This is a genomic window from Cohnella mopanensis (assembly GCF_022352055.1).
In the GTDB taxonomy this organism is placed as follows: domain Bacteria; phylum Bacillota; class Bacilli; order Paenibacillales; family Paenibacillaceae; genus Cohnella; species Cohnella mopanensis.
Genome location: NZ_JAKRWM010000001.1, coordinates 746,793 through 862,135 on the forward strand (window position 1 = coordinate 746,793; position 115,343 = coordinate 862,135).

Annotated in this window: 109 protein-coding genes and 5 pseudogenes (2 of these 114 cut by a window edge); 35 read left to right on the top strand and 79 right to left on the bottom strand. The window is 46.6% G+C overall.

The window, feature by feature from the left end:
- The 12 genes from L3D05_RS03435 to L3D05_RS03490 all read left to right on the top strand — a co-directional run.
- Positions 1 to 555: the 3' portion of a phosphotransferase gene (locus tag L3D05_RS03435; RefSeq protein ID WP_239614577.1), read on the top strand. 453 nt of this gene lie to the left of the window's left edge; 555 of the gene's 1,008 nt are visible here — the last part of the coding sequence; its start codon lies off the left edge, out of view; it ends in the stop codon at positions 553 to 555.
- A gap of 1,120 nt (positions 556 to 1,675) precedes the next feature.
- Complete coding sequence (locus tag L3D05_RS03440) at positions 1,676 to 2,032, top strand: hypothetical protein (protein WP_239614578.1); 357 nt, start codon at positions 1,676 to 1,678, stop codon at positions 2,030 to 2,032.
- A 127-nt stretch (positions 2,033 to 2,159) separates the two neighbouring features.
- The gene (locus L3D05_RS03445; RefSeq protein WP_239614580.1) at positions 2,160 to 2,606 is read left to right on the top strand and encodes an aminoacyl-tRNA deacylase; all 447 of its coding nucleotides are present in this window, start codon (positions 2,160 to 2,162) and stop codon (positions 2,604 to 2,606) included.
- Between the two features lie 36 nt (positions 2,607 to 2,642).
- A complete protein-coding gene (locus L3D05_RS03450) occupies positions 2,643 to 3,467 on the top strand; it encodes a VOC family protein (protein WP_239614583.1) in 825 nt (274 codons plus the stop codon).
- Between the two features lie 17 nt (positions 3,468 to 3,484).
- Positions 3,485 to 4,549: an alpha/beta hydrolase gene (locus tag L3D05_RS03455; RefSeq protein WP_239614584.1), complete on the top strand. Its 1,065-nt coding sequence runs from the start codon at positions 3,485 to 3,487 to the stop codon at positions 4,547 to 4,549.
- Positions 4,550 to 4,560: 11 nt separating this feature from the next.
- Positions 4,561 to 5,427 (top strand): DMT family transporter, encoded by an 867-nt coding sequence (locus L3D05_RS03460; RefSeq protein ID WP_239614587.1) that lies wholly within the window; start codon positions 4,561 to 4,563, stop codon positions 5,425 to 5,427.
- A 41-nt stretch (positions 5,428 to 5,468) separates the two neighbouring features.
- On the top strand, positions 5,469 to 5,780 hold the full coding sequence (locus L3D05_RS03465; RefSeq protein ID WP_239614588.1) for an ArsR/SmtB family transcription factor: 312 nt from the start codon (positions 5,469 to 5,471) through the stop codon (positions 5,778 to 5,780).
- A 98-nt stretch (positions 5,781 to 5,878) separates the two neighbouring features.
- Positions 5,879 to 7,012: an NADH:flavin oxidoreductase gene (locus L3D05_RS03470; RefSeq protein ID WP_239614589.1), complete on the top strand. Its 1,134-nt coding sequence runs from the start codon at positions 5,879 to 5,881 to the stop codon at positions 7,010 to 7,012.
- A 178-nt stretch (positions 7,013 to 7,190) separates the two neighbouring features.
- Complete coding sequence (locus L3D05_RS26645) at positions 7,191 to 8,465, top strand: GNAT family N-acetyltransferase (RefSeq protein ID WP_369417932.1); 1,275 nt, start codon at positions 7,191 to 7,193, stop codon at positions 8,463 to 8,465.
- 96 nt (positions 8,466 to 8,561) lie between these two features.
- Positions 8,562 to 9,497, top strand: a complete 936-nt coding sequence (cysK, locus tag L3D05_RS03480) for a cysteine synthase A (RefSeq protein WP_239614590.1) — start codon at positions 8,562 to 8,564, stop codon at positions 9,495 to 9,497.
- 88 nt (positions 9,498 to 9,585) lie between these two features.
- Positions 9,586 to 10,377 (top strand): PhzF family phenazine biosynthesis protein, encoded by a 792-nt coding sequence (locus L3D05_RS03485; protein ID WP_239614591.1) that lies wholly within the window; start codon positions 9,586 to 9,588, stop codon positions 10,375 to 10,377.
- A gap of 2 nt (positions 10,378 to 10,379) precedes the next feature.
- Positions 10,380 to 10,568, top strand: coding sequence for a hypothetical protein (locus L3D05_RS03490; RefSeq protein WP_239614592.1), 189 nt, complete (start codon positions 10,380 to 10,382; stop codon positions 10,566 to 10,568).
- A gap of 71 nt (positions 10,569 to 10,639) precedes the next feature.
- Here the strand turns inward: L3D05_RS03490 and L3D05_RS03495 are convergent, their stop codons facing one another.
- Positions 10,640 to 10,984: a winged helix-turn-helix transcriptional regulator gene (locus L3D05_RS03495; protein WP_239614593.1), complete on the bottom strand. Its 345-nt coding sequence runs from the start codon at positions 10,982 to 10,984 to the stop codon at positions 10,640 to 10,642.
- Between the two features lie 164 nt (positions 10,985 to 11,148).
- Between L3D05_RS03495 and L3D05_RS03500 the strand changes: the two genes are divergently transcribed.
- Positions 11,149 to 12,306: an MFS transporter gene (locus L3D05_RS03500; RefSeq protein ID WP_239614594.1), complete on the top strand. Its 1,158-nt coding sequence runs from the start codon at positions 11,149 to 11,151 to the stop codon at positions 12,304 to 12,306.
- Between the two features lie 26 nt (positions 12,307 to 12,332).
- Here L3D05_RS03500 and L3D05_RS03505 read toward each other — a convergent pair whose 3' ends face one another.
- On the bottom strand, positions 12,333 to 13,712 hold the full coding sequence (locus L3D05_RS03505) for an MFS transporter (RefSeq protein WP_239614595.1): 1,380 nt from the start codon (positions 13,710 to 13,712) through the stop codon (positions 12,333 to 12,335).
- 108 nt (positions 13,713 to 13,820) lie between these two features.
- On the opposite strand from L3D05_RS03505, the gene L3D05_RS03510 reads away from it, so the two are divergent.
- The 3 genes from L3D05_RS03510 (at position 13,821) to L3D05_RS03520 (ending at position 15,508) form a co-directional block, all read left to right on the top strand.
- Entirely contained in the window at positions 13,821 to 14,159 is a 339-nt protein-coding gene (locus L3D05_RS03510; RefSeq protein ID WP_239614596.1) for an ArsR/SmtB family transcription factor, read from the top strand.
- A gap of 150 nt (positions 14,160 to 14,309) precedes the next feature.
- The gene (locus L3D05_RS03515; RefSeq protein ID WP_239614597.1) at positions 14,310 to 14,801 is read left to right on the top strand and encodes a GNAT family N-acetyltransferase; all 492 of its coding nucleotides are present in this window, start codon (positions 14,310 to 14,312) and stop codon (positions 14,799 to 14,801) included.
- Positions 14,798 to 15,508, top strand: a complete 711-nt coding sequence (locus tag L3D05_RS03520) for a metallophosphoesterase family protein (protein WP_239614598.1) — start codon at positions 14,798 to 14,800, stop codon at positions 15,506 to 15,508. Before L3D05_RS03515 ends, L3D05_RS03520 begins: the two co-directional genes overlap by 4 nt.
- Before the next feature lie 256 nt (positions 15,509 to 15,764).
- Here L3D05_RS03520 and fumC read toward each other — a convergent pair whose 3' ends face one another.
- Positions 15,765 to 17,153, bottom strand: a complete 1,389-nt coding sequence (fumC, locus tag L3D05_RS03525) for a class II fumarate hydratase (RefSeq protein ID WP_239614599.1) — start codon at positions 17,151 to 17,153, stop codon at positions 15,765 to 15,767.
- A gap of 90 nt (positions 17,154 to 17,243) precedes the next feature.
- Between fumC and L3D05_RS03530 the strand changes: the two genes are divergently transcribed.
- Positions 17,244 to 17,939, top strand: a complete 696-nt coding sequence (locus L3D05_RS03530) for a DUF3990 domain-containing protein (protein WP_239614600.1) — start codon at positions 17,244 to 17,246, stop codon at positions 17,937 to 17,939.
- Positions 17,908 to 18,165 carry a hypothetical protein gene (locus L3D05_RS03535; protein WP_239614601.1) on the top strand — a complete coding sequence of 86 codons (258 nt, stop codon included), beginning with the start codon at positions 17,908 to 17,910 and terminating at the stop codon, positions 18,163 to 18,165. Before L3D05_RS03530 ends, L3D05_RS03535 begins: the two co-directional genes overlap by 32 nt.
- A gap of 57 nt (positions 18,166 to 18,222) precedes the next feature.
- Here the strand turns inward: L3D05_RS03535 and xerS are convergent, their stop codons facing one another.
- Positions 18,223 to 19,308: a tyrosine recombinase XerS gene (gene xerS, locus L3D05_RS03540; protein ID WP_239614602.1), complete on the bottom strand. Its 1,086-nt coding sequence runs from the start codon at positions 19,306 to 19,308 to the stop codon at positions 18,223 to 18,225.
- A gap of 235 nt (positions 19,309 to 19,543) precedes the next feature.
- On the opposite strand from xerS, the gene L3D05_RS03545 reads away from it, so the two are divergent.
- The 8 genes from L3D05_RS03545 (at position 19,544) to L3D05_RS03580 (ending at position 28,044) form a co-directional block, all read left to right on the top strand.
- Complete coding sequence (locus tag L3D05_RS03545) at positions 19,544 to 20,647, top strand: nitric oxide synthase oxygenase (RefSeq protein ID WP_239614603.1); 1,104 nt, start codon at positions 19,544 to 19,546, stop codon at positions 20,645 to 20,647.
- Between the two features lie 23 nt (positions 20,648 to 20,670).
- Positions 20,671 to 20,973, top strand: a complete 303-nt coding sequence (locus L3D05_RS03550; protein ID WP_239614604.1) for an MTH1187 family thiamine-binding protein — start codon at positions 20,671 to 20,673, stop codon at positions 20,971 to 20,973.
- A gap of 17 nt (positions 20,974 to 20,990) precedes the next feature.
- Positions 20,991 to 21,692: a response regulator transcription factor gene (locus L3D05_RS03555; protein ID WP_239614605.1), complete on the top strand. Its 702-nt coding sequence runs from the start codon at positions 20,991 to 20,993 to the stop codon at positions 21,690 to 21,692.
- A 3-nt stretch (positions 21,693 to 21,695) separates the two neighbouring features.
- Positions 21,696 to 22,688: a sensor histidine kinase gene (locus tag L3D05_RS03560; protein WP_239614606.1), complete on the top strand. Its 993-nt coding sequence runs from the start codon at positions 21,696 to 21,698 to the stop codon at positions 22,686 to 22,688.
- 99 nt (positions 22,689 to 22,787) lie between these two features.
- Positions 22,788 to 23,558: an ABC transporter ATP-binding protein gene (locus tag L3D05_RS03565; RefSeq protein ID WP_239614607.1), complete on the top strand. Its 771-nt coding sequence runs from the start codon at positions 22,788 to 22,790 to the stop codon at positions 23,556 to 23,558.
- Positions 23,533 to 25,413, top strand: a complete 1,881-nt coding sequence (locus L3D05_RS03570; protein WP_239614608.1) for an ABC transporter permease — start codon at positions 23,533 to 23,535, stop codon at positions 25,411 to 25,413. The genes L3D05_RS03565 and L3D05_RS03570 overlap by 26 nt, the downstream gene beginning before the upstream one ends.
- Positions 25,414 to 25,595: 182 nt before the next feature.
- Positions 25,596 to 26,879 (top strand): zinc ribbon domain-containing protein, encoded by a 1,284-nt coding sequence (locus L3D05_RS03575; protein ID WP_239614609.1) that lies wholly within the window; start codon positions 25,596 to 25,598, stop codon positions 26,877 to 26,879.
- Between the two features lie 22 nt (positions 26,880 to 26,901).
- A complete protein-coding gene (locus L3D05_RS03580; RefSeq protein WP_239614610.1) occupies positions 26,902 to 28,044 on the top strand; it encodes a S1C family serine protease in 1,143 nt (380 codons plus the stop codon).
- Positions 28,045 to 29,247: 1,203 nt separating this feature from the next.
- On the opposite strand, the gene L3D05_RS03585 is transcribed toward L3D05_RS03580, so the two are convergent.
- Positions 29,248 to 30,153, bottom strand: a complete 906-nt coding sequence (locus L3D05_RS03585) for a ketopantoate reductase family protein (RefSeq protein WP_239614611.1) — start codon at positions 30,151 to 30,153, stop codon at positions 29,248 to 29,250.
- A 148-nt stretch (positions 30,154 to 30,301) separates the two neighbouring features.
- Here L3D05_RS03585 and L3D05_RS03590 point away from each other — a divergent pair, with 148 nt between their 5' ends.
- Entirely contained in the window at positions 30,302 to 30,853 is a 552-nt protein-coding gene (locus L3D05_RS03590; protein WP_239614612.1) for a TetR/AcrR family transcriptional regulator, read from the top strand.
- Here L3D05_RS03590 and L3D05_RS03595 read toward each other — a convergent pair.
- The 21 genes and pseudogenes from L3D05_RS03595 to L3D05_RS03695 form a co-directional block, all read right to left on the bottom strand.
- Positions 30,843 to 31,019 carry an MBL fold metallo-hydrolase gene (locus L3D05_RS03595; protein ID WP_439647925.1) on the bottom strand — a complete coding sequence of 59 codons (177 nt, stop codon included), beginning with the start codon at positions 31,017 to 31,019 and terminating at the stop codon, positions 30,843 to 30,845. The genes L3D05_RS03590 and L3D05_RS03595 overlap by 11 nt on opposite strands.
- Positions 31,020 to 31,530: 511 nt before the next feature.
- Positions 31,531 to 32,034, bottom strand: coding sequence for a DinB family protein (locus L3D05_RS03600; RefSeq protein WP_239614750.1), 504 nt, complete (start codon positions 32,032 to 32,034; stop codon positions 31,531 to 31,533).
- Positions 32,035 to 32,194: 160 nt separating this feature from the next.
- On the bottom strand, positions 32,195 to 33,388 hold the full coding sequence (locus L3D05_RS03605) for a winged helix-turn-helix domain-containing protein (protein ID WP_239614614.1): 1,194 nt from the start codon (positions 33,386 to 33,388) through the stop codon (positions 32,195 to 32,197).
- Positions 33,385 to 33,582: a hypothetical protein gene (locus L3D05_RS03610; protein WP_239614615.1), complete on the bottom strand. Its 198-nt coding sequence runs from the start codon at positions 33,580 to 33,582 to the stop codon at positions 33,385 to 33,387. The genes L3D05_RS03605 and L3D05_RS03610 overlap by 4 nt, the downstream gene beginning before the upstream one ends.
- 1,024 nt (positions 33,583 to 34,606) lie before the next feature.
- Positions 34,607 to 34,873 carry a DUF4190 domain-containing protein gene (locus tag L3D05_RS03615; RefSeq protein WP_239614616.1) on the bottom strand — a complete coding sequence of 89 codons (267 nt, stop codon included), beginning with the start codon at positions 34,871 to 34,873 and terminating at the stop codon, positions 34,607 to 34,609.
- 218 nt (positions 34,874 to 35,091) lie between these two features.
- Positions 35,092 to 35,535 carry a GNAT family N-acetyltransferase gene (locus L3D05_RS03620; protein WP_239614617.1) on the bottom strand — a complete coding sequence of 148 codons (444 nt, stop codon included), beginning with the start codon at positions 35,533 to 35,535 and terminating at the stop codon, positions 35,092 to 35,094.
- Between the two features lie 144 nt (positions 35,536 to 35,679).
- Entirely contained in the window at positions 35,680 to 37,119 is a 1,440-nt protein-coding gene (locus tag L3D05_RS03625) for a flotillin family protein (protein WP_239614618.1), read from the bottom strand.
- 34 nt (positions 37,120 to 37,153) lie between these two features.
- On the bottom strand, positions 37,154 to 37,654 hold the full coding sequence (locus tag L3D05_RS03630) for an NfeD family membrane protein (protein WP_239614619.1): 501 nt from the start codon (positions 37,652 to 37,654) through the stop codon (positions 37,154 to 37,156).
- Positions 37,655 to 37,893: 239 nt separating this feature from the next.
- Complete coding sequence (locus L3D05_RS03635) at positions 37,894 to 39,504, bottom strand: xylulokinase (RefSeq protein WP_239614620.1); 1,611 nt, start codon at positions 39,502 to 39,504, stop codon at positions 37,894 to 37,896.
- 325 nt (positions 39,505 to 39,829) lie between these two features.
- Entirely contained in the window at positions 39,830 to 40,399 is a 570-nt protein-coding gene (locus L3D05_RS03640) for a dihydrofolate reductase family protein (RefSeq protein WP_239614621.1), read from the bottom strand.
- 202 nt (positions 40,400 to 40,601) lie between these two features.
- Complete coding sequence (locus L3D05_RS03645) at positions 40,602 to 41,273, bottom strand: hypothetical protein (RefSeq protein ID WP_239614622.1); 672 nt, start codon at positions 41,271 to 41,273, stop codon at positions 40,602 to 40,604.
- 62 nt (positions 41,274 to 41,335) lie between these two features.
- Entirely contained in the window at positions 41,336 to 42,679 is a 1,344-nt protein-coding gene (locus L3D05_RS03650) for a PQQ-binding-like beta-propeller repeat protein (protein ID WP_239614623.1), read from the bottom strand.
- Between the two features lie 371 nt (positions 42,680 to 43,050).
- Complete coding sequence (locus tag L3D05_RS03655) at positions 43,051 to 45,798, bottom strand: S-layer homology domain-containing protein (protein ID WP_239614624.1); 2,748 nt, start codon at positions 45,796 to 45,798, stop codon at positions 43,051 to 43,053.
- A 25-nt stretch (positions 45,799 to 45,823) separates the two neighbouring features.
- Positions 45,824 to 47,407 (bottom strand): leucine-rich repeat domain-containing protein, encoded by a 1,584-nt coding sequence (locus L3D05_RS03660; RefSeq protein WP_239614625.1) that lies wholly within the window; start codon positions 47,405 to 47,407, stop codon positions 45,824 to 45,826.
- Positions 47,408 to 48,401: 994 nt separating this feature from the next.
- Positions 48,402 to 48,830, bottom strand: coding sequence for an SRPBCC family protein (locus tag L3D05_RS03665; RefSeq protein WP_239614626.1), 429 nt, complete (start codon positions 48,828 to 48,830; stop codon positions 48,402 to 48,404).
- 119 nt (positions 48,831 to 48,949) lie between these two features.
- Positions 48,950 to 51,073, bottom strand: a complete 2,124-nt coding sequence (locus L3D05_RS03670; protein ID WP_239614627.1) for a heavy metal translocating P-type ATPase — start codon at positions 51,071 to 51,073, stop codon at positions 48,950 to 48,952.
- Positions 51,060 to 51,212: pseudogene (locus L3D05_RS03675) on the bottom strand (transcriptional regulator); the annotation flags it as partial. The gene L3D05_RS03670 and the pseudogene L3D05_RS03675, both read right to left, overlap by 14 nt.
- Before the next feature lie 108 nt (positions 51,213 to 51,320).
- Positions 51,321 to 51,785, bottom strand: a complete 465-nt coding sequence (locus L3D05_RS03680; RefSeq protein WP_239614628.1) for a DinB family protein — start codon at positions 51,783 to 51,785, stop codon at positions 51,321 to 51,323.
- 56 nt (positions 51,786 to 51,841) lie between these two features.
- Complete coding sequence (locus L3D05_RS03685; RefSeq protein ID WP_239614629.1) at positions 51,842 to 53,125, bottom strand: DUF1963 domain-containing protein; 1,284 nt, start codon at positions 53,123 to 53,125, stop codon at positions 51,842 to 51,844.
- Positions 53,126 to 53,263: 138 nt separating this feature from the next.
- Complete coding sequence (locus L3D05_RS03690; protein WP_239614630.1) at positions 53,264 to 54,187, bottom strand: hypothetical protein; 924 nt, start codon at positions 54,185 to 54,187, stop codon at positions 53,264 to 53,266.
- A gap of 130 nt (positions 54,188 to 54,317) precedes the next feature.
- Positions 54,318 to 55,052 carry a stalk domain-containing protein gene (locus L3D05_RS03695; protein ID WP_239614631.1) on the bottom strand — a complete coding sequence of 245 codons (735 nt, stop codon included), beginning with the start codon at positions 55,050 to 55,052 and terminating at the stop codon, positions 54,318 to 54,320.
- A gap of 54 nt (positions 55,053 to 55,106) precedes the next feature.
- Between L3D05_RS03695 and L3D05_RS03700 the strand changes: the two genes are divergently transcribed.
- Together L3D05_RS03700 and map are read left to right on the top strand one after the other, a co-directional pair.
- Complete coding sequence (locus tag L3D05_RS03700; protein WP_239614632.1) at positions 55,107 to 55,691, top strand: TetR/AcrR family transcriptional regulator; 585 nt, start codon at positions 55,107 to 55,109, stop codon at positions 55,689 to 55,691.
- Between the two features lie 7 nt (positions 55,692 to 55,698).
- Complete coding sequence (map, locus tag L3D05_RS03705; protein WP_239614633.1) at positions 55,699 to 56,445, top strand: type I methionyl aminopeptidase; 747 nt, start codon at positions 55,699 to 55,701, stop codon at positions 56,443 to 56,445.
- Positions 56,446 to 56,477: 32 nt separating this feature from the next.
- Here the strand turns inward: map and L3D05_RS03710 are convergent.
- The 10 genes and pseudogenes from L3D05_RS03710 to L3D05_RS03755 form a co-directional block, all read right to left on the bottom strand.
- A pseudogene (locus L3D05_RS03710) lies at positions 56,478 to 56,668 on the bottom strand (IS5/IS1182 family transposase); the annotation flags it as partial.
- A 67-nt stretch (positions 56,669 to 56,735) separates the two neighbouring features.
- Entirely contained in the window at positions 56,736 to 57,203 is a 468-nt protein-coding gene (locus L3D05_RS03715) for a hypothetical protein (protein WP_239614634.1), read from the bottom strand.
- A 12-nt stretch (positions 57,204 to 57,215) separates the two neighbouring features.
- Positions 57,216 to 57,719 carry a YfbM family protein gene (locus L3D05_RS03720; protein ID WP_239614635.1) on the bottom strand — a complete coding sequence of 168 codons (504 nt, stop codon included), beginning with the start codon at positions 57,717 to 57,719 and terminating at the stop codon, positions 57,216 to 57,218.
- Positions 57,720 to 57,741: 22 nt separating this feature from the next.
- Entirely contained in the window at positions 57,742 to 58,191 is a 450-nt protein-coding gene (locus L3D05_RS03725; protein WP_239614636.1) for an SMI1/KNR4 family protein, read from the bottom strand.
- 18 nt (positions 58,192 to 58,209) lie between these two features.
- A complete protein-coding gene (locus tag L3D05_RS03730; protein WP_239614637.1) occupies positions 58,210 to 59,199 on the bottom strand; it encodes a hypothetical protein in 990 nt (329 codons plus the stop codon).
- Positions 59,200 to 59,632: 433 nt separating this feature from the next.
- The gene (locus L3D05_RS03735; protein WP_239614638.1) at positions 59,633 to 60,121 is read right to left on the bottom strand and encodes an imm68 putative immunity domain-containing protein; all 489 of its coding nucleotides are present in this window, start codon (positions 60,119 to 60,121) and stop codon (positions 59,633 to 59,635) included.
- Between the two features lie 236 nt (positions 60,122 to 60,357).
- Positions 60,358 to 60,744, bottom strand: a complete 387-nt coding sequence (locus L3D05_RS03740; RefSeq protein WP_439647926.1) for a DUF5713 family protein — start codon at positions 60,742 to 60,744, stop codon at positions 60,358 to 60,360.
- Positions 60,745 to 60,913: 169 nt separating this feature from the next.
- Positions 60,914 to 61,669 carry an Imm51 family immunity protein gene (locus L3D05_RS03745; protein WP_239614639.1) on the bottom strand — a complete coding sequence of 252 codons (756 nt, stop codon included), beginning with the start codon at positions 61,667 to 61,669 and terminating at the stop codon, positions 60,914 to 60,916.
- Between the two features lie 132 nt (positions 61,670 to 61,801).
- Entirely contained in the window at positions 61,802 to 62,632 is an 831-nt protein-coding gene (locus tag L3D05_RS03750) for an alpha/beta fold hydrolase (protein WP_239614640.1), read from the bottom strand.
- Between the two features lie 590 nt (positions 62,633 to 63,222).
- Positions 63,223 to 65,088, bottom strand: a complete 1,866-nt coding sequence (locus L3D05_RS03755; RefSeq protein WP_239614641.1) for a terpene cyclase/mutase family protein — start codon at positions 65,086 to 65,088, stop codon at positions 63,223 to 63,225.
- Between the two features lie 246 nt (positions 65,089 to 65,334).
- On the opposite strand from L3D05_RS03755, the gene L3D05_RS03760 reads away from it, so the two are divergent.
- The 4 genes from L3D05_RS03760 to L3D05_RS03775 all read left to right on the top strand — a co-directional run bounded on the left by L3D05_RS03760 (position 65,335) and on the right by L3D05_RS03775 (position 66,880).
- Positions 65,335 to 65,469, top strand: coding sequence for a sporulation protein YjcZ (locus L3D05_RS03760; RefSeq protein ID WP_239614642.1), 135 nt, complete (start codon positions 65,335 to 65,337; stop codon positions 65,467 to 65,469).
- Between the two features lie 270 nt (positions 65,470 to 65,739).
- On the top strand, positions 65,740 to 65,970 hold the full coding sequence (locus L3D05_RS03765) for a hypothetical protein (RefSeq protein WP_239614643.1): 231 nt from the start codon (positions 65,740 to 65,742) through the stop codon (positions 65,968 to 65,970).
- 236 nt (positions 65,971 to 66,206) lie between these two features.
- Positions 66,207 to 66,341: a sporulation protein YjcZ gene (locus L3D05_RS03770; RefSeq protein WP_239614644.1), complete on the top strand. Its 135-nt coding sequence runs from the start codon at positions 66,207 to 66,209 to the stop codon at positions 66,339 to 66,341.
- 245 nt (positions 66,342 to 66,586) lie between these two features.
- Positions 66,587 to 66,880 carry a hypothetical protein gene (locus L3D05_RS03775; protein WP_239614645.1) on the top strand — a complete coding sequence of 98 codons (294 nt, stop codon included), beginning with the start codon at positions 66,587 to 66,589 and terminating at the stop codon, positions 66,878 to 66,880.
- A gap of 49 nt (positions 66,881 to 66,929) precedes the next feature.
- On the opposite strand, the pseudogene L3D05_RS03780 reads toward L3D05_RS03775, so the two are convergent.
- The 23 genes and pseudogenes from L3D05_RS03780 to L3D05_RS03890 all read right to left on the bottom strand — a co-directional run.
- A pseudogene (locus L3D05_RS03780) lies at positions 66,930 to 67,142 on the bottom strand (cupin domain-containing protein); the annotation flags it as partial.
- Between the two features lie 6 nt (positions 67,143 to 67,148).
- Positions 67,149 to 68,552, bottom strand: coding sequence for a WG repeat-containing protein (locus L3D05_RS03785; protein ID WP_239614646.1), 1,404 nt, complete (start codon positions 68,550 to 68,552; stop codon positions 67,149 to 67,151).
- A 309-nt stretch (positions 68,553 to 68,861) separates the two neighbouring features.
- Positions 68,862 to 73,073 carry a galactose-binding domain-containing protein gene (locus tag L3D05_RS03790; RefSeq protein ID WP_369417933.1) on the bottom strand — a complete coding sequence of 1,404 codons (4,212 nt, stop codon included), beginning with the start codon at positions 73,071 to 73,073 and terminating at the stop codon, positions 68,862 to 68,864.
- Between the two features lie 126 nt (positions 73,074 to 73,199).
- The gene (locus L3D05_RS03800) at positions 73,200 to 74,936 is read right to left on the bottom strand and encodes a family 16 glycosylhydrolase (RefSeq protein ID WP_369417942.1); all 1,737 of its coding nucleotides are present in this window, start codon (positions 74,934 to 74,936) and stop codon (positions 73,200 to 73,202) included.
- Positions 74,923 to 75,054 carry a hypothetical protein gene (locus L3D05_RS26650; protein WP_369417944.1) on the bottom strand — a complete coding sequence of 44 codons (132 nt, stop codon included), beginning with the start codon at positions 75,052 to 75,054 and terminating at the stop codon, positions 74,923 to 74,925. The genes L3D05_RS03800 and L3D05_RS26650 overlap by 14 nt, the downstream gene beginning before the upstream one ends.
- 32 nt (positions 75,055 to 75,086) lie before the next feature.
- Positions 75,087 to 75,476: pseudogene (locus L3D05_RS26655) on the bottom strand (carbohydrate-binding protein); the annotation flags it as partial.
- 111 nt (positions 75,477 to 75,587) lie between these two features.
- A complete protein-coding gene (locus tag L3D05_RS26660) occupies positions 75,588 to 77,897 on the bottom strand; it encodes a carbohydrate-binding protein (protein ID WP_369417934.1) in 2,310 nt (769 codons plus the stop codon).
- Between the two features lie 37 nt (positions 77,898 to 77,934).
- A complete protein-coding gene (locus L3D05_RS26375; RefSeq protein WP_255807237.1) occupies positions 77,935 to 78,063 on the bottom strand; it encodes a hypothetical protein in 129 nt (42 codons plus the stop codon).
- 251 nt (positions 78,064 to 78,314) lie between these two features.
- Positions 78,315 to 79,427 carry an efflux RND transporter periplasmic adaptor subunit gene (locus tag L3D05_RS03820; RefSeq protein ID WP_239614755.1) on the bottom strand — a complete coding sequence of 371 codons (1,113 nt, stop codon included), beginning with the start codon at positions 79,425 to 79,427 and terminating at the stop codon, positions 78,315 to 78,317.
- 27 nt (positions 79,428 to 79,454) lie between these two features.
- A complete protein-coding gene (locus tag L3D05_RS03825) occupies positions 79,455 to 80,324 on the bottom strand; it encodes a carbohydrate ABC transporter permease (RefSeq protein WP_239614647.1) in 870 nt (289 codons plus the stop codon).
- Positions 80,325 to 80,342: 18 nt separating this feature from the next.
- Positions 80,343 to 81,218 (bottom strand): carbohydrate ABC transporter permease, encoded by an 876-nt coding sequence (locus tag L3D05_RS03830; protein ID WP_239614648.1) that lies wholly within the window; start codon positions 81,216 to 81,218, stop codon positions 80,343 to 80,345.
- The gene (locus tag L3D05_RS03835; RefSeq protein ID WP_239614649.1) at positions 81,211 to 82,641 is read right to left on the bottom strand and encodes an ABC transporter substrate-binding protein; all 1,431 of its coding nucleotides are present in this window, start codon (positions 82,639 to 82,641) and stop codon (positions 81,211 to 81,213) included. Before L3D05_RS03835 ends, L3D05_RS03830 begins: the two co-directional genes overlap by 8 nt.
- Positions 82,642 to 82,854: 213 nt before the next feature.
- Entirely contained in the window at positions 82,855 to 83,601 is a 747-nt protein-coding gene (locus L3D05_RS03840; RefSeq protein ID WP_239614650.1) for a hypothetical protein, read from the bottom strand.
- Positions 83,598 to 85,040, bottom strand: a complete 1,443-nt coding sequence (locus L3D05_RS03845) for a sensor histidine kinase (protein WP_239614651.1) — start codon at positions 85,038 to 85,040, stop codon at positions 83,598 to 83,600. Before L3D05_RS03845 ends, L3D05_RS03840 begins: the two co-directional genes overlap by 4 nt.
- A gap of 3 nt (positions 85,041 to 85,043) precedes the next feature.
- Positions 85,044 to 85,700, bottom strand: a complete 657-nt coding sequence (locus L3D05_RS03850) for a response regulator transcription factor (protein ID WP_239614652.1) — start codon at positions 85,698 to 85,700, stop codon at positions 85,044 to 85,046.
- A 328-nt stretch (positions 85,701 to 86,028) separates the two neighbouring features.
- Positions 86,029 to 86,499, bottom strand: coding sequence for a DMT family transporter (locus tag L3D05_RS03855; protein ID WP_239614756.1), 471 nt, complete (start codon positions 86,497 to 86,499; stop codon positions 86,029 to 86,031).
- Positions 86,500 to 86,526: 27 nt separating this feature from the next.
- A pseudogene (locus L3D05_RS03860) lies at positions 86,527 to 87,222 on the bottom strand (Crp/Fnr family transcriptional regulator); the annotation flags it as partial.
- 20 nt (positions 87,223 to 87,242) lie between these two features.
- On the bottom strand, positions 87,243 to 87,668 hold the full coding sequence (locus L3D05_RS03865; protein WP_239614653.1) for a DMT family transporter: 426 nt from the start codon (positions 87,666 to 87,668) through the stop codon (positions 87,243 to 87,245).
- 250 nt (positions 87,669 to 87,918) lie between these two features.
- The gene (locus L3D05_RS03870) at positions 87,919 to 88,380 is read right to left on the bottom strand and encodes a putative iron-sulfur cluster-binding metallochaperone (RefSeq protein WP_239614654.1); all 462 of its coding nucleotides are present in this window, start codon (positions 88,378 to 88,380) and stop codon (positions 87,919 to 87,921) included.
- Between the two features lie 332 nt (positions 88,381 to 88,712).
- On the bottom strand, positions 88,713 to 89,156 hold the full coding sequence (locus L3D05_RS03875) for a hypothetical protein (RefSeq protein WP_239614655.1): 444 nt from the start codon (positions 89,154 to 89,156) through the stop codon (positions 88,713 to 88,715).
- A 63-nt stretch (positions 89,157 to 89,219) separates the two neighbouring features.
- Positions 89,220 to 90,020: a DUF7683 domain-containing protein gene (locus tag L3D05_RS03880; protein ID WP_239614656.1), complete on the bottom strand. Its 801-nt coding sequence runs from the start codon at positions 90,018 to 90,020 to the stop codon at positions 89,220 to 89,222.
- 179 nt (positions 90,021 to 90,199) lie between these two features.
- Complete coding sequence (locus tag L3D05_RS03885) at positions 90,200 to 90,643, bottom strand: cell wall hydrolase (RefSeq protein ID WP_239614657.1); 444 nt, start codon at positions 90,641 to 90,643, stop codon at positions 90,200 to 90,202.
- Between the two features lie 125 nt (positions 90,644 to 90,768).
- Positions 90,769 to 91,857, bottom strand: coding sequence for an NAD(P)H-dependent flavin oxidoreductase (locus L3D05_RS03890; protein WP_239614658.1), 1,089 nt, complete (start codon positions 91,855 to 91,857; stop codon positions 90,769 to 90,771).
- A 106-nt stretch (positions 91,858 to 91,963) separates the two neighbouring features.
- Between L3D05_RS03890 and L3D05_RS03895 the strand changes: the two genes are divergently transcribed.
- Positions 91,964 to 92,860: a LysR substrate-binding domain-containing protein gene (locus tag L3D05_RS03895; RefSeq protein WP_369417943.1), complete on the top strand. Its 897-nt coding sequence runs from the start codon at positions 91,964 to 91,966 to the stop codon at positions 92,858 to 92,860.
- 45 nt (positions 92,861 to 92,905) lie between these two features.
- Here the strand turns inward: L3D05_RS03895 and L3D05_RS03900 are convergent, their stop codons facing one another.
- A complete protein-coding gene (locus tag L3D05_RS03900; RefSeq protein ID WP_239614660.1) occupies positions 92,906 to 93,634 on the bottom strand; it encodes a vWA domain-containing protein in 729 nt (242 codons plus the stop codon).
- A 57-nt stretch (positions 93,635 to 93,691) separates the two neighbouring features.
- Here L3D05_RS03900 and L3D05_RS03905 point away from each other — a divergent pair, with 57 nt between their 5' ends.
- On the top strand, positions 93,692 to 93,973 hold the full coding sequence (locus tag L3D05_RS03905; RefSeq protein ID WP_239614661.1) for a hypothetical protein: 282 nt from the start codon (positions 93,692 to 93,694) through the stop codon (positions 93,971 to 93,973).
- A 5-nt stretch (positions 93,974 to 93,978) separates the two neighbouring features.
- Here L3D05_RS03905 and L3D05_RS03910 read toward each other — a convergent pair whose 3' ends face one another.
- From L3D05_RS03910 to L3D05_RS04000, 19 genes are all read right to left on the bottom strand, one after another.
- Positions 93,979 to 95,115 (bottom strand): AAA family ATPase, encoded by a 1,137-nt coding sequence (locus L3D05_RS03910; RefSeq protein WP_239614662.1) that lies wholly within the window; start codon positions 95,113 to 95,115, stop codon positions 93,979 to 93,981.
- A 36-nt stretch (positions 95,116 to 95,151) separates the two neighbouring features.
- Positions 95,152 to 95,631 (bottom strand): DUF6530 family protein, encoded by a 480-nt coding sequence (locus L3D05_RS03915; RefSeq protein WP_239614663.1) that lies wholly within the window; start codon positions 95,629 to 95,631, stop codon positions 95,152 to 95,154.
- Between the two features lie 196 nt (positions 95,632 to 95,827).
- On the bottom strand, positions 95,828 to 96,175 hold the full coding sequence (locus L3D05_RS03920) for a VOC family protein (RefSeq protein ID WP_239614664.1): 348 nt from the start codon (positions 96,173 to 96,175) through the stop codon (positions 95,828 to 95,830).
- Positions 96,176 to 96,217: 42 nt separating this feature from the next.
- Positions 96,218 to 96,679, bottom strand: a complete 462-nt coding sequence (locus tag L3D05_RS03925) for a hypothetical protein (protein WP_239614665.1) — start codon at positions 96,677 to 96,679, stop codon at positions 96,218 to 96,220.
- A gap of 85 nt (positions 96,680 to 96,764) precedes the next feature.
- Positions 96,765 to 97,136 carry a MerR family transcriptional regulator gene (locus L3D05_RS03930; protein ID WP_239614666.1) on the bottom strand — a complete coding sequence of 124 codons (372 nt, stop codon included), beginning with the start codon at positions 97,134 to 97,136 and terminating at the stop codon, positions 96,765 to 96,767.
- Positions 97,137 to 97,240: 104 nt separating this feature from the next.
- Positions 97,241 to 100,270, bottom strand: coding sequence for an efflux RND transporter permease subunit (locus tag L3D05_RS03935; RefSeq protein WP_239614667.1), 3,030 nt, complete (start codon positions 100,268 to 100,270; stop codon positions 97,241 to 97,243).
- 80 nt (positions 100,271 to 100,350) lie between these two features.
- Positions 100,351 to 101,706, bottom strand: coding sequence for a HAMP domain-containing sensor histidine kinase (locus L3D05_RS03940; RefSeq protein ID WP_239614668.1), 1,356 nt, complete (start codon positions 101,704 to 101,706; stop codon positions 100,351 to 100,353).
- Positions 101,703 to 102,383, bottom strand: coding sequence for a response regulator transcription factor (locus tag L3D05_RS03945; RefSeq protein ID WP_239614670.1), 681 nt, complete (start codon positions 102,381 to 102,383; stop codon positions 101,703 to 101,705). Before L3D05_RS03945 ends, L3D05_RS03940 begins: the two co-directional genes overlap by 4 nt.
- A gap of 136 nt (positions 102,384 to 102,519) precedes the next feature.
- Entirely contained in the window at positions 102,520 to 103,293 is a 774-nt protein-coding gene (locus L3D05_RS03950; RefSeq protein ID WP_239614672.1) for an AraC family transcriptional regulator, read from the bottom strand.
- A 25-nt stretch (positions 103,294 to 103,318) separates the two neighbouring features.
- The gene (locus L3D05_RS03955; protein ID WP_239614674.1) at positions 103,319 to 103,894 is read right to left on the bottom strand and encodes a LysE family translocator; all 576 of its coding nucleotides are present in this window, start codon (positions 103,892 to 103,894) and stop codon (positions 103,319 to 103,321) included.
- A 62-nt stretch (positions 103,895 to 103,956) separates the two neighbouring features.
- On the bottom strand, positions 103,957 to 105,105 hold the full coding sequence (locus L3D05_RS03960; protein WP_239614675.1) for a glycerate kinase family protein: 1,149 nt from the start codon (positions 105,103 to 105,105) through the stop codon (positions 103,957 to 103,959).
- 125 nt (positions 105,106 to 105,230) lie between these two features.
- Complete coding sequence (locus tag L3D05_RS03965; RefSeq protein ID WP_239614676.1) at positions 105,231 to 106,328, bottom strand: CdaR family transcriptional regulator; 1,098 nt, start codon at positions 106,326 to 106,328, stop codon at positions 105,231 to 105,233.
- A gap of 99 nt (positions 106,329 to 106,427) precedes the next feature.
- Positions 106,428 to 107,285, bottom strand: coding sequence for an AEC family transporter (locus tag L3D05_RS03970; RefSeq protein ID WP_239614678.1), 858 nt, complete (start codon positions 107,283 to 107,285; stop codon positions 106,428 to 106,430).
- A 59-nt stretch (positions 107,286 to 107,344) separates the two neighbouring features.
- A complete protein-coding gene (locus L3D05_RS03975) occupies positions 107,345 to 109,033 on the bottom strand; it encodes a glycoside hydrolase family 13 protein (RefSeq protein ID WP_239614757.1) in 1,689 nt (562 codons plus the stop codon).
- Between the two features lie 49 nt (positions 109,034 to 109,082).
- Positions 109,083 to 109,913: a carbohydrate ABC transporter permease gene (locus tag L3D05_RS03980; protein WP_239614679.1), complete on the bottom strand. Its 831-nt coding sequence runs from the start codon at positions 109,911 to 109,913 to the stop codon at positions 109,083 to 109,085.
- The gene (locus L3D05_RS03985) at positions 109,913 to 110,791 is read right to left on the bottom strand and encodes a carbohydrate ABC transporter permease (RefSeq protein WP_239614680.1); all 879 of its coding nucleotides are present in this window, start codon (positions 110,789 to 110,791) and stop codon (positions 109,913 to 109,915) included. The genes L3D05_RS03980 and L3D05_RS03985 overlap by 1 nt, the downstream gene beginning before the upstream one ends.
- Before the next feature lie 122 nt (positions 110,792 to 110,913).
- Positions 110,914 to 112,197, bottom strand: coding sequence for an ABC transporter substrate-binding protein (locus tag L3D05_RS03990; protein WP_239614681.1), 1,284 nt, complete (start codon positions 112,195 to 112,197; stop codon positions 110,914 to 110,916).
- An 86-nt stretch (positions 112,198 to 112,283) separates the two neighbouring features.
- Complete coding sequence (locus tag L3D05_RS03995; RefSeq protein ID WP_239614682.1) at positions 112,284 to 113,861, bottom strand: response regulator; 1,578 nt, start codon at positions 113,859 to 113,861, stop codon at positions 112,284 to 112,286.
- Positions 113,839 to 115,343, bottom strand: the 3' portion of a protein-coding gene (locus tag L3D05_RS04000) for a sensor histidine kinase (protein WP_239614683.1). Its footprint extends 292 nt past the window's final position; the window shows 1,505 of its 1,797 coding nt (coding positions 293-1,797); its start codon lies beyond the right edge, outside the window — the gene reads right to left on this strand; it ends in the stop codon at positions 113,839 to 113,841. The genes L3D05_RS03995 and L3D05_RS04000 overlap by 23 nt, the downstream gene beginning before the upstream one ends.

Below are 115,343 nucleotides of genomic sequence, written 5' to 3' on the forward strand. Positions count from 1 at the left end.
TGTACATCCGAACGAGTTACTGCTTTCTGTTCTGCGCCGCCTGTCGAATTCATCGAAGTAGCCGAAGATTTGCAAGCTATCAGTTCAGCGATACTGAGTTTCCGAGCACTCTTGCCCCAATTCCGAACGTTGCCGCATCAACTCATTCATGGCGATATTAACCACTCGAATTCACTTGTCGCTAGCGCAGACAGCAACCGACTTGCTGCCATTCTAGATTTTGAGTTCTGTACACGGGATTTGCGGGTAATGGAGATAGCCGTTATGATATCGGGCTTTCTTAATAGCAATGATGTCATGGCGAAGATAGAACGATATCTACAAGGCGTAGGGGAACAATTGCGATTAGATCGCTCCGAGATCGAAGCGATTCCTTCACTCGTAAGACTGAGAAACTTAGACGTATTCCTGCATTTCCTTGGCCGTTATTGGGATGGAGTGGACGATCAGAAGGTTCTTCTTGAGCAAAGTCGATCCGTACACGATGGATTGTCTGAGCTAGAGCGGATCGAGAGTGAGTTGTCTCAGCTTTGTTCTCGTTATTTAACGACGTAAAATATCGGAAGATAAGGAAAGACGTATTCGACTCGATTTGAGCGAATGCGTCTTTTCTTTATTTGAACTTTAGATATCCATAAAAGGAAATGTTGGGTAATTTCTCGAAGGTTAGTGGGAGAAATATTGAAGATCGCGAGTATATTGATACGTGAAATCAGCCGATACCAAAGTATTCAGGGGGATGTTCATCATGGAAGTATTACTAAAAATCCTACTTAGCACATCTATTATTTATGCAATATCCTTTGTATTCAAAACCTTCACGACGAACAAGTTTGATAGAGTATTTATGCCGAAACATCAAAAGTCTTTGCAGAATACTTTTTTAATTGTTTTTCTTATATTTGTTTTCATTTTATATGGAATTTACTTCGCTGCATTATATCAGAAAATTATTGAATTAAGGTGGTTGAAGCATACATCTGATGCTATAGAGACAATATATTTTATATATTTTATCGGGATTTTGTATATAGTAATTCTTTGCTTGATGAAATTCATTAACAGAAAGAATAAAGAATGGAATTTTAAGATTTCAGAAAAGACGTTAAATAAAGTGTTCTTTACAGTTTTTCTTTTGAATATATTTGTTTATTCTATAATGCTTCATGATGTGTACTTCTCAGTTGATACAAACAGAGATAAAAATATATGGATCAGCAATATGATAAGTTGCATCTTTGTTTTCTTAATATTCTCTTACTTACTCATGAAGTCAAATAGCTATTTATTGGGGATAAGCAAAAGGCATTGGAAGTATGTATTATCTCCCACACCGGCTGATATTAAAGAGAGGCATTTGTATGTCCTCTATTCTTTAACTCCAACTACTTTAGTATTATCTGATAATCCAGAAAGTGAATCTTATCCCACTAGTGTGTATTTATATGACCTAAATAAAAATACATACGTATATTTTAATAGAGTTGTGAATTTACAGTGATTAGAACTAATCTAATCAGCATTTTGATTGTTTTTCGGTGAAGCGACTGGATTCATATAACACATTATTCGTGTTACTTGCCGTTGGTCCTTGGACCGAACAGAGTATAGAAGTTAGAATTCGATTAATAACTGCAATTACATTATGGAATTATTAAAGAAAAGAAGTGATGGTGTGAAACCATTTCCAGAAGAGTGTGAATTTATTGATTTGTTTGAAACAGAACCCCATTTATTAGATCCGGACTCTCCGTTTTTTTATAACCACCTAACTTACATGTTAGAAAGAGCGAATGGTATTATCTATTTTGAATTAGAGCCAGGATGCCATTCTGCCACATTTATTTGGAAGGACAAAAACGACAAAACTATAGTCGATTTGGATCTCCGAAACATTAAGGGATTAGAGATTGAGAAGAGAAACGGACTTGAATTTCTCCGTTTTTTATTCCATGAAGATCAGGAATTGAAGGACTTGATCATTAAAACAAAACCGGAAATATCGGTTTTATGGGGAACAGAAGGATTTTAGGATTTTAATACGTGACTACAAGAAAGTAATGCGAAATCTTGAAAGAGAGGAGCAAAGTCATGAATATTATTACACCCTCTAAAGAAAGGCATGTAGAAGTTAGAAAAATCATATTAGGGAGAAGTCTATGAAAAATCTCATCTCTTTTCTGAACGAACATAAAGTCGACCACGAGATCATCCAGCACGAAGTTTCCATTCAATCCGCACAGGATGGAGCAGATTATTTCGGAATTGAAATCGGTCAAACGGCCCCAACGTTAATTCTCAAATCGGAAGACAGCTACTATGCGATCATTATCTCGGGGGACTATGGACGGATAGACTTCGAGAACCTGATGATGATATTGAACTGCAATGAACTCAAATTAGCCAAACCCAAGGAAGTAGAACAAATAACGGGTTGCACAATAGGGAACGTCCCTTTAATCGGGCACAATCTACCGACAATCATAGACCGACAACTGCATAGATACGCCTATATTTATGGTGGAACGGGAATACACAACTCAACGCTGAAGATCAGCCCTGTTGAAGTAGAGAAATTAAATCAGGTTGTCGCTTTTGTTCGTTAGCCAAATATACAAATTAATCGCGAGGAGTTAACACGCATGACGAAAAATCCCTCCGTTCCAACACTATATTTCGACGGTTCATTTATTGATGTGTTATGGGATAATCACGACGCGGCGGTTAGTTGGTTTCAGAAGCACTTAGGCTGGGATGTTCAACGACAGGAGTTATGGAAACCAGACCCCAGATGCACGCACGGCAAAATGACTCAAATGAACTGGGGAACATGGCTGGTTTCAAGCCTTTCGAATGAACGGTTGCCTCATCACTATACGGAACGCGGAACGATCGATCCGAATGTTCGCTTGTGCTGGAGAGTTCGAAACCTTAAAGAGCTGCATCGCAATTATCAGAATAGCGGTATTCGCGTAACAGACATACATAGCGGACCCGGACTTACGCATTATTTTGATTTCTGGGCTACCAACGAAGGCATTCGACTAACCGCACAGGAAGACAGCAGCGTCGATTCAGACGGATTCTTCCCATCCTGGAACCGGATTGGAGTTCGGGATCTAGATAAATCGGTAGAATGGTACAACCATCATCTGGGGATGGAAGTAGACGCGGATTATCGTGAGCACGGTTATGTCATCATGAAATTAAAGTTAAATCATCAACCGGAAGGACATTCTCTGTGGGTGCTTGAGCAGCTTTCCGAAGAAGCCGCTTCAGGCAAGGTGGACGGTCCCGTTCGTCTTAGTTGCTGGGTCAAGGAGCGGGAGGATTTTTTTAACTATCATCGCTATTTGATCAACAGCCGCATCGATACTTCGGAGATTGGCGGTTTTCTTACGCGAGGGATGGTTAGTTTTCATTTCTATGATCTAGATGGCAATCGTTTGAACATAAGCAGTATGTGATAGGAGTAAAAGCGAACATGATTATGCACAATCTCCCCTTGGAAAATAAACCGATAACGAGCAAGAGAGCAGGAGGGTGGCCAACCGTAGCTTCCGTTCTTTTCGGTGTCGTTGGGGTTATTTTTGCCCTATTATGGCCAACCGTCAGGAATCTTCAGCATTCGACAGGATTTCCAATCCAATGGCCATTTGTTTCATTCATCCTACTGCTGCTCGGATCTGCCACATGGTTATTGGTGAAAGCACGTAAGAGACATTCAAGAAGAAGCTTAGTCATGACAATAGGAGTAACCCTAGTTGTCGGACTATTATTATTCGAAAGTACAATCTACCTTGCGCATGAGCGGGTTATTTTCATGCAGCCCAAATTAAGCGAGAACGGAAGAGAATACGTAAAGAACGTATTCCAGAATGTCGAGGAGATATCGATCGAAACGAACGACCAGATCGCATTAAAAGGCTGGATCATCCGAAACGCCATAGAGGATAAAGCACCGTTAATGATCTACTTCGCAGGTAATAACGATAATGTGCCTCCTATTTTTTTAACACAATTAACGGGATTAAATATTGCGTTCGTCAACTATAGGGGATATGGCCTTAGCGAAGGAACTCCAAGTGAATTCAAGATTAAAGAGGATAGTTTAACGTTCTATGATACTCTCGTGCAGAACGAACACGTAGACAACGGGCAAATCATTATCGCAGGAAGAAGTTTAGGCTCGGGTGTTGCCACTTATTTGGCCAGCAATCGGGCAGCGAAAGCCGTTATTCTCATCTCGCCTTACGATAGCATGAGCCGTGTCGTTCATGACATGCTTCCGATGTACCCTCAGGTACTTTCGAATACGCATTTTGATTCCTATCGATTAGCGCCTGCCATCTCCGCGCCTGTTCTGAGCTTTATTGCAGAGCAAGACACAACGGTGATTCCCGAGCGATCCGAATCATTGCTAAAGCAGTGGGCTGGAGATAAACATACCGTATACGTACCAGGGGCTAACCATAATAGCATTATGAGTTACCCGATTATTGTAGAAGAGACAATCAAATTCCTTGATGGTGTTCTCGCAAGGAACTAATCGTTCTCCGAATGGGCAGAAAGGTGATCCAACTGGACTATTTAGCAATCATTCTCGTTATTCTATCCGGGTTATTCCATTCCCTCTGGAACCTGTTCACGAAGAAAAGCGTCAATAAAAACGTGTTTCTCTGGTTCTGCCAATGGGCGGCTATTCTCATTTTTCTCCCCGTTGTTATCTTCGAAATCCCTACGATAGAACAAGTGCCAACATCTGGCTACTTCCTTATCCTAGCTAGTATACTTCTTCATGGCGCATACGTGCTCTTGCTTGCCAAGTCCTATACAATAGGGGACATGTCGCAGGTGTATCCGATCATGAGAGGAACAACTCCTTTGCTTGTGCCTATCTTCGGCGTACTTCTGCTTAACGAAACCGTTCATTGGCTAGGATGGATTGGCATATTGTTCATCGTCAGTGGAATCGTGATTGTCGGAGACCGCAAAAATAAGGGTTTTCGTAAAATTGTCGACAAGTCTATCTTATTAGCCGTATTAGTGGGGATTATGATTACTTCCTATACCATAGTGGACAAAGTCACCTTGCAATACATCCCGGCGTTTACGCTTAATGAGGCGACTAACATTGGCAACATGCTGGCATTGACTTATGTAACGATGAAGTCGCAAGCCATTCGCCAGGAATGGAAAGTGAATTGGAAGACCATCCTACTTGGGGGATTGATTGCTCCCGGAGGATATATTCTGTTCTTGAAGGCTCTGGAATTCATGCCTGTCTCGCAGCTAGCTCCGATGCGGGAGATTGGAACCGTGTTCGGCACGTTGATGGGAATCTTTATTCTTCATGAACGACAGGGAGGAAGCCGCATCGTCGCCTCGGTGTTGATAACGGGCGGTATTATTTTACTGGCGCAATAATAGGGTATTTACATTTCTATAAAAGTAGATATACTCTAACCATGGATACTTTATCGATTATTAAAGCACTGTCCAATGAGACGAGATTCAAAATCTTGGAATGGCTGAAGGATCCGGAAACGCATTTCGGACCTCAGAGCCATATGCCGAGCGATTGCGACTTTCACGGCGGCATCTGCGTCGGAGCCATCGCCGATAAAGCCGGTCTAGCCCAGTCGGTCATCTCCGGTTACTTGGTCAAAATGCAGAAGTCAGGCCTGCTTGAGTCCAGGCGCCATTGCCAATGGACTTATTATCGTCGCCACGAAACCGGCATTCAGCAATTTAAGCAGCGACTCCTCGAGGAGATATAGCTTGATATACTTTCAAGCTAATTTCTTGCAATATGTATATCTAAATATATATATAACTAGATATACAATAGAGACATGAACCCATTGGAGGGAATAAAGTGGACAAAACAAACACAACTCAACAATCGAAATTACATTCGGTGGATTCTCTTTTTAAGCCATTCACATTAGGAAAGCTGGAGCTGTCTAATCGCATCGTAATGGCCCCGATGACCCGAAGCTTCTCGCCGGACGGTGTTCCCGGACCGGATGTAGCCGCCTATTATAGACGTCGGGCGGAGAATGGGGTCGGCTTGATCGTGACGGAAGGAACATTAATCGATCATCCTGCGGCAACGGGAGATCCTAACGTTCCTAACTTCCATGGCGAGAAAGCTCTTGAAGGATGGGCTAATGTCGTAGCAGCCGTTCATGAAGCGGGAGGTCGAATCGTTCCGCAGCTGTGGCATGTCGGTATGACGCGCCGCAACGGCTCGTTGCCGCATCCGGAAGCTCCATCCATTGGACCGTCCGGCCGTACGCTTAAAGGCGATCAATTAAACGAGCCGATGACGAAAGAGGATATAGACCAGGTTATTCGGGCTTTCGCTCAAGCGGCGGCAGATGCCAAAAGAATTGGATTTGACGGAATCGAGATCCATGGGGCGCACGGATACTTGATAGATCAGTTTTTCTGGGAAAGAACCAATCAACGCACAGATGAATATGGAGGCAGCATGATTGCGCGTACGCGCTTTGCCGCGGAAATCGTTAAAGCGTGCCGCCTTGCGGTAGGACCGGACTTTCCGATTATTCTGCGGATGTCGCAATGGAAAACGGCTCAATATGAAGCAAAGCTTGCTTCAACGCCTGAAGAGTTGAAACAATTTTTGGAGCCGCTTGTTGAAGCTGGCGTCGATATTTTCCATTGCTCGACTCGTCGCTTCTGGGAGCCTGAATTCGAGGGTTCGAAGTTGAACTATGCCGGATGGGTGAAGAAGCTGTCAGGCAAGCCTACGATTACGGTTGGTTCGGTCGGACTCGATGAGGAATTCCTTGGAGCGTTTCAGGGCAAAGGTGCAGGTTTAGCAGATCTTAACGAATTGCTGGAACGGCTGGATGATGAGGAATTCGATCTCGTCGCCGTCGGACGCGCTTTATTAGTGGATCCTGCCTGGGCCAGTAAAGTGCGTGAAGGCCAGTTCGATAAGCTTGTCCCGTACGATGGGGAAGCGTTAAAAACATTATATTAAGAAAGAAAAGGAGCCCTTCATCTGGCTCCTTTTTTCATGCTAAGCTAAGGCAACAAGTTTTGATTTCTGCAATTTAAGGGATAGTTATTGAAGGAAACGAAAGGTAATTTGTCGAAAATATATCGATGGAATTAATTAGAAAAATTCGGTAAATGAGGAATGTGGAGGATGGTATGCGATGACCCGTCTGCGTAAAATTACCTTTGTATTTCCGAACACGAACGAGAAGGAATACGAATGGAACAGCTTCTTCAATCGATTGATTTCAGATGTGCCTACGGCTCAATCTAACGTGATTGTTCCTTCATTTTCAGACACTGCGATGCCTAGTACTGGGTTTCTAGTGGGATTAAGTCCATCTCCTACCATTCTTCTGGAGACCGAAGTGAGCATTCAATTAAAGCTAGGGAACATCGAGATCACGAATGATGCTTCAGCCAACAACGATCAATCCTTGTTGAACGCCGAGAGCAGTACAACAATCAAGATGAATTCTACTGCTAGAGCAAATACGATCTCTTATCTCTACGAACAGCTGAAAGGCAGAATTATCGGAATCGACCATACAGGCGTAAACGTCCCTGCAGCAACGACAGAGCAATCCGTTTGGGACGAATTTATGTCTCGGCTTTCAGGCATATGCAACCTCTATCGGTACCCTGGGCAACAATGGCCTTTTATTATTCCGGCGGACGACAAGGAGTATGACACTGAGATTTCCAATTTTAATGTAAAAAGAACACCAAAGTTCGAGATCGTCTACGATACGTATACGGATAAGCCTATTTTCCAATTTGCTCTCGAAACCAATATAACCAAGGAAGAGTTAGAAAGTATTTTCCCAGAGCCTATCGGATTTGCCATTCCAGGATTGTCGGACATATTCCGATCCGTTGTAGTTCAGTCTCCATGGGAGGATGAGGTTGTTTTTCGTTTTGATTTATATTACAAGCCTACTTCAAAGGAGCTTACGGATTGGGAAACTGGTGAATGGCTAGTGCGGGAAGGCGGACGGGTGAAGAGTGAAGTTCAGGACAAGGATTATGTCATCTCGAACGATAAAAGCAAGATCGACAAACAAGTCGTTCTCGATTATTTAGCCAGGAGTTATTGGGCGAACAAGAGGGAACCCGAACGCACTCTGAGAGCGATCGAAGCCTCGGATTGTTACGGCATTTACCATCATGAGAAGCAGGTTGGTTTCGCGCGAATTGTTACGGACGGAGCTACGATGTTTTACTTATGCGATGTGTTCGTTCTAGAGGAGTATCAGGGACAAAGCCTCGGGAAGAAACTGATCGAAACGATTGTTAATGACGTGAAATATGAGTCGTTAATGGGAATGTTGGGGACTTTGGATGCTCACGGATTGTATGAACAGTACGGTTTTATTAAAGATTCAGACCGTTTCATGAAGCGACCTCCCACGTGGGCAAACGTGCCGAATGGGTAGTGAGATCGCACGTTTGTTGAATTCCTTCGCCATGAATGATAAAGTGATACCATACCCGACTTACTAAGTTGGAATTACTGGAGGCGGAGTGTTCACATGTCTAAAATCGCGAAGAATCTGACGGATCTCATCGGAAATACGCCATTGCTACAACTAACGAACTTCATGAGTCTACACGAAGCCGAAGCCAACATCATAGCTAAGCTGGAATACTTTAACCCGGCTGGCAGCGTCAAAGACAGAATAGGTTTTGCGATGATTAAAGATGCCGAAGACAAAGGCATAATCAATAAGGAAACAGTCATTGTAGAACCGACGAGCGGCAATACGGGAGTTGGACTTGCGTTCGCCGCCGCAGCGCTAGGTTACAAATTAATCATAACGTTACCGGAGAGCTTCAGCCTGGAGCGTCGGAAGCTACTGCTCGCGCTTGGCGCTCAATTGGTTCTGACCCCTGCGAACGAAGGGATGGCAGGAGCGATTCAGAAAGCGGACGAGATAGCGGAATCGTTACCCAACGCATACGTGCCGCAGCAGTTCAAGAATCCCGCAAACCCGGCCATTCACAGAACGACGACGGCTGAAGAAATCTGGAGAGATACGGACGGTGAAGTAGACATCTTCGTAAGCGGAGTCGGATCGGGTGGAACGATCTCCGGCGTAGGACAAGCTTTGAAAGCGAAAAATAGCGCAGTGAAAATCATCGCCGTCGAGCCAAGCGATTCCCCCGTACTCTCGGGAGGGAACAAAGGGGTCCATAAGATTCAAGGGATCGGAGCCGGATTTGTCCCTGATAACTACGATGCATCGGTTGTCGACGAGATCTATCCAGTCAAGAACGAGGAAGCGTTCGAGACCGCTAGGAAATTAGCCGGTACGGAAGGATTGCTCGTCGGGATTTCATCCGGGGCAGCAGCTTACGCAGCATTACAAATCGCCAAGAGACCTGAGAACAAAGGCAAGAATATCGTAGTCATCTTACCGGATACAGGCGAACGTTACCTATCGACTCCTCTGTTCCCGGAAGCATAATCAACAACAATGCCCAGCTCCCTAATAACGGCGCTGGGCACTTTTATTTCGCCGGAAAACTTACCTTACAAACGGGAGTTGAGCAGGAATGAACTTATTCATCGTTGATGCTTTTACAGATGAGCCATTCAGAGGAAATCCAGCCGCAGTCTGTTTGCTTGATTCCGCGAAGTCGGATGTTTGGATGCAGAACGTCGCAGCCGAAATGAACTTGTCCGAAACCGCATTCCTGATTAGAAGGGATAATGACTACTCGCTGAGATGGTTTACGCCTAGCGCTGAAGTGGACTTATGCGGACACGCGACTCTTGCAAGCGCCCATGTGTTATGGGAGGAAGGGCTTAGCTTGGACAGCGAGCTTTCTTTTATGACTAAGAGTGGATTGTTGACGGCAACCAAAGGCGAAGATGGAATCAACTTGCTGTTCCCGCTGGAAATCGAACAGGAATGCGAAGTGCCGGAGAAATTGGTCGAAGCGTTGGGTATTCCTTGTACATACGTCGGCAGAAACCGTTTCGATTACCTTGTAGAAGTAGATAATGAGGAGCTCGTTAGACGGTTGAAGCCGAATTATCACCTTCTGCAATCTATCGAGACTAGGGGGATTCTCGTAACAAGTAAATCGGACAGGCCGGGGATCGATTTCGTATCCCGGTGTTTCTTCCCGGCAATCGGCGTCAATGAAGATCCGGTTACGGGCTCTGCTCACTGCTGTCTCGGTCCCTATTGGCAAGCCAAGCTGAATAAATCCGAGATGGTCGCTCAACAGTTATCAACCCGACAAGGCACGTTAAAGCTGAAGATCGTTGAAGACAGGATTATCATGACGGGACAAGCCGTTACTACGCTTAAAGGACGGCTTATAGGGGAGCGTGGCTAACCATGGAGATTATATTGGTTTTATTTGGGTTAATCGTAGTTATGGTGGCTTATTATATTTTAATTCTCGTAATCAAGAACGCTATCGATACTTCCAATACCTCCAAGAAATTGGATGTCTTAATCGACGAGATGAGATTGTTGAGAAAAGAGATTCGAGAGAACAAGCATATTATCGATAAGAAGGTTTAATGTCCATAGTAAAAAGAACCGCCATTCGCAGCTAATAAGGAGCGCGAATGACGGTTCTTTTTCAATGAGCTTTATTCCTGATTCCCCGAAGGTTTTCCCCACTTGATCGCCCATATATCCATTGCCTTTAGTACCTCTCGAAACTCGATACCGCTTTGCGTTAATGAATATTCAACCTTCACGGGAACGGTAGGGAATACTTCACGTCTAACGACTCCCGTCTCCTCCAACAACCGAAGGGTGTCCGTGAGAGACTGCGTTTTGATAATTTGAATGTTTCTTTGAAGCTGCATAAATCTTGTTGTCCCTTTGGAAAGCTCGGCGATTACAAGAAACGCCCACTTCGCGCCAAGAATGGTTAAGGCATTACAAATGTGAGGGAATGATTTGTCTTCTTGTTCCAACTGAATAGTCATCTCATTTACACCCACTTACTAAAGTATAGTTAATCCTGATTACTGGATAATGTCAAAATGTTTTGCCTTCTTACATTATGTGAGTGAGCTAAATATAATGTCAATCAAGAGCTGCATCTTTTATGTTAATCCAAACGTTCGCAGTGGAGAGAGGGCTGGTATTTATGAAAAAACGAAGCGTGTTCCTTCTTGCATTAGGAGCATTCGTGGTGGGGACTTCCGAATTGATCGTCGGCGGGATACTAAAGCCGATCGCGGACGATTTGCAAATCTCCATAGCTCTTGCCGGACAATTAGTGACCGTGTTTTCTTTAGCGTTCGCCATCGGTGCGCCTGTTGTCGTGGCAATTACAGCTCGCATGGAGCGCAAGAAGCTTCTAATTGGATCACTCGCCTTATTTATCGTCGGTTGTCTGGCGTCCTACGGAAGCTCGGAATACTCCCAGTTAATGCTTTCCAGAGTTATTGTTGGCGTGAGTGCAGGTGTGTTCACGATAATCGCTTTCAGCTCAGTCGCCAAACTTGTTCCTCCGGATCAAATCGGGAGAGCGGTGGGCACGGTAGTCCTTGGGGTCAGTTGCTCAATGGTATTAGGCGTACCGTTGGGAATTGCCGTAACGAAATGGATGAATTGGCAGGTCGTCTTTGCTGCGCTTGCGATTGCCGCTCTTATCGTAATGTTGTTAATGCTACGTTTCTTATCTGAGATCGAAGGCGATGTGCAGATTCCATTCAAACAACAGTTCACCGTACTTCGTAATCCTGTCATTGTCACGGGGCTATTGTTTTCCTTTTTCTTCAGCACGAGCAGTTCGGCCATGAATAGTTATGTTACGCCATTTATGGAGTCGATACTTCATCTCAATGTAACGGAAATCGGCTATATGATGCTTGTGATAGGAATCTTTAGCGTCATTGGCTCGCGAATGGGAGGTATATGGGCGGATAAATGGGGGACCGTTCGCATGATGAGTGGCGGAATGGCCATACTGGCTATTTCCCTCGCCTTGCTTCCCCTATTCGTGGCTTACGTTGCCGTGGGGTTAAGCTTGATCGTCGTCTGGATCTTCGCCATGTCCATGACCATTCCGGCTATTCAGACGTATTTCATCCAACAAGCACCACAATCTTCTAACCTTGTACTTGGATTAAATACTTCGGTACTTCATCTTGGAGTTGCTGCGGGAGCGGGAATAGGAGGATTGGCCGTGGATGCGACTTCGACGGTCTTGAATAACCCTTGGGTAGCAAGCGGTGCCGCTGCGATCAGCTTGGTTATGGCAATCGTATCCGCATCGCGCCGAAGAGAAACCGCCATCTGATCGATGGCGGCTTTTAGTCAAACGGTCTATATGGACTGCGTAGCTCGGGAAGGGGAGCGAAGATACGAATAAGCACAGGCGATCGAGGCGAGGACGATAAACGCCAACCCCCAATAAATATTGCCGTAAGCGTGCGCTAGAGAATAATGCTTTTGCCACCCGAGAGCGCTAGCCGTCATGGCAACCCCGAACGCTCCGCTGAAAAATTGAAGCAATTGGAACAATCCGAGTCCAGATCCGATCTGCGACGGTAGCAGAATCCGCGACATCTCATTGGAAATGCTGCTTGTTAGAATAGTAAATCCAACGCTTAACAGCATATAGATGAAGATAATCGCAATATAAGTCGTACTCGCAAATAAGGCGAATAATATGACGGAAGCAAGCACAAGTAGAGGGATGTAACGAATGAACGAACGGTTTCCCTGCAAGTCGATGATCCGGCCGACTCGACGAGAGATGAGCATCGCTAACAATGCCCCTGGGAAAATAACGAATCCGGCTTCAATTGCGTTAAGCCCGAATTGATTCACTAAAATTTGAGGCATAAGAAATAACGTCGCGAAGCTGCATATATACCCGGCTATTCCTACTGCGGATAAAGACAAGTATTGACGGTTACGGAATAAGGCGGGCTGAACGAACGGTTGAGCAGCCGTTCGGATTCTAATGATGAATAAGAGGACAGCAACGACACCCGATGCGAGCGCAATCCAAGTTTGATTCGTAAGAAATAAGAGCAAGCTTGTCGTTCCAACGCCAGCTAACAGAGCACCCAATGAGTCGAAAGAACCTTTGGTCGGCTTTTCCTTCGGAATGAGTTTCGCGTAGAGAGGGATCAGAAATAGCGTGATTGCCGTAACGACGAACAAATAATGCCAGCCCCAATATTCGATAATCGCTCCGCCAACGACGGGTCCGAGTCCGAAACCTAGGGATGCTGCCGACATGACCGTTGCCATTGCCTTACCGCGCCTTTCCAGAGGCACGTAACGGGAGATCAAGATTAAGGATAATGCGGGAATGGATCCCGCGCCGGAAGCTTGAACGATCCGAACGACGAGCAGCCATAGAAAGCTATCGCTGAAATAACCTGCCACGGCCGCAAGGCTGATTGACAGAATGCCGATAATGAATAACCTGCGTATAGGAACAAAATCGGATAGTCGGCTATACGTAATGGATGAAATCGCGAATACGATGGAATATCCCGTGACGATCCAAGAGGTCGAAGTTGCGGACAAGCTGAAAGCGCGAGAGACGTCGGGCAGCGCTAAGTTGAACATCATCGTATTCATAATAACCAGCACGACGGATATCCCCAATAAATAAGTCAAGGCATTTTCACGTATGGCGGGCTGATGATCTGCCGTAAGCGGAACGCTCTTAGGCAAAGTGACTGACATATCGTTCCCTCATTTCCATGTTTCATTATTCGATTGTTATCGAACAATAGAAATATAGCATGAGATATGGTAATATGCAATCAATACCTTTCAAAAGGAGGCCGCAAGTTGAAAAATTTATTTCACCCGGACAAAGACGACATCCATTTGTCCTCCGTTCTATATGCTTTAAGCGATCCTGTTCGGCTGTTCATCGTATCGGAAATCCGCAGATTAGGTGAGCGCTCCTGCGGCGATATCGACGTTCCCGTCGTGAAATCCACGATGTCCCATCATGCCCGAACGCTTCGCGAAGCAGGCGTTCTGAATGTTCGAATACAAGGCACCCAGAGAATGTTAACCTTGCGCGAGGATGATCTGGAATCCAGATTTCCGGGATTGTTGTTATCCATCCTAGATGCATATGATCGCAACGGAGAGCCTATCTCATCCCATACATCCGAATAATTCACATACCAAGAAGATCGCGGTTGCTTCCGCGATCTTCTTCCGTGTTTTGTTCCGACAAAAAGTGATAGGAAGGAAGAGGGAAATTCAAATCGGCATTGAATATTATTAAAGGGTTGTTAATAACGTTAATAGAGAGGAGGGGCAGCCATGTTTCATTACCGTGATGCAACTTTCGCGGATTTCAAACAGATCGCCTCTTTTCCGCAAAGCAAGGAAGAGCAATTTTACATGTATCCGAAAGGGATTTATCCTCTCACCGCAGAGCAACTAGCTGAAGCGGCGACAGGGAGAACCTCCTTGACGGTCATTACGGATTCGGAGGAAGTCGTAGGCTATAGCAATCTCTACGATGTGATCTCCGGTGAGCAATGTTGGATCGGCAACGTGATCGTTCGACCTGCGAGCAGAGGAACAGGGTTAGCCGGCTTCTTGATTCAAACGATGATTCACAGAGCGGCGGAAGAGCTTCAAGTCAAATCCGTACATCTCGTGTGTCATAACACGAACTCCCGCGCGCTATTGTTTTATCATAAGTTAGGGTTTGTTCCCTACGATATTCGACAAATTGACGATACTCCTCACGGCACGATCGCCGGAATCAAAATGAGGATCGAGGTTGAAGGACAGGTGATTCTATGACTAGGACTTTAATGATTAGCGACATACATGGCTGCATCGAGCCTTTGAACCGAATGTTAGAGGAAGTTGGTTTCAATCGTTCAACCGACCGGCTTGTCTTGCTGGGGGATTACGTAGACAGAGGACCTAAGAGCAAAGACGTCGTTGCCCGAGTCATGGATTTAGTGAATAACGACGGGGCAATTGCCTTGCGCGGAAACCACGATCAAAGATTGGTAGATCTGATCCGCACCAACGATTCTCTCATCCAATCCAAGTTCATGGAGCATGGTGGCATCCAGACCTTACATAGCTACTGCGATTTCATTGGCAAAGACATCGATAAGGATAAGCTGCAACATGCGAGAGACCACATATCGTCTAACTATGAACACCATATCGCTTTTCTGAACGAGCTGCCTTATTATTACGAGGACGACAACCATATTTGCGTCCATGCCGGGTTGAACCCGCATTACGCGAATTGGAAAAACCAGCCTGCATACGACTTCATGTACATTAAGAACGATTTTATTAAAGCTAAGACGAGGGTTGCCAAGAAAGTCATCTTCGGACATACAAGAGCCATGGAAATCCACGATTCCTCGGACGTTTGGTTTGACGAAGACAAGATCGGCATTGACGGCGGCTGCGCGTACGGACTGCAGTTAAATTGCTTGATCTATGAAGAAGGCGAGTATTCTACGAAGACGATAAAAAATAGTTAGACTATGGGGCTATTGCAAAGATCACCTTCTTGATAATCGTGATAAACGAGGTATGGAGAGGAAGGTAAAGCTTATGGAAACGTTCGGTAGGGGATGCTTGTACTTGATTGTCGGTTTCATAGTCATTATGATTCTTGCTTTTATAACCCAAAGTACGATTCAAATCCCATGGTTCTTACTCATTCCAATAATCGTGTTCGTATTCTGGTTGGCCAGCAAAAAAAACAAAAAGTGAGGGATTACCCTCACTTTTGTGCTATTCATGGGGATGGATCATCTGCTCCGGGCGAACGATCGAATCGAATTGTTCTTCGGTAAGCAATCCGCTTCGCAACGCCGCTTCTTTTAACGTAAGACCTTCCTTGTGGGCGGTCTTGGCAATCGTCGCGGCGTTCTCGTATCCAATGTGCGGATTAAGCGCGGTTACGAGCATCAAGGAACGTTGCAGATGGCTTCGAATAACGTCAAGATTCGCTTCGATACCGACGGCGCAATTATCGTTCCAAGATTGGATAGCATCCGCAAGAAGCCTCGTCGATTGCAGGAAGTTGAAGATGATGACCGGCTTGAACACGTTCAGCTCGAAATTGCCCTGGCTAGCGGCGAAACCGATCGTTACGTCATTGCCCATCACTTGCGCGACGACCATCGTCATCGCTTCAGATTGGGTAGGGTTAACTTTGCCTGGCATGATCGAGCTTCCGGGTTCGTTAGCTGGAATCGTTATCTCGCCGATTCCGCTCCTTGGTCCGCTTGCCAGCCATCTAACGTCGTTGGCGATTTTCATTAAATCCGCAGCCAGCGCTTTCAATGCGCCATGGACATGTACGAGCTCATCGTGGCTCGTAAGCGCATGAAACTTGTTGCTTGCGGTTAAGAACGTCTTCCCGCTTAGTTCGCTAAGCTTCTCCGCAACCTTCGAACCGAAGGAGGGATGGGCATTAATCCCCGTTCCTACTGCCGTGCCCCCGATCGCAAGCTCTCGTAAGTATTCCGCGCTATCCCGAATCATTCGATGCGACTTGTCGAGCATCCTTACCCAGCCGCTCATCTCTTGGCCAAGCGTTAACGGCGTTGCATCTTGAAGGTGTGTTCGGCCGATCTTGATTACGTCCGAGAACTGCTCGCTTTTGGCATCCAACGTGCTCTTCAACTTGTCGATCGCGGGGAGTACTTGGTCTTCGATCGCGATCAGCGCGGCGATATGCATAGCCGTCGGAAAAGTATCGTTAGAGCTTTGGGACTTATTCACGTCGTCGTTCGGATGAACTCGTTCTTCGCTGCCTTGTTCGGTCAATAACTGGTTAGCCCGATAGGAGATGACCTCATTAACGTTCATGTTCGACTGCGTTCCGCTACCCGTTTGCCAGACGGCAAGAGGGAAGTGGGCGTCCCATAAGCCACGGATCACTTCATCAGCGGCGATGACGATCGCTTCTGCTTTGGCCGCGGACAATTTACCAAGCTCCCGATTAACGATTGCCGCGCTTTTCTTGAGCAGGGCGAATACATGAATGAGCTCTAGCGGTATTTTCTCCGTGCCGATCCGGAAATTTTCCAAGCTCCGCTCTGTTTGAGCGCCCCAAAGCTTATCCTCGGGCACTAGAATTTCTCCTATAGAGTCTCTTTCGATCCGATATCCCATTCTGTACACCTCGAATTCGCATGATAATTAACTTTAACCAATAGTTGTAGCATCTAACATAACCGATGAAAATAAACGTGATCATAAGATTTGAATTCCCAATCCAAGAATATGAACGGTATAATAGATTCATGTTCTCGAAACACTTGTCCGCCGGAGGTGCTTTTCCTGAGTATTGATGTCGTATTTCCATCAAGCGTCTATCATGGCACCTTAGACATTTACTTAGATTCCTTTAAGGAACGGTTATTAAACAAGAACTATTGGAAGACGGGCCGGGATTTCGGTCAAGGCCTATATACGACGATCTCCATAGATCAAGCGAAAGCTTGGGCCAGATCCATGCAAGACAAGTGGAATGAAGGTCAGCCTTGCGTTCTGGAGATCGCCGTCCAAGCCGAACGATTGACTTTTCAGCCTCACTTTCGTATTTTCACGGGTATATCCTCGGAATGGGCCAAATATATTTATCAGCATCGCAAGGTTATCCCCGGTGAAGGCGATCCGTGCTCGTCGCACGCGCATATTGCGATCGGCCCGATGGCGGATGCCAATACTGGTAATATCGTGCAGGATGCAGTAAGATTAAATAAAGACAGTCAATGGTTTCTGGACAAGATCACGCGAAATCATTCGAATCGTCGTCTGGATAGCCTGCAACTGGGCAATCAAATCGTATTCTGCGATGAAGCGCTCACCCCGATGCTGAACTTGACCGGTGCTTATCTTTATCAAGGAAGAAGGTGGCGATACAATGGCAACGAGGAAACGGCTCAACAGCTATGAGAAAGCTATCGTCGAACAATTGCAGCAGTTATTTGGATACACTTCAGTTGAAGCCAAGGACATTCTCGAAGAATATCGCGCGGTTTTGGGCTTGATCGGCGGTTATCCGATGGCTGCGGACTATGCGGAATACTTCCACAAAGCAAAGCTAGAGGGACGTACAGGCAAAGAGTGGATAAGCGCCATATTGAAACGAAGAGAAGAGGCTGCGGCCGTAGCCCAATAAATAAACCACTCCTGAAGCTGAGGAGTGGTTTTCTTTAGCTTGCAAAGCTTGACGTACTCATTCTTCCGCTTTGCGGCGGTCAATGGCTTCGGCCATCGTCTTGTCGGTGAGATGGGCATAGATCTGTGTCGTTTCCGGAGAAGCATGACCAAGCTGTTCCTGAGTTTTATACAGATCGTTGCTTAGGTAGTAGTCGGTCGCGAAAGAGTGTCGAAGCTTATGTACGGACAAATACGGCTTGCCGAAGCGCTTGGCGTATTTCATGACCATCTCTTGAATGGCGCGTTTGGTCATGCGCGAGCCTTCTTTTTTTCCGTTCGCGATAGCAAGGAATAACGCCTTTTCCTTCTTCGGCGCTTTGTATCGGGATTCCCGTTGGCTAAGATACTGCTCCAGATCATCGACAGCGTCTTGGCGGAAGTAGACGGGGGTTTTGAACGTATCGTCGTTTTTCCCTTTACGGTACACGTAGACAAGCCGTTTCTTGAAATCGACGTCGTCCAAGTTCAAGTTAACGAGCTCGGATACCCGAAGGCCGGAATTCAGGATAAGGCTTACGATACAGCAATCGCGAATCCGGTTGAGCTCGTGGGCATATATCGCCTGTTTATTCGTCGCGACATCGTGTGCGTAATCTTGTTTAATGTAGTTAATGAATTCGATAATTTCTTGCTCTTGCAACAGCTTTCCTTCTAGTTTGGCTGCCGTATCCTTAGGTTTCTGCGTTCTCTTAACCGACACTTTGGCCATCACGTTACGCTTAAGAAGCGGATAGAACTCCTCGTCCTCGGCGATTTGGCTTAAATAATGAAACAAGGAACGAAGGGATGACAGCTTGCGGGAGATCGTCGTCTTCGTATTGGCGTTTTCCCTTTTCGTCGCGAGGAACATGCGAAAGTTATCGACGCTGTCCATGTGCAAGCGTTCCAGATCGATGAGCGGGATTTCCGTCATTTTACCTGCGGAAGTTAAGCCTTCAGCCATAAGCCACGATAAGAAAACCTCGTAATCCCGTATGTACTCCAATAGGGAGGAAGGCGAGAGATCAGGCAACTTATAATTCATGAATTTCTCGACGTACCAAGGCATCCTCGGAATTCGTTGGTCGAGCTCTTCGCGGTCTTTGCGCTTCTGGAGATTCATTGGATCACCTCGTTCGGTATACTGTTACTGTAATAGCTGACATTGAATTATACAAGCCCAGCCGCGGAAAAATAAGGATCGAGACGAGCAGAAGAAGCGAAAAGGTCGCCGATTTGATACAATGAGAGAGTGAGCATATGTTCTTAATGGACATGCATCGAAATTGCTCCATGATTAACATATTTCATGCAAGTAATCATAACAATAATTATGTAAACCAACTGGAGATTGCCAAATGATTAATGTCATTAATAATGGAACTGTCATCGAACAAGAAGCCATTTCATTTATTCAGCTTTATTATGAAGAAACCGGACGCTCTCAGGAAGAAATGGATCATCGAATCGCAGAAATCCTGGCTTCCGTTAGAGAAACGGGTACTTACAGCCATACGATTGAGGAGCTAGCTTTCGGCGCAAGAGTCGCTTGGCGTAATAATAGCCGATGTATCGGGAGATTATTCTGGGAATCGCTAGAAGTCATCGACGAGAGAGCGGCAAGTACGGAAGAAGCGATAGCCGACGCTTTGTTAAGGCATATTGCATACGCCACCAACGAGGGGCGAATACGTCCGACTTTAACCGTATTCGCGCCAGAGACGGCGGCGGGCCAGCGCATTCGAATTTGGAACCATCAACTCATACGTTATGCCGGTTACAGAACTAGCGAAGGCATTATCGGCGACCCGGCTTCCGTTGCATTCACCGAAGCGATAATGCGACTCGGGTGGAGCGGACAAGGTACGAAATACGATATTTTACCTTTAGTCATTCAAATAAACGACGATGAACCGAGGCTGTTTCCTGTTCCCGATAGTTACATTAAGGAAGTTGAACTCGTACATCCGGACATCGGAAACTTCGCCGATTTGAATTTACGTTGGTACGCGGTGCCGATCTTATCCGACATGCAACTTGAAATCGGTGGAATTCGTTATACGGCTGCTCCGTTCAACGGTTGGTACATGGGAACGGAAATCGGTGCGCGGAATTTAGCGGACGTCGAACGTTATAATGAGCTTCCTGCGATCGCGGATAAGCTAGGATTGGATCGCTCCTCGAATACGAACCTATGGAAGGACCGGGCATTGTTGGAGTTGAACGCGGCCGTCATTCATTCCTTCAAATCGAACGGGGTAAGCATTGTCGATCACCATACGGCTGCAGAGCAGTTTATGACATTCATGAAACGTGAAGAGGCGCAAGACCGCGCCGTGAACGCGCGATGGTCCTGGCTAATCCCGCCTATGTCTCCCGCCGCTACTCCAATATGGAACCAAAGCCAATTGGTTGAGCAAGAGATCAGGCCCGATTATAAGCCGCAACAAGTCCCTTATTAAAAGAACAAAAGGAGAACCGTTCAATGGCGATCATTCAGGTTACTATCGTACCATTAGGTACTGGAACGACCAGCGTAGGAGAGTACGTTGCCGCAGTCTATCAAGTGCTGGAGCAAGCCGGCGAGAAAATCAAATATCAACTTACTCCGATGAGTACAATCATTGAAGGCGAGCTGGAAGATTTGCTTGCGGTCGTGAGAAGAATGCATGAGGTTCCGTTCGAGAACGGCGCGATGCGAGTATCAACATCGATTACGATCGATGACCGCAGAGACAAGATTGGTACGATGGAACAGAAGCTAAGATCGGTTGAACAAAAATTGTAAGCGAAGGGATGATCGCTTTGCATCGCATCATGATTTGCGAGGACGATCCGAAGTTAGCTGCTCTGTTAAAGGCGAACATCGAGAAATACGGATATGATACGGGAGTCGTCGAACAGTTCGATCAAGTGCTGCATTACTTCCAAACGTATGATCCGCATTTGGTTTTGATGGACGTCAATTTGCCTAAGTACGACGGATTCTATTGGTGCAGGCAGATTCGCTCGATTTCCAAATGCCAAATTCTATTCATCTCCGCGAGAGCGGGCGAGATGGATCAAGTTATGGCTTTGGAATACGGTGCGGATGATTACATAACGAAACCCTTTCACATGGAAGTGGTGATGGCGAAAATTCGCAGCCAATTAAGGCGAGCCGTCGGAGAGTACGCCCCTCAATTCGAGGAAAGAATCGTGAAATTGGCGGGTATGAATGTGTATCCGGAGAGATTAGAGATGGAATTAAACGGCGTACGAAGCCCGTTAACGAAAAAAGAGGCCGATCTGTTGGAAGTTCTGATGCAACAATCCCCTCGGGTCGTAAGCCGGGAAGCGCTGTTGGACAAATTGTGGGATGATCAGGCCTTCGTGGACGAGAACACGTTGAACGTCAATATGACCCGCTTGCGCAAGAAGCTGCAGGAAGTCGGCGCGGACATTGGACTCGAAACGGTGCGCGGAGCCGGTTATAGACTGCTTGCCACCTGGGATGGCGGGGAATAATCGATGAAACTATTTTTGCGCGAACATCTACCTCTCGTCGTTCTTCATATTGTCCAATTGTGCTTAGTGTTGCTCATTTACTGGCTAGACGGTTACCGTAATTTCCTGACGGGTTTATATGCGATTTTCATCGGAACCGTGGTCCTTATCGGATACTTGCTATACCGCTATTTCTCTCATCACTCCCTATACAAAAGACTCACCGACCCTCTGGAAACGCTAGACGATTCCATTCATGGGGTCGGTTATACGCCGTTGTCGGAAGCGTTCGAGCAAATGATCCAAACCCAATACGGGCATTATCAGCAACAGTTAAAGATGGCGGAGAAGGCGCGTAAAGATCATCTTCATTTTATGAATCAATGGGTACACCAAATGAAGACGCCGCTCTCCGTTATTCGATTGATGATGGAGGAAAGCAGCGACAGTCGATCCGCCAGCATACTTGAAGAAGCAGACCGTATGGAGAAGGGGCTAGAAACCGTCTTATACGCAACTCGACTTGAAACCTTCGAACGCGATTTCCAAGTTTCGCCGGTCTCGCTGAGATCGATTGCCGAGAGTGTCATTCACGAAAACAAACGTATGTTTATCGCGAATAAGGTGTATCCTGAACTCAACATCGACGCTGGATTAACCGTCGAGAGCGATGCAAAGTGGCTAGCGTTCCTGATCGATCAATTGGTCACGAATGCGATCAAATACTCCGTTGATACGCATCAGAAAATCACCTTATCTGCTCATATAACGCCATCCGAAGCGATATTGGAAATTCGCGACCGCGGCATCGGAATTCCGTTACCCGATAGAAAACGCGTATTTCAGCCGTTCTATACCGGTGACAATGGTCGCAAGTACCGCGAATCGACGGGAATGGGCCTTTATTTCGTGCAAGAAATCGCTACGCGGCTTGGCCATCGAATTGAACTGGACTCCGAAGTAGGAGAAGGAACATGCGTACGGGTGAGCTTCGTTTCCTACCTTACAAAAATGTAAGGAAGATGAAAGGCAAATCGATGGGGCTACGACTTCTCTTCCGTTACACTCAGGATAGTAGCAGACATTGGACTGCAAGATGCGGAGGAGAGTCGGAAAATGGACATTTTAAGCGTTAATCAGTTGAATAAAATCTACGGGGGCAAGGTTCCTTCCCACGCTTTAACGGATATTAACTTATCGATAGAACAAGGGGAATTCGTAGGCATCATGGGACCATCCGGCAGCGGTAAAACGACGTTGCTCAATCTCGTAGCGGCGATAGACACGCCTACGACAGGGGAAGTGCTCATCAACGGCAAAAATCCTCACAAGCTTAAGAAGGGGGAACTCGCTCGTTTTCGCCGTAAGGAGTTAGGCTTCGTATTCCAAGATTTCAACCTTCTAAACACGTTAACAGTTGAAGAGAACATCGTGCTTCCGCTGACGCTTGAGGGCGAACGGGTAAAGGTAATGGAGGAGAAAGTAGCGGCAATAGCCAAGAAGCTGGGTATCGAGGCGATTCTGAAGAAACGTACGTATGAGATATCCGGAGGCCAGGCGCAACGAACCGCAATTGCCAGAGCCATGATCCATTCTCCGAAGTTTCTGTTCGCTGATGAGCCTACAGGTAATCTCGATTCCAAGGCAGCCAGAGACGTGATGGAGACGTTAAGCGCGATCAACCGCGCGGATGGGACGGCGATGATGCTCGTCACGCATGATGCGATAGCAGCCAGCTATTGCCATCGCGTCATTTTCATCAAAGATGGACAGTTATTTAATGAGATTAATTGTGGTGACAACCGCCAAGCGTTTTTCCAGAAAATCATCGACGTCCTGTCGTTGCTGGGAGGGAATGCACATGACCTTTCGACAATTCGCGTTTAATAACGTGCTGCGCAATAAGCGCACGTATGCCGCGTATTTTCTAAGCAGCGCATTCTCCGTTATGGTGTTTTTCGTCTATGCCGTATTCGCTTTTCATCCCGACCTTGTGAGTGGGAAAGTTCATAAGAATATTGCCTCGGGCATGCATTTTGCGGAAGTGCTCATCTACGTGTTTTCTTTCTTCTTCGTGCTGTATTCCATGAGCGCGTTCTTGAAGACGAGGAAAAAAGAATTCGGATTAATGGTTATGCTCGGGATGACCAATACACAGCTTAGGACGATGGTCTTCCTCGAAAACATCTTAATCGGATTGTTCTCGACGGTGTCCGGTATCGTCATGGGACTGGTTATGGCCAAGATCATGCTGCTTACGGCCGAGAACTTCCTGCAATTAGACCAAGCTTTACCGTTTTACTTGCCTACAGAGGCGCTAATCTTGACATTCGTCGCTTTCATAGCGTTGTTCGTCTTGATCTCCTTGTTCACAGTTGTAATCCTGAGGACCAACAAACTCATTGACCTGATCAAAGGCAACGCAGTACCTAAAAGTGATCCCAAATCTTCAGCGGTATTAGCGTGGATAGCGATCTTGCTCTTAGGAATCGGGTACGCGATTGCGTTGCTCGTAAAGGGAATATTCGTATTTTATGCCATGGTTCCAGTCACTCTGATGGTTACCGTGGGCACGTATTTCTTGTTTACTCAATCTAGCGTGTATCTCATCCATAAGAGCAGGAATAACCGGTCTTTTTTCTGGCGGGGGACGAATATGTTGTTTCTGTCGGACTTGGCATACCGGATGAAAGACAATGCCCGTACGTTCTTCATGGTCGCGATCTTATCTACGGTAGCCTTCTCGGCAATCGGTTCATTGGTCGGGTTCAAGACGATGTCGAAGGAGCTATTGTTGGAAGAAAATCCGTTCGCCTTCGAGTACACGGCTTATGAGAGCGATAGCGAGAAGGTCCGACATGACGTGAATTCGATCGAGAGCGCTTTGAAAGAGGGAAACATCCTGTATGACCGGCTGCATGCAACGATGGCGGAACAGCAGGTGAAAGGTTCACGCGAGGGAGTATTTGTCGTTAAAGCATCGGAGTTTAATGCGATAGCGGAAGCGGCCGGTGAACAAACCGTTGATCTGAGCGACAATCAATCGATGATGATCTATTACACGAATTCGATCGCTAGCGCCAAGACCGCTGAAGCGGTAAAGACTCAACTTGCGAATAATGATATTGAGCTCAATCCAATCGGCAGTCTTCCTTCCGTAACTTTACCTAATTACGGTCATTACTATGTCGTCACCGATGACTTGTATAACAAGCTTGACCATGGGAAATTGCGCGAGTTTTATGCCTTCGACGTCGCTAAGACGAAAGGAACGAAAGAGATAGGAGAGAAGCTAACGAAACAATTTTCGAAGGAAAACAACCGCTTCTTTTCTCTTGCTTACGAATTGTATCTGATGAATCAGCAGTACGGCGTTGTGTTGTTTATCGGATTATTCATCGGAGCAGTATTCTTCGTCGCTTCGGGAAGCTTCCTATACTTCAGGCTTTATGCGGATTTGCCCGATGACAAACGTAAATTTGCCGCTATTACGAAACTCGGGTTAACCGGCAAGGAATTGTCCGTTATTTTGACCAAGCAGCTCATTATTTTATTCTTCGTGCCGATTGCCGTTGCGACGGTGCACGGGGCGGTTGCACTGACATCTTTGCAACATATGTTCGGCTATTCGCTGATGAAACAATCCTTTATGGTGCTAGGAACGTTCGTACTCGTGCAGTTCATTTATTTCATATTCATTCGAGCACGGTATGTTAAACAGGTTGGAGCAAGAACGATATAAAATGGAGATATAAACATAAACAATATTATGTAAACTTATTAACCACCAATTCGTTTGGTGGTTTTTTCGCTTAACTCCGTTCGTAATTCTCAAATGGAAAAAAGCAGGAGAAAACCGCGGGGTTGTCGAATAATACTGATTCGTGTCGCCCATAACAACGAACAGTAGAAGGAGTAGCCATCATGTTTTGCAGTAATTGTGGAAATCAAATCAGTGAACATAGCAAGTTCTGCAACCATTGCGGAGTGGCTGTACCCGATGCTTCAACGCAAGGGAACGAGCCAGCTATCGTAGAATCAGCCGCTGCGGCCGAAGTGCTTCAGCAACCGCAATCCGACGGATTGCAACCGATCGTCATGAGGAACAAGTCGCCAGCTCAGCCTGACGAAGAGATCATCACGCCTATGGCCAAGACAAATAAGCTTCGTCCGATTCATTGGATTATGCCTTTAGCTTGCTTAGTCGTCTCGGTAGCTTTGATAACCGGGTTGTACTTCTACCATAAGAACATTAATCGAAACGTAGAAAACCTGCTGCAGGAAGGCGAAAAAATGGCTTTGGAAGGCAAATGGAGCGAAGGCCTGGAGTCGATCGAAACCGCACTAAAGAAAAGACCGGACCATCCTGTTCTTTTGAAGGATCAGGCTGTGCTCACCGAGGCGATTTCCTTTGAAAAGCAGCTGATCGAATCCGAGCAGCAGTCGAAACAGATGAAATATGATCAGGCCACTAAGACGATTCATACGCTTAAAGAACAATTGAATTCGCGAACGGGTCCCTTAATCGATCAGCTTAATGAACGAGCAGGCAAGCAGGAAGAACTTATCGTTGTCTCGCAGATTAATCAAAAACTATCTGCTACCGATAAACTTGATGAATTATTCCCTTTATTTAATGCCATTAAGGAGTACCGAAGCGACGAAGCAACGAAGACGAACAAGGCTATTAAAGCCAAAATCTTCGAACGAGTACATGAGAAGGCCATGTCCGAATTAAAAGCGAACAACTTCAATCTCGCCTTGACCACGGTTGAAGAAGGTTTGAAGCTAGATGATAGTAATAAGAAAATGGTAGAGCTCAAACAAACGATAGAAACCAAGAAGAAAAAATTCGAGCAAGACGAAGCGGAGCGCATTCAGAAAGCTCGAGAAGCCGCGTCGCTCGAAGATCAGAAGAACAAAACGGATGCCGTAGATCTTATTTTTGCCAGCGGATATTATGAAGAGGAAACTGGCAATTACAACGTGGAAATCAACGTTAAGAATGTCGCGACACGCCCGATAAGCAGCGTACTTATCTATTATGATCTATTGGACGAATACGGCGATGTCGTGGATAGCAGCTCAGCTTATGTTCTACCTGATAATCTGGATGTCGGGAAATCGGGTACCGCATACAATTATCACTATTCTGACGGAAGCATCTCCTCCGTCCAAGTCACTTATTTCGAGTGGTACATTAATTAAGGATGAAGGGCTGAATCATCGGATGAAAACTATAATCGCGGGTGTCGTTTCCCTATGTCTACTCGCAGGCGGAGCATTTACCGCCTATCAATTAAACGATCGCTGGAATGATCCGGTCGTATTGGCGGAATCCAAGCTCAGCGTACCAGGAGACGCCTCCATTAAAGCGAACGAAACGAAAGATTTGAAGGAAACGATCAGAGAAAGCCAGAAAAGAGTCGTTTCTATTCAAGTAACGTATCCTGAGGGAACGGCAATAGGCTCCGGATTCCTCTATAATGACCTAGGCGATGTCGTTACGAACGCACACGTCGTAAATGGCGGGGTCAATATTAAAGTAAAGAGCAGCGACACGAGCATTCATCCTGGCAAAGTGATCGGCATGAACGAGGAGAAAGACGTCGCCGTCGTGCGCGTCGAGGCATTAGCCGGGAAAGAGCCGTTAGCGTACGACAAAGATACGAAAGCCGAAGTAGGCGACGAGGTGATGGCTTTCGGAAGTCCGTTGGGCTTAGAAAATACCGTCACAACCGGTATCATCAGCGGCGTGGATCGAGACTTCGATCTTGAAGAGACCAAATACCGCGGCGTTTATCAGATCTCGGCACCGATCACTCATGGCAACAGCGGCGGTCCGCTCATCATGAAAAGCACGGGAAAAGTCATCGGGATCAATTCGGCAGGCGAAGAGATCGGTACGATCGGATATGCCATTCCATACCACCAAGTAGCCGACATGATAGAAAACTGGAGCGCGCATCCGGACAAGAAACTTGCCGATTCTTCTTCGAGCGATGAAGCCGGTTCTGCTGAAGGCTATACGAAAGAATTGATGGAAGATAATGCTAAATATTTGATCACTTACTTCTATGAAAGTTTAAACGGACTGGACTACGTAACAGCTTACAGCTTACTTGGAAGCGATTGGCAGTCTAAAACGACTTATGATAAATTCCGTGAAGGATACCTAAATACAATTAGCGTAGCAGTTACAAGCGTGAGCGTTAATTCATCATCCAGCGAATCCGCGGAGGTAACCGCGCTCATTGAAGCATGGGAAAACAAAGACGGCGTTCGCGTACTCAGCAACTACAAATCTACGTACATCATTAGACCAGAAAACGGAACACTGAAAATCATCTCGGGCAAAGGCAAGAAACTATAATGGCTGTTTAAACAAAAAAAGCGGCAGAGATGCCGTTTTTTTGTTTATCTGAATTCAATTGGGCGATGTGAGCATAATAGATGAAGTTTTGCTTAGGAAACTTCATCGTGCTTTACTTATTGCTATACTTTTTCACAAAACCCGTATTTTATACATATGTCATTAAAGCGTCATTGTCCCTTATAATCAGAGCAATCTTATATATTGTCGGGTGGATCAATTATCTTTTGTCATTACACCAACCAAAATAGATATTAATAACCTAACTATAGCTGACTTTTTAGCCGCACTTCAGAACCCATATCAAACCAGAGATTGAACAAAACCACCGCCCGCTATTGGGCGGTGGTTTTGTTTAGAGTAATGGTCAAGAACTTGCATCTAAAAAATCAAATACTCAGCGCTGCAAATGATTCACTACTCGATGGTGATCCCCCTATCTCATCGCACTCTTAACTGTCGTTTACCAACTGCCTGGGGGTCAATTATCAATACAAATTTCTTATTCTCACCACATTAGAAGGTATTTGGATAATAATGTTGTAATTACTTTATTGCGTTAAACTGCCACGATCATGCCGACAGACTCGTTATGGTTAATCGAGATCGGTAATCGGTACACAATCTTGGCTTTAAGCGGCAATCGGTATAGATTCTTGACATTAGTTTTTGTCAAGAATCTATACCGATTAAATAAAAAAACCGCGATTTACGCGGGTTGGAATCAGTACATATTCTTGACATCCGACAAATCTGCCCTTTATGTCTAACGACATAAATGTGCAGATATAAACGACACAAATGCTGGGACATTCTCCTTCTTCCTCTACGTTCGCAATAATGAATCTAAAATAAATAAACAGTCCTGACTTTAGCTTCAAGTTCAAGACTGTCAATTGGAAATTAGTTTTAATCTTTGATTAACTAAAAGGTAACCTACAACTATATTTTGCAGTCTAACATACAATGTCCCTACATTTGTGCATTTTGTCACGACAAAAAAACGGGACAAAAAAACAAAAAAGCTTGATTTCTCAAGCTTCTGTGCGTTCAGTTATGTCCCCACTTTTGTGTCCTTAGACAGCCCTTTAGCTCAACAGGCTGCCGATATTATCGGCAGCCTGTTGTCGTGGAGCTATCCGTTCTCCGTTAGTTTAGTCAAGGATGCTACGAAAAAACTATATATTTCGATTTTCATATTTCCTATTTGATATCATTTTGACTTAAAAATTTCATTAAATCATTACTCAGCTGCACAATTTCATTTTTAGCATTATTCGCATAATCCGGCAACATCATATCCCTAACCATTTTAGTTCGTAGCCATGTCATAAAGAAAAGATCCAAAAATAAGTTTGGAAATTTAAGCAACATTTTAAGCATTGGTGGATTAATTGAAACGCCAGCTTTTTGTATTGCCTTTAGATACGTTTTTAAATTGACTGTTATTTTGCGTGCCGTCTTTCTGGTTCTGGCTGTTTTTATGTCAATTATCTTATTCTCAGAATACAAAACGCTCATCATGGCAATGTCTGATACGGAATGTGTGATTAGATACGCTTGCATATCCTTTTTTATAACGTAGGGAAGCTTTGCTGTTTTAAATATTTTTGCGAGGTTTTCTATGCGTTCTGTCACTACACCATTAATTTCTCCAAATGCAGTTGCCACTATAATCTTTGGTAGAAATCGAGCATGCAATACTCCATCTTTAATCTGTCCGCCGAAGCCGGGAAAAGCTGGTAAAAGTCTATCCCCTACGATATCCAGCCACGAAGAAAATCCAATTGAATTATTAGTCATCGTAACTATATTCTTGCTTTGATTATCTTTTAGCGCTAACAACGCTGATTCGGACCGATCATAACGAACGGTAACGAAAATAAAATCGTATACATCGTCATTTTCGAGCGTATCAATGACATTCACTTGTATCGATTTAACCGTACCTTTTTCCTTATATTGCAGACCATTTTCTCTTAATGATTTAAATCTATTAGAACGTGCAAACAGGGTAACGTTAAACCCTGCTTCAATTAGCTTAATTGCGTACATGCTCCCGATGACACCTGCACCAAAAATTAAAATTCTATCTTGTTTTTCTGACATTATAACCACCCCTACTTATTAACAGTTTCTTTTGATTATCAGACAACATGTTGTATGATGTGATCATAAATCATTATTATTCCTTGATCAACCATCAGTTTTTTATGATTTGTCGGATGATATACTTATTCGCTAGTAGGAGGAAAACATGAAGAAGCAACCCCAAATAACGGATAAAACAAGACAAAAGTTTATAGAAGTTTTTTGTGAGTTATATAGCCAAAAGCCGATTGAGAAAATTTCGGTTCAGGAAATTGCGAATAAGTCAGGATATAACCGCAGCACCTTTTATCAATACTTTACTGACATTTACGAATTGTTAGACTCTGTTGAAAATGACTTATTGAATGAAATGAAAAAAGAATTGGCGAATAAAGAGCTATCGATGCATATGGTTCAAGATACACTCTATTGTCTGGACAAAAGAGAACATCTCCTGGTTCTTAATGCCCTTTTGGGTGATTATGGAGGTACCCGTTTTTTAAAACGCTTAAAAGAAGAAATCACTTTGGATCAATTAGAATTAAACGTTCCGCAAAACCATTCCTTAACGCCATACTTAATTGAGTTTTACCTGACAACTTCCCTTTCTTTATTTCGTCTTTGGCTCCAGCGACAAAAGGATTTATCGTCAGAAGAGTTTTTCAAGTTAGTGGACAACCTATATTCAAGAGGGATTACGCCCTATTTTAAAGAATGAGTCTGTCATTCAAACCTAATCCAACGGTGACGAACGCATCCCCCGCTATGAGAGCTCGCGATCGATCTTCGTAAAGCGAAATGTGGCCTGGAGTATGGCCTTTTGAATGAATCCATCTCCAGCCCGACATTTCGGGAACACTCCCGTTGACGGACAATGTATCCAAGTATGGACGAATACCGATTGGTTCACTGGGAAACCAAGGGATGCAACGCCGAGAAATCGAATGCTACTATAAAAGGAGGTTAACGTCCTCCGTTGCTCTTTATCAATGTCTTCGGTTAACAAGGCATAATACTAGGCAGTACAGCGCCTAATCCGATGGAGCTCATGAACACAAGCGGCAATCGGTATATATTCTTGACACCGGTTTTTGTCAAGAATATATACCGATAAAAAGAAAAACCCGCGATTTACGCGGGCTTGAATCGGTACACATTCTTGACATCCGACATATATATTTCCCATTCCATAACTAGGAGCCATCATTTTTGGCGTCTTACACCTAAAAATAAATAACCGATTCCCTCTTTTTTAAAACAGAATTAACCATAAAATTATAGTTTCAGTCCGATGGTATCCTCTTGTCTATGATTCAAGCCACCACTTTCAATCCTATAATAAAATACTTATAAATCCCACTATAGCCAAACGGCCAAAGTGGATATAATCTTACTCTAAATTACTGGAGGTAGCGCTCCGTACTCTGCCCACTGCTCTTTTGTCGGGCCGTAAAGATCCGGCACATGAAGGCCTGCCTGACGCATCAGGACTGTCATCTGACCACGATGATGAATCTCATGCTTTACGAGAATATCCAGCATTAAGCCGTTTGGCCATTGATCACCATACATATCGCTCATGATAAGCAGATTCTCATCTTTCCAACTGGACTGTATAGCATCAAGGAGCGCTTGTGAGGTCCTCTTATAGACTAACGCGATGTCTGCTGCCGAAGCTGGCACCGGCATATCTTCGCCCGGTCCTTCGAAAGACAGTCCCGTCCGAGATGGCATTTCGTGCAACGTCTGTACAAGGTGCCATGCAACACGTCCAAGCGTTCTATGATCGCTTGTTATCTGTTGGCCAAGAGACTCGTCGGTCAGCATCTCCAGTGTCCGCATTGTTGCTTCCGTTTCATTCTGCCAAGTTGCGGCAAAATCTTTAATGTATTTATATATATCCAACATCTCCTTTTTGTAATGGAATCAAGTTTATTATACCGAACACTAGTTCGCAAGTAAATATTTATATTTACTTAAACTACCACTACCGGATGCGTCGGCTTACCTGTTTCGTACGCGGAAACTTGTTGGCAAATGTTACTGGGGACTGGAAATATCAGTTCATAGACTCTGTCGAAATCGTCTTGCATCCGTTGAATAATGCAAAATTTTGAAAGCAATTGTTCAAGGCTGTTCTCAATTGCTTTGTTGGCTTTATGTCGTTCTCGTACCAGATGTTTTTAACAACGAGCGTCCCGGATTTTCGCTCCGCGATTACCTCGGCTCGTCCGATGAGGCTTTCTCCGTATATTAGAGGCAACACATAATAGCCGAATTTCCGTTTGATTGCAGGCGTGTAAATCTCCCAGGTGTAATCGAATCCAAACAATACGTTGATCAGTTTTCTGTCCCATATGAAATTATCTAGTGGGGCAATCAGCTCGCAGCGCCATTTCGGCGCCGGATTTTGCAGAACGGCTTCAATAAGCGGCAAGTCCTCCGCGCGACAGTACAGTATATCCTTCAATTGTTCCACGGCAACAGCAACAATGCGAGCTTCGTACAACAGTTGACGGAAAACCTCGTTGCGCTGCTCCGCTTTCAATCCCCATATGTTCAGCCAGGCATCGGATGCGCGATTCCATAAAAGGCCAACAGCGCCGATTCGACGCAGTACCCGCCACTTGTGATGCTCATGCTCGCCCTCCAGCGGCTCCGGTGCATTCAGCAGATTTGGCTGTATGTACTTCCCGGCGATATCGTAATATTTACGCGTTCCTTTTTTGTGATGTATAATCAACTCGCCTGTCGAGTACATCTGCTCCAGCACCGACCGGGATGAATTGTTTCCGCTGCTCCAGTGGATGGCCGATTGCCAAGTGAAATTTCCATCCAATTTTAGATCATCCGAACTTAGCGCACCGTGATTTTGGATGTGAGCCCGTACTTGCTCTATCAACGCTTCCATTTCGGGATAGCGCTTGGCATGTTGTCGGGCGGCCTGCCTGTACCGCTCAAAATACGGCCAGTCCTCGACAGGAATAATGGCCAAATTCTTGTCGGGATAATCGACAAGGCTTCTATCTTGATACAGCAACTCGGCGAGCATGTTCTTGGTAAATCCTTTGATTCGCGACTGCAACACCAGTTCGGCGTTTTTTCCGCAAACATCGATGGGATCGTATTGAATACAGCCGACCTGCCGCACAAAATTCAATACTCCCTGCTTTCCGGTAAATTGATGTTCGCCCAACAGCCCGTGCTTCAATAGCAGAAATTGCCGTGCCTGGCGGTTCGTCAATTGGATCATGTACACATCGGCTCCTTAACGAAACAAACGGGAGTAGCTTGCACATGATGATGGATGGCGAGGTTGCTTATCTCAATAAAGTTACTATTTGCTTCTTTCCATAATGATGGTATCCATTGGGGAGCTTCATTAGCAAACCCCTTTCCTAATTTTCCAATAACCGAAAATTGCTTTTTTTCAATGATTTCAACCACACCTATTCCCCCTATTCGTTGGAAAATACAAAAAAAAAAAAACAAACATACGTTCCCGTTAAATGTTACCATTGTCTCGAGCATAAAAACAAGAGCTATTGAAAAATAACTGCCCGTTAGTTGAGCGACCATGAGTGAAAGTTAGACCACCTTATTACCAATCAACTGCTGGTTCTAACGGCTATATTCAATTTCGTTTGTGCTACCGTTAACGCATCTAGTTAGTTAAGAAATAAGCTGCCGCGGTTAAGGAGGTATGTAGTTGTCACAAGTCGGTTGAGGACGCAAGTTCTTGTCACTCGACATCAGCCGTCAGCTCAAGCTATACCTTTCAAGATTCCTTCATCCATCCACCTAGAGGATCAAGAACATAAGTGCAAATGTCTTGCAATTCCTCCTTCGATCCAGGTGAGTCAAGACATCTTTCAAGCATCTTTGCCATAGTTACATCTCGTGTTCTATCATTGCTGACGCGCGCGGGCGAGAAAATTTATGTCGTTTGAACACAATGTCCCCACTATTGTGCGTTTTTTCACGACAAACAAAGAAGCTTGATTTCTCAAGATTCAGCGCGTTCAGTTATGTCCCCACTTTTGTGTCCTTAGACATTTGCATACTTACTTGCAACACGGTCATTAGATCACTACTTTATGAGAACCAAACGAATTGTCATCACTGCCCCCCTTTTCATCACAAGTACTTCTACTTATGGAGTGAGAAAACGATTTAAAGAATATTAAATACACTCAGCCCAGATAATATCCGCAATTATAAAACGCTCGCCATCGACGATAAATGATCTCGAATACGGATCAATTCGATCAAGTAAGCTTCATATATCGAGTTATTCTGCCCGTTTGTTTAATAAAAGGCTATGTTAGCGACTGATGTTGATTTCTGGAACTAAAGCGGACTTCCAATTATGTGGAAGTCCGCAAAAACTTTAAGCTTCTTCAACTAAAGCACCCGTTCGTTTAAGAACACTTAGTTGTACCAATTAAATATTCAATCCCAATTCAATCACTTATCTATTTACATATAGAATTGTCATCAAAAGAATTGGAATAATAATTCCTAAAGAACTACAAACGATACCTGTAATTGTTGTTTTTCTTCCACTTTGTTCGTTAACCCTTATTTCTTTTAGAGCTACAATACCAATTATTAAACCAATGACACCCAAAATTAATCCAACACTAAAATATAAAGCAATTGATAGAACCCCTAAAACCAAAGAAATGACAGCTTTTCTGTTTAAAAGCTTTTTATCTAATATTTCCTCTTTTCTCAACGGCAAGTACCTCCCTAAACATCCTCTTATATTATATTCTTCCATACTAAACCTTTGTCATTTCAACAATTATCCTTGTATATTGACAATACACTTTACATATCTATAAAGCTGAATATTCCCCTATTTTTTGTTTGAGTCTCGATTTACGACCGCAAAATCATTAAACTTCTGTTACTTAAAAGGCTGTCGATTTCTCGACAGCCTGGACAGAAGAATTACTTCTGCTGTTCATTGTATTTCAAATGTAAAATGGGGTAAGGGCGGCCTGCTCCATCCGTCAAATCTTCACCGGTTATTCCGAAACCGCTTTTTAAGTAAAACCTTGTCGCAATCTCATTTTGTTTATTCACATCAACGGACGTGATCTCAAAACCGTTGATGCATGTTTGCATAATTTGTTTCCCATACCCTTTTCCAATTTTATCGGGATCGAGAAACAGTGCTTCCAAGTGATTTTCATTGATGGCGGTAAAACCAATGATAGAGTCTTCGGTATACCAGAGACGTACATCAAGATGAGGAAAATACATGGGTAATTCTTTTTTGATTTCCTCTTTAACCTTGAAACTCAAAAAATGATGAGTGGCCATTACCGATCTTTCCCAAAGATTTATAATCATATCATAGTCATTAACAGTTGCTTTTCTGTTTTGTATCATTTCGTTCTGCTCCTTTTTCTTTTTACATAATCACGCTCCTTTCATCACATTTTTGAAGATGGTGATCGTATATCTCCAATTGATATATAACTTCATGCTTACCACTTTTTTCGGAATTATATTAATCGATTTGCGATCATGATCCTATATTTCATCGTCAGTAATATCCTTCTTCACTGACTTATCACCTTGCGCCATCTTGCGTAGCCATTGATTAATATCGACTCCGGTTAACGCACCAACAGTTTCCGGCATCTTGGCGATCAAATCTGTTACATAGCTCGTAACTTTGCCAGCACCTCCGTTAGTACCGTTTCCGCTTCCGCTGTCCACAATAACGATTTTCTCTGTCTTGGACAGCGGCTCCGCAATCGCCTTGGCGATTTCCGGAAATTTCTCCATGATGAGCTCAATGACAGCTGCTTCTCCGTACTTGCGCAGAGCATCCGCGATCTTGTCTTTCGCCTCTGCTTCCGCTAACCCTTTAAGCCTTATGACATCTGCTTCTGCCGTTCCTTCGGCTCTTTCCCTATCCGCGTTCGCGTTACCAGCCAACCTGACGGATTCTGCTTCGGCTTTCGCTTTCGCCTCAATCTGGTAGCGGTCTCCTTCGGCACGTTGTTCCTGCGCGAAGCGTTCCGCCTCCGCTTGCTTCTTCACCGTGGCGACAAGCTCCTTCTCCCGACGTTCAATTTCCTTGGACTCAAGCTCAATTTGCTTCTCCCGTTCAATGACCTGAATCTGCATCTCTTCGGCCTTAACGGATTGCAACGTGCGGGCTTCCTGCAGCTTGTACGCTTGGTCAGCTTCCGCCTTCTTCATATCCTGCTCCTGCTTAAACGCGGCTTTCTTCACTTCCATCGCCTTGTGAGCTTCAGCTATGTTCGTCTCCGCTGTGAATTCGGCTTTCTTGCCGTCTTCCAGCGCCTTGGACTTGGCTACCTGTTCATCCCGGTAAGCATTGGCTTTGGCTATCTCCGCATCCCGCTTGACGGAAGCGATCTGCGGTTGCCCGAGCGCATCCAGATATCCATTCTTGTCCCTTACGTCCCGAATCGTGAACGATACGATCTGCAAGCCCATCTTGTTCAAATCGCTTGCCGCCACCTCTTGGACGTTTCTCGCGAACTCTTCACGGTTTTTGTATACGTCCTCGACGGTCATCGTTCCTAATATGGCCCGCAGATGTCCTTCCATTGTTTGCGTGGCGATGCCCTTAAGCTCCGCATCCGGCTTGTCTAGAAATTGTTCAGCCGCCGTAGCCATCGATTCCTGATCGCCCTTAATTTTAATTTGCGCTACTCCGTCTACCATGACAGGAACACCGTGCACGGTATACACTTCAGGAGTATGAACGTCCACCGTCTGAACCTGCAACGATAGAAAGGAAGCGTTTTGCACAATCGGCCATACGAAGGTTCCACCTGCTTTGACGATCTTCATGCCGTCACGAGTAAGAGCTCCTGTCACTATCATGGCTTCGTCGGCTTTAACGGTACGGTATCTGGAAGCGAACACGATAATTAATAATACAATGACGATTACAATGCCTACGGGAATATATACCGTTGCGTCTACGTTCAATGCGATCTTCCTCTCTTAATGCGTATTATATATATTAGATTTTTTCTACAACAAAAGTACCAGCCAATTCATCCACTATCCGAACCAAGCTGCCCTGGGCGATTATAGCATTCTCTATCGCTTTAGCGGGAGCGCTGTGACGGGTTCCCCCTTGCACATAGACGATTTCACCCATTCTTAGCGCCTCGATCGATGTAACGACCTGTGCTTCGCAACCTATCATGGTTTTCGACGACTGTGCAATCCCTTTCTGCGCCGCTTGAAGCGGAATAACAACCAGGAAAAGCACCACTGAGGAGACCCCTAATGCAATTAACAAGGTCAAGCTAGTCACCACTACAGGCGACCAATCTGTATTGTGCAGTAGCATGTAACTGATCCCGCCGAATACGGTCAAGAATGTCGCTATAATCGTCGGCGATAAGAACGGCAGCTCTCCCGCATGAATTGCAAAACCCAGTAAATCTCCAACAATCGCTGATATAATCGCATAAGCGACACCTATACCAAAAAACACGATCATTAACGTTTCCAAAGTACACCTCCTCTAATAATCGATGTCTACTCATTATAAGGTATACGTTATTAAATTTGGAAGAAAGTTACTCCATTCATATTTAGGCTCGTTCAATCCGTAGACTCGAAAAGACATCCAATCTCTATAAAACAAAACCATCGTTCTGTCTCGAACGATGGTTTTGTTTTATCAGCAAGTAAATCTTGAAACATATCGATCAACGTACGCGCTGATCAATTTATTATCTTTTGTTGGTGTCATTTCTTCCAATTTTCTACAAAATGATCTACCGCTGCCTGTTCAATTGCCAGACCTTCCGTGTAACGCTCCATAAACAAGGCAAAGCCATTCACATCTGCGCTGTCAGGATAAACCTCTTGTCCTTCTGCATCATTGAACACTTTAGTGGCAAGGTAATCAGCCAAGCCCTCGTCCTGCTCCTTATTAACCATATAGGATGCCAAAATTGCCATCCCCCATGCGCCGCCCTCTCCAGCCGTAGACATGACCGAAATAGGAACATTCAGTGCTGCGGCACACATCTTTTGACCGACTAGCGGCGTTTTGAACAATCCGCCATGCGCCAAAATACGGTCAATCGTCACATGCTCCTTCTGTGTCAAAATATCCATCCCGAGCCTTAGTGCAGCAAACGCGGTAAACAGATGTACTCTCATAAAGTTAGCCAGATTGAAACGGCTTTCTGGAGAACGAACGAACAGCGGACGACCTTTTGCAAGCCCGGTAATGTTCTCACCTGAATAGTAGCCGTAGCTCAGCAAGCCGCCGCCATCAGCGTCTGCTTCCAGCGCTTTGTTGAACAGGACGCTGAATAACTGATTCATATCGGGTTTCAGTCCCATTGCTTCATAAAATTCACGGAACAAGCCGAGCCACGCATTAATATCGCTGGAGCAGTTGTTAGCAAGAACCATGCCGACAGGACTGCCATCAGGTGTAGTCACGATATCAATCTCAGGGTACACGGATATATCTTTATCCAGTACAATCATGGCAAAAATCGACGTACCTACGGAAATGTTGCCGGTACGCTTTTTGACACTATTCGTTGCGACCATGCCTGTTCCGGCATCTCCTTCTGGAGGACATAGCGGAATACCTGCTTGCAGGCTTCCTGATGGATCTAATAGTCGGGCACCAGCTTCATTGAGATATCCAGCATGTTCACCAGCAGTATAAACTTTAGGTAAAATATCTTTAAGATTCCACGGGTAGTCTTTATCGGCAATTAATTCGGCAAACTGCTTCACCATCTCTTCATTATATTGCAGTTCAGATTCATCGATTGGGAACATACCAGAGGCATCCCCCAAACCAAGAGCCTTGCTGCCAGTCAACAGCCAATGAATGTAACCCGACAAAGTTGTAATATAATCTATGTAAGTGACATGCTCTTCATCGTTTAAAATCGCTTGATACAAATGTGCAATGCTCCAGCGTTGGGGAATTTTAAATTGGAATTTCTCGGTTAGCTCCGATGCAGCTGTACCCGTTGTGCTATTGCGCCATGTACGAAACGGAACCAATAGCTCCCCTTCTTTATCAAGTACAATATAGCCCTGCATCATGCCAGAACATCCAATTGAACCGATTTTTTGCAGTGTTACGCCATAATTATTTTCAACCTCCTGCTTTAATTGGCGATAGGTTTCTTGCAACCCGTTAATCATTTCATTGAGATGGTAGGTCCAATAACCGTCGATCAATTGATTTTCCCACTCATAACTGCTGGAACCGATTGTTTCAAAATTGTAATCAATCAGTACAGCCTTGATTCGTGTGGATCCAAATTCGATGCCAAGCGAGGTTTCTCCCTTGACTATCGCTTGTTTAATATTTTGATCCATGATGGCATTGCTCCTCCTTTAAAATGTACGAGTATAAGTTTTGGTTATCATGGTGTGATAATAGCACTTACAACATAGTTTGTCTATTCAACAAACTAAGTTTATTATATGTCGGAAAATGAAGTGCGATATTTCCGTTTCGATGGCATTCGCCATGATCCTCTTCTTTTCTTTAATTTATTTTATGTTTGAAAAAACTGTTTTAATGGAAATAAAGCTCTTTTAAACCAGCACAAAGAAGAGCAATTGCATTTATCGCTCCTCTTTGTGCTATCTAACTATCTGACCGTTAGCTTAATAAACTTCTCTCTTCCCTACGGCACGGCTATTTCTCCAACTCATAGCGGGCCGCGATAATGCCCGACTTGAGCGTTCGGCTAGACAGCAGCTTGAGCCTGATTTTCTCACCGTCGCCGTGGAATGCCGATTTTCCGCCGCCCAAGATGACCGGACAAATCGTCAGAAGGAATTCATCGATCAGGCCGAGCTCAAGCAACGTCTTCGCCGCCCCCGGACTGCCGAAGATAACGAGATTTTTGCCAGGCTGCTCCTTGAGCGCATTGATTTCCTCTGCAATATTGTCCTTGATCAGCATCGTATTGTTCCATTCGACAATGTCCATCGAGCCGGAAATGACGATCTTCTTAACATCCTGCAGCCATTTGGCATGCTCCATACCGTGCCTCGACGCATCCGGATTGTCCAGCACCGTGGGCCAGTAGCTCTCCATCATCCGATACGTCGTGCGTCCGTATACGGGAGAGCCGACTTCGGCTACGATCTCCTCGGCGTATTTCTCTAATTCCTCGTTGTACGGAATCCAATCTAGTCCTCCGTTCGAATCTGACGCATACCCGTCCAGCGACACATGCATAAACAATACGAGTTTTCTCATGTTGCTTCTCCTCCGATTTAGAATTTAGTTGTTCGATTTTTTGGCAGTAGGCCCGTGTTTCGTCCTGCTCATATGTTTACTATAAATCATTACGTTACGTAAGGATCAAGTGGAAATCTGAATTTTATTCGAAGACAACAATGTTGCGCAAATCTGCCCGTTAGTTCAATAATTAAGAACGCTCCCGCGCCTTCGCAACCTGTTACTTAGACATGAGAACACTGGCAAAATCGTGAGAATCGTCAAGTGATTTTCTTGCAATTACAGAACCTTCACCATTTAGTGCCTCAATCTCATAAGGAACTTCTGCTGACGATGGAAATACGACATACCAAAGTCTTTGCTCTCCACCATACTCAATCAACTTGGCATAGTACTTTCCAGCATCATCACCGCCAATCGAAACATTGACATTTGTAATGTCTGAATTGGTTATTTGCCCGAAAATGATTGGGAAAGGTCCATGTATTCCTTTAGACCGCGGTATACTCATATAAATAAGCGCCTCATTCGAATCCGATCTGCTTCTTCCATATCCTCCGCCCATGACCCATTTCCAACCAAGCCATGTTTTATGTACAAATTCAATCTGTAGATTTGTACTATTTTCCTTCTGTTCATATCGTTGAAGGAAGAAAAGGACGCCCCCGTCAACGGATTCTCGATGTAATACCTGCATCGGGGTATTACGGAACTTCTGTACTGCTTCTTCTGGCGTTCGCCCAGTTGGAATGCTTAAAGTTTCTGTTAGTCCTATCGCTTTTGAATACTTCCAATCAGCGATCCCCCCAGGAACATTATAAGCATAGAGAAAAACAACAAATAGAACACAACATGTAAGGACTGCTCCAGACCATATGAGCCATCTCTTCATACTTGTTCGCTTCCTTGAATGCATATTTTTTTTTACCACCCTGTTGGAACTTGGCTTATCATTTACGATGTTTCTTTCAGTTCCGCCGGCTCCGGAAAGGCGAGTAGCTGGCCCCTCGTCTGCACCACTATCATGCCGCTGTCGCGCAAAGTAGGGCCGAAAGCGCGCGTCGGTACGTCCATCCGGAACAACGTTCTGTTCTTGCTCAGGTTCATGACGATTAGCTTCTGGTCGGTTTGGTAAATATACAGCCCATTGCCTAAGATATCGAACCGGGCGATCGGATTATCGATCGCGTATCCGACTACCGCCGCTTTGTCCTCGGTCTTTACCCCGTAGAGCCGATAGCTTCTACCATCCTTGGATACGAAGAATACCTTGCCGGCTGCTGGTCCGGCGGCATAGTTTACGTTTGAATTGCCCCCATACACCCAGTAGATCTCCTTCTTCGTTGAAGGCGCGGCCGGATCCGCATCGAGCGGATAGGCAAGGACTTTTATGCCGAAGGAGAGATAGATTTTGCCTCCGCTCACGAAGACGGTGTCGATAATCCGCTCCTTGCCGTTCGGATTGATCTTGGCCGATTCATATTCCGTCGTCTTGAGCACTTTGCCTGTTCGCCAATCGACGGTTTTGACCGCCGCGCCTTCCGGCTTATCGATTGCGAAGATATAATCCAAGTGCCGTGCCATGAACGTACCTTTTGCATCATCAACGTATAAGGGCTCGCCGATGTCCATCAGCTTCCACAGCACCTTGCCCGTCTTCCGGTCAAGTCCGAGCGTCATGTCGTACATATAGGCGCCGGATTCCCAATGCCGCTCCACCAAAACATCGCCCATCGTCGTCACGGTCCCGAAAGCCGGAAACTCGTAATCGTCCTTCCATAACCGCTTGCCGTCGGACAGACGATACGCGTATACATGATCGCTGACCGAGATCAGCTCGTCATTAGCCACCGTAAACTGATGAACGTCCGGCTGCTTAGCCGACGACGCCCAAATCCGTTTGCCCGTCGTCGTGTTCACCGCATGGAGAGTACCGTCGCCGGAGGCTACGAACACTTTGCCATCCGAATAGGCGAGCGGCAGCTTCAATCCGCTGCCGTATTTCCAGATCCGCTTGCCGGTCTTGACCGATAAGGCGAGCAGCTGTCCTTGGTTCAGATAGAAGACTTTTCCCTCCTCCACAAGCGCAACCCCACTGTTCAAATCGAAGCCGGGATCGAAACCCGACATATCCACCGTCCAAGTCGGCTCGACGGTCTTCGCATCATTCAAGTAGTCATAGTTATCGCCAATATAAGACGATTGTCCTTTTAATCCTCCCGCATCGGCAACGCCTGCTCCCAAAACTCCCAATACCACCGCCAGCACCGCTATGACGAATAAGATTATATTTTTCATCCAGACACCATCTTTCCATTATTTTACTGTAACTGTAGACGCAGCAGTATCCCGAAAGTTGCTTCTCCGCTTGCGGGCGCCTCTTGAAGAGGGACATAGAGTAAATGATAAATTGCGTTAAACTTCCCGTTAGCACAACAACGGCAGCCGATCGTTATGGCCGGCTGCCGTCGTGTCATCATTGTGCTATAGTTCCCCGTTAGTTCTATCAGTTAGTTTAATCCCCTCCCCCCCCTATTTCGACCATCCGTCGGGAATGAGACAAAGTTCTTGTCACAAATTGGGAATGGGTCAATGATCTTGGCTTCCGACACGATTAAAAAAAAGATGACCCTGAACAACCAGGAATCATCTTAAACGATCGTTTTTTATTAATCGATAAAATGCACGTATTGCAGGAACCTCTTCAGCATAACCGCTGCCTGTGCCCTCGTTGCATATTCCGTCGGCGCGAAGCGTCCGTCTTCCATCCCTTTAATAATGCCGGCTTCCGCTGCTCGGACTACCGCTGCTTGCGCCCATGAAGAAATGGAGTCACGATCCGTGAGAGCGGCCAGGCGGCCGCCCTCTTGCCCAACGCCACCGGTTCCATGGCCGGTGAAGGTTAAGGCGCCGCCGATCACCACGGCCATTTGCTCGCGGGTAATCGGGTCGTTGGGCGCAAAACGGCCGGCACCGATGCCTCTCACCAGTCCGCTCGCCACCGCCGCATCGACCGCAGATGCATACCATGCGGATGCAGGGACATCCGCAAAACGGGCACCGTCCTCGCTCTCCTTCACGGACAGCCCCAGCCCGCGAACGAGCAAGGCCGAGAATTCCGCTCGAGTAATGGTTCCCTCTGGCCCGAAACGGTCGGCCGCCACGCCGTTCACCAGCAGCTTGGACGCCAGATGCTCCACATCCGCCTTCGCCCAGTATCCGTTTAAGTCGGCGAACGTTCGGGCCTGCACATCTACGACTGTGTACAAGCTGTTATGCGGCACGTTCAGAATCGCTTCCTTTGTGCCGTCTGGACCGGTTTCCAGCTGTGCCGGAACAAAAACGACGGTTCCGTTTGCCGGGATATACTGAACGGCAACCAGGTTACGGTTCGTTTTCTCTCCGTACAATTTAATGGTCCGGATCAAGTACGATCCGCCGAAGTCGCGCACCTCCAACGTTTGCCCGTTTGCTTCCGCCGTCACCTTGTAGTCGATGACGTCGGCGATTACTGCAAAACCTTGGGAAACGCCAATCCGATCGATCTCCTGTCGAACATCCTCGCCGGCCTGCTCCTGAATGATGCTCACGGTCAAATCCGATACTTCCGCGTCGAGACGCTCCGCCAAGCCGGTCAGATCGATCACGCTTATCCGTAATTGGAAGCTGGTGTCGTTCAGCCTCACCTCGATAATCGCATTCGGATAACCTTTGGCCATATCCGCGATCCAGTCAGCCGGAAAACGTGTCTGTACCGCTTTCTGCCGATCACCGATTTCAATGCTGACAAACGGTTCCTTCGCATCTTTCAGGAGTTCCAGCACTCGCTCCCTCGTCCGTTCGGAGAGGATGACCTGTTCGATCACCGTGCCGTCCGAACGCGTGACCTGTTCGATGTCGGATGGATCGACAAGAGCGGTAATCCCGCCATCCGGATTTAACTTCACGGTCGTCCCCGATGTGAGCGGTCGATCGCCGTAATACGACGAAGACGGTGTTGAGATGCCGGTGACGAGAATGGCTTTCACTACTTCATTGCCTGCTTCGTCTCGGGCATATACGGTATAGTCACCGTTGGCAGTTATGGTGAATTGCGGCGCTGACAAAATATCGGTTCCTGCCGTTCCGCCGGCAAAATCAGCCTCGCTAAGGCTTCCAGGCAGCCAACGAAGCTCCGTCAGCGCATTACCCGCAGCTACTCCGTACACGCTTGCCGTCACGCTGATCGCTTTACTTGCCAATCCGTTCGGTACAGCCGTCAGGGTAACATCGGGCGGTATCGCCACAATACGTATTCCGCTCGTGTCCGGTGCTTCGTACGTCAGCGAAGCGACGGCTCCGCCGGAGGCGCGAACGATGTTTGCGCCGTTCGAGAGCTCCAACGCGTCTGCAACTTCAATACCGTCCACATCCGCGAGCCCGGCCGGAATTTCGTATTCGAAAGTAAGTTTCGTCAATGCCGTGCCGCGCGCTCCAGTATACGGGGCATATACCGTCTGAGTGACGGAATCGTCTCCGACCATGATCGGAACGGCCGGTGTCCCGGTCACGGTTACTTCGTATCCGTAAAATACCGTAAAGCGAATCGTGTCGCTCGTGCCGTACAAATCATTGGCCGAGGCGGTTAGCACCAACCCCACCCAAGCGGATTCAAATTCCGCCAGAGCATCGCTCAAACTGGCAGCGGCCTCATCCAATCGAGTCTGAGATTGGTTTTTCGCATCGTCGGCAATAGCCTGCGCCGCATCTATCGCGGTCTGCAGGGCAGCGCGGTCGTCAGCCGATATCTGCCCTACATCCGTACCTACCGGATGATCCGTCAGCGCCTGCTGCGCCGCCGTAATCGCCGCGCCCAGCGCCGTCGGAATGCCCGGTTGAATAACAGCGGCATTAAAGACTTGAACCGCTGAATTTAACTGGCCGACGGCAGTATCCAATTGATCCTGCGTGTAACTGCTCGCGTTATCGAGAATCTGCTGCGCAGCATTGGACGCGATCTGCAGTGCGGTACGCGTTCCCGCTGACGCCTGCCCCACGTTTACGCCTTGCGGATGATCCGTCAGTGCCTGATGCGCCGCCGTAATCGCCGCGCCCAGCGCCGTCGGAATGCCCGGTTGAATAACAGCGGCATGAAAGACTTGAACCGCTGAATTTAACTGGCCGACGGCAGTATCCAATTGATCCTGCGTGTAACTGCTCGCGTTATCGAGAATCTGCTGCGCAGCATTGGACGCGGTTTGCAGTGCGGTGCGCGTTCCAACTGACGCCTGCCCCACGTTTACGCCTTGCGGATGATCCGTCAGTGCCTGTTGCGCCGCCGTAATCGCCGCGCCCAGCAGCATCGGAATGCCCGGTTGAATAACAGCGGCATTAAAGACTTGAACCGCTGAATTTAACTGGACGACGGCAGTATCCAATTGATCCTGCGTGTAACTGCTCGCGTTATCGAGAATCTGCTGCGCAGCATTGGACGCGATCTGCAGTGCGGTACGCGTTCCCGCTGACGCCCTGCCCTACGTTTACACCTTGCGGATGATCCGTCAGTGCCTGTTGCGCCGCCGTAATCGCCGCGCCCAGCGCTGTCGGAATGCCCGGTTGAATAACAGCGGCATTAAAGACTTGAACCGCTGAATTTAACTGGACGACGGCAGTATCCAATTGATCCTGCGTGTAAATGCTCGCGTTATCGAGAATCTGCTGCGCAGCATTGGTCGCGGTCTGCAGTGCGGTGCGCGTTCCCGCTGACGCCTGCCCCACGTTTACGCCTTGCGGATGATCCGTCAGCGCCTTTTGAGCCGCCGTGATCGCCGCGCCCAGCGCTGTCGGATCGCCGGCTGTGATAATCACGTCTTCGAATGTATCTATCGCCGTTTCCAAATTTGCAACAGCCACTTCCAATTCGTCCTGCAGATATTTGTCAGCTTGATTGAAAATTTGTTGGGCTGCAGCGATCGCGTTCTGCAAAGTGCTGCGGTCTCCCGCCGACGTTTGTCCCACGTTTACGCCTTGCGGATGATCCGTCAACGCTTGCTGCGCCGCCGCGATCGCCACCCCCAACGCCGCGGGATTGCCGGCCTGGACAATTTGCGCATTGAATGCCGCGATTGAAGAGGTCAACGGGATTGCGGCGTTAGCCAGGTCGGAGGCGACGGTTGCATTCCCGATTCCGTCGATAAAAAGCATGGCTGCGTCATAGGCTGCAGACAAGTCGTTGTAAGCATTGGCCGGCACTTGTCCTACGCCTGTGCCCGGCAGATGACTTTTCAACAACGACTTGGCGCTAGCGACCGCTTGAAACAACACCGTTCCGTCCACAAACGTATGTCCGTTGCTCGGCGCATAAGCGGCTGCAGGTGAATTCGCAATTCCGAATATTTTCAGATTGCCTGGATTGCCCGCAAATACGCCTGTCCCAAAAGTTGTTGCATTGCTTAACACCGTTACGCTTGTCAAGCTGTTATTATAGAATGAGCTACTGGCGACATTCGTTACACCGGCCGGGATGACCAGTTTCGTAATGTGATTGGTGTCGAAAGCACCGCCATTAATCGTCTTCAAATTTTCCGATAATTTAATCGATGTCAAACTATTCATATAAAAAGAATAGTTGCCGATAGACGTCACGCTGTCCGGAAAAACGACGGTTGTAAGCGGATTGTTTTCGAATGCGCTGGCGCCTATCGTTAACAAGCTGTCAGGAAGGTCTATGGAAGTGAGGCTTGTATAACGGAATCCATACGTCTGAATGACTTTCACACTGTTCGGAATCACCACGCTCGTAATTTTAGGTTTGCCCGTACCGTACGTATCAAATGCTGATCTCCCAATCTCGGTTACCATCGTCCCCTGGTACGTACCGGGAATAACCACGTTCAGATCCGTGCCCCCGTAGTCCGTAACAGTTGCGCCGTTGGAACCGACTGTAAAAGTAAAGTCGTTCGCGGCTGCATATACAGGTCGAATCTGCGAGAATGAAGTCCCGAACGCAAATAATGCAATTAATAGACATAAGAATGAAATTTTCATGATTTTTCTCCTTTTCTATAACGGTTGAAGCGAGATGACGATGAGAGCAGAAGCTTGTCGAATGAACGGGATACGGATAGGTATCTGCGGTTTCTGCAACTGGACGACTACTATATTTCATTATAAAGACGGCCAATAAAAGAATAATGAAAGAATCAGCCAAAATCGCGTAGTATCAAGCCTTGAGAATTTTTGACGTTTTTGTGAAATCGGATTTCGAATAATGCCGTTTTATCTGTAAGTGATATTCGAAGGTGCCTTAGGATACTTTTGGCGAACGAATAGCCGGGGCAAAAAAAACCAAATGAGTTGTTACACTCATGTGGTTTTTGCTACGATGCCTCAACTTTTTAATACCCTTACCGAAAAATTCTCAAATTCATCAATATACCAGTGAGCGATGTGAGGGGAACCGCTTCGGCAGGCAAGCTTTCTAAATTTAAGTAATATACTGGACAAAAAATTAAACAGCGGCGGACCAAGACTTGAAAAATAAGTCCTAGACTGCCGCTGTTGTCATTAAACGTGTCCCGTTAGCTTAATGAAGAGTAACAAATGCAATATGCCAACTTTTGCCTAAACCCTGTTTTTGGTGGGTATTTTCCCCATGCAGCAATCACTCGCTCACGCATCTCTCGCATCCTTCTCAACAAATCCTCTTAATAATTTCATTCAAAACGTGATCCGACAAATAAAAAAGCCCTCGATTTACGCGGACTTCATTCGGACAATGCGAGTTTTATCTGATTTCGGTAAGATTATTCCCGTTAACAAATATGTAGACTAATTGCCGGAAGCACTTGATTACCCTCCTCCGAGTATGACTTTGATTGTAGGCATCTGTTGGCTTCACATTAAATCAATTATCTTTGATGTATTGATCAGGCTGAAAGTTCTAATGTTGATATTTGACCATAAGAAAACCACCTTGGTGAACAGGCGGTTTATTTAGCTTTCGTTCCCCATTAGTGAACGAGCAGTATAACTTAAATTATTAAAACTTACGTTTATGATAAGGGATACCATCGCCATCTTCGCAATAGGATTTGAGACTATAAAGGAAAATAGCCCAGTTGTAGTTACAGGAGCGATAAAATGGCGTTACTTCTTTCCAGTTCGTATGACGCAAAGTAATAAAAGACTTCCCGTTCTTCTCTTGAATATCAAAGGAAATAATCGTACCAATCCATTCTGGATCTGAATCTATACACTGCCAAACGACTTTTTTATTAGTGATCAATTCCTCTATTCTCATCTTAGTTATGTCATTGCTGCCAAATCGAAATTCATTAATAAAGCCAATCTGATTATTAATAATGAGTTCATTGGTCCATATTTCCGACAGTCCTTCAGCGGTGGTTAAAGTTTCATACACCTTCGACGCTGGAACATGTACGGTTTGCAAGTGCTCGATATTTGCCATGCTTTACTCCCTTCTAACTGCAATAATTTATGTTTGATGCTTATGATAACATTTGATGAATATAATAGTTTCTTTTGGATTGCTATGTTGCAGTTATTGCAATTATGGCGGCCAAAACGTTATTTCTCTTTTACTTTTAACAAACGTAAGCTGTTAAGTGTCACTATTACGGTCGCTCCCATATCGGCCAAGATAGCAAGCCACAAGGTCAGCCATCCCGGAACAATAAGCACCAGTGCAAGGAGCTTAATCCCTAAGGAGAACGTAACATTCTGCTTGATAATCAAAAGTGTTTTTTTGCTTAGTCTAATCGTGTAGGGCAGTTTTCGCAAATCGTCTGCCATTAATGCGAGATCAGCTGTCTCCAGCGCAGTGTCAGTACCCGCCCCGCCCATCGCAATACCAACGGTAGAAGCCGCAAGCGCCGGTGCGTCATTCACTCCGTCACCGACCATTGCCACACCTGAATAACTTTCCCGTAACTTCTTGATATATTCGAGTTTGTCTTGCGGCAGCAGTTCCGCCTTTATATCGGACACGCCCAGTTGTTTGCCGATAGTGTTAGCCGTCGCTTGATTGTCACCTGTAAGCATGATCGTCTTTTTAATTCCGATGGAATGCAATTCTTCGATCACGGCTTTGCTTGAATCGCGTACGGCGTCGGCAACCGCGATTAGGGCGAGTACTTCTTCTTCCGTCCCCAACACCATAACGGTTTTCCCTTGAGTCTGCAGTGTAATGATTTGCTGGCGTGTCGTTTCGGTGATGTCATATTGCAACTCATCAAACAGCTTCGGGTTGCCTATAAAATATAGCTTGCCATCAACAGAAGCTTTAACACCTTTACCTGTGATCGACTGGAAGTCATCCACTGAAAATACCAAATGAGCGCCCATTTGCTCGGCTTTGCGAACGATTGCCGACGCTAATGGATGTTGGGAGCCTTTTTCAATTACCGCGGCGATCGAAAGCAATTCAATTTCGTTATGGCCGCTAAAAGTAACAATCTCCGTGACTTCAGGGAAACCATTGGTTAGTGTCCCCGTTTTATCAAAGGCTACAGCCGTGATATGTCCAGCCTCTTCTAGATGGATTCCGCCTTTGATTAGTACGCCATTTTGGGCTGCATTGCCGATTGCGGTAACGATTGAAATTGGAGTAGAAATGACCAGCGCGCAAGGGCATCCTACTACTAGTAGCGATAGACCTTGGTAAATCCAATCTTCCCAGTCTGCGCCAAATAAAGGCGGAACAACAGCGATTCCAATAGCGAGCAACATAATTGCCGGTGTGTAATATTTAGCGAATCGGTCGACAAATGCTTGTGATGGCGCGCGTTCAGCCTGGGCTTCTTCTACAAGGTGAATGATTTTTGAGATCGTCGTATCTTCAACACGCTTGGTAACTCTGACCTCAAGCAGTCCTTCCTCGTTCAATGTACCAGCGAATACCTCGTCTTCAATGGTTTTAGTGACGGGAACGGATTCACCCGTAATTGCAGCTTGATTGATCGTAGAAGTCCCTTTAATTACTACGCCGTCCATAGCAAGCTTTTGACCTGGCCTAACGATCATTATGTCGCCAACTTGAATATCATCAACATTCACTGTCAATTCGGCCGAACCGCGCCGGATCAAGGCTTCTTTAGGCGCAATGTCCATAAGCGAGCGAATGGACTGTCGTGCCTTTTGCATAGAGTAGCGTTCCAGTGCTTCGCTAATCGCAAATAGCACAACGACTACGGCACCTTCGCCCCATTTTCCAATCGAAGCTGCGCCAATTATCGCGACTGTCATGAGTGTGTTCATGTCAAATTGGAGCCTAAACAAATTCTTAATACCTTTTAGGAAGAGCTCATAACCGCCAATAATAATGGCGGCGCCAAACGCCAAAGCTGAGACGAGTTCTTCTTCGCCGTAGCTAAAAGCGAGGATATATCCGGCAGACATTAACAAAACGGAGAGCAGAACATTCCAATTCGCTTTCAAAAAGGGTTCTTTCTTTTCGATGACTCGCTGTTTTTCAGGCGTGAGCTTCAGGTTTTCAAAAGCACCGGCCTTTTCCAACTCCCTGATCGTGGTATTTCCAATGACGGTAATCTTGGCAGCGCCGAAGTTAACCTGTGCATCCGTAACACCGGGAAGGTTCTTTACATTCCTTTCAAATATTCCAGCGCAATTTGTACAGGTAAAGCCTTGTACGCGGTAAACCTGCTTATCGTTGTCTCCCTCATGTTGTTGCATGCTCCGTCAACTCCTTAGTGTGTGTTGAAGCCAGCTGGATAAATTGCCGAACATGTTCATCCTCTATAATATTGGCGACATCGCACACGCATAGTTCATCTTCTTCACACAAAGCGAATACGATTATCATATGGGTCTCAGCTATTTCAGACTTTAATTTCCCTACATAAAAAACGAAAAGCCTGATTTAACAAGCTTTTCTAAAGTCTTTTATGATGATACATTTGTGTCCCTAAACAACTATTTATTAAGCCCCGTTAAGCCTCGCAAACGTGATGTAATCAACTTGGGCGGGCTCTACCGATTCGATCCGAAGTGCCCGGTTGATCTGTCCCCGGTGATATTGCCCATGTAAGAGGACATGCGACAGGATGTCCCGGACGGACGTTCGGAACGGAATCCCGCTCTGGTTCGCATAGTCGACCATCTCGTCCAACTCGGATTCTTCGAGCTCTTCGATATAGACGCGATATTGCTCGGCGTTCTCTTCGAACATCGTCCGGATCGCCGTCAGATCTTCCGCTTCCTCCCACAACGAATATCGCGCGCTGCCCTTGCCCTGCAATCGGGACAGCCAGACTCGTTCCGCGACCGCGACGTGCCGAACCAGCTTCAGAAGGTCCTTGTTCTTCGTCTCACTCTCCTCGAGCGCATCCAAGATGCGTCCGTCCGCCCAGTACAAGTGGTCCATCATGCGCTTGATCGTCTTCATTTCGGTTCCCCCCTCTTCGTCTCATCGATTACTTGAACCTACTGTTATCCGTTAGATCACGTCTGCTGATAATTCACGGCAGATATTAGACAAGACCCGCACAGAAACGTGTAGAATATTCCCTCACTATCAGCGGCTTGTTCCATGTCTATTTGTCCGATAAACATCATCGTCTCTGAGCAGCAAGGACATGTAGGATATTCTGCGTCCTGAATCCAAGCTGGATGACCGCCGATCTGGGATACGGGTGCCTCAAGCGTCCAGCAGGCTCCTTCGAAGGTACCCATCAGTCGTTCCGATAGTCGCATGGTACGCCATATCGATTCTTCATCCGGCACCCTTTCTTGCAAAAAATCCGGTAATGAATTATATTCACTCCAAGAATAGCTGCCATCCAGTTCCACTTTCATAAACACGGTGCCATAACAGTTACAGTGCACGCAGGCCGCAATCCTTAGCTGCTCGCCGGGAAGATTGATAAACTTAATTAAAGGGTCCTGCAATTTGAAATCAAGCAGCACCGTCAGTCTACTTTTGCACCATGGACACTCTTGGTCATCCGTCTGCAATGCTACTACCACCGATCGTGCCAGCTCTGATTCCCCTATCCCTTCGCCGCATACTTCAATATGATAGCTCTTGGAATGAAAAAGCAGCCGCTTCCTGCCGTATTGATCCAGTTCCCATCCAGCTTCGTACGTATAATTCTCTGGGGACACATATAACTTAGATGCCCATGGAGGCGGATCATCTCTCCATTTCGTGAAAAGACGAATGACTTCTTCATCGCCAATCCAAGCCAATGCAAGCAAAAGAAGATTACGATTGTCCGAATCGCAATTCACCTGATGAATAAGCTCATCGCGTATAGCCGGCCCGGCATCCTTGTATAGAATACTAGGATTATATCTTCCTTTTCGAAAGAGGGTCTCGATCCCCCGCTCAATCCGTGAATTTGCGAAACATACCAGCGACAGCAGAATGGTTTCGGCTAGGTCAAAGTCACCATTGTCTATCAACGTGATTGCATATGTCTCCAATCGCTCGAATTCAGGTTCCGTCAGTTGATGATAAAGCACCTGCGCTCTTGTATGGTAAGGAAGGTCATTCTCAAGCGGGTTGTATTTACGTGGAGTATGCATGATTTTTAGAACCTCGACTGGATCCGTTACACCTGCGTACCGATTAACATCAATTCGATTTTTTTCAATATAAGCCTTCTCTTCTAACACAAGCTTCTTTTGACGGCATGGCATACAGATTCCACCCGTCTTTATAGCTGTCGCTGGAAGAATTGTTGCCGTACAGCCGGGGGTTTGGCATGGCAGGCGCTCGCTCATTATATCTACTCCCAGAATAATGTTCTCTCATGTCTAATTCGATGCAAGAAAACCTTCGGAATGTCCGCGAACAAAACATATCGAGAGTACATTCTATTTAGACCAAGTCGCTTCAGCTGTGAGCGTCCGCCTTCCTGCTCAATTGCCTCTGCGGGAGGGATTCGCAAGAGGAGGAAGATTGTCCACCCAGTGCTCGTAACGGGCTTCATCCACCATTTTATCGTCATTTAAGTAGTCCTTGTAGGTCTGTAAGTACTCATTATCCGCTGAATGATTGTTCTGGCTATACTCGTCCAGCCATTGCGTGCCCTCTTCAATTCGGTTCAATAGCAGGTAAGCTGAGAGAAGCGAATCCAGACGCATATCATCGGGCTCCTTCTCGAAGGAGACCTGGCGATTATCCAGCTTTTCTTCCCAGTACTGGGTCGTCAATGCGGCACTCGCCTCGTAATGGTCGGACTGCCAGACATACACGGCGATAAGCGCGGGGAACAGCGGAATTTGACCATAAGACGGGAATCCGAACAACAAGGGATCTCCTTTGGCTTGATCGAAATAGAGCTCGACATTGTCTTGTACGGTTACTTTCATCTCACCATCGATCTCTTCAATAAGGATCACTGAGGGACCAGGACGATTGTCTACGAGTTCAAAAAGAAATGCAGCATGGTGATTGTAGACCAAAGAAGTTGACCAGGGCTCCCCATCGGTTTGCCCGCCAGCACCGCCTTCGAATGTTATCCCTTGCTTCTGACTGTCAAAAACAATATTGCCCTTCTTCATAATGGCAAAACGGGTGTAGTCGAACTCGCCCTTGTTCCAATATTGGACGGAATAATTCTGACCTTCCAGATCGAAGTCATCCGTATGGATTGGCTTCTCCTGGGTATTTATTGGTGGTGTTTCCGGTTCAAAAGCAGGTATATTGGCAGCAGGTACAGTAGCATTGTCTGCCAAGCTTGGTTCATTAACAATTTCCATATCCTGAGTACTTGTATCAGATCTACTACAAGCACACACCAATAAGGATACGACACATAATAACAGCAATGTCTTCTTCACAAATTTTCTACCCTTATCTCAAAATTATTTATTTTGTTTACTATTTCGCTTCAAATTATCATCAATTATATTATTTACCATTATATACCGAATGATGTGGGTGCACCATCCCATCGGGAATTTTATCAAGTTACTCTTCAATAAAGTAAGGAGAGAACGTCGCCTTGGCCGCCTCTAGCTTTCTACCGTTCATCGCCTCGTAGTGTTTTTTTAAGTCGCTTACTATTTTTTGCGTTTCGCTAGCGTTCTCCGAACTTAATCTTCCAGCCGTTTCATCTGCGTCTGCAGGCAGATCGAGAGTGAAATGCACCCACTTCCTATCCGTGATTTTCCATGTGCCCCCTTCTAGGCGAAGGGTAAATTTCGTTTCGACGCTCGACTTCAACGTCTGGGTTTCGGAGCGGTATCCGGCCGAGACGACGGCTTCTCGGGCCGTAGGATACGTGATGTCTCCCATCCAAAAATCGTAGCTTCTTCGGGGAAGTTTCCTCAGGTCGGAAGAATCCTCCCAGTAAATACGATCCGGATAATCCATCGTGAACAGATCCTCGACCGAGCCTTCTCCATTGAAAAAGGCCTCCAGTTTCTCCCGGATTTCACCGTCTTGCCCGAATCCGTGCTTGATCAAAGAAATTTGTTTTTTCGCTTGATCGTAGCGGATCGAATGCTCCAGCACCTCGCCCAAGGTTCGAAGCGGAACGAACACCCTGCCGTTCCTCGTCGCGGTCGGAACCGGGAAGCCGTAGCTACGTTCGTCAAATTCGAAAAGCTCGTCGTTCGCCCATACGCGTAACGTCGCTCCTTCGAATCGTCCGGTGATGGCTCCCGCGCCAACAGATAATTTGCATATCCCCGCCCCATGCATTACTATATTTATATCGACAAATTTGCAGGTCTATACAAGGAGGTTCACGCGCCCATGTGCCCTCGTACCAAAGAACAAAATGAGCTCATCCGCATGCAGCGTAGAGAACAGATCCTGGACGCCGCCGCGCGCGCCTACTTCCACACGGGCGGGAGCTTTGATATTCGCGACGTCGCCCGCGAGGCCGAGCTCGGTTACGGCACGGTATACCATTATTATCCCAACCGGCATTTATTAATAGAAGATGTGCTGGGCAGCGGCTTCGAGCGATGCGAGCAAGCCCTGGCAGAATGGGCTAACATCAGCGGCGGCAGCCCGGATGATAGGCAGCTGTTGACGTATTGCAAGGAGATGCTCTGGCTGTGGCAGTCGGACGCCCGCGCATATCTCGTCTACAAAATGGCGGCGGAACATTACGCAGGCTTGCCTGAGAAGGATCGGCACCCCACCAAGAGACGATTCATGGAACGGCTGTACGTTCCGCTCCAATCGATCGCCCAGCGCGAAGACGACAGCGTCAACCATATGCTTGCCGTGCTGGTTGGCTGTTGCGGGCTGCACTACTATGCGGGCACTTCTGAGTTGGACGTCGATCGAATCGCCAAGCTCGCGATGCAAGCTATTACGAAGGAGTCCTGAAACTAACATGGTCATCTTAAAAAGCAAGCATGAAATCGAAGCCATCCGCAAGGCATGCCAAGTGGTGGCCGAATGCCATCGCACGATCGCCCCGCTCATCAAACCGGGAATCACGACGAACGAGATTGAGCGCATCTTCGAGGACATTATCTTGAAGCACGGCGCCAAGCCCTACACGAAGGGCTACAAGGGCTATCAATATGCGACCTGTGCCTCCGTCAACGACGTGATCGCGCATGGCTTCCCTAGCGACAAGCCACTTGAGGAGGGCGATATCGTGACTATCGACACGGTCGCGGAACTCGACGGCTGGCTCGGCGATTCGGCCTGGAGCTATGCGGTCGGGAAGATCTCGCCGACGGCCGAGAAGCTGATGCGCGTCACGAAGGAATGCTTTGACCTCGGCATCGCACAGGCGCAGCCCGGCAATCGGCTTGGCGACGTAACCAGCGCCATCCAGCGGCATGCCGAATCGAACGGCTTCGGCGTCGTGCGTGACCTTCTTGCGCATGGCATTGGCCGGGACCTGCACGAGGAGCCGAATTATATGCATGTCGGCAAGCCCGGCAAAGGCCTCCGCATCAAGGAGGGCATGGTGTTCACGATCGAGCCCATGATCACCGAAGGCACCTACTTCATGACAATCGATCCGGACGGCTGGACCGCACGGACGATGGACAACAAGCTCGCCGCCCAATACGAGCATACTATCGCCATCACGGCTGAAGGTCCACAAATCCTGACCGCGCAATAGAATAATAGAAGCCGACCACCGAGATGGTCGACTTTTTTTTTACGAGTCCCTTGGGTAATCTGTGGATGTAATTTTGATACGAGGTGTAATTCATTTCCGTTTGCATACTGGATATATCTTTTTCAGAATAGGCTGTGTCTCCAATGACAGTATCAATTTCCATACCTGTTTCCCATGGGTATTCACGGCAGTAGTCCAGTTCATCTACTAATTCGTCTGTCGTTGTTTTGGGCGGAAATTTATCCTTCATGTATTCATTGATCTGGTACACTGCTTTTCGATGATTGTCTCTATTTTATCAATGTCATCTTAATATCTACAAGGGTATTCAAATTGATTTCAATGCTCATATCTTCATGTTCATTAATAGCAATTAAAGTTATATCTTTGATACTTAATTTTTTTATAGGATTTGTTGCATCAAAAAAGATACCCCAAACCAAATTGTCATTAGCATCTGTGCAAGCAATGAATCCTTCATTTCCCATTTGCCCATTTCCGCCATAGATTTTACCGCCTTGATAGTCAATACTCGTCCATGCATCAACCATTGTCCAGCATTCGGCGTCATATTTTTCAATACTCTCAATAGTTGTATCACACTGGGGAGAACAGTAAATTTTGCGCTCATTGTTGTTAGGATTGTAATATGTCGCGACATTTAAAATGATTATGTTGCCATTTGGAAAAGCGATGCAATTAATTCCTGGCAACTCACTTTGTTCAGCTGACCAATGTTTCATTATTAAGTTGTTCATAACTTTATCCTCTCATACCACGCTGAATATCACATGCTGTTTTGCTGCCAAAGCCTTTTCGTAAAAAGCAAGCAGAGCGCTGAATTCCCCCTTAAGCTCGTGCCACAGAGCTTCTTTGCGATTCTCCTCCCAAATGCGTGGATAGATGTTATTACTGCGAAAGGAGGCTAAATCAAAGCCAGACTCCAACTCGTCAAAGTCTACTTGCTTCATCGCCTGAATTATACCGGCCAGCTCATCCTGTTCGGTACAAGTAAAAAATCCGTCATCCTCCCCAACATCAAACACATGAACACATACCACGGATTCGCTAAGCCGGTTGCCTTCAATCGGTACACTTGCCGAAACACCAGTAAGCAAGAAATGTAGGCCGTCCCATAGCTTGTCTATCTCATAGCTCGGATTACCTGCTTCAATCAGCTCCTCCAGCGTATCCATCAGACCTTCGCCTTCCATCTCCATCATTTGCTCCAACGTATCCTCGCTTACCATCACGTATTGCCCGAGTCTCCCCATGCCTATCATCTCCGATTTAATTCTACTTTTCAAAATGGTTGACAATGCTGATCTGTTCCAAAATCAACTCGTCAAAACTGCCCACCAATTCCTCAAAAGGATCATCCCCGGCACAGTCATGGAGCAAAATCAACAACTGTCCTGTCTCCAAATCCTCCACAACCGTGCTGCCATCTCCCATGCCACCAACGGGAAAAAGCCGGCGGGGAGCTAGTTCGTACTCCCGCTCATACTCCTTGTAGTTTTCCACAAAAGAGGGATAAGCCCAGTCCAAATCACGGATCGAATTGATCCATGGGTCGAGAAAATGGCAGGATCCAAAATGGAGAAGGAGCCACCGATAGCTTGAGGGCAACCGACAATCATATTTTTCCTCAAAAGCAAGGATAGCCTCCTCCGTCTCCGGTGTTCGGTCTGTCCGCGCATAGGCTTCTTTCAACAGCTCCAGATTGTCCAGTAATTTATTGTCCACCTTGTTGCCCCTTCCGATTTATGTCTGTTGATGGAACAGGCACAGCGTGCGGCAATCCGTACAAATCTCGATATACAACGTACCTTCAGAGCCATCCATCAATACGTTCCATGGAAGCGCTGCGAGAAATTTCATGGTTTGACCACAGTCCGAGCATGTCGCGAATTGTGCGTCCTGCACCCAATCCGGCCAGCCTCCGATTGTGATGACCTCATCACCACCGCTAGCGTAATGATTCGGTACCGCCTCGGCACTAAGTGTGAGCTGATTCCGGCTCATCTCCAGAAGATCATCTTCCGAACAATAATTTTCCGTTAAGGGTGGCTCATATGGAATGATCTCACTACGACCATTTTCGTCATAGCACACAAACGTCTCTTCAGTGAATGTGATGCAATTCGGGCAGATGGGAATGGCCAGCACTCCATCAACCTTCAGAAAAGAAAATCGCTCATCAAGGCCGTCCAGCCGCAGAACATCGATCAACTGACAACCGCAATGCGGACAGTGCTGCTCCAATAATTGACCCGTTTTCGCTGCCTGATCGACGCCATCCCCTGGTAACATCGTGTAGCATCGTTCGAAGCACAATGAGCTGTGATTCCCCCGATCATCGAAATGCCAGCCACCATGATGGGCATAGACGGACGGATTCACATACAGCTTGCTGCGCCAGGGCAGCGGATTTCTCTCCAGCCTCAGGAATGCTTCCTGAACGACTTCATCGCCTTGCAGGGCGAGGCAGAGCAGCAAATGATTTGCTTCATCACATGCAGGATCAAAAAGACGCGAGAGCAGCTGATCCCGCACCTCGGGGGAAGCATTCCGATAGAGCTTAGCTGGATAGAAGATCCCCTTGTCGAACGCTGCTTGTGCAATTCGCGCAGTGTTGATGTCGTGATAGCCAAGCAACCCATTGAAATCTTGATAGACTTGATCCCACTTCCCGATCGTTTCAATATTCGAGATGATCGATTCGACCATTTTCTCCACTTCTTCTCTGCTCATAGCCTGGTAGGCTTCCCGCTGATTCTTATTTCGACAGCGATAACAGATTCCGTTAAAAAGAATAGATTTTCCGCATTCTTGGCATTGATTCGGTATCTGTTTTCTCAACATACTCACCTCTACTCTTTCAAGACTATTTGCTATTTTTTCTACCTCTTCGAATTCAGGCTCATATCCTTGTACAATAGCACCGTCATTTCAGCAAGTGCAGAAATTGGTCCATGCCATGCGTGTCCTCCTTGACGACAGGACTCACATCTCAGAGCATGCATCTTGCAATCCTTTTAAATAAAAAAACACCGCTTCGTTTGGTAACGTGAGGGTGTCGAAGTCACACACTTATGATACGGTTCAGCATTTCGGATCTATCGGCGCAAAATCCCGCGCGGTGCGAAATCGCTAAACCTTCCCATATTCATAGGCTAAGACCAACTTATATAAGCTCATCTGCGATCATTTTTGCCTTTTCCGCAAGCTCCCTCATATCAGCAGCTGGAACAAGCTCGGCTAAATCGTAGGACAGCGGATTACGGGAAAACTTGTTCAAATCATCCCGAAGCAGGTTTCTTTTTTCTTCGGAGGCATCAATATAAAGTTTGCACGGCTTCCTACTCTCATCCAAATCATGCAAATCGACATAGCCTGATTTAAGACACTCCAACACAATGGCTGAAAGATCGATTAGAGCACCGCAGGCAATATCAAGTTCTACCCGAAACATGCCGTTAGCACTTCTCCTATCAAATCCAATATTACCGCCGTTTTTCAAGTCTCCCTCCGAAAGCAGAACATCGAAACCCAAGTCCTTTAAAATCTGATTAAACGTCACATCCGTTAAGTCCAATTGTTCCAAATAGTCTATTAATGCAAGCGAATCATCGGAACCGCCAATTAAATCTCCCCACCATTTGCTTATGTACATGCTCTTCTCCACCTTCTTTATAGTTATTGTAATTTTCCAAATAAGATAGTTTCACTATACAAGAGGTGAAAATATGTAAACAGCTACTTGTTGAGGACTAATAAGTTAGTGTCATTACCAAAAACCTCAGCACTCCACGTTCCCATACGCTCAGCACCTCTGCTAGGAAACGCAAAGAAATCATGCGAAAAAAATGGATTGATTCAGAGTAGTTTGTATTATTTTTCTCCAACAAACTACCAATCACGTTCACGAATGGCTACTTCTGTATCTATTTCGATACCAAAAAAGGCTAAAATATCTTCAACTGTTTGTGCAATTGATTCTCTCGCAACTGTTTCAATTTCGCTGTCATTTTCGTCAAACTCTTCTGCAAGATCATTGATTGTATTGATGGCTAAATCAAGCTTTGATTGAATTTCTTCGATATCTTGATTTCCTTGTTCCAAAAACTCAACAACTTTAACTAGTTCAGCTTTAACTTTATCCACAAGAAAGTTAGGGAAATATCCATCAATATACATATCTTTTAAATATTCAAAGGGAACTTCATTTGCTTCGTTAACCGCAGTTTGTTCGTTCATAACGTTCAATGCGGCAGATTGCATAAGGTCTTTTTCCATCACTCTTCCTCTTTTCGTTTTTGTGTCCCTAGACAATTACCTGGGCATTCTTGCCGAAGCGTATGGGTGTAATATCCCGCAAATAGGAGACCTTTAACTCAAAGGTCTCCTGACATTGATCCGCTGCCGGGCATATCGATCGTTCGAGCGGGCAATGTTCTACCCACCCTTAGTCCAACTCCGCACGGGAAAATAAATCGCGTATCAAGGTATCATCCTCACAAGCAGCCTTAAAACCTAGAGCAAACCTCTCCAGCGCTTCGCCGTCCGTCGAGTAAGCGCAGAACATACTCCCCTCAGGATCAAATTGGATCTGAGCTGCCAACTCCGGCATGATTTCCTCGATGAAAACAGCGGCCAAAGAACCCCAGTCATAACCGTTTCCTTCAAATCCCTCGTCAGCACGTTCCGCAAAAACCTCATTTTTATAGCTCCCCACATTCAAAATCAGTGACACCGAACTCGCGTGAACTACCCATTGGAAGGGTAGAAGGAGTTCTGAATCCGGAGATGGGGCATACTTTTGCGAGGATGTGATGACCGGGTCAACTGTACTCTTCTTATTCAACTGGCTTCCAAGGCTTGTTTTGGACATCTGCACGAATTTGGAGGCCTGCTTGTCTGCTGGATTCAATTGATACGCTATCTCAAACTGTTGCAACGCTTCCTCATATTTTCCCGAATAGTAGTATGCATAACCTAAACGAAAATGCCACAGGGAATCCTCTTTACCCTGATCCTGAACGGATAATAGCATGCTGATAGCTTTATCATAATCATCTAGATTGTTATAAGCGCGTGCTAGATGACCCGTGAGTTCATAGTCTATTTCCGTGTCGGGCAATGCCGCGATCTCGTCTATAATCTTTTGATGATCCCCCTTGTCAAACCATCTGTTTAATTGTATTAATCGTTCTTCTTTCATGGATAGGTATCCCCTCTCATAGCACGCTGGATATTAATGGATGATACAAAACACTTCCATATTATATCAGAAAAACTTGCATTATCTGACAAATGACCACAAAAAAGCTCAAGCAATTTATGCTTGAGCAGATTAATCCCGACTCGCATCGTATATCTTTTGCGCCAAATACGCCGGTCTAGTGCGCGTATCCGTAAAGTGGTCCCCATCGCCAACGATTAGGCGGAATAAACCGAGTCGTGTTGACATATGGGGATTCCAACCGTAGCCCTCCCCTTGAGGCAATACATTATCTTGGAAGAAATACACATAACTTTTGGGGATTTGTAGCGCATAGAACGCTTTGAGATCGAGATTCTCGAAAAGCGGTTTAGCCGGTTCCGGAGCAACACTTGCATAAAAAAGTTTAGCATCATTGGTGGTGGCTGTATTTACGAACAATGCTCGGAATGTCTCAAACGGAAGCATGATTGTATCATCATCTGACATCTTTCTGAGCTCTTCAAAACCTTGTCTCGTTTGGGGCGGTAATTCGTCAGCAAGCGATTCGCCGTCTTTTAATACAAAAGCATCCCAGAAGACCAAGCGCTTGATACGATCGGGTACCTGTTCGGAAACCTTTTGAATGACTGTTCCACCAAAGCTGTGCCCAACGAGAATAAAGTCGTGCAGGTTCAACTGTTTTATATAATCAACGACTGATTTCGTAATCATAGCATGCGTGACTTTTTTATTTGAATCAGTTCCATGGCCTGCGTATTCTGGAGTGTAGACTATGTTCCCTTGACTACGCAGTACTGCAGCTACGCCGTCCCAAAAATGAACATCTGCCCAGGAACCATGCACAAGTACGAAGGTTAGCCGCTGAGGCGGTTCGGAATAAGGATTATAATACTGTCCCTGTGGTATGAACCGATAATTAGGATTTGGAATTTGATAATTCCCCGAAGAATAAGGAAACACGAACAACTTCCTCTCATAAACGACATAATTGAGCTTATGCCTACCGCGTCTTAAAGATTCACGTTCCAATAGGTATTAACGACCGATTCAGTGTTCTTCTACTTGACATTCGGCTAAGTACCCAAAACAAAGAGCTGCCCATTAGACAGCTCCATTTAACTTTAAACGCTACCAAATTCCATGGATTAAATTCCACATCCGTCTACGATGACAAGGATTTTCAGGATCTATGCTGCAATTCATCAGCCACTGGGCGGCATTCTCTCTTTGTTCGGGTGTGACCGGTACTCCTAAACAATCGGATAGCCGATCAATCATCTGGCAGCATTTACCATGGTCTCTTAAATCTTGAAGTCGATGGGACCTAAGAATTCCGCAAACACGGTGGAAATTCATAGGGTGCATGAATTTGCACCGAAACGTTCTCATTAAATGCGGGTCAAGGTAAGCCATAATATCCCCAATTTCTCCTTTCGTATTGATCATTTTTCTCGCCATCAACGGCTTTCTCCCGCTTTGTGGCGGTTAGTTTAGCATATGTGATCGTCCAGAAAGGGGGCAGGGCTGCTTTCTCATACAAGTGAAATTGATTATATACAGTAGCCTTTGTATTTCTTCATATAGTGACTCAAGGTGAGCAATGGCCAAATAAGGGGATAACTGTGATAATGAATATAGAAATGCCCGGGCAGGCCGGCACCGGTTGGGTAAGATGATCGTTTGCTTTTCTGCCTGTTCCATTCCATTAAGTTGGCCAGTCCTTTATTGATCTCATCGGTTGGCTGATCATGGACGGCAATGAGGGTATCGAGTGCCCAGGCCGTGTGAACCACCGTAGAGTAAGAAGTAGGAATATACCTTTTGTGTATATCGCTCTTGCAAGACTCGCCCCACCCGCCGTCCAATTGCCTGATCTTTAACAGCCAATCAATCGCTTGTCGAATGATCGGATGATCGGCAGACATCCCGACTGCTCTCATCCCGGTGACAGCTGCCCATGTCCCATAGATGAAGGAAATTCCCCACCGACCATACCATGATCCATCTTTTTTTTGATTTTTGATAAGCCAATGTACGCTGTCTTGAACCCGGAGATGAGTCGTTGTCAACTTTAAGTGACTGCCCATAAATTCAAGGGTACGACCTGTGACATCCGCAGCAGAAGGATCTACAGCCGTATCAGCAAAATTCTGTATACGGAATGGGCGAGTCATAGATGGAATGCTGTTCTTTTCAAAGGCTGCCCAGCCTCCATCATCATTTTGCATTCCTAACAACCAGTTAACTCCTGTTCTCCACGCCTCTCGATAGTCTAATTGATCGTCTGCAAATCGCGAAAGCGCCCGCAAGACGGCTTGCGTATCATCCACATCCGGAATAGCGGTGCTGCAGTCAGAAAATCCCCATCCCCCTGCGAGGTGAACAAGATTGCTCCCTCCCCCCTCCTTTAGATCTCTTTGCCGAAGAGCAAGTAAATATTGAGCAGCATTCTGAATCGCTGGATCTTCTGTCGTTAGTCCCGCTTCCTGTAAAGAATGGCAGATCAGTGCCGTGTCCCATACCGTAGAAGGAGAGTTCTGAATATGGACCTCATCGTTTAATCGGTATCCAAAAGAGGTTAACCCCTTAATGGCATGCTGAATAACAGGAGAATCATGCTGGTAGCCGAGAGACAGTAAAGCATAAATCATGAAAAAGGTAGCGCTCGCATAACTGCTTAGAGTACCGTCCTGCACTATATTTTGCAGCATATAACGCTCCGCTTTCTTAATTGCCGCCTTAGAGATAGGGTTCGCTGGCCAACGTTTCAAAAATAAATGTAACCAACGCCCCTTTTTATCCAGTCTCCTGAATTTACGAGTTACAAATAAGTGAGTGATACCCGGCGCGGATGGCTTCCTAAGCGAGAATTTTCGGTAGCAAAGAATTAATATGGGGGCAAAATGAGTGCGGATATAGGAGCTCCATCTGTAAAAGCTAAAGGGGATAAACCTAGGGATATGCAATAAAAATAGCGGAATCGGATAAATGGCAGGCCAGGGATAAAGTTGATTTAACGCCAGCATGAATTTGGTGGAAATATGAGCATTCTCAACTCCGCCGTTTCGAAGGATAAAGGTTTCGGCCAATTTCATATGGTCGTCATGTAGATCTGAATAACCAGAAAGCAGCAGCCCGGTATAAGCCTCGATCGTAGAAGAGAGATGACCTTCATCATCGTCATACTGTTTCCATGCTCCACTCGCTGCCTGTTTGTTCAGCAAGCGCTGACCCAGCAATGGAATAAGCTCCTCTTTGTATGGGCTGTTAAGGGTGCTTAAGAGAATCATCATATAGGCATCTGTCACGGGTCCTGCTTCGAAACAATACCTCCAAGAACCGTTCACATGTTGTTCCATCTTCAGACGGCTGATGTATCGTTCAATTTCTAATTGTACTTTCTCCAGCAACTCCATATTAGCACCCCAAAACAGGCGGTTCACACCTTAGTTGGCACATACTATGTACGGTGTGATACTTTGGTAGAGGTTTTCACCTAGCAGGCTGATTTTCAATCATTTGCCTAGCTGAGCATTCGCTGTGGGCAGTTGTGCTTTAGCGGAACATTCATATGTCTGTGCGAATACACAGTCCGTATAATTACCTCCCCCATAAACTAACTATGTGATTAACAGTCACAATAAGTTTGGGTGGTGAAATCAATGGGTTATGGTGTTGGTGGTGTAGGTACTGGAAGTTGTGGAGGATACGGCGGCGGTATGGGCGCAGCTGCATTCGCACTTGTTTTATTCATTCTATTGGTAATTATCCTTCGTGCTGGAACTGGGATCTACTAAGAAGGAATTACCTCTCTGTTGTCACCATGTCCCAATACCCTGCTCCGTGTGAATGTGATGGCAAATACAGTAAGCAAATTCCCGCCAGCCAATCGGCCAAGCGGGGATTTTTTTTATACGAAAAAGAACACTACCCGAAGTCAACGGGCTTATCTAATTTTCATTGTATATATGCGGATTAATGATGAACCTGTGTGAATGCACTGGCGGTATGCTTATCCACTCATATTATAGGAGTGGTTGCAATCACAAAAGACAGGTGGTGAAAATATGACAGTTCCGAAAAAACTTCTGAAAACAAAAACTGCTCGCACAAAATTAAACAAAAATAAAAATCAAAAAAATGTCCATACAAGCGCAAAAAAGATTAAAACCACAAAACTTGTGCATACGAAAGCTTTTTTCCCTTTTGGATTCGAACGTTTTGAGCCATTCGACCGATTCGAGCGTTTTGAACCATTTGATCGTTTTGGGTTTTTTACGCCATTCTTTTTCTTTTAATGAGGCTTCCAGGATTTCTTCTAAACAAACTCTTAATAATCAAAATCCCTGCTCAGCCCAATGACTGAAGTGTTTTGTTTTGGGTATATAAAAAGCCAGAGAGCTAAAGCCCCTCGGGCATTCTTATGCTCTAGCGGAAAAAGCACATGTCTGTGTGAATGCTCTGACCGTATGTTTGTCTCAACATAAACTAACCGTGTGATAAACAATCACAATAAAAATTGGTGGTGATTTCCGTGGGTTGTGGTGTTGGTGGTGTAGGTACCGGAAGTTGTGGAGGATACGGCGGCGGTATGGGTGCAGCTGCATTCGCACTTGTTTTATTCATTCTTTTGGTAATTATCCTTCGTGCTGGAACTGGGATCTACTAAGCAGTATTGAAACCCTCCGGCTTCTTCTTACCCCATCATGATTGGCTACATGATGGGGCTTTTTTTATTTCGAAATATCGATAATCCAGAGTCACGATGGGATTTCGATGGTGAAAAAACTAGGAAATCAGGCAACAAAAATCGACGATCATAACATCGGAGAATTAGTATACATTTTTAAATGATGCACGGGGCCAGTTATAAGGAGGAGTTTCTTTTTAAGAAAAAATTATGGGAAGGATGAAATGATGAGAGAACTGAAGAATATGGGGAAGCGTACAGAAGAGTTGGAGAAAACACCTTCCGACTCTTTTGAAACATTGTTCTTTCCTTCATTTATGAAGAAATTCACAGTCTTCACATCATTTAAGGAAATGTTAGTCGCCGGGGGATTTGAAGTCAGCTGTGAGGAAGACTTTCAAAACATCCCTGGCGACTTATTTGACGAACACATAGCAAATCATACTTTTTTCGACAACTGGCAAGAGATGTTGAACACGGCCAAGCTAGAGTATGTCGCCCGAAAACTTGATATCTAGGTTTTAAGTTTGCAACTGTGCCCCCCCTGTTCTGTTGCTGACTTGGGTATTAGGAATACCAAGGATGATTTACTATATATGATTTTTCCTTTCGCAATGCGTTCATTAATTCTGGTCCTACATTAAGGTTACTCTGTACGATTTGATGAGGTGTAAGCGCCATCTACTGAATAAGCGAAACATCTTCAAAGCGGTCACTCTTAAATATCTCCATAACCCAAAGGCTTTTATCACCGGTATTCTGAATATAGTGACCATTTGCTAGGCCTTAATCAGCAGGTTTTTTCAGTGGGTTTGAGATAAAATTGTACTTCCATTCCTCTCTTTGAACCAGTGCAAACCCATTTTGAAAATCATTTACAGTAGCATACTGTGGGGTTATTATTATTTCTCCGATTTTGTTTATAAACCCCCATTTCCCCTCTATTTCAACAGCTGCGAGCCCTTCACTATAATCCTTTATATCATTATATTGAGGTTTAACAATTACGGTTCCACTCCTGTTTACAAGGCCACGTTTTCCAGATTGTTGAATCATGATCAAACCTTCATGCAAGGGCTGAATTTTATCATACACGGGCTTCAAGATTACTTTTCCGGTTTTATCAATGAGACCCATTTTTAAATCATTCTGAACAATTGCGATTCCGTCTTGAAAATCAAATACGTCATCGAATTGAGGTTTTACGATTACTTTTCCAGTTTTATCAATAAAACCCCATTTCCTTTCTTTATTCATTACCCCAGCCATACCATCACTAAAAAAATGCGCCCAAGTGTACTGAGGCTTAATAACCTCTTTTCCTTGTGTATCGATAAATCCAAATTTCGAACCCTTACTAAATAAAGCCATTCCATTACTAAAATCAAACGCAAAATCATAACGAGTCTTCAAGACAATCTTACCTGTTTTATCAATAAATAAAGGATTTCGGTCTCTATTATCGTTAGCTACCAGTGCCAATCCTTCTGTGAAATAGTTAACCACGATACGATCAACACCGCCCACACTATTATATTGAGGTTTTATAACCTCTCTACCGGTATGGTCAATAAATCCCCATTTCCCATTCTTATAAACTGCAGCCATTCCTCCAACGAAAGATCCAATTCTCACGTATTGTGGCTTTATAATTTCTTTGCCGGTTTTATCAATGAATCCCCATTTATCATCTTTCCTCACTTTTGCAATTCCGTTTTTGAAAGAATCAACTTCGTTATAACGAGGTGTTACAATTTCTTTTCCAGTTTTATCAATAAATCCCCACTTATCATTCTTTTTCACTTCAGCTATACCTTCGCTAAAATCATAAACCCAATCATATTGTGGTTTTACAATCTCTCTGCCGGTTATGTCTACAAACCCTTTTTTTCCCTCTTTCTCGACCCTCGCAAAACTTTCAACAAATCCAGTCGCCCAATCATATTGTGGCTCAACGATAAATTTACCTGACCTATCAATAAAGCCATATTTTGCACCTTCAAGAATGTACCATAGCTTAAGACTCCATTTTCCACCGGTGGCAACCATTGCAATTCCCTCTTCACTAAAGTCACTGGCGTAAGAAAACTCAGGTTCAATATTATAAGGAATGGATTCATTAGCTACCGCAATTGTTATGTTACTAAGCATCATGAAAATACATATCAAAATTAATAGTCTCTTCTTCAAATGGCTCATTTCCTTTTTTTATTAGATTTTGGTTTACGACGTTAAATAATTACAATTATCGCATATTTATGAAACCTCGGTCTACTCGATAATTCGGGAATGGGCTCAAGTTCTTGTCATTGGCGATGACAAGAACTTGAGCCCATAAATAGAAAAAGCCGCGATTTACGCGGCACCTAATGAGATAAAGTTCGCTTGAATCCTCTCGGATCGCGAACAAAAGCCTTTGCGGACACTCATTCCGCAAAGGCTTTGTCCATGACGGACGCCGTCAGTCGACGGTGATCAGATTGTAGGCATTCAAGATGTTCAAGGAGAAGGATTGAAATTTTGCAGCCCGTAGCCGTACGGGAATAGCGGATTGCCGTATGTCGTTGGAACCGGCTGGTTATTGTTGATAAAGTTGCGTATTTCGGCCCGCTGAGCCTCCGTCGCGCCCAGGTCGTAAGGCAAGTCCCATTTTTCCAGTTGGTTGGTCACGCTGTCCGTGCCGACCTGATCGACCGAGCGCGGAAGCTGGAAGGGCAGCTTGCCAGTAGGCAAATAATCGCCGAACAGTAGTTGACCCGTCGCCAGTCCGCCTCCGTTCCCCGGCCGATAAACGACCACGACAGCGGCGCATTTGTTCAAAATGTCGGTCAGGACGTAAGGTCGCGGCATCACGACGACTGCGATGACGGGTATGCCCCGGTTATAAAATTTGTCGATTTGCGCGACTTGGTCGGCAGGCAGCGTAATTTGCTTGTCGGGCCACTCCGTCCCGTGCGTATAGCTTCTCTCACCGATGACGACGACGGCTGCTTTGGCTTGGGTGGCGTCGTTCAGCACGACGTTGACGCCCGTCCCTGCTCTGTCTTTGATGCCTTGAAAATACGATTTGGCCGCGGGATTGTCGTGGTAGATCGATTGCCAGATGACGTTGGCGATGTTGTCGTTGGCCATGTCGTCGCTGGTCGCACGAGGCCCGGCTACGACGATGGTATCGCCGCTGTTGGCCTTCAGCGGCAGCACGCCGTTGTTCTTCAGCAACGTCAGCGACTGGCGCGCCGCTTCAGTGACGATGTTGTTGCTCTCCGTGCTGTGCCAGATCGTCGTCGGATAGTCCGGGTCACCATAAGGATTCTCGAACATGCCGAGTCGGAATTTCAGATCGAGCACCCTACGGACCGCCTCGTTAAGGCGCGGCCAACCTACGGCGGCGACAAGCGCGTTGAAGTCGGTGCCTGATGCCACTGCGCCCCCCATGACGTCGCTGCCAGCGCCGATGCTTTTGACCGAGATGTCGGTGGCCGAAGCGAGCCAGTCGGTCATGACGACCCCTTTGAAGCCGATAACGTCGCGCAAGTAATCAAGCGTCGGCTTACTCGTTCCCGCGCCATTGTTCGCCGGATCAAGGAACGGGGAGCCACCGTAGCCCGGCATGACGGTACCCATGTTGGCATCCATCGCGGCGTACCACGGCTTCATATGCCACTTGATCGTCACCGCGTCGTACACGATCGACTGCTCGCCGCCGCCGCCCTGGCTTGGCCAGTGCTTAACGGTGATCATCATCGATTTGGGGTTAACCTCCGGCCCTCCTTGCAAGCCAGCGATCAGGGCGCGCATCATTGCGGCCGAAAAATCGGCGTTCTCCCCTGTCCCTTCCTGAAAGCGAGGATACAGCACCTTCGTATCGACTTCCGCGATCGGCGAGAGGGAGCCAGTAAAGCCCCACGACTTATGCTCGCGGCGCTGGAGATCGCCGACCTGCCAGATTAGGTTCAGGTTGCGGGTCGCCGACAGGCCGAGCTCCGTCGGGTACACCGTTTTCCAGCCATGCACTTTGTCGCCGGTAAAGGCGATCGGGATGCCGAGCCGTTGCTCGGCGGCAACCTTCTTCTGCGCGTCCGTAATGAATCCGGTTACACCGTACGAGAACACGTAGCCAGCCATCGTATTTAACCCGTCGAGGGATTCGGGCGAGAAGAACAGTTGATTCAGCTTCTCCTCGTTCGTCATGCGTGACATCAAATCGTTCAACCGCACCTCGATTGGGTTATGCCAGTCTTCGTAAGGCTCGATCGTGCCGTTCTTGTTCAAGTCGCGGCTGCCGTTGACAATGTTGACGCCGTCCGCGACCTGCTCTAGGTACGGCAAATACACGCTGAATTGGCCGATGTTGGACTGGCTACGCCCGCCACCTCCGTCCACCGCGATAACGTACCATTTGTACGTCCACCGGTCGACGAGAGACGGAGAAACGTACGTCGTACCGGTCGTTTCGCCAACCTTCGTGTAGCGATCAAGCAAGTTGCCGGATGCGTTCCAATCGTAATCGTTGCGAGTCACATTCACCCATACTTCGTACTTGGCGGTACCCGCCTTCGCCTGCCACGAAAGCGTCGGCGTACGGGTTGTCGTAATCATCTGGCCGTTCGTCGGCGTGAGCACGGAGAACGCCGAGATCGAATACGTCGCCGAAGCCGGGGCGGAATCCGTCATGCCTGCTTTGATCGCGATCGCCTTAATCGTCGTCGTCGCGGTCACGTTGATCGGGCCGGCATACGTCGCCGACGCAGCGGTCGGCGTCGAGCCGTCCGTCGTGTACTTGATCGTCGCGCCCGCCGTCGCGGTCGAAATCGTCACGCTTTGCGGCGTCGTGAACGAGCCTCCCGCCGGCGAGAACGTAGGTGCCGAGACCTGAGGTGGCAACGGCGTCGACTGGCCGTACACTTCGAACTCCCACAGCGAGTGGCCGTAAGCCGTATTGCGCGAAGTGGCGTATATTCTTACGTACCGTCCGTTCGTCGGCGCGAACTGCGGCTCTTCGACATTCCCCCCGCCATTCGTCTGGGTGTAAATGTCGTTCCAGCTCGTCGCGTTATCGGACACCTGGATTTTGTACGCTTTGGAGCTGGCCGCCTCCCACGTCAGCTTCACCCGCTCGATCGCTTTGACCGAGCCGAGATCGACGTAGATCCATTGAAGATCGGAGAACTCGGACTCCCAGCGCGTCTGCGCGTTGCCGTCCGTCGCCGACGTCGCCACGTTGCCGTTGATCGCCGAGGATGCGAATGTCGGCTTGTTCAGCGCCATGTTGGGCGACGTCACAACCGGATCGGTAATGTCCACAGTGATCGCCGTGTTCGCATGTACGGTGAACGTCAGTGGATTGCCCTGGATCGGGCTGCCATTCGGCGCGGTTGTCTTGAACATTACCTGTTTTTGTTCGACCATATAGTTGACGCCGATCGTCACTGTCGTGCCGACATTATAGCGCAACGTATGGTTGACTGTTGTGTTTTGCGATTTTAGCGTCGTCTTCTGATCCAGATCAGCCGGCGTTAATCCCATCTCCAAATATTGGGCATAAGGACCGGTTACCGGAATCGTGACCGCGACGGGCGCGGCCGTAATCGTATAGGCAGCTGTGGAGACTGCGGAATCTGTCATGCCGGCCTTCGTCGCGATCGCTTTCACCGTCGTCGTGGCGGCGACGGCGATCGGACCCGCGTACGTGGCCGAAGCCGCCGTAGGCGTCGAGCCGTCCGTCGTGTACTTAATCGTCGAGCCGTTCGTCGCGCTCGTGATTGTCACGTTTTGCGCGGTCGCGTATGTCCCGGCCGCCGGCGTGAACGTCGGCGCCGCAACTTGCTGCTGCGGCGTGCCCGATCCATATACTTCGAAGTCCCATAAAGAGTAGCCGTACGCCGTGCCGCGCTGCGTGCTGTAGACGCGGACGTACCGGGCGCTCTTCGCCGTGAACGTCACATCTTCCACTCCGCCGCCGCCCGTTGTCGTCGTATAGGCGTTCTCCCATCCGTTGCCGTCGGTCGATACCTGAATCTGGTACGACTTGGCGTATGCCGCCTCCCAGTTCAGCTTGACGCGGCTGACCGTTTGAACCGAGCCGAGGTCGACCGATATCCATTGCGGGTCGGCGAACAGCGACGACCAGCGGGTGGCGCTATTGCCGTCCACCGCGTTCGACGCGGCATATGCCCCCTCCGCCGACGACGCGGTCGCCGGCTTGTTCAGCGCCAGATTGGACGATACCGGCACAGAGTTCGACGTAATGCTCAGCCAGTTCAAGTTCCACCCGTTCGTGACCGCGTAGACGCGGAGCGTCTGGGCGCCCGCGGCTAAGTTCGCGGTCGTGGACACCGTCTGCCACGTCTGAAAGCCGCCCGTGTTCGGCAGCATCACGGAGGCGAGAGTAGCGCCTCCCTTCTGAAGCTGGAGCTGCGTATTGGCATACGGACTGGACACGCGGAAATCGATGTTATACGTACCGGCGACCGGCACGTTGACGTTGTAATCCATCCAATCGCCGGCATCAATATAGCCGACGTCCAGTCCGCCTTCCGCGCAAACTTCCGTCTGCACTCCGTTCATCGCGACGTAGTTCTCCGCTTCAATCTTTCCCGGATCGCCGGGTGCGGCTTGCGCAGGCGCCAGCCCCGTGAAGGGGCACGCTAGCAACGCCAGGGCCAACAGTACTTGTAGCGCTTTTCTTTTGAACATGACGATTCCTCCCATACGTCATTCATTTGTTGCCCTTCTTCTTCCGAACTTCGGAAGCAACGCTTCCGCGTAGCAATCCGCGCGAAAGCGTTGTCATTTCCGACTGCAGGTCAGACATGCAGTCGGGCCGTTATTGCCCGATTAGTTGGAGAAGCGGAACTTCTCGTTCGCGCCGATGGTTGTCGCGCTTGCCGTCAGCGACGTCGCGCCGTTCGCGGTCACATATTTGCCGTTGGCGACGCACAACAGTGAGACGGTGCCGTCGGCGTTAACGACTTTCGTGAACGTCTCGGACGGTCCGAACGTTTCCTGGTTCGCGATCAATTGACCGTTGCCACCTGCTCCAGCGCTGGCGAACTTGTAGTTCATGAGAGCGCGAAGCGCGATTTTGCCGCTGCCCGCGTCGACGACATCGAACTTCTCCCACGTGCTGGCCGTCTGCCTGCTGGCAGTCAGCAGGCTGCCGTTGTAATTGTCGGCGCAGACGTATTGGCCGTTAGCCGCTTGCAAGGTCGTGATCGTGCGCGCCGGCAGCGGCGGGTAAACACCGCCTTCGCGTTGGTATACGCGCACGTAGTCGATGGTGTACTTTTGCGGGAAGACGGTCGAAGCGTTCGGCGCTCCGGGCCATTCGCCGCCTACGGCAAGGTTCAGTAACAAGAAGAAATTATGGTCGAATACCCACTTCTTGCCGGACAGGTCGTCGATCGTGCGCGTTTGGAACAGTTGCCCGTCGAAATACCACCGAACGATGTTCGGCTCCCATTCGATGCCGTACGTATGGAAGTCGTTGCTGAAGCCCGGCGCATAGCTGCGGGACGCACCGATGCCGCCCCCTCCGCTGTAGTCCGGTCCGTGAAGCGTGCCGTACACGTTGGTCGGCGTCTGTCCGACGAATTCCATAATGTCGACTTCGCCGCTGTTCGGCCAGCTAACGGTGTCGATATTGTCGCCGAGCATCCAGAAGGCGGGCCAGATGCCTTGGCCTTGCGGCAGCTTCGCCCTCATCTCGACTTTGCCGTACGTGAAGCTATACTTGCCCTGTGTCTTGATCCGGCCGGACGTGTAATTGCGGTTGCCGAAGTTTTCTTGCTGCGCCTTGATCACGAGGAACCGGTTATTCGCATCCGCCGGATCTTGCTCCATATAGACGTTGTTCGTGCGGTCGGTATAATATTCCAGCTCGTTGTTGCCGAAACCGCCGCCGCCCACCTCATACGTCCACTTGGACAAGTCGACGCCGGTGCCTGCCGCTCCGTTGAACTCGTCGTTCCATACGAGCTTCCACGAGCCGGACTGCGTGCCGGTGTTGATCGTGTACGCTGCGGTCGAGACGGCGGAATCTGTCATGCCGGCCTTCGTCGCGATCGCTTTCAGCGTCGTCGTGGCGGCGACGGCGATCGGACCCGTGTACGTGGCCGAAGCCGCCGTAGGTGTCGAGCCGTCCGTCGTGTACTTAATCGTCGAGCCGTTCGTCGCGCTCGTGATTGTCACGTTTTGCGCGGTCACGTACGTCCCGGCCGCCGGCGTGAACGTCGGCGCCGCGACTTGCTGCTGAGGCGTGCCCGATCCGTATACTTCGAAGTCCCATAACGAGTAGCCGTAAGCCGTGCCGCGCTGCGTGCCGTAGACGCGGACGTACCGAGCGCTCTTCGCCGTGAACGTCACATCTTCCACTCCGCCGCCACCGGTCGTCGTCGTATAGGCGTTCTCCCATCCGTTGCCGTCGGTCGATACCTGAATCTGGTATGACTTGGCGTACGCTGCCTCCCAGTTCAGCTTCACGCGGCTGACCGTTAGAACCGAGCCGAGGTCGACCGATATCCATTGCGGGTCGGCGAACAGCGACGACCAGCGGGTGGCGCTATTGCCGTCCACCGCGTTCGACGCCGCGTACGCCCCCTCCAACGACGACGCCGTCGCCGGCTTGTTCAGCGCCAGGTTGGACGATACCGGCGCAGTGTCCGACGTAATGCTCAGCCAGTTCAGGTTCCACCCGTTCGTGACCGCGTAGACGCGAAGCGTCTGAGCGCCTGCGGCCAAGTTCGCGGTCGTGGACACCGTCTGCCAATTCTGCCACCCGCCGGTATTCGGAATCGTGGCCGTAGCGAGCGAGGTACCTCCCTTTTGTAGCTGCAACTGCGTATTCGAATATGGACTGGATACGCGGAAATCGACTTTATACGTACCGGCCACCGGCACGTTGACGAGATAATCCATCCAATCGCCGGCATCGATATAGCTAACGTTCAGTCCGCCTTCCGAGCAAACTTCCGTCTGTACGCCGTTCATCGCGGCATAGTTCTCCGCTTCGATCTTACCCGGATCGCCGGGAGCGGCGGACAGCGGGGAAACAGCGACAAACAAGCTGGCGAGCATGGCAAGCGCTAACAGGAGCGACACTCGTTTTTTGAACATGCTTATTGCCTCCTTATGGATTGGATTTGCTTGCGGCGGAATCGCCGATGGCGAGATTGCTTGTGGACCGGGCCGGCCTTCCGCGCAAGCCTCGGTGATTCCGCACCGGACTTACCAGCCGACGGTTACGATCAATGCGGTCGGGTCGTTATGCTCCAGGTAAGCCGCCTGGTTATACACGTCGTCGTAGCAGAACCCGTAGGACAGGCCATCGATGCTGTGATCGTGCCAGAACTTCGAGTAGAAGTTGCTCGGCGCAGATTTGTAATAGTAGTTCGGGTCGGTCCAGTGAGTGGGATCGCCGTAGACGCCTCTGTTCAAAGCCGCGCAATCCAGCGGATTGGAGGCAGCGCCGATGCCGAGTAGAACGTCCTGCGTCGTAGGCTTCGGTCCCGGCTTGTTCCACACTTGGTTCACATAACTATCGAAGTAGTTGCCGTACGGACCGCCCGCCTTGAATCCGCCCTTCGCGGGAGCGACGATCCGATATGGCGCCTGTACGAGTGTCTTGAACTCCGCAGGCACTTCGTTCTGATACGCGGCGAACAGCGCGTCGCGCGTCTCCGTCTCCCCGACCGTCCGGTCATAGCCGTCGGCACATATGAGTCGATGCGTAATCGGGAAGCCGAAGGCGTCGACGCGGGTTGTGTTGCCGTGGTACCCGCCGGCGTCGAGCGTGAATTCAATGAAATCCCAAATGATGTCGTTGTTCGGATCAGTCGGATTATTGATGTCGGGACCGGCGTAGCCATCGTTGGACACTTTGATGAACATCGGCGATCCGATGCTCAGGAACATCCGACCCGACGAGATGGCCGGCGTCGAGACGATCTGCACGTCGCTCAGCTTGTGATAGATGTTCGCGTAGTTGTTGCCATTTTTCGTCAGATGTCCCGGCGCGTCGTTCAGCGCGGTCGACGTCGGAACGAGATTGCCGTTAGCGTCCAGATAGCTGAGGCGGTTGTTGGAGTCGAGACCCAGCACCGCCCAATAGATTTGGTTGTCGGCGAAGTGACCTCTCGTCCCGTTCCGGATTTGGAAATCCATGACGCCGGTCCCGCTCGATATTTTGAACGTCGCGCTGGCGACGTCAGAGTCAGTCATGCCGGCTTTGACCGCGATCGCCTTGACCGTCGTCGTGGACGAGACATTAATCGGTCCCGTATACGTCGGAGAAGATGCCGTAGGCGTCGAACCGTTCATCGTGTACTTGATCGTCGCTCCTGCCGTTGTCGTAGCGAGGGTGACGTTTTGCGCCGTCGCGTACGTTCCGCCCGCTGGCGTGAACGTCGGCGTCGCGACTTTCGGTGTCGGCGTACCAGCCGTGAACTGGATCCAGTTCACATTGTATCCTCCCGTCGCGGCGAGCAACGTCAACGTCTGGGAGCCAGCGCTCAGGTTCAGAGTGCCAGTGACGGTCGCCCAGTTTTGCCAGCCTCCTGTGTTAGGCACCGACGCCGTATTCATGACGGTCGCACCGTTTTTCAGTTGAATCTGCCCACCTGCGTTGGGGCTCGCTACGCGGTATTGTACGGTGTACGTACCTGCCGCGGATACGTTCACGTTATAGCTGAGCGTATCGCCGGTGTCAATCCAGCCGACGTTCAGACCTCCTTCCGAGCAAGCCTCAGTAGCAATACCGGACATGGCGTCGTAGCTTTCCGCCTCGATTTTGCCGGGGATGGCCTTGCCCGCGGGCGCATTGATCGTGTACGCGGCAGTCACGACTGGCGAATCCGCCAAGCCGGATTTAACCGCGATCGCTTTAATCGTGGTCGTCACAGACACATTGACAGCGCCCGTATACGTAGCCGACGCCGAAGTAGGTGTCGAGCCATCGGTTGTGTACTTGATCGCCGCCCCCGATGTCGCGCTCGCGATCGTCACGCTTTGGGATGTTGCGTACGTCCCCGCCGCGGGCGTAAAGGTCGGCGCAGAAGCTTGTCCGCCCGTCCCTCCTCCCTGCGACGTGATGTTGATCCAGTTCATGTTCCAGCCGTTCGTGACCGCGTAGACGCGCAGCGTCTGCAAGCCGGCCGTCAGGTTCACCGTCGCGGACGCCGTCTGCCAGTTTTGCCAGCCGCCCGTGTTGGGCACCGTTACGGTCGCCAGCGCGGCGCCGCCCTTCTGCAGTTGCAGCTGGGTTCCGGTGTACGGGCTGGACAGCCTGAACTCTACCGTGTACGCACCGGAAGTCGGTACGTTCACCGCGTAGTCCATCCAGTCACCGGCATCCACGAACGCCACGTTCAAGCCGCCCTCCGAGCAGGGCTCCGTTTGGATGCCGCTCATCGCCGCGTAATTTTCCGCCTCGATTTTCCCCGGATCTCCGGGCGCCGCCTCGGCCGGCGGAGATGCGGCGAACCATCCCGACAATAGGAACAGCGCCAATATCAAGTGAAAACTTCTTTTTAAGATCATCCTCATCATTCCCTTCGCTTTTGCCCAAAGCGGGGAACTACCAACGCGAAGTCGTCTCGTTCCCGCCGTTGAGCGGAATCCATACTGACGCTTGCCGATTGTTTACGTTATTCTCCTCCGGTCTGTTAGGTAATCGCTTACATTTTGCCGGAACGTCCAGCCGCAATCATTGGCATCCTCCCCTTTCAACTGTATTTAATTGCTAATTCCAACCTAATGCTGGAAGTTAAAAAAATCTAGTACCTATTTTTCGGGTGTAGTTGCGTAATTTCGGATTTCATAGATTCATAGTATGACAATCCCATCCAATAAAAAGAAACAGCGGCGATCTCAGACTGAAAAATAAAGTCTGTGATTGCGCTGTTTTCATTCAACGTTCCGCTTCCTCATTTTCATTGACATGTTATTCCATGATGTCTACATGCGAATCTTGTTGCCCTCCTGTAAGGGTTCACTGCTCTCTATAATGATAGATTCCTGGTCAAACAGTCCGCCGGTGACGGCAGATTGCGACGTATTGGCATCATCAACCGTGATATAAACTTTACGAACATAAAAGGCATTGCCGAGCGGCCCGTCCTTTTGCTCAATGCCAAATACATATTTCTTGCCACCTTCATCATGAATGGCCGTATTAGGTACGAGCAATACATCTTCCAGCGTTTGGGTCAGATCAACTTGGGCTGCTTCACCTTCCTTAGCAGCAGGGTCTTGAATGGAGAGAATAAGCTTCTTCATGGGAACCGTGGAATTCCCCGTCGCACTATCCCCGATATCTGAATTCACAGGATCATCATCCTGAATTCTCTCGATCTGCCCCTTCACTTGTCTTGTTTCCTTGCCATTCACTTGCACATCCAGTTCATCTCCGGCCTTGAGCAGGGTAACTGCCAGAACTGGCAATGATAGCTCTAACATCAAGCCCAGATTTCGATTAGAAATCATCACATCCGGTCCGCTGGAAGGAAAACCTTCCATTGCATTAACTTTGGTTATTATTCCCGCAAAGGGGGCAACCAGCTTCGAATTCTCTTTTAGACTGATCTGCAGTTTCTGAATGCGCCGCTGCTGGGTCTCGATATCAATCTCATGACTTTTATAGGCGGTTGTTGCGTCATGGATTGTTTTTTCATCCCCGCCTTGCATGGCCTCCATTAAGGCATATTGCAAACTGCCCGTGGACAGCTTTAATTTGGCGAGACTTCCTTGTTCATCCTGAATCTGCTGTTTTATGTCCTTGCTGTCATAAGTGATCAGCGTCTGTCCTTTTTGCACCACATCGCCTTTCTTGACCGCCACCGTCTTCACTTTCCAGCCAGAGGTACTGTTTAGTTCAGCCTCCGCTTTCCATTTCAGAACGCCGGTGCTCTGAAATTCGTGACTCAGCACGCCACGGCTCACCGTGAGAAGCGCTACCTTCGGCAAAGTTAACGACATTAACGTATTGCTCAACAAGGTGAATAAGATCACTAGCCCGAGAAACACGCCTGCGATTACAGCGATTGTTTTCTTGCGCCCTGCATGTTGCACTTCCAATGTAATCACCCCGTGAATGAACTACCCTTTAATGCCCGATAATTGAATACCTTCAATAAAATACGACTCCGCATATAAGAACAGCAATACCATGGGAGCCATATACAACGCCGATGCAGCGAACGCCACGCCGCGGGCCCCCTCATTAATTCGTGACAAGTATAAGGACAACGGCTGTTTGAAGGCATCCTCTAAAAAGATAAGCGGCTGCTCCACCATGTTCCAGTTATCCACGAACAGCAGTACCGTCAAAGCCGCCATGCCCGGCTTGATAAGCGGAAGCATGATCGAGTAGAAAATCCTTAACTGTCCGGCCCCGTCCATTTTGGCTGCCTCAAGGTAAGAATACGGAATATGCAGCATGAACTGCCTCAACATAAACACACCGAACGCACTGAATATTCCCGGCAAAATAATCGCAGCAGTGCTGTTCATCAGCCCAAGCTTGTCCGCAATAATGTAATTGGGGACAAGCGTCACCTGAAACGGCATCAGCATCGTCATTAAGTATACGACGAACAGCTTCTCCCTTCCCCAGAAGCGGAGCTTGGCAAAGGCATAGGCTGCCAGTGAAGCTGCAACTACCTGACCGATGATGATCGGCAGCACCATAAAGACAGAATTCCAGAACATATGCAGGAAGAGCGGTTTATGCACCAGCACTTCCCCATATTGGCTCAAAGAAACCCAGTCCGGAATCAGCTTCAAGTTAATAAAACCGTTCTTCTCCCCTGCTGCAACGTTGATCATTTTCCCAATAAGATGATAATTATAGTCAATTTCGCTCTCCGTCATTAAAGAGTTCGAGAATGTGACTAGGATCGGAAACAGCATGGCCAACGCGAAGATACTCATCACTACCGTCAACGCTACTTTGCGAAACAAAACCATTATGCCCACGGTCCTTCCTTATTCCATAAAGCTCCGGAAGCGGCGTTCCATCATCAGCATGACGCTTACGAAGAGGAGGATACCGGCTACCATGAGCGTAGCTGCCGCCGTCAGCTTTTGCACATTCAGTGACATGAACATGTTGTTCATATAATGCTGAAGCATATAAATGCGATCATGCGGATAATCGCCAGCAATCAGATACGTCTCCCGGAACACTTTGAAGGAGTTAATGATCGACATCAGGACCACAAAGAACATCGTTGGCGTCAAATAGACCCATGTAATATGCAGCCACTTATGCAGCCCGCTTGCACCTTCTATATCCGCAGTCTCATAGTAATCCTTCGGAATACTTTGCAGGCCTGCGAGAAATAAAATAATGTTGTAGCCGATGTTCTTCCATATATACACCACCGCCAATACCACCATGGACCACTCCGACTTCATCCAATCCATCCGTCCCATATGCAAATGCTCCAACAACACGTTCAGGGTTCCATTCCAATCGAACAGGATTTGCCACATCATCACGATCGAGGCTACCGGAACCACCAGCGGCAGTACAAAAGCAGTCTGGAGCCAGTTCCGAATAAACAATCGCCGATTGAGCAAATGCGCAAAGCATAGGGACAGCGCAATAAGGAGCGGAACGCTTACTCCCGTAAAGAGCAGCGTATTGGCGGCCGCCTTGCGGAACGAGCCACTGGAAAGAACAGCCTGATAGTTGTCGAGGCCTACAAACGTACCGTCGATGGTATTGTCCTGGAAGGAGTAGATCAGCCCCGTGGCGAACGGAATGAGATAAAATACGGAAAATCCGATCAAGCTAGGTGCGAGGAAAAGTACCGCAGCCATCCAATCTTTGCGTAACAGCCTGATTCCGCTACTCATTCAAATAGGTAGTTACTCTGTTCTGAATGAGCTTGGCGACTTCGTCGGCCGACTTCTGACCGGTGAAAAAAGCCTGTGCCTCTGCCGTGATGATCTCGTCAATCTTGGAGGGCTTGAATTGCAGCGGGTACGTCGCCCCTTTCAGGAATTTGTCCAAATCATCAATATCCTGCTGTGTGATTTTAAAGCTCTTGCCTTTCAACGGCCCGATCGGTTGATCAGACAAGATGGAGCCCTTTTGAACCAGCGCTTGCGCTTTTTTCGCATAAGAGGCTTTATTCAGCGGAAATCCGGTACCGTCGGGTTTACTCTGCATTTCATCCGAAAGCAAAAACTTCATAAAATCCCACGCCTCGGCTTTGACTGCCGAACGCTCGTTCAGCCCAATCGTCTGATAGGTTCGGAAGGAACCGCCCGGATGCTGCGGATCGGCATTTGGACTCGAATAAAGCTTCGAGGTAAAGGCATTGCCGCCGGGAATGAATTCACTCATCCGCAACTCCCGGATATAATCCGTTGGCGAGTTGATCTGGACGGTGTTGAACAACGGGAAGCGTGCTTCTGTACCGACTACTTTTTTATCGAACAACGTTTTTACCTGTTGAAGCAGGTTGGTAAAGTCGCCGGATACAAAATTGGCGGTTCCCTGCTCCTGATTGACGAAGGTTGAAAATCTTTCATTCACAAATTGCGCGGTCATATACTCCGGAATGCTTCTGCCCAAAGCATACTGGTGGTCCTTGTCGGCTCCTTTAGTCATAGCCTGGGCTGTCGTGATGAACTGCTCCCAGTTCCACTTGCTGTCATCGAATGTCACGCCACTCTTCTGAATCGCATCTTCATTGCCCAACAGACCATAGATAAAGAATCCGATTGGCAAGCCATACATTCCACCGTTAACCTTCATACCTTCCAGAATGTTAGTGAAATACTGTTCTTCTATAAAATCAGGGTCATGTTCCATGATGTCGCCAAGATTGGACAGCATCTTTCGCTTCACATAGTCGCCGGACGGTAACTGATCCATCTCGATTAAATCGGGCCCTTGTCCCGAGAGCATCGCCGTGCCCGTTGTTTTCACGAATTTCTCCAAGTTCTCTAACAAATGCGCATCATCCGTCTCAACCGATCTCAGATCAATCGTAATGTTAGGGTGCTTGGCTTCATATTTTTTCTTAGCTTCTTTAAAGTAATCGTTCGGGAAAAAGGTAGAGAACACCACGGTTTTCTTCTCCGTATCGGAGGGGGCGCCCAAGCCTCCAGGCTGACCTGATGAGGACGCCGATTGATCCGTTGGCTGCTGGCCCGTCTTCACTTCACCGGCGCCGCCGGCGCTCCCCTTAGGATTTCCAGTACCAGCACTGCAAGCAGAAATGGTTAATACGAACATCGCTGCCAATATCATCAGCATGACTTTTTTCATAACGTAATCTTCCTTCCGGTTCTTTGATAGTCTTCTTGGCACCCCTTTGTCGGGTACTTTAACAGTATAGAGAGCGGATATATCATAAGTGAGATAGAGTTATATAGAAGTTGTAAAGTTTGAAGTGCGGGTGGTAGCACGCAAAAAAAGGCTGATTCCAAGCCACATTCATGACTTTGAACCAACCTTCTATATAGATTAAGTTTAATCCCTCTACCGTTTGGAATTATAACTTAGCAGCGCCATGACATCCTTGCTGAAGCCTACGACTTCATTACTGCTGAACTTAACCACGACACAATACTTCAGGGTCTTGTTATCCTTACTCGAATAATACAGTTCCACATTGGAACCCCAACGGGTCATATCGAGTTGCGGGGTTAACTCAGTCAACGGATAGCTTCCATGTTCTTCTACAAAACGATCGGCAAGATCAAATACCTTTTCTTCCGAATAGCGCGGCATAGCTCTGCTTTCCCGGTAGGAACGCAAAATCTTCAACACGTCGCCATCCTTGGCATTTAATACAATATCATAAGACTCCTCAGGAACCTCCGAAGACGTCAATGTCACATAATACAGTCCGCCGGTAATAGCTTGGATATCACTGGTGAATTGCATTCTTTGCTGGGACTTGCTTTCCACGACCACCGGCCCGGCTTCCTGACTGGTCTCTTTCAGTAGCTCCTTGAGCTTGTTCTGATCGACAGCCATAATCTCGAACTGCGCATGATCCAGGGCCAGCTTTTTGTTCAAAAATTTGTCCACCGCCTGTACGCTCAGTGTCTTCACCGCATCCTGGGACAGGACCCCTTCGTACTCGATCTCACTGTTCTTATGCTCCTGCACGATTTTTTTGATCATCACGGTATCCTTGGGAATACTGTTGAACCAGCCTTGGCATCCTGTCACCAGCACCAGTGTAGCCGAGTACAGCAAAAGCATCATATATTTTCTCATGGACGTAACTCGCTTTCCGCAACAGGGTTCGACCCAAAGACAACTTCCACCGTTGTTCCTTGCTGCACAACACTGTTTACCCGTATGACAGCACCATGTATACCGGCTACATTTTGACAGATCGCCAGACCCAGACCTGCGCCGTTACTCCTTCTTGTTCTGGATTTATCCGCCATAAAGAAGGGTTCGAATATTTTGTCCTGATCTTCCTGGCCAATTCCGATACCCTGATCAATGACGGCAAGAATATAATTCCCGCCCTGCCAATATGCACGCAGCGTAATCGTCTGTTCCGGCGAAGAGGCTTTGAGCGCATTATCCACGAGATTGAAAATCAGCACTTTGATTAGATCACGCTCCAGGGGCAGCTCCCCTTTTTCGCAATCCAGCGCAATCGCCGCGTTCTTCTCCTTAGCCATGATCTCTAGCGCGGGCTTTATCTCCGTAATAATCTCGCCGAGATCCTGCAATTCCATCTGAATCTGTTCCTTCTGCAACAAAATCAAATCCATCAGCTTCAGTGAAAGCGACTCCAGCCGCTTCCCTTCGGAATAAATGACATTCAGTCCGTCCACGAACAGCTCTTCGTTGTATTTAGTCGTGCGCAAAAAATTGGCATACCCGATAATCGAGGTCAGTGGCGTTTTTAGCTCATGCGTAAAATTATTGATAAACCGTTGCTTTTCCTCGTTATTACGCTCCAACTCGTTGATTTTATCTTCGACAACCTCCGCCATCTCATTGAAATTAGACCCCAGAATACCGATCTCATCCCTTGATTTCAGAGTGACGCGCTCCGAGAAATCCCCCTGGGCAATGACTTTCGCCGTGCGATTCAGGCGGTCAATGGATCTGGTCAGCCCTCTGCTCACGAAGAACATAATCACCATAAACAAAAGACAGGCCGCCAGATCGACTTTGGCAAAAAAGCTGTATTGATCAATCCGGTCCTGATACACCGAGGTAACATCTTTCATGTAGGTGAATACATATTTTTTATGATTAATATCTGTAATGTTCGAGGTAAACAGAATCGTCCGGGCATCAATCTCCCGCAAAATAGAATGAATGCTGTCCTCATCCAGATTATCCAGTTCGCTCCGTGCCGCGGGCATTGGGAAATCGGAGTTATTAAACACCGTACGCTGAGAATCATCCGTAATATCCATATAAACGCCCTGTTCACTGTTCTTATCCACGAATTCATTGGCAATACGCGTCAGGACCGTCTTCTCATAATCAATCGAATCATAGATTCTCAGAATCGGCACAATGGCATCCACGCTGGAATGAATGCTGATGTTCTGGCTTAGAGCCACGTTAATTGCCTGTCCCAACATCTTGTTGTGGCTGCGTTCAATTACCAAAATGGAAGCAATGTTAAAGATAATGACAAACACGAGAATCGAGAACAGATATATTTTCTGCCAAAACTTCATCCATCAGTCCTCCAGCCGATACCCGATTTTGTAGATCGTCTTGATCTGATCCTGCAAACCTAGCTTCTTGCGCAACGATTTGATATGCATGTCTACCGTTCGGGTCTCTCCGTAATAATCGCCGCCCCATACTTTATCCAGGAATTGTTCCCGCGTCAGGGCGATATTCTTGTTCTTGAGCAGGACCACCAGCAGCTCATACTCCTTCGGTGTCAGCTCCACTGGCGCCTCTTGAATCACGACTTCTCTTTTATCAAGATCCACTTGGACATGCTGAAATTCCACCACCCTGTCTTCATGACCATATCTGCGCAGCACTGTCTCTATACGGGCCAGTAGCTCAATCGCTTCAAAGGGCTTGACCATATAATCATCAGCACCCAGCTTCAGACCGTTCACTTTATCGTAGACCGAGTTTTTCGCCGTCAAAAAGATTACAGGGGTGCCGTAAGATTTGATTCTCTCCATCAGCTCAAACCCGTCCAGATGGGGAATCATCACATCCAGCAAAATAAGATCGAACTTCTCCCTCTTGAGCATCTCGAATGCTGCCAGACCATCATACGCCTCGGTGGTGGCATAATTCATGAGGTTCAGATTCATCTTGATTATTTTGGATATATGAACATCGTCTTCAACGATCAGTATCTTTTTATTCATCCGTATCATTCTCCTGAACAATCAAGTTGTGAACTCAATGTTTTATAAGTAATAGTTCTTTTATATGCTTACATTCTATACTAACCCTACTTTAAGTAAAGGAGAGAAAGAAATGACTAATGTCTAAACTTACAATCACGATCTTCTGTCGTGGTCGGTTTAATAAGAGCGGTCGGGTCTCGGATAGACGCGACCGGCATTGGCATAAAGCAGAACGGGTTTGCTAAATAAATTTAAAATAGTCTCCATCTGATCGCCAGATGGGGACTATTTTACGTTTACTTTTTAATGTTTCCATGATGCGTCAAATAATAAAGTCCGGTATGTTCTAAGTCGTCTTAACTGCCGCTTGCCGAGCTTGCCGACCGCCGCCTAGTTTGAACACAAGAATGCCGCCGACGATGACGAGCACGCCGATCAATTGCTTGAATGTAAAAGGAACCTTCGTCAGCCCTAACCAACCGAGCGAATCCCATAACAGCGCAAACGCAAGCTGTGAGGTGAGAACGATCGAGACGGCATACATGGGGCCAAGCCGCTTGATCCCCTGTACCATGCACACAACCACCCCAACGCCTATCAAACCGCTGAACCAGTACCATGTCTGCATAGTCTGCAACGCAAACAGCTGCTTCCCTTCGAAAAGGTACCCGATCGTCATGGAAGCCAGAAATCCCAATCCTAATACCAATGTAGTCGTTGCCCAAGTTCCTGCCCGTTCATTCACCCTGCTGTTGAAAATATTTTGCAAGCCGATCAGCGATCCCGCCATCAGTGCCAATAAAAGTCCTATAACCATGATCTCTCCTCTTCCTTTGGCCGATTTTTCATAAATATGATGACCCGCCAGCCGGCGCAGCCCTTCCTTGTTTTTAATAAGAATAAGACTTTGCGTGCGCTCCAGCAAACCCTCCGCACAGAGCTGGGCAATAACGCGATTCAAATGCCTGTAGCTCGTTCCGATTAAGTTCGCCACGTCCTTCAAGCTAGTTGTGCGAATCTGCCCCTTGAATTGTGCATCGGATTCGTCGAAGGAGACGGCCAGCAAATAACCAGCTAATCGCACTTCCACAGGATGCAGCAGATTGAAGCTGAGCGAGTTGGATTTCACGTAAAATTTTTGCGTGATGATATCCAGCATAAATTGTAGCAGCGGCGCATGGTCGCTTCCGTACTTTTTCAACCGAGTATGGTGGACACCGATCATATGAACAGGCGTTACGGCCTCGACCGTATTGATGATGTCACGCCCGCGGATATATTCGATATCCCCGATCACCTCAAGCGGCGTTTTGAAAGAAAGAATAAGCGCTCTTCCCTCCGCCGAGGTGGTATAGATTTTAATTTTCCCTTTTACAAGCACATATAGGTGTAGAGCCGGATCGCCCTGGGAACAGATGAGTTCCCCTTGATCAAAACTGTAAACCGTCAAATGCGGCAGAAGCGACTCCGGAAAAACGGACTCGAGTTGATGCATGCGCAAATATTGATACAGCTGCTCGCGGTCTTTTAAACCTTTCATGACTCGACTCCACTCCTAATTTAGAATCGCAAGATCGCCACGCCGGCGATCATTATTGCGATGCCGATGTATTGCGGAAGCCCCATCTTCGTCTTGGCCACCCCGAACCATCCGTTCCGATCGACGAGAAAGGTCAAGCCCAACTGGGCAATCAGCACGAAAGCGATCGTCAACGTAACTCCGATGTGCTGAATCGACGTGACGTTGCTGGAAATAACGATAGCCGCGAAAGCGCCGCCCGTCAAATAGATCGGCTTTACTTGTTTAAACTTTTGCCATTTACCATCTCGGACAAACAGCAAGATTAACAAAGCCGCCGCGAACCCGGTAAACTGGGTGATCGTCGCCGCCTGCCAGGTGCCGATATCTTGACTGATCCGGGCATTCGCCACCCCCTGCAATGTAATAAAGGCCCCGCCTAGAAACGCAAATAAAATCCCAATCATGTTCTCACTCCCCAATAAAGCTCTTTTCTTTCATTAAAAAATAAAACCGGCCCTATTGGGAAGGACATATGTCCTTGGCTTCAATCTATCGTGATTTCCACAGGGTAATTAAATCTAGTTACCAAAAGAAAAACACCTCCAAAATCCTTACATCATTCGATGCGAAGGGTTCTTTTGAAGGTGTATTGATTTGTCTCACGTTCTCGGGTCAGTCCTTGTATTATTCACTTTCATTATTATTGACTTCTGTTTATACCTCTTTGATGCTTCGTAAAAAAGCATTCACATTGCCTAAACAACAAGTCCCTTGGGGATTATTTACCTCGCATCCACATCGACCCGCCTGAACATGGACTTTGATTTGATGAGATGGTCCTTGGTTGGTGCCAATGGAATGAATTAGCCGCTCCCTCGTCCAATTAAAGCAGTAACATACAGGTACATCAGCACCCTGATTTTTTGGGTACACAGGCACCTTTAGGTCATTTTCCATAAATGTTTGTGAATGGTTCCCGCTAAAGTAAACGATAGAGCAAGCAGCGTTAGAGCAAAAAACGTAAGAATTTTCGGGTTCAATGATTTCTAACGCCGATGCTATAAGCAGGGATTTTATCGTAATGAGTTGAACGGTCTTACCCTCTTCATTACAGGAAGGGCATTCCGTTATTGCAACTTCTTTTGTATTATTTTTTGATACTGTACAGCAATCCATATGAATCACTCCTTTTATGAAGGAAATGTTTAACTTCCTTGTTTAACTTCCTCGGTTCATTATCTCACCAGTTGGTTAAAGAAAAAACACACTTCATGAAACTGCCCGTTAGTGGAAAGTCTAGTGTGGTCGTGACATAGTACCAGATAATTTACGCATTTGGTATGTGACACCATCCTATAATGGAACCGATTTAAGTTTTACTATGACATAAAACTTTTTTACATTTTTACCACCTCAATTTTATCAGAAATAATAGAGAAAACGGCAGCTTTGGACTGAAAAAAGTCCTAAACTGCCGCTCAGAGATTGAACTAACGTGTCCCGTTAGCTTAATCTCTCTCTTTGCTGGTCACGCCGTTTTCCTCTAACCAACTATATAGTTGGTTAAATACAGTATCTTTCCGATTCATCATTTTGTACTTCTTCCCGTTAACCACTAAAAAACCTTTATCATTGACTTCAATTAAATACAAGTTCGTCAATAGTTGAATGGCATTGGGTGAATTGGTCAGATTGGGTTTATAAGCCAGCTCCCTATTATATGATTCAGACTTGAGGATGCTCATTATTCCTTGAATCTCTTTTTGGTTGTTAGCAACTTCTGCAAAATATGTCGTAAGCACGTCGTTATGACGAACCAACTCTACATGTATTACAGTGATATCTTCTGAGTGAGGAAAAATTTTCTTGGTGGGTACGGGAAATGCAAAATAGATAATTAATCCGAAGACGATGGTTAGTACACATAGAAGTGCAACTAATTTACTCTTCAAATCCCCACCTCCCTGTACACTCCTCTTCCGCTATCGTTCACCATTAGTTGAATATCATGCTATTCAATGACCAGCCCAAAATCCATATTCATACTTTCTAAAATCCATTTTATGATTTAAGAACTTCTGAAAGAAATCCATACGTTCTATTGTTATTTCAAATAATCCAAAAACTGGATGCTCGTCTGATAAATTAAATACCTTCCGATATTCCTCTAATGGGACATCTTTAATTTCCTCATTACCGACAACTATCTTGATTTCAACATCAATTTCATTCCATTGGACTAATCTTGTTGTATCTTTTTCCTCGAAGTAATACGGTGAACTAAATTCTTCAACAAAAAGACCACTGTTTGTTGCAAATTTAATTGCAGTTAAAGACTTTTGATTACTGCCAATGAACATATAATAATCCCAACCAAAATGCACAAAAAAATTATCTTTGGAATATAATTGACAGTCAGCAAAATTTCTTAATATCATTTTGCATATTATGCGGATTTCATTTATGTTCGCAATCATATCTTCCTTTATATTGATCTCACCAAACTCATGATCGTATAACACAGATTTCTTATCTTCGTGTGAAATCAATCTATTGGATGCCTGGATAACACGCAGAGAATATTGCTTCTGTTCAATTAAAAACTCTATTATCGTCTCTACATAAGCATGTTCAATAACGAGATATTTTTCTAATGTAAATGAATCCCCATTTATTATGTTCCCAATTTCAGATGGGCAAGTCCATTCATCTAATAAATAATGACCTTTATCATTTCTAAAAATCGGGTTATATTTTGTGATTCTCCACTGATATTTTATATCAAACACCACTTTCATAACCGCTTGATCATACAAAAATAGACACTTTATTATAACAGATTATTTTATGATGGATATTACGCATAACTGCCCAATACCGATAAAACAAAAAAACCGCAATATACGCGGTTTAGAATCGATACATATTCTTATCATCCAACACTTGGCTGTGACAAGTCAGGTTAAGAAATCCTGAGCTCTTTTCGTTTATAAAATTATAACGTATTATATACACTTTCACATTCTTCCGCGGTCGGTTCATAAAAACAGTGTTTCTTCCATCGTCCTGCGAGAGGCTGATCATACCAAGTTGGCGGACATGGTCCGGGATTTTCGAACGTTCCTGGACGGAAATACCATAGGGAGAATTTGCCTGGCCAGTTCCGCTCCCCATTCACAGCCCGTTGCGCCAGACGGCGCTCCCTCTCTCTAGCGTTTTGATAGTACATACCATGTTGCAATGCTTCGAACGCATGCGGCTGGTTGATCATTTGGGGAATTGTCCGGATTCCTTTAAAATCGGAGCAATTCCCTCTAATTCGGTTAATGCCAACATTTCCAACAAGGAGCATGCCCATTTCGCCTTCGGTCTCAGCTTCAGCTCGAAGCAACCTTGCCAACATATTGATATCCTGTTCCCTGGCTTTTACGACTGCCATTGGCTCACCTCTTTAGATTTCTAGACTCATCATATTGTAGGCGAAGCGGAAGTGTTACTCTGGCAAAATAGAGAGCGTTAATAAATAGCCGTTACATTTCTAAGGCAGTATCTTCAATAATCATATCATCCTTCTTCTTGAAGAGTTTTTTCCATCGCTTTGACAAGAACATATGCTTGATCGATGGTTTGTTTGACAATTGCAGCAGCAGAGCCATCGTTGGCTAACCTAAGACCCTGACCAGCCCAGAGTGACAAATACTCGGGGTTATTCGATTTTGCAGCTGCCTGACGAATGTCTCGCGTCATTGCATTTTGTATTGGGTAAGCTGGGATTGTTCCGGAATAATGATGCATGTCATTTATAAATTTTGTTCGAATGCCTCGTGCCGCTTTGCCTGAGTAAACGCGTGTAATTTCAGTGGCGTCTTCATTTGCTGAAAGAATCTTCTGTTTGTACGTTGCATGGGCGCCGCTCTCGGGGCATGCGAGAAACGCAGTGCCCATTTGTATAGCAGCAGCTCCTAATGTGAGGCTTGCTACAAGCCCCCTCCCATCCATGATACCCCCGGATGCGATGACTGGAATCGACACATGATCGACAATCTGTGGAACAAGAGCGATAGTACCTATCTGAGCATCGGAATTGTTCTTCAAAAATGTGCCGCGGTGTCCTCCTGCTTCACTTCCCTGAGCCACAACTGCGTCTACGCCGGCGACTTCCAAACATTTAGCTTCTTCAACGGTTGTTGCAGTGCCTATTATGACAGTTCCACGCTCCTTCATGGCTTGGATTACGTCATGCGGCGGTATGCCGAAGGTAAAACTAAAAACCGATATTTTCTCTTCCAACAATACTTGAACCTGCTCCTCAAACGACTCCGAAAACTTCGGGAGTAATGGATTAGTGGCAATCCCAAGCTCGATTCGATATTGATTGAGGTAGGCCGTCATCTGGTCGATCGCTTCTTCCGATTCTATCGGTTGCTCAGGTACAAACAGGTTGACCCCAAACGGCTGGTCAGTCAATTGTCTGATCATATGAATCGTGCTCCGGAGTTGTTCCGGTGTTAAGTATCCGGCACCCAGGTTGCCTAGACCCCCGGCGTTTGAAACTGCTGCTACTAATTCGGGAGTCGTAGGACCGCCTGCCATCGGTGCTTGGAAGATCGGGTATCGAATTTTGAGTAAACGAGTTAATTTAGTCTCAAACATATATTAAAAAACCTCCCGTTATTGAACCTTAGATGGAATCTTCATAATAAATCCACTGGATCTTGCTCCTAGTAGAATCGGACACTTTTATTGTAACTTCTCAGAAATATCAAGTAAAAAGAATCTATATGATAGAGCGGCCAAAAAATTGGAATACGTTCAATCGAGTATAAGCATCCGTATTCAGCAGTTCGAAAGCGAACTAAAAACAGTGCTATTTCATCGTGGGCGGCATGGGATTCGGCTCTCAACATCCGGAGAAATACTTAAGTCCTATGCTGAGAAAATTGTCTTTCTTACTCACGAGGCTGAACGAGTCGTAGCAGATAACACGATTCCAAGGGGGCCTCTTCGGATCGGATCGCTTGAAACCACGGCTGCGATTCGGCTACCATCTATACTCACCGATTACCATAAATCATATCCAGAGGTCGATTTGACATTAAAAACTGGAACGACGGAAGAGCTCATCAATTTAGTGATGAAGTACGAATTGGATGGAGCTTTTGTAGCCGCGCCAGTTGAGCACGCAGAACTCGAGATTATAGAAATTGGGGTTGAGGAACTTATGCTCGTATCGGGAGGACAATTCTCCCCAATCGATCGGCCGGAAAAATTGCAAAATCTCACTATATTAGTGTTTCGTGTTGGTTGTTCTTATCGTCGAAAACTCGAGGAATGGTTGCAATTGAAAGGAATTATTCCTGCTAAGATCATGGAATTTGGAACATTAGAGGGGATCCTTGGATGTATTCACGCTGGTCTCGGGGTCTCCCTTCTACCTCGTTCGGTGGTTGAGAGAGCCATGGTTCAATATCACTTGCGATCTCAAGAAATCTCGGATAAGTTCCGTATAACACCGACTCTCTTCATACGTCGCAAAGATACTTATAGAACTGCAGCTATGTCCGAATTCATTCAGGTATCCAATCAGAGATTCAGCCTTATTGAACCAGGAATTGATCCCATAAAAAGAAAAAGCCGCGATTTACGCGACTTGTAATGGGACATTGTTCTGGGCTTCCGACAAGCGACAAGAACTTACCTTCTATAGATATCGCGCGATTATCCTCACTAACTTTGCCGGCAACTCTTTTAAATCGGTTATATCGAGAAATCTTTCTCTCCCGTAGATGCCGTTGATTACGTCCTTATCATGACCGATCGCCGCGGCTAAAAATGAAATCCCTTTGCGTTCATACTCGGCAATCGTTCGTTGTACGTCATCATACGCAAAGCTGCCTGTGTAATCCGGCATAGCTTTGGGCTGGCCATCGCTTAAACTGATTAACAGTTTTGTTTTCTGCGATGCGTTCAACAGTCGTTCCGCAATGATTCTTAACGCCATACCGTCACGATTGTTGCTTCTTGCGCGAATGTTCATTAATCTATAACGATCTCTGTCGTCCGGCTTATCGAAATCGGCGTACGCATAAATAGACATTTGTTCCAGTTTGGATTTATCTGCGGTGTCTCCATAGATCATTATTGGGATTTTACAAATTTCACAAAACTCATACACCGATATAATGGCGCTTTTGGCTGCATCCAATCTACCGAATGCCGACATCGATGCCGATTCGTCAATTCGCAATCCGACCGCTAACGAAGGAAGTTCCGTCGGCGGACGTTTCTTGGCAAAAGTTCTGTAATCGCGCTGTGCCAGGCTGTCCGCTTGAAATTTACTGCCATAAAACTGATTCCTCGCATATTCGGAACTTTGTTCGTGTTCCAGCAATGGAAGAGTTTTCTTGGCGATCTCCCTAACAACGGACATTAGCCCTTTACTAAGCTTTTCGTATTCTTGCCTGCTCTCCGGTTGAACATCCGGACGATGAACGATCAGCTTGATGTCCTTATGAATCGACTCGGCAGAAACCGCCCTTGCCTCACGATTAAGTTTCTTGCGAAAATCTCGTTCCTGCTGTTTGGCTTCTTCCGTCAGGGATTCCGGCTCGATTTCATGATAGATCGGAGCCCCGTTATCCCCGGAATCCGGGCTGCTTCTCGTCTCATCGGAATCTTGGGAACCGTCGGAAGTGCTTGGATCGCTTTCGGCGGCTTTCTTGAAGGCGATCGCATCTTCGTTCGGATCATCGTCGACCTCATGGTTTGATTTGTCTATGTTTCCCCATGTCCGGATCTCAAAGGCTTCCGATGTTCGTTTTTTTTTTCGTTCTCGAGTTCGTTCATGCGATCCGGCAACCCTTGTCTCGCGAGCGCGTCCTCCAGAATTTTGATTTCCTCTGTATCCGTCGTGATCTTATAAATGACCTTATGATAAAGAGATTCTCTGACAGATGCGCCTACTGCAACGGCATCCGCCCAATAGAAATAGGAACGCATTCCGGCTACGCCTTTAATCGCGTTCGCTCGGGCCGTTTGATCCAAAATAATGATGGAATCTGCTAGAACTTCCAGTGCCTTCTCATCGGTATATCCGGTTTTGGCGAATGCGCGCGCGATCATGATCTCTTTAGACGGCAGATCCATTTTTTCCGTATGCTGAACTCTGTCCCTTAATGCTTCGTTTAAAGGTCGAGTTCCCGCATAACTGCGGTTCGTCGTAATGACGGCGATAAAATCCTCATGTCTGTGCACGATTTCGGTCGGTAGATTAATGCTGCCATCCAGCTCCAAAGCAGAATTTAATGCCATTAATACTGCGGCGTCCCGGATCACGGTCGGTTCTTGAATCTCTAGGAGATATCCCTTTCGGTAAGCTCTGACGATCTCCGATGGATAGAATCGATATTCTACCCCATCGCCATCGCTATTCTCTGCGGCAAGCTTCAGAATCTGTTTCATCTTCAAGGATGCTTGTTCCTGAGTTACACCCAAGACATCCATCAAAATCTCGGTCATGCTCCGGAATCCGTCGTTCTCATACAATGCCTTCATAACCTCAAGATCCACGGACTTGATCTGTTCTAATCGATCAGATGGGATCACCGGCAATATCGCTCCGATAATATCGGTTTTATCCATGTCCGCAAAACAAGTCACTTTCGTATACGGTAAACCGAAATCGGCCGAGAGAGCCTTTGCGAGTTGCGTTTTCCCTGAGCCGGCATCGCCCTCCAATAAAATATTAGCGATCTTCATCTCTCCGCGATGCCAGTTCCGCTTCACTTCGTTGTAAATCCGCTTTTCTTCCTCGCTGTCTTTGTGCGAGGTTGGCTTCTTCCAGATAAGCGCATTTTCCGCATCCGTCAACTGTCTGGCGGGCGATAATACATAACTTGCATGTTCGTACACATAGATCCTCCTTGCTCTAGCGGTTGACCTTCCTCTTTAGTAACCCATTTCCTTTAATATTCTGGACAACGTACGCAGTCTTTCCCCGATCATCTCGCCATCGTCGCTTAACGCTTGATTAAACAGCTTAATGTCTTCGTTAATGCGTTCGTTGTCCGTACACACTTCGACGGTCATAGCATCCCCTTGGAGACCGATCCTGTCGATGACCGGCTTCTCAGGATCATATAAATTCTCGTACCGATAAGCGTCTTGAAAATGTTCAATGGTCCTGCAGATCAGAATTGATAAATCCAGAACGCGATGAAGCGGCAACTCTTCCGATTGTCTAGACCATTTTTCCCCCGTGTATCTCCATACTTTGGCTGATATATCGAGCTTCCCTCTGTCGTTCCATTGGGCGAGTCCTAAAGAAATCCCTTTAGCGTCCGTATTTCGTGCGATGCGTCCGTCGATTTGCTCGTAGTTTTCAGACACGATGACGGGCTTATGTTTCAATGTGGTCGGTATTTTCATGATTATCCCTCGTTTTCATTTACTAATTTACTAATTTACAAAATTACTAATTTACTAAGCGTGAAAATAATTTTATACGGTTCCCCACGATTAGTCAATCCATCGATTGCCCAACCCCTTATATCCGCACAAGTAAAAGAAGCCACTCGCATGAATCGCGAATGACTTAGCTCAATAGCAAATGAATTACAACACGTTATTTCTCCCAAAGCTCGATCAGTCGACCTTCAGGATCTTCAATCCAAATAAACTTTCCAAATTCACTAATCTCTATGTTCTTTGCAAGAGGTACACCGATATGTTCAAGATGCTTAATAGTCTCGTCTAGATTATGCACTTGGAAATTTAACATCACTTGTTGTTCGGTTGGAAAATAACTGTCATTCTCGGCAAAGAAAGAAAAGATAGTCTCATTTCCTAATTGGGGTTTTATCACAGTCCCATTCCAATTTTCTATTTCAATCTTCAACACTTCACTGTACCATTTCTTTATAACTTCAAGATTTTTAGTTCTCCAGAATATTCCTCCAAAACCTTTTATCATCGTCTCTAACTCCTGTCTGTCATCAAATTTTTAGCTATCCGATTACATGGTATCTTTAGGCCACCGTTCTTGTAAAGGCATTGACTCCCCCCCTATCTCTTTTTTCTTCATTCTTATACCCAGTATGATAAAAGCGACATAGATTAGGATGGCAATCGAATCGATTAACGAATCCGTAAGTGCCGAAACATCATAACATGCCGTTACGCCGAGAATGACCATCAGACGAACGAGCAGAAGCGACGCGATCGTCCATGCAGCAGACCGGATCTTCGATCGCTCGCTATGAAATGACAGGATAATGAATACAATGCCGAAGACCAGATTCTCTGCGGTGATAATGTGCCAAACATACCTAAATATTATCCGTGTATCCATGGATATTTCATTCACTAAGAGCGTAGGCAGTACAGCGGATTGCCCGTTCCAGGCGTGCGTAACGGCAAACAGTATCGCAAGAACGCCTGCAATCAGATAATAATAATTTTTAATTTTGATGCCCATCACAATCCTCCTCAGTTAATTCAGGTTCCTTCTTGTGAAGCTCCCTGTAAATCTCCCGAACGAACACTGCCAGCCGCTGGTCACTTTAATGATTAAGGTCCCTTAGCGTTTCAACTGCTACGTCGAGCAACTGACTGACCTTTTCAAGATGGGCGATTTTCTTGCGCGTTTCCGCTTTTTTGGCATCAAGGAAATCGGCGACCTCCTCGCAATAAGCAGGATCTACACTCTGCATTCTGTGGAACTGAAACTTCCCCTTGATTTCTTCTAGAGTAAAGTCCGCATACTGCATGATTTGAATATTCATCAGATCGACGAGGTCGTCCCTAGAATACCTACGGTAAGAATTGTGTTCCCGGGACGGCGATACGATTCCAATACGGTCATAGTACCGAAGCGTATCCTTCGAAATACCAAGTATCCGTGAAACCTCTTTTATAGAATATTGTTTTTCCATACATTCACAATATCATTAGAGTAAACTCCAATGTCAATTCGATTTTTACTATTGCAAAGAAAAAGAGGCCGTTATAGGCCTCTTTTTCACCATTTGGTAGTCAATTAGAACGTTTCGATCTCCTTCGGCTTACGCTTTCGCCAAGCCAGGCTGTAAATGACAGGCACTACGACTAGCGTCAAGATGGTTGAGGTGAACAGCCCCCCGATAACCGTAATAGCGAGTCCTCCTGACACCACGCTCGTAGACGACGAGTTAGACAGCGCAACAGGCATCAGAGCCAACATCGTTGCGAACGCAGTCATTAGAATCGGCCGCAAGCGAGTTGTGGAAGCTTCAACAATCGCTTCATTAATTGGCATGCCAGACAGACGATTCTTCTCAACGCGGTCAAGTAATACGACCGCATTCGTAACGACGATGCCGACAAGCATTAGCATCCCAATCATTGCACTGATCGATAAGGCTTGCCCCGTAATGAGCAATGCTCCCAATGACCCTACAGGAATAAAGAAAAGCGAAGACAAGATAATCAATGGAGTGACGATGCCGCCAAATGTCACACTCATTACGAGGAAGACGAGGCCAATGGCAACAATCATCGCGATAATCAGACTTGTAAAGCCGGCGCTAATGGACTCCAGCCCTCCGCCGAAGCTTACCTCGACACCACTAGGCAATGTCAAGCTCTTCACTTCGTCTTTAACTTGCTTTGAAACGGATTGAACCGAATTGTCATCCTTAATCGTTCCACTGACTTTAGCATACATTCGACCATCATCATGGTTGACTTGAATCCATGCGTTCTCTTCCGAAACAACCGCGAGTTCGCTAAGCTTTTTGAGCCCGCTTTCCGTAGGAACCTGAATGCTCTCTAACTCTGTCAAGGAGGATATCGATTGCTGATAGGTCAGCGTAATTTCTCGATTCTCATTGTCTATAGTGTAGTCTCCGACACTTAGCGGACGTAATTGTTCGCCAACCAATTGAGTGATATACGAAGGGCTGACTTTTAGGTCAATTCCCTGCTGGTTGAGCGTAATGACCCATTTTGGCGTTACTTCATTCATATTGTTACTAATGTTGCTTAGTTCGTTATTTTGTTTCATTACATCTTCAATTTGTTTAGCTGCTTGGGAAAGCTGGTCAGGATCGTTAGAATACAGGCTTACAGCAACGTCGTTACCAGATGATGTGCTTATTGCAGCTGTTTTAACCTCAACCGTTGTCCCAGGTACTACTGCTGTCACAATAGCAGGAAGTTCGTTGTTCATCTGATCAATGATGGGATCAATGTCCGTTCCATTCTCAAAATGAACAGATGCCTTTGCTTTATTATTGTTTAGTCCAGCGCTACGCATGCTACCTTGAGAACCGCCAATTGATATTTCATAACTCTGAGCCCCAGGTAGGTCTTTCATATAACTTTCAACTTTGCTTCCGACATTATCGGTTTCATCTAATGAACGGTTTGCCGGCAAGGTAATTGCAACTGTTGCCGATGGGACGGTTTCAGATGGAAGAAACGATAATCCAAGGAGTGGCACCAAACATACTGATCCAATTAAAAGAAGTACTGACACAACAAGAACCAATGCTTTACGCCTAAGAGCTCCACGGATCGTCTTCTCAAAGAAGGTGATCATTCGACCGCCTTCCTTATGAGGCTTCACCTTGGTAAAGAACTTGGCACCCAAGATTGGAATAAGCATCGCTGCCACAAACAATGATGTAAGAATAGAGATTACAACTGCGAGAGCGAATGGACGGAATATCTCGCCAATTATACCTCCGACAAAAAGCAGAGGTCCAAATACAACGACCATAGCAATTGTAGAAGAAGCAACCGCGCTCATTACTTCTTTGGTCGCCATATAGGCTAATTTCTTACCCTGCGCTTCCTCTCCCTTCTGCTGTTTCCAGCGATAAATGTTCTCGATTACAACAATACTGTCATCGACGATTCTCCCTACTGATACTGCAATTCCGCCTAGAGTCATGATGTTAAGCGTATAGCCCATTTGATCCATTAAAGCAATTGTGGCGAAGATCGAAATGGGTAATGAAACGATCGATATCAACGTTGCTCTGATGTTGCGCAAAAAGATAAAAATGATGATCATGCAAAACAATGTGCCGAAAAGCCCTTCCTTAATCAATCCATTAACCGACTCTTTCGTATTCTCTCCTTGGTCGGAAACAACATGAACGTTAATTTTACCGCTATTTTCAAAATCCTTCAGAACCGACTTTACTTCATCAGCAACGCTAGCGGTGTTCGCATCTTGATTTTTTCCGACTCCCAATAAGAAACTGGGTTCTCCGTTATACCGGGTTTTCTCGTTTTGCGTCTCAATTGCCTTAATGTCAGCTATATCCGACAAAACAACCTTGCCACCCGATCCAAGCTTCAAGTTCGCAAGCTGAGTCATCGAGGTGATTTTCCCTGCCAACTTAACCGGAATTGTTGTTTGGTCCACGGACGCCGATCCAAGCGGCATCGAGTAATCGAGCGATTGCAAAGTATTACGAATATCACTCAAAGTTACCCCATTCTCAGCGGCTTTATTTTTATCCACGAGAATTTCCAATTTTTCGGTTGTCGTTCCCTTTAGATCAACGGAGCTTACTCCAGTTATCTTTTGAAGCTTGGGTACGACATCGTTTAGTAACTTCTCCTCCAATTCCTTCGTGTCAAGTTTATCGGAGAAGAGAGCCGCCTCATAAATGGCCTGTCCACTAAGCGACAATCGTTGTACGGAATATCTGGCACCTACCGGAAGATTGATTTTACTTACGGCCGCTTCAACATTACTGGTCATCTTGTCCATATTTGAACCGAAAGGGAATTGAACGACAATACTTGCTGCATTATCAGATGAAGTACTGGAAAGCGAATCGTAATTTTTAAGTCCCTTCAGGCTACCTTCGATCGGAGTTGTAACGTTCGTTTCCATCTCTTCTGTAGAAGCACCTGGTTGTGTGACCGATACGAATACCGTCGGAAACTCCATTGTTGGGAGAGTCTCTTGCTGAATCTGCTTGGCTGAGTAAACACCATATCCCAACACGAGCATGCATAGTATGATGACTGCCGTGCTGTTTTTCAAGCTAATCTTCGTTAACCAATTCAAAGTAAATCGCTCCTCTCTGCTCTTTCTAGAGCATAATAACGAGCGAATTTGTACGGACTGTGTATTGGGCAGTATTTTTCTTATAAAACCGGAAATATAATTGTAATCATTGTCCCTTTTAACTGGCCGTTACGGCTCGTTACCCCAATTTCCCCATCATGCAACTCCACAATTCGTTTTACAATCGATAGTCCGATTCCACTGCCACCTTCAGATCGATCTCGAGACTTGTCAATCTTATAAAATGGCTTGAAGATGTGCTCCATTTCTTCTTCAGATATGCCCGAACCGCTATCGGTAATAGAAACTCTAACATCCATAGAGCTTTGATCTGCTGTTATTCGGATGAGACCGCCCTCGGGTGTAAACTTAATCGCATTGCCCAGAAGGTTAGTCCATAATTGATATAATTTATCTTCGTCAGCATGAATTGTAATTTCATTAGCGTCAAATTCGATTTCTTGATTTTTGGCATTCCATTGAGGTTCAGAAGCAACTATGACTTGACGCAATTGATGATCCAATCGAAATACGGTGATACTAAGTTTCAAGTGTTCTTGTTCAAGCGAGGATAATTGAAGTAGATTGGAGCTTAACCTTGATAAGCGATCTGCCTCCTCTTCGATGATTGCCAACATTTCCAGTTTGGTCGCTTCATCCATTTTTTTATATCTAATGGCTTGCGTAAAACCCTTAATGGACGTTAAAGGCGATTGAATTTCGTGTGAGACGTCAGAAACAAATTGTTTCCGATTCGCCTCCAATGTCCCGAGTTCATGTGCCATAAGGTTAAAGCTATTCGCTAGTTGCCCGATCTCATCTTTGCTTTTAATTCTAACTTGAATGTCGAAAATGCCTTTGGCCATTTGACGAGTCGCTTTAGTGAGCAATTGGAGAGGTCGAACAAGATAGCGTGCTGCAAGAAGGATTATCAGACTTCCAATTAATAAAACCAAAATAAGCGTTGTCCTAATAATGGAAGCAAAAGGAATATCCTCAATTTCAGGAGCGATAAATAGAGCGTACCGATTACCGTCAACTTCAAAGGGGAGACCAGCGAGCAATGGGTGTTTATGCTCTCCAATATGTTGATATACGCCACCGTTCAAAACTTTTTGTAACACTTCAGACCCGATATGGAGCCTGGATACTTCGTCCGGGTCGACATGATGAAGAAGATTACCGTCCTGATCGAACATGAGAATAGAATATGTAGGTAATGCCGTTACTCCCTCCATCAAAGTGCTTCGATTTTCAGCAGCTGATGCTGTGTAAGACTGTATTATTTTTTTACCACCGTCAATGAGATTTTGCAGAACTACATTTTGAACTTTATCCGCATAAAATCGACTTACGAGCAAAGAAGTTAAGAGGAGGCTTACGAACACAGCAGCAATAAAAACAAGAATAACTCGTACATAGAGTGATTTGATCACCGATAAACCTCCAGTCGATAACCTAGACCTCTTAAGGTTATAATTTTGAAATCTTCCTCATATGCACCGAATCGATCCCTAAGCCGTTTGACGTGCGTATCAACCGCTCTTTCATCCCCTTCGTAATCATGTCCCCAAATCTCTTGAATTAATTCATCTCGAGTATGTAGCTTACCAGGATAACTTGCGAGTGCTGCCAATAATTCGAATTCTTTTAGTGGAATTGATTCACTGCATCCCGTATCCTTGTAACGGACCTGGTAACTCAACTTATCGAGCGAGATGCCCCCTAAATTAATGACTTCAGAAGCAGAAATTTTGTAGCGTTTTAGAAGGGCTTTTACCCGCAAGACCAACTCCATTGGCTCGAATGGTTTGATCAGATAATCATCTGTTCCTAGTTGGAAACCTTTAATACGATCCATCGGTTCGCTTCTTGCCGACATCATAAGAATAGGTTTGTCTCCAGCTTCCCTTACCCGTCGACAGAACTCCCAACCGTCCATTTGCGGCATCATAAGGTCTAAAACGATAAGATCTATCGGATGATTGTTAACATAGGTCCAAGCCTCTGCACCATTCGCTTTTTCAATCACTTCTAAGCCCTCATCTTCCAGATAAAAACGAACCAATTTACGAATATGCTGGTCGTCGTCAACCACCATTACGATTGTCATGTTGTCTCTCCTGTCTTATTCAACAAATTACTGGAATTATAGTACCCCATTTTGTACGCAGTGTGTATGAGTTAGGACGTTTAAATGTTCCTGGATATAAAAACAAACCGCGATCTACGCGGTTTGCCCAAGCAAATTATATATGGGACATATATTCAAACGCCGTTGTTCCATATACGCTTTTAAAATGTTTGTTTAGATGGGTTAAATCCACAAAACCACATTCAGCTACTGCTGAATAAATATCTTTATTTTTTTCGATTAACTGCTTTGCACGTTCGATTTTGCAGTTAAGAAAGTATTGGTAGGGTGAAATTCCAGTATTGGCCTTGAAAAATCGGATAAACTGAAATTTCGATAAATGAAGCTCTTTACTGATCTCGTCAAGATTATGTACATGTTCAAAGTTGGCATGAAGCATTTCCTTAGCTTTTCTAATTAGAGCGTTATCTTTCTTGTCGTCTATAGAAAGATTGGTTTGAATAAGGCTATCCGTGAGGGATAAGAGCAATTCATTGCACAGCGCCTCGTCTTTATCGCTTAGAATGGCATGAGAAAGACTTAAAATTCTTTGTTCAAGCCCATTATCATACACAATAGGATTTGAAAAACGTACGATATCCTTTTTCTCGATAACCTCTAAAAGCAGTTGTGGCTCAATATATAGCATGACATAATCAAGGCCTGACTTATCATGCGCCATTCCGTCATGGGCCTGTTCTGGATTAAAAAGCATAACTCCATTAGGATAGGATAATTGTAGACTGCCATCCAAGTTATAATGCTGAATGCCTCGTAATGTTACGCCTATTGCATACTCCTTGTGAGAGTGCTTCTTATACGTAAAATCAGTCATACTTGCGGACAACGCAGTAATACCTGCCTTTTTTTTATAGATAAATTTGTTCATTCCATTCACCTCTTAATAAGCTGACCTATGTCCATATCATGATTGCAGCATAAATTAAAGCTAAGGCCATTATTACATTAACAGTCTTATTATGCTTTTGTAAAAACTCCTTGAAGATTGAACCGAATAGAACCCACGTAGTAAAAGCTGAAAATCCAATCAGAGTTATCGCTATAATGCTTAACGTCACAGCACAGATCGCGTTATAGTAGGGCATAATAAAACTTGGAATTACAGTCATTGCAAAGAGTAATACCTTTGGATTTAAAAACTGCATAAGGAAACCCGACATAAAAGTAGCAGTCTGGTTTACATTAGGGTTTGATTTATCCATTTTGTAAATTCGATAAGCGAGATAGAACATATAAATACTCCCGATTATCTGCATCACAATTAATATTTTCGGTATGAACGTTATAAGTATCGTATTCAACATAGCAGAAATAACAAGTAATAAAGCAAAACCAGTCGTTGCTCCATACGTATATTTCATTGTCTTTTTTGCCCCATAATTTTGCACGGTGGACAATATGACGATATTAGTGGGTCCCGGTGTAAATGTAGCAATCATACAGTAAATAAAAAAAGATGTAATATCCATGAGAATGCTCCCTTCAAGCTCTTCTCATAGCCTACATCTTATAATGAAATGCCTATAGTATATTATTGCATATTTTTCGCAGTGCGGATCAATCTGAACAATTGCTTCACCGTGCGTCTTAGATTTGACCTTACTTCTTCAGGTTCCATTGCCTGTTCGAGCGTCATGGGGCCGCTTACTACAGGGAAATAGGAGGTAACGCCCCGTTCATTCAGCAATGAAGCCTCCTTCGTAACTCCTCCGGCAAGGGCAATTACCGGAACTCCCTTCTTGCGCGCAAGCTGAGAAATTCCATATGGCGCTTTCCCCATTGACGTTTGCCCGTCCAACCTGCCTTCTCCCGTAATGACCAGATCTGCCTCAGACAACTTCTCTTCGACGCGGGCATATTCCAGAACAATCTCAATGCCCGGTTTAAGGTCCCCCTGCAAAAAGCCTACAAAAGCCGCTCCCAGCCCCCCCGCGGCTCCCGCTCCTGGAATGCGATGAATCGGTTTGCCGAGCGTCCGATGTACGACTTCGGCAAACCTAATCATGCCTATGTCCAAAGTCTTTATCATTTCGGGGTCAGCTCCCTTTTGAGCCGCAAAAACGTAGGCTGCTCCATCCGGTCCATATAGCGGATTATGGACATCGCAAGCAATTTTGAAAGTACATTGCTCAAGATTCAGGCAAACATTCGTATTCTCGATACGGTGAACGCGAAGTAAAGCCTCACCGCCTTGACCTACGTCATTTCCATCTTCGTCAATAAATCGGTAACCGAGGGCTTGAAGCATTCCGATCCCAACATCGTTCGTTGCGCTACCACCAAGCCCAATAATAAATTCCCTGCAGCCTTGTCCGTACGCATCAATAATGAGTTCGCCTACCCCTAATGTCGTGGTGCGGAGCGGATTTCTCTGTGCAAGGTTAACAAGCGGCAGTCCGCATGCGGAAGCCACTTCAATAACCGCCGTTTTACCGTCCCCCAAAATACCGTAGGTTGCTTGAACAGGTTGCCCAAGCGGTCCCGTAACCTGAAGATTTCTTAGCTGCCCTCCAGTTGCCAATACAAGTGCTTCAACCGTTCCTTCCCCGCCGTCGGCGAGCGGAATGGTGACCACATTTGCGTCCGGGTAAACGTCTTGAATGCTCAAAGCTATTTCCTTGCCCGCTTCCAATGACGAGATACTTCCTTTAAACGAATCGATAGCTATGATAACCTTCATTATATTTCCCCCTTCGGAATTTAAGCTGATAGCTCCATTATAAGAAAATGGAATCGAAAAGGGGAATATGCCTCGTACCAAATCTAGAACTTGATTTTTAGTTCAGGTACCAATGTCACCCCTTTTCAACAATGACTATCCTGGATCAAGAGAGCAGCATATAAGCTAACGGAATCGATGAATTGTCTAGGATCAAGCCCTGTTTTTTCCTTGATTTTATCCAACCGGTATTGGATGGTATTCTTGTGTACATACAAAGCGGAGGCAGTATCCTTAAGCGACAGTTGATGTTGAAAATAAGTTTTGAGGAACATCTTTTCCTCCTCAGTGAGCTCCTCCAACATCCTGGTTGCGAAATCTTGTTTTACCCCTTTATCGATCGAGGACAGAAGCATTCCTAACTCGAACGAAGTATATTCACATATCCCTTTCCCTTCTGAGATCGCGTGTTGTAAAGCTAGGTGTGCGTTTCGGTAAGACAGCGCCAAATCTCTCCATGCGGCTATACTACCAATTCCCACCGCGATCTTATTCAAACGGACCGTGTCATTTGCTTTTATTTTCTCGACGATGGTACTATATCGTGATTGTTCGAGAATCGCCACGTATTGATTTGGAAGCAGATAAGTATACAGCCTAATGTTCCATTGTCTTATCATATCTTGCATGGAATAAGTATAGACGGAACGGTTTTGCTCTTGACCCCTATCCTCGAGAACAATGACAAATGCTTTTTCCTTGGGATCTAGACCGAGCTTCTGTAGGGCATACAACCAATCGCGTCCACTATCCACCATTTCTCCAAATACCAGCATCCGTGTTACAGCCGAGCAAAGCTCTTCAAGCGATTGGGCTTCAAGACTCAACATCTGTTCCCTAATCAGAACTTCAGTAATTTTCGTAAGAAGAAACCCTAACGAACGGCAGTCCTCCGGGTCCCCCGAAATGCCAATAACCCCGATCCTCCGACCGTCGATAATAACCGGATAATTGATGCCCAGTCGTGAACCAATATAAGCTTCTGATGATGTTACTTCAATCGATTGACCTTCCCCATACACCTGCCAGCCAGCTTGATGAAATGTGCCTACACGCTGCTTGTCGGTACTTGCAATCATTAATCCTTCCGGATTCATGAAGTTTACGTCATGGTGAATCACTTCTTTGGCAGCTTCAACAATGGCCTGAGCTAGTGTTTCGCTTATCCGAAACAAAGGTTGCATATTTTGGCCTCCTGGCGAATGATTGATATACACTGTTGGGTGGAAAAAAAGGGGAAACCCCAAATCCGGTTTCCCCTCCTGTCTTCCTTACCTATTCTGTTACATCTGCATGATCATAAGAAGAACCGTCATCACCACGAGGCTAACCAAGATAGAGAGCGAGCCGGTGAGACTGGATAACGCAGGGTCTCCCTTGCATTTTTCCGTAAACACCGGAGATAGATTCGAGATCGGCGAGAACGAGACAAGGACAAGTGCCTGCCGAATTTCCTGAGAGAACGGCATAAGGAAATAGAACACCGCCGCAAAAGCCCCCGCGCAGAGAAACCTAACGGATAACGTGAGAGCAACCTGCTTTACGTACTTGCGTTCGAATTTAATTTCGAACATCATTCCGATCATCAGCATGGACAGAAAGCCATTCGCAGCGCCGATCGTGGAAGAAACCGAAACGACCTCTGACGGCATGCCCACATGCAGCATTGCAAATAGGAGCATCAGCATGTAGGTGACAAACGGTACGGAGGAAAACAGCTTTCTCAGCATTCCCATAACGCTGCTTTTTTCCCCTGAGCTTAATACGTTCGAAGTCACCACATACGAACCGCTTGTGCACATGATTGCGTTGCCCGCATCGAACAAGCTAGTGACCACAATACCGGAAGGGCCGAGAAAACTTTGAACATAAGGCATGGTGAAGGAACCGATGCTGTACCCCGGCCAATTCAGCATATAAAACGCCCTAGTGCTATTATCTTCTCTCCGAGAGGCCCAGTACCCAAGCAGCAGCATAAGCACGTTACATCCTAGGCCCAGCAGCACGATGAATAACAGCGTAGCCTGCATGTCATGAGCTGCAAAACTGGTTACAACAGCGGCGGGAAGTGTAACGTTCAGTACGATTTTGGAAATGAGCTTATAATCCGTCGGCGCGACTAATCCAATTCGCTTTAACATAAAGCCAAGAATAATGATAAAAATATACGCACTAGCCTTTACCAGAACCGGAATCAAACCTAAACCAGACGATAGACTCGCGCTTCATATGGGCGTAGCGTAATAGTCGCAATCTCTTCTTTCGTATCCACCGTGTAGTTGCTAATAAGTAGCTCTTTGCTCGAAAACGGAATATGCCGTGGGAGCTCAAACACAGGCAACTGATCCGAAAAATTGCAAATGACGACCAATTGCTCCTCTCCTAACGTTCTGGTGAAAGCATAAATCTGTTCATTCTCATCCATTAAAATATCATACGTACCATATACGATTATTCCATGCTCCTTACGGAGCTGAATTAATTTCCTATAGTAATGATAGATTGAATCCGGGTCTTTCCTATCCCGCTCTACGTTGATTTCCTTGTGATTCTCATGAACCCCAATCCAAGGAGTACCCTCCGTAAATCCGGCATTGTGGCCATCCGTCCATTGTACAGGAGTGCGGCCATTGTCCCGGCTTCGCTGGTAGATGCTCTCCATCATCTCCGGATGGCTTAACTGCTCGCCTCCGACAAAATCGCGATACGCATTTACCGTCTGAATGTCCCGGTAATCCGATAGATTGTCGAATCGGACATTGGTCATGCCGATTTCTTCTCCTTGATAGATGTAAGGAGTGCCTTGCAGCATGTGCAGGCAAGTGGCCAGCATTTTCGCAGAAATCGTGCGATATTCAGGACTATCATTACCAAAGCGAGATACCGCTCGCGGCTGATCGTGATTGCTCCAATAAAGACTGTTCCAGCCGTCTTCCCTAAGTCCGTACTGCCAGCGACTCAGAATGGTTTTCAGCTCCGTCAGCTTCCATGGCTCAGGCGACCACTTACCTAGCTTCCCGTCCCCGAGGAAAACATGCTCGAAGTGAAACACCATGTTCAATTCGTTCCGATTCGCTCCCGTATACAGCTTGGCCTGCTCCACATTAACGCCTAACGTTTCGCCAACCGTGATAATATCGTATTTGGACAGCACCTCACGGTTCATTTCCTGCAAGTAATCATGGATTTTGGGGCCGTCGCAGTAGAGAGGAACGCCGTCGCCATACTTAAAGCCTTCTCTTACTTTGCCATCAGGCAGCCCTTCTGTTTTGGAAAGCATATTGATAACATCCATACGGAAGCCGTCAACGCCCTTATCAAGCCAGAAGGTCATCAGATCATACACTTCCCCACGAAGCGCTGGATTTTCCCAATTTAAATCAGGCTGCTTCTTGGAGTATATGTGCAAATAATACTCGCCGGAATTCTCGTCGTACTCCCATGCCGAGCCGCCGAAGCGGGAGCCCCAATTGTTAGGCTCGCTGCCATCTTCCTTACCCGGATGCCACATATAGTAATCGCGATAGGCATTGTCTTTAGATTTCTTGGCCTCAATGAACCAAGGATGCTCGTCCGAAGAGTGGTTAACGACCAAGTCCAGCATGATTTTGATGCCTCTTAGGTGCGCTTCGTGAAGCAGTTCATCAAAATCCTGCATCGTGCCGAATTCATCCATAATATCTCTATAATCGCTAATATCGTAGCCGTTATCGTCGTTCGGCGATTTATTAATCGGACTCAGCCAGATCACATCAATGCCAAGTTCCCGAAGGTAGTCTAGCTTGAGGATGACACCTTGCAAATCTCCTACTCCGTCTCCATTACTGTCCATGAAGCTTCTTGGATATATCTGATACACAACCGCTTCTTTCCACCATTTTCGATCCATTTCCATCTGGCTCCTCTCCAAGCTGTTTTCTCTATTTCTCTCTATAGTCCTAGCCTTTTACCGCACCCGCCGTAATGCCTTGAATAATGTATCTTTGCATGAGCAGGAAAAATACAACAATCGGGATTACTGCCAGCGTCATCGCTGCTAAAGCTAAATGCCATTGATTCATATATTCTCCGAAATAAATGTAGGAAGCTAACGGGATCGTCTGAACCGCCTTCGAATTGAGTACGATGTAAGGCAGCAGGAAGTCATTCCAAATCCATAACGAATGCAGGATCGCGATCGTTACCGTAATCGGAGTAAGCAGCGGAAGCAGAATCCGGAAAAAAACACCGAACACACCGCTGCCGTCGATCGTTGCCGCTTCTTCCAGCTCGACGGGCACGCCTTTAATAAACCCGTGATACAGAAATAGCGCCAGCGGGATGCCGAATCCCCAATACATCGTAATAATACCGGGCAAGTTATTGATCATCATAAAGTCTTTAGCCACCATGAGCAGTGGGATCATCATCGTTTGAAAAGGAATAACCATCGCGGACAAAATACCTAGGAAAATAATATTGCTCATTTTGCCGGGACGACGAACGAGCTGATAGGCCGCAGCCGAGCTAAACAATAAAATGCCAAGCACACTGAGTACCGTAATAATAAGTGAGTTCGCGAACACGGTAGGAAACTTCATTTCCTGCCACACCGTCACAAAATTGCTTAACTGAAACCGCTCAGGTAACGAAGAAGCGGAGGTCAAGATTTCATCGTACCGTTTGAACGCATTAATAAACACGAGATAAAGCGGAACAAGGAACAGGAGCCCGAGCGCGATCATGAATAGCTCTAGAAGAAGCTTCCCGCTGCCATAACGGTCCTTCATTACATCTCAACCTCCTTTCGTTTCATAGCGAACACTTGAATGAGCGTAATGGCGCCCAAAACGATGAAAAATATGATGGCTTTCGTCGATGCCAGCGTATAATTGTTATTCGCAAAAGCATCTTGGTAAATATGCAGTGCCAATGATTCCGTCGATCCGAATGGTCCGCCCTTCGTTAAGGCCAGATTAAGATCGAACACCTTAAAGCCGCTCGTGATCGCTAGGAACAAGCAAATCGTAATCGCATTACGAACAAGCGGTAAAACAATATGCCACATTCTCTGCCAGCGGTTGACCCCGTCAATCTGCGCGGCCTCCAGTAATTCAGTGGAAATCCCTTGTAGCGCGGCAATATAGATGACCATGAAATAACCGGCGGAATACCATACATTAACGAGAATAAGCGCCCAGAATGCATAGCTTGGGTAGCTGAGCCAATTGACTCCGAAAATGTGCCAGCCCGTCCACTCCGCGATTTGCGGGAAAACCTGCGAGATGATAAATTGCCAGATGAAGCCGATAATCAATGTTCCAATAACATGGGGCATGAAATAGACCGTTCTGAGCACGTTTTTCGTTTTCAGCTTCATGTTCAAAACTATAGCTAAAGCAAAACCTATAAGATTAACCAATAACGTGCTAACAGCTACATATTTTAGCGTGAACCAGAAGGACTTCAAATACGCAGAATCGTGAAAGATCGTCGTATAGTTGCTCCATCCTACCCACTTGATGTCGGTGCTGATTCCATCCCAATCCTGGAACGAGAAGATGATCGCCCGGGCAAAGGGCAGCATAATAATTAATGCGAATAGCAGAACAGCCGGAGATACAAAAGTAAAATAAATAAGCAGCTTTTTCGTTTTCGTTTGCGTCATGATGAGCACCTCTTTTCCTGCTTTAACCTAATGCAGCCACTGCGACATTTCCGGAACTGTTCCGAATCGGCACAGTGGCTGCTTACCTTCCAATCGAGTGTTTAGAGAACGCTCGACTTCATTTACTTCTTCACAGCACCTGACCAAATTTTCTGAATATCATCTATCGCTTGCTCTTTTTTCAATTGCTCGCCAACATAAGCTTGCAGCGGCTTCACGAATTGAGTTTGGATTCCCGGAGCAGGCCATAAGAAGAACGCGAACGGAATGATTTGATCGTTTTTAACGTACTCGTTCATGTCAGCTGCGAGCGGTCCCAATTGATCCGTGGCTTGCATATCGGCAAAGGCAGGAACGAACTGGAACGAATCGACCAAATACTTCTGACCGTTCTTGTGAACCCAGTCCAGGAACTTCTTCGCTTCATCCACGTTCTTGGATTCCTTGTTAATCGCGTAATAATTAGGTACGCTGATCGGAATTTTCGTATCGCTTGCGTTATCGGTGAGCGGGATAGCGAACATCCCCATATTCACGTCCGGGTTTACCTTCAGAATCGGCTGCAGCGCCCATACGCCTTGCTGTATCATCGCAACCTTGCCCGTCGCGAAATTCGCGATTTCCGTATCATAGCTGACGCCGAGCGATTCCACGCCTGATCCGTACTTCACAGTCATATCAAGGACATCGAAAAATCCATTCATGAACGGGTTGTCTTTGATTTTCGCGGTGCCATCATTCAACTGCTTGGCATAACCCGCCGGGTCTGGCGCATATGCGAACGGAAGGTTTAGCAAATGCTGTCCAAGCGTCCACCATTCCTTGTAAGCCTCCGAGTAAGAAGTAATGCCTGCCGCCTTCAGCTTCTCGTTCGCTTGCTTTAGCTCTGTTAGCGTTGTTGGAACCTTATCGATTCCGGCTTTGGCGAACAAATCCTTGTTATAAACGAAACCGTATCCTTCGATGGAAATCGGAAAGCCATACTTCTTACCGTCGAAAGTCATTCCAGGAAGAGTTGTTGGCAGCGCCTGGCTCATCCAAGCTTCGTCAGTTAGATCTACAAGCCTGTCACGCCACAGCCCCATATCCGTGTACCCTTTTACGAAGAAAATGTCTGGCGCTTCCCCTGCTGCGAACAGCGTCTTGAGCCGCGTCTGCACATCGGGCGTAATTTCTGGTTCGATGGTGACGTTCGGATGCTCCGACTGGTAATCCGCCAGCATTTGCTTTGTTTTGTCGGCGATTTCCGGCTTTCCTTGCAGCAGCTTTAGCGTAATTTTCTTATCCGACGAGCCCTGATTTCCCGCCGTGCTGCTTGCTGAAGACTCCGAGTTCTCTTTGCCGCAACCGGCAAGCAAGCCGGCGCTTAAAGCGATAACGGTGACGCCTGATATCAACTTCTTCATTTCTAATCCCCCAATAATGTAAGGTGTGATGTGTACAGCTTTTATATTAGACGCTTACAATTGGGCTTGGCAGGGAATATCCTCGCCTAAATAGGGAATATATGCGTTTCTTGTCGAACCTTGCGAAAGTGAAGAGGCGACATTCCCGTTTGTTTTTTGAACACCTTACTGAAATAGTTTTCGTCGACATACCCCAATTGGTTGGCGATCTGGGATACCGCTGAATTCGTGTTGGACAGCAACGCTTTGGCTTTCTCGATCTTCAGCTCGGTCAAATACGAAATGATCGTCGTATTGTACGTTTCTTTAAATCTCTTCGAAATATATTGCGGGCTAAGGTGAAACTTCTCGGACAGGGTAGCAAACGAAATGTCTTCGTGAAAATAACGAGTCAGATAATCCCGAATCGTCTCGATTTCCTGACTGCCGTGGAACGCCGTATTCGTCGCCTCCAGCACTATCCAGAACTGCTGCAGCAGCATTTTTTCCCATTCCTCAAGATCGCTAATCCATAGAGCCAGATGAGGGGTTGGGGACATTCCCGAATGCTTGGCCGTTAATCTACTCAGAAGCAGATTGGCCTCCAAGGAACAAATCTGAAGCTCCTTTAACGTCAACTTCCCCTGTTGCCGCAAGCCTTCCGCATACTTCCCTATAATGTCTAGAACAAAACGCTTGTTTCTGGTTTCAATCGCCTTTTGCAGCAAAAATTGCTGGTTCATAAAGGGGGGAACTTCCTGAGGCGATGCTGTGGAAGCTTTCGATTTACCCGGCAGCACGTCACAGCCGAGCAGCTCTTGCTTCGCCTCCCCGACAGCCTGACCCAGACCGGCAAGATCGCATGCTCTAGCGCATTGTCCGATCAGCACCTCTAGCCCAAGGGTTTGTTTCCAGGCTCGTCTCACTCTCTCAAGTTGCATGGACAGGTCGATGCCCTTCCTACTGGCTGCTCCATCGCTAAGGATCATCAACCACTGATATTCATCTAGTCTGCATAGATAACCTGTACAATCTCCTATTGCATCCTGGGCAATATTGTCAACGGCAAAGAAAAACAGCTCCTCATCCATCTCGAAGCGGCTGCCCACTATGTCCATTCGCTTTCGTGGCAAAATTACGGAAATGCTCAAGGCTTGCTCCGGCAATCCGAGCTTATTGAAAATTCGTCTGACCGCGTCCGTCAGCAGACTCTCCCCTCTGACAAAGGAGGCCAGCTTTTTCTCATCCAGCAGGGCGTCCGCCTTCCGAATGAGATGGCCGCGCTCCGTTTCGGATTGCTTAATGCTCTCCAGATCGTTCCAAGCGTTAACAGCCTTCTGTAGTGCCTCTTCAAGCTCTTTCCTGTGAAAAGGCTTTAGAATATAGTCCACTCCATTAGCCTTGATAGTAGCCCTTGTATATTCAAAATCGCTGTACCCGCTAATGACGATAACCTGCGTATTGGAATGAATCTCCCTGATTTGTTGCAGCAGTTCAATTCCGTTCATCATCGGCATTTTCATATCGCAAAAAACAACGGCCGGTTTATGAACCTTAATCAGCTCTAACGCTTCAATGCCGTTCTCCGCCATGAATATATCTGTAATTCCGAACTTTTCCGTTGAGATCGACAGCTCGATTCCTTCTCTTACATGTTGCTCATCATCCACGATCAATATTTTCATCTGGGGCTGCCTCCTCAAGGGGAATAATCAATTGAATTTCTGTTTTTTCATAGGCTGCGCTGCTCAAATTCCATTCGAATGAATCGCCATACCGAATCCATAGCCGCTGTAGAACGTTCATCAGACCGATGCCGCCGCCTTCCCAATCCTGAACATGGTGAATGGCATACCTCTTTTTCAAGAGCTCGATCGTATTCTGCTCGAGACCTTTGCCATTGTCTACAATGCGGATCATGAGTCCGGAATTCAGCGTAATCTCCACATGAATGAACCCCGCTCCCGTCCCATTCTCGATGCCGTGAATGATGCAGTTCTCAACCAAAGGCTGAAGGATCATCTTGGGTACGGTTACATTTTCCGCTTCAGGCTCGCATGAAATTCGGTAGGAAAGCTTGTTTTTGAAGCGGTTTTCCTGAAGGGATAAATAGTGCTCGATATGCTCAATTTCCTTCTTAAGGGTGACAAATTCGGTTTTCATATCCATGCTGTATCGCAAAATAAATCCGAGCTCTGATATTCTGTCGTTAATCTCATCTGCTCGATAACGGAGCGCAAGCGTAGATATAGATTGCAACGTGTTGTACAAAAAGTGAGGGTTGATCTGCGCTTGTAGCATCTTCAGCCGGGCCGTGGATACTTCAAGCTTCTGCTGGTATTCCTTAATAATCATTTCTTTCAGATTGTGCACCATCATTTCAAAGCGTTGCTCGAGAATTCCGATTTCGTCCTCCCGGGCATTGAATTTGACGCCGTCAAAAATACCGATTCCTACGCGAGATATATTCTGAACTAGCCGCTTAATCGGGGCAGTAATGGAGAAGGACAGGATAAATGCAAATATAACGATGCAAGCCAAAGCCACAATTTGAATAGCGATCGTCTGATTCAGTGTTTTCTTCGCCACCTGGTTGAACGCAACGGATGGAATAAACTTGATGCTCATGATCGGCACATCTAAGTAGTGATCACGAACGTAGATATACACGCCTTTCTTGCCGTTCAGCTTGCCGAAGCTGTAGCCTTTAGCCTGCTGGGGATCAGGAGCGATCTGATCAACCGAATCCAAACTCGTCAATTCCTTGTCCGACGTATACAGCATCTGATTGCTGGGAGCGACAAACAAAAACATCGTTTCATTCGTTGCATCGAAGAGCTGTCTGTTTAGCCTCGTAATTTCGTCCAATGATACATAGATCGATAACAAGCCAATTTTCGTCGAGTTCGGATAATCGATTAGCTTCTTGTGAAAAGCGAGAAAACGCTCGCCGCTCAACTGCTTCACCTCATAATCCGGCACACTGCTCCACTTGTCCTCGTCAGCGGGCGGAAGAACCGTTTGCGAGAAAGCGTAGCCCATTAAATTGTTGAGCTGATAGTGCTGTCCAGAGCCTCCAGCGTAAAAGTTAACCATTTTGATTTCCGGACGCCTACTGTAAACGTCATTTAGTTTTCGTTGCACATACATGTTGCGCTCATAGCTGC

Excerpts from the sequence above, each read along its gene's own strand:
- L3D05_RS03760 (WP_239614642.1), top strand. The coding sequence starts at position 65,335 with ATGGGTTATGGTGTTGGTGGTGTAGGTACTGGAAGTTGTGGAGGATAC.
- L3D05_RS03905 (WP_239614661.1), top strand. The coding sequence starts at position 93,692 with ATGAACGATCAGCTTGATGTCCTTATGAATCGACTCGGCAGAAACCGC.
- L3D05_RS03560 (WP_239614606.1), top strand. The coding sequence starts at position 21,696 with ATGAAACTATTTTTGCGCGAACATCTACCTCTCGTCGTTCTTCATATT.
- fumC (WP_239614599.1), bottom strand. The coding sequence starts at position 17,153 with ATGGGATATCGGATCGAAAGAGACTCTATAGGAGAAATTCTAGTGCCC.
- L3D05_RS03955 (WP_239614674.1), bottom strand. The coding sequence starts at position 103,894 with ATGGATATTACATCTTTTTTTATTTACTGTATGATTGCTACATTTACA.
- L3D05_RS03890 (WP_239614658.1), bottom strand. The coding sequence starts at position 91,857 with ATGTTTGAGACTAAATTAACTCGTTTACTCAAAATTCGATACCCGATC.
- L3D05_RS03605 (WP_239614614.1), bottom strand. The coding sequence starts at position 33,388 with ATGATCCAATTGACGAACCGCCAGGCACGGCAATTTCTGCTATTGAAG.
- L3D05_RS03455 (WP_239614584.1), top strand. The coding sequence starts at position 3,485 with ATGATTATGCACAATCTCCCCTTGGAAAATAAACCGATAACGAGCAAG.
- L3D05_RS03495 (WP_239614593.1), bottom strand. The coding sequence starts at position 10,984 with ATGACTATTCAGTTGGAACAAGAAGACAAATCATTCCCTCACATTTGT.
- L3D05_RS03585 (WP_239614611.1), bottom strand. The coding sequence starts at position 30,153 with ATGTCAGAAAAACAAGATAGAATTTTAATTTTTGGTGCAGGTGTCATC.
- L3D05_RS03850 (WP_239614652.1), bottom strand. The coding sequence starts at position 85,700 with ATGAATAAAAAGATACTGATCGTTGAAGACGATGTTCATATATCCAAA.
- L3D05_RS03970 (WP_239614678.1), bottom strand. The coding sequence starts at position 107,285 with ATGTTAAAGCGAATTGGATTAGTCGCGCCGACGGATTATAAGCTCATT.
- L3D05_RS03840 (WP_239614650.1), bottom strand. The coding sequence starts at position 83,601 with ATGAGAAAATATATGATGCTTTTGCTGTACTCGGCTACACTGGTGCTG.
- L3D05_RS03965 (WP_239614676.1), bottom strand. The coding sequence starts at position 106,328 with ATGCAACCTTTGTTTCGGATAAGCGAAACACTAGCTCAGGCCATTGTT.
- L3D05_RS03920 (WP_239614664.1), bottom strand. The coding sequence starts at position 96,175 with ATGATAAAAGGTTTTGGAGGAATATTCTGGAGAACTAAAAATCTTGAA.
- L3D05_RS03915 (WP_239614663.1), bottom strand. The coding sequence starts at position 95,631 with ATGAAAATACCGACCACATTGAAACATAAGCCCGTCATCGTGTCTGAA.
- L3D05_RS03925 (WP_239614665.1), bottom strand. The coding sequence starts at position 96,679 with ATGGGCATCAAAATTAAAAATTATTATTATCTGATTGCAGGCGTTCTT.
- L3D05_RS03775 (WP_239614645.1), top strand. The coding sequence starts at position 66,587 with ATGATGAGAGAACTGAAGAATATGGGGAAGCGTACAGAAGAGTTGGAG.
- L3D05_RS03685 (WP_239614629.1), bottom strand. The coding sequence starts at position 53,125 with ATGAGCGAGCGCCTGCCATGCCAAACCCCCGGCTGTACGGCAACAATT.
- L3D05_RS03680 (WP_239614628.1), bottom strand. The coding sequence starts at position 51,785 with ATGAAGACGATCAAGCGCATGATGGACCACTTGTACTGGGCGGACGGA.
- L3D05_RS03660 (WP_239614625.1), bottom strand. The coding sequence starts at position 47,407 with ATGAAAATTTCATTCTTATGTCTATTAATTGCATTATTTGCGTTCGGG.
- L3D05_RS03500 (WP_239614594.1), top strand. The coding sequence starts at position 11,149 with ATGAAAAAACGAAGCGTGTTCCTTCTTGCATTAGGAGCATTCGTGGTG.
- L3D05_RS03975 (WP_239614757.1), bottom strand. The coding sequence starts at position 109,033 with ATGGATCGAAAATGGTGGAAAGAAGCGGTTGTGTATCAGATATATCCA.
- L3D05_RS03885 (WP_239614657.1), bottom strand. The coding sequence starts at position 90,643 with ATGGCAGTCGTAAAAGCCAGGGAACAGGATATCAATATGTTGGCAAGG.
- L3D05_RS03950 (WP_239614672.1), bottom strand. The coding sequence starts at position 103,293 with ATGAACAAATTTATCTATAAAAAAAAGGCAGGTATTACTGCGTTGTCC.
- L3D05_RS03640 (WP_239614621.1), bottom strand. The coding sequence starts at position 40,399 with ATGAGAAAACTCGTATTGTTTATGCATGTGTCGCTGGACGGGTATGCG.
- L3D05_RS03960 (WP_239614675.1), bottom strand. The coding sequence starts at position 105,105 with ATGAAGGTTATCATAGCTATCGATTCGTTTAAAGGAAGTATCTCGTCA.
- L3D05_RS03545 (WP_239614603.1), top strand. The coding sequence starts at position 19,544 with ATGATTAATGTCATTAATAATGGAACTGTCATCGAACAAGAAGCCATT.
- L3D05_RS03590 (WP_239614612.1), top strand. The coding sequence starts at position 30,302 with ATGAAGAAGCAACCCCAAATAACGGATAAAACAAGACAAAAGTTTATA.
- L3D05_RS03985 (WP_239614680.1), bottom strand. The coding sequence starts at position 110,791 with ATGACGCAAACGAAAACGAAAAAGCTGCTTATTTATTTTACTTTTGTA.
- L3D05_RS03720 (WP_239614635.1), bottom strand. The coding sequence starts at position 57,719 with ATGGGGAGACTCGGGCAATACGTGATGGTAAGCGAGGATACGTTGGAG.
- L3D05_RS03865 (WP_239614653.1), bottom strand. The coding sequence starts at position 87,668 with ATGATTGGGATTTTATTTGCGTTTCTAGGCGGGGCCTTTATTACATTG.
- L3D05_RS03855 (WP_239614756.1), bottom strand. The coding sequence starts at position 86,499 with ATGGTTATAGGACTTTTATTGGCACTGATGGCGGGATCGCTGATCGGC.
- L3D05_RS03715 (WP_239614634.1), bottom strand. The coding sequence starts at position 57,203 with ATGAACAACTTAATAATGAAACATTGGTCAGCTGAACAAAGTGAGTTG.
- L3D05_RS03730 (WP_239614637.1), bottom strand. The coding sequence starts at position 59,199 with ATGAGCAGAGAAGAAGTGGAGAAAATGGTCGAATCGATCATCTCGAAT.
- L3D05_RS03745 (WP_239614639.1), bottom strand. The coding sequence starts at position 61,669 with ATGAAAGAAGAACGATTAATACAATTAAACAGATGGTTTGACAAGGGG.
- L3D05_RS26660 (WP_369417934.1), bottom strand. The coding sequence starts at position 77,897 with ATGATCTTAAAAAGAAGTTTTCACTTGATATTGGCGCTGTTCCTATTG.
- L3D05_RS03620 (WP_239614617.1), bottom strand. The coding sequence starts at position 35,535 with ATGATACAAAACAGAAAAGCAACTGTTAATGACTATGATATGATTATA.
- L3D05_RS03870 (WP_239614654.1), bottom strand. The coding sequence starts at position 88,380 with ATGGATTGCTGTACAGTATCAAAAAATAATACAAAAGAAGTTGCAATA.
- L3D05_RS03570 (WP_239614608.1), top strand. The coding sequence starts at position 23,533 with ATGACCTTTCGACAATTCGCGTTTAATAACGTGCTGCGCAATAAGCGC.
- L3D05_RS03765 (WP_239614643.1), top strand. The coding sequence starts at position 65,740 with ATGACAGTTCCGAAAAAACTTCTGAAAACAAAAACTGCTCGCACAAAA.
- map (WP_239614633.1), top strand. The coding sequence starts at position 55,699 with ATGGTCATCTTAAAAAGCAAGCATGAAATCGAAGCCATCCGCAAGGCA.
- xerS (WP_239614602.1), bottom strand. The coding sequence starts at position 19,308 with ATGAATCTCCAGAAGCGCAAAGACCGCGAAGAGCTCGACCAACGAATT.
- L3D05_RS03990 (WP_239614681.1), bottom strand. The coding sequence starts at position 112,197 with ATGAAGAAGTTGATATCAGGCGTCACCGTTATCGCTTTAAGCGCCGGC.
- L3D05_RS03700 (WP_239614632.1), top strand. The coding sequence starts at position 55,107 with ATGTGCCCTCGTACCAAAGAACAAAATGAGCTCATCCGCATGCAGCGT.
- L3D05_RS03830 (WP_239614648.1), bottom strand. The coding sequence starts at position 81,218 with ATGAGTAGCGGAATCAGGCTGTTACGCAAAGATTGGATGGCTGCGGTA.
- L3D05_RS03790 (WP_369417933.1), bottom strand. The coding sequence starts at position 73,073 with ATGGGAGGAATCGTCATGTTCAAAAGAAAAGCGCTACAAGTACTGTTG.
- L3D05_RS03575 (WP_239614609.1), top strand. The coding sequence starts at position 25,596 with ATGTTTTGCAGTAATTGTGGAAATCAAATCAGTGAACATAGCAAGTTC.
- L3D05_RS03550 (WP_239614604.1), top strand. The coding sequence starts at position 20,671 with ATGGCGATCATTCAGGTTACTATCGTACCATTAGGTACTGGAACGACC.
- L3D05_RS03450 (WP_239614583.1), top strand. The coding sequence starts at position 2,643 with ATGACGAAAAATCCCTCCGTTCCAACACTATATTTCGACGGTTCATTT.
- L3D05_RS03465 (WP_239614588.1), top strand. The coding sequence starts at position 5,469 with ATGGATACTTTATCGATTATTAAAGCACTGTCCAATGAGACGAGATTC.
- L3D05_RS03755 (WP_239614641.1), bottom strand. The coding sequence starts at position 65,088 with ATGGAGTTGCTGGAGAAAGTACAATTAGAAATTGAACGATACATCAGC.
- L3D05_RS03665 (WP_239614626.1), bottom strand. The coding sequence starts at position 48,830 with ATGGCAAATATCGAGCACTTGCAAACCGTACATGTTCCAGCGTCGAAG.
- L3D05_RS03735 (WP_239614638.1), bottom strand. The coding sequence starts at position 60,121 with ATGTACATAAGCAAATGGTGGGGAGATTTAATTGGCGGTTCCGATGAT.
- L3D05_RS03490 (WP_239614592.1), top strand. The coding sequence starts at position 10,380 with ATGGAGATTATATTGGTTTTATTTGGGTTAATCGTAGTTATGGTGGCT.
- L3D05_RS03825 (WP_239614647.1), bottom strand. The coding sequence starts at position 80,324 with ATGGTTTTGTTTCGCAAAGTAGCGTTGACGGTAGTGATGAGTATCTTC.
- L3D05_RS03505 (WP_239614595.1), bottom strand. The coding sequence starts at position 13,712 with ATGTCAGTCACTTTGCCTAAGAGCGTTCCGCTTACGGCAGATCATCAG.
- L3D05_RS03460 (WP_239614587.1), top strand. The coding sequence starts at position 4,561 with ATGGGCAGAAAGGTGATCCAACTGGACTATTTAGCAATCATTCTCGTT.
- L3D05_RS03565 (WP_239614607.1), top strand. The coding sequence starts at position 22,788 with ATGGACATTTTAAGCGTTAATCAGTTGAATAAAATCTACGGGGGCAAG.
- L3D05_RS26645 (WP_369417932.1), top strand. The coding sequence starts at position 7,191 with ATGACCCGTCTGCGTAAAATTACCTTTGTATTTCCGAACACGAACGAG.
- L3D05_RS03645 (WP_239614622.1), bottom strand. The coding sequence starts at position 41,273 with ATGAAGAGATGGCTCATATGGTCTGGAGCAGTCCTTACATGTTGTGTT.
- L3D05_RS03650 (WP_239614623.1), bottom strand. The coding sequence starts at position 42,679 with ATGAAAAATATAATCTTATTCGTCATAGCGGTGCTGGCGGTGGTATTG.
- L3D05_RS03670 (WP_239614627.1), bottom strand. The coding sequence starts at position 51,073 with ATGCAACAACATGAGGGAGACAACGATAAGCAGGTTTACCGCGTACAA.
- L3D05_RS03535 (WP_239614601.1), top strand. The coding sequence starts at position 17,908 with ATGGCAACGAGGAAACGGCTCAACAGCTATGAGAAAGCTATCGTCGAA.
- L3D05_RS03900 (WP_239614660.1), bottom strand. The coding sequence starts at position 93,634 with ATGTCCGTTGTTAGGGAGATCGCCAAGAAAACTCTTCCATTGCTGGAA.
- L3D05_RS03980 (WP_239614679.1), bottom strand. The coding sequence starts at position 109,913 with ATGAAGGACCGTTATGGCAGCGGGAAGCTTCTTCTAGAGCTATTCATG.
- L3D05_RS03740 (WP_439647926.1), bottom strand. The coding sequence starts at position 60,744 with ATGGAAAAAGACCTTATGCAATCTGCCGCATTGAACGTTATGAACGAA.
- L3D05_RS03445 (WP_239614580.1), top strand. The coding sequence starts at position 2,160 with ATGAAAAATCTCATCTCTTTTCTGAACGAACATAAAGTCGACCACGAG.
- L3D05_RS03995 (WP_239614682.1), bottom strand. The coding sequence starts at position 113,861 with ATGAAAATATTGATCGTGGATGATGAGCAACATGTAAGAGAAGGAATC.
- L3D05_RS03945 (WP_239614670.1), bottom strand. The coding sequence starts at position 102,383 with ATGACAATCGTAATGGTGGTTGACGACGACCAGCATATTCGTAAATTG.
- L3D05_RS03580 (WP_239614610.1), top strand. The coding sequence starts at position 26,902 with ATGAAAACTATAATCGCGGGTGTCGTTTCCCTATGTCTACTCGCAGGC.
- L3D05_RS03845 (WP_239614651.1), bottom strand. The coding sequence starts at position 85,040 with ATGAAGTTTTGGCAGAAAATATATCTGTTCTCGATTCTCGTGTTTGTC.
- L3D05_RS03930 (WP_239614666.1), bottom strand. The coding sequence starts at position 97,136 with ATGGAAAAACAATATTCTATAAAAGAGGTTTCACGGATACTTGGTATT.
- L3D05_RS03835 (WP_239614649.1), bottom strand. The coding sequence starts at position 82,641 with ATGAAAAAAGTCATGCTGATGATATTGGCAGCGATGTTCGTATTAACC.
- cysK (WP_239614590.1), top strand. The coding sequence starts at position 8,562 with ATGTCTAAAATCGCGAAGAATCTGACGGATCTCATCGGAAATACGCCA.
- L3D05_RS03515 (WP_239614597.1), top strand. The coding sequence starts at position 14,310 with ATGTTTCATTACCGTGATGCAACTTTCGCGGATTTCAAACAGATCGCC.
- L3D05_RS03635 (WP_239614620.1), bottom strand. The coding sequence starts at position 39,504 with ATGGATCAAAATATTAAACAAGCGATAGTCAAGGGAGAAACCTCGCTT.
- L3D05_RS03485 (WP_239614591.1), top strand. The coding sequence starts at position 9,586 with ATGAACTTATTCATCGTTGATGCTTTTACAGATGAGCCATTCAGAGGA.
- L3D05_RS03695 (WP_239614631.1), bottom strand. The coding sequence starts at position 55,052 with ATGCATGGGGCGGGGATATGCAAATTATCTGTTGGCGCGGGAGCCATC.
- L3D05_RS03520 (WP_239614598.1), top strand. The coding sequence starts at position 14,798 with ATGACTAGGACTTTAATGATTAGCGACATACATGGCTGCATCGAGCCT.